The sequence below is a fragment of the Tenacibaculum sp. DPLXC6 genome, assembly GCF_056815515.1.
Genome location: NZ_CP141806.1, coordinates 1937672 through 2053014, shown reverse-complemented (window position 1 = coordinate 2053014; position 115343 = coordinate 1937672). Strand labels below are relative to the sequence as shown.

Annotated in this window: 113 protein-coding genes and 3 tRNA genes (2 of these 116 running past the window's edge); 54 read left to right on the top strand and 62 right to left on the bottom strand. The window is 31.9% G+C overall.

The window, feature by feature from the left end:
• Positions 1 to 200, top strand: the end of a protein-coding gene (locus VCM48_RS09285; RefSeq protein ID WP_482270323.1) for an acyl-CoA thioesterase. It extends 286 nt beyond the left edge of the window; 200 of the gene's 486 nt are visible here — the last part of the coding sequence; its start codon lies beyond the left edge, outside the window; it ends in the stop codon at positions 198 to 200.
• 52 nt (positions 201 to 252) lie between these two features.
• On the opposite strand, the gene VCM48_RS09280 is transcribed toward VCM48_RS09285, so the two are convergent.
• Both VCM48_RS09280 and fbp read right to left on the bottom strand, forming a co-directional pair.
• A complete protein-coding gene (locus VCM48_RS09280; protein ID WP_125066473.1) occupies positions 253 to 861 on the bottom strand; it encodes a superoxide dismutase in 609 nt (202 codons plus the stop codon).
• Positions 862 to 985: 124 nt separating this feature from the next.
• Positions 986 to 2020 carry a class 1 fructose-bisphosphatase gene (fbp, locus tag VCM48_RS09275; protein WP_099215066.1) on the bottom strand — a complete coding sequence of 345 codons (1035 nt, stop codon included), beginning with the start codon at positions 2018 to 2020 and terminating at the stop codon, positions 986 to 988.
• 146 nt (positions 2021 to 2166) lie between these two features.
• Between fbp and VCM48_RS09270 the strand changes: the two genes are divergently transcribed.
• From VCM48_RS09270 to VCM48_RS09260, 3 genes are read left to right on the top strand one after another with little or no spacing between them, the layout of a single operon-like run.
• Positions 2167 to 2649, top strand: coding sequence for a GNAT family N-acetyltransferase (locus tag VCM48_RS09270; RefSeq protein ID WP_273693591.1), 483 nt, complete (start codon positions 2167 to 2169; stop codon positions 2647 to 2649).
• The gene (locus tag VCM48_RS09265; RefSeq protein WP_482270322.1) at positions 2636 to 3889 is read left to right on the top strand and encodes an aspartate kinase; all 1254 of its coding nucleotides are present in this window, start codon (positions 2636 to 2638) and stop codon (positions 3887 to 3889) included. Before VCM48_RS09270 ends, VCM48_RS09265 begins: the two co-directional genes overlap by 14 nt.
• 51 nt (positions 3890 to 3940) lie before the next feature.
• Positions 3941 to 5749 (top strand): lysophospholipid acyltransferase family protein, encoded by a 1809-nt coding sequence (locus VCM48_RS09260; RefSeq protein ID WP_274638720.1) that lies wholly within the window; start codon positions 3941 to 3943, stop codon positions 5747 to 5749.
• An 80-nt stretch (positions 5750 to 5829) separates the two neighbouring features.
• On the opposite strand, the gene rseP is transcribed toward VCM48_RS09260, so the two are convergent.
• A complete protein-coding gene (gene rseP, locus VCM48_RS09255; RefSeq protein ID WP_482270321.1) occupies positions 5830 to 7176 on the bottom strand; it encodes an RIP metalloprotease RseP in 1347 nt (448 codons plus the stop codon).
• A 159-nt stretch (positions 7177 to 7335) separates the two neighbouring features.
• Between rseP and VCM48_RS09250 the strand changes: the two genes are divergently transcribed.
• The gene (locus VCM48_RS09250) at positions 7336 to 8013 is read left to right on the top strand and encodes an SCO family protein (RefSeq protein ID WP_482270320.1); all 678 of its coding nucleotides are present in this window, start codon (positions 7336 to 7338) and stop codon (positions 8011 to 8013) included.
• 127 nt (positions 8014 to 8140) lie between these two features.
• Here VCM48_RS09250 and VCM48_RS09245 read toward each other — a convergent pair whose 3' ends face one another.
• From VCM48_RS09245 to VCM48_RS09225, 5 genes are all read right to left on the bottom strand, one after another.
• Positions 8141 to 11659 carry an amino acid adenylation domain-containing protein gene (locus tag VCM48_RS09245; protein WP_482270319.1) on the bottom strand — a complete coding sequence of 1173 codons (3519 nt, stop codon included), beginning with the start codon at positions 11657 to 11659 and terminating at the stop codon, positions 8141 to 8143.
• 301 nt (positions 11660 to 11960) lie between these two features.
• Positions 11961 to 12305, bottom strand: coding sequence for a hypothetical protein (locus VCM48_RS09240; RefSeq protein WP_482270318.1), 345 nt, complete (start codon positions 12303 to 12305; stop codon positions 11961 to 11963).
• Positions 12306 to 12402: 97 nt separating this feature from the next.
• Positions 12403 to 12864: a hypothetical protein gene (locus VCM48_RS09235; RefSeq protein WP_482270317.1), complete on the bottom strand. Its 462-nt coding sequence runs from the start codon at positions 12862 to 12864 to the stop codon at positions 12403 to 12405.
• 28 nt (positions 12865 to 12892) lie between these two features.
• Positions 12893 to 13234, bottom strand: a complete 342-nt coding sequence (locus VCM48_RS09230; protein ID WP_482270316.1) for an SdpI family protein — start codon at positions 13232 to 13234, stop codon at positions 12893 to 12895.
• Positions 13235 to 13236: 2 nt separating this feature from the next.
• The gene (locus tag VCM48_RS09225; RefSeq protein WP_482270315.1) at positions 13237 to 14562 is read right to left on the bottom strand and encodes a serine hydrolase domain-containing protein; all 1326 of its coding nucleotides are present in this window, start codon (positions 14560 to 14562) and stop codon (positions 13237 to 13239) included.
• A gap of 92 nt (positions 14563 to 14654) precedes the next feature.
• On the opposite strand from VCM48_RS09225, the gene VCM48_RS09220 reads away from it, so the two are divergent.
• From VCM48_RS09220 to VCM48_RS09195, 6 genes are read left to right on the top strand one after another with little or no spacing between them, the layout of a single operon-like run.
• On the top strand, positions 14655 to 15866 hold the full coding sequence (locus VCM48_RS09220; RefSeq protein ID WP_482270314.1) for an aminotransferase class V-fold PLP-dependent enzyme: 1212 nt from the start codon (positions 14655 to 14657) through the stop codon (positions 15864 to 15866).
• A 55-nt stretch (positions 15867 to 15921) separates the two neighbouring features.
• On the top strand, positions 15922 to 16284 hold the full coding sequence (gene speD / locus VCM48_RS09215; protein ID WP_482270313.1) for an adenosylmethionine decarboxylase: 363 nt from the start codon (positions 15922 to 15924) through the stop codon (positions 16282 to 16284).
• On the top strand, positions 16284 to 17084 hold the full coding sequence (locus tag VCM48_RS09210; RefSeq protein WP_482270312.1) for an ion transporter: 801 nt from the start codon (positions 16284 to 16286) through the stop codon (positions 17082 to 17084). The genes speD and VCM48_RS09210 overlap by 1 nt, the downstream gene beginning before the upstream one ends.
• A 2-nt stretch (positions 17085 to 17086) precedes the next feature.
• On the top strand, positions 17087 to 17572 hold the full coding sequence (locus tag VCM48_RS09205; RefSeq protein WP_482270311.1) for a DUF4178 domain-containing protein: 486 nt from the start codon (positions 17087 to 17089) through the stop codon (positions 17570 to 17572).
• Positions 17573 to 17574: 2 nt separating this feature from the next.
• Positions 17575 to 18327 carry a hypothetical protein gene (locus tag VCM48_RS09200; RefSeq protein WP_482270310.1) on the top strand — a complete coding sequence of 251 codons (753 nt, stop codon included), beginning with the start codon at positions 17575 to 17577 and terminating at the stop codon, positions 18325 to 18327.
• A 5-nt stretch (positions 18328 to 18332) separates the two neighbouring features.
• Positions 18333 to 19871 (top strand): polyamine aminopropyltransferase, encoded by a 1539-nt coding sequence (locus VCM48_RS09195; RefSeq protein WP_482270309.1) that lies wholly within the window; start codon positions 18333 to 18335, stop codon positions 19869 to 19871.
• A gap of 42 nt (positions 19872 to 19913) precedes the next feature.
• On the opposite strand, the gene VCM48_RS09190 is transcribed toward VCM48_RS09195, so the two are convergent.
• Entirely contained in the window at positions 19914 to 20615 is a 702-nt protein-coding gene (locus VCM48_RS09190; RefSeq protein WP_206197832.1) for a Bax inhibitor-1/YccA family protein, read from the bottom strand.
• A 410-nt stretch (positions 20616 to 21025) separates the two neighbouring features.
• Here VCM48_RS09190 and VCM48_RS09185 point away from each other — a divergent pair, with 410 nt between their 5' ends.
• The 4 genes from VCM48_RS09185 to glpQ all read left to right on the top strand — a co-directional run bounded on the left by VCM48_RS09185 (position 21026) and on the right by glpQ (position 25938).
• A complete protein-coding gene (locus tag VCM48_RS09185; protein WP_482270308.1) occupies positions 21026 to 22057 on the top strand; it encodes a zinc metalloprotease in 1032 nt (343 codons plus the stop codon).
• A gap of 232 nt (positions 22058 to 22289) precedes the next feature.
• Positions 22290 to 23348: a zinc metalloprotease gene (locus VCM48_RS09180; RefSeq protein WP_482270307.1), complete on the top strand. Its 1059-nt coding sequence runs from the start codon at positions 22290 to 22292 to the stop codon at positions 23346 to 23348.
• A 115-nt stretch (positions 23349 to 23463) separates the two neighbouring features.
• Positions 23464 to 24957, top strand: coding sequence for a YfcC family protein (locus VCM48_RS09175; protein WP_482270306.1), 1494 nt, complete (start codon positions 23464 to 23466; stop codon positions 24955 to 24957).
• Positions 24958 to 24960: 3 nt separating this feature from the next.
• Positions 24961 to 25938 carry a glycerophosphodiester phosphodiesterase gene (gene glpQ / locus VCM48_RS09170; protein WP_482270305.1) on the top strand — a complete coding sequence of 326 codons (978 nt, stop codon included), beginning with the start codon at positions 24961 to 24963 and terminating at the stop codon, positions 25936 to 25938.
• Here glpQ and VCM48_RS09165 read toward each other — a convergent pair.
• Positions 25928 to 27700, bottom strand: coding sequence for a chloride channel protein (locus tag VCM48_RS09165; protein ID WP_440068375.1), 1773 nt, complete (start codon positions 27698 to 27700; stop codon positions 25928 to 25930). The two genes, glpQ and VCM48_RS09165, sit on opposite strands and share 11 nt — an antisense overlap.
• Positions 27701 to 27797: 97 nt before the next feature.
• Complete coding sequence (locus VCM48_RS09160) at positions 27798 to 29561, bottom strand: APC family permease (RefSeq protein WP_482270304.1); 1764 nt, start codon at positions 29559 to 29561, stop codon at positions 27798 to 27800.
• Between the two features lie 254 nt (positions 29562 to 29815).
• Between VCM48_RS09160 and VCM48_RS09155 the strand changes: the two genes are divergently transcribed.
• Entirely contained in the window at positions 29816 to 30262 is a 447-nt protein-coding gene (locus VCM48_RS09155) for an RDD family protein (protein WP_274638703.1), read from the top strand.
• A gap of 59 nt (positions 30263 to 30321) precedes the next feature.
• Here VCM48_RS09155 and aspS read toward each other — a convergent pair whose 3' ends face one another.
• Positions 30322 to 32076 carry an aspartate--tRNA ligase gene (gene aspS / locus VCM48_RS09150; protein ID WP_482270303.1) on the bottom strand — a complete coding sequence of 585 codons (1755 nt, stop codon included), beginning with the start codon at positions 32074 to 32076 and terminating at the stop codon, positions 30322 to 30324.
• A 115-nt stretch (positions 32077 to 32191) separates the two neighbouring features.
• Between aspS and VCM48_RS09145 the strand changes: the two genes are divergently transcribed.
• Together VCM48_RS09145 and VCM48_RS09140 are read left to right on the top strand one after the other, a co-directional pair.
• The gene (locus tag VCM48_RS09145) at positions 32192 to 32536 is read left to right on the top strand and encodes a HopJ type III effector protein (RefSeq protein WP_124588094.1); all 345 of its coding nucleotides are present in this window, start codon (positions 32192 to 32194) and stop codon (positions 32534 to 32536) included.
• A 144-nt stretch (positions 32537 to 32680) separates the two neighbouring features.
• A complete protein-coding gene (locus VCM48_RS09140) occupies positions 32681 to 32902 on the top strand; it encodes a hypothetical protein (RefSeq protein WP_415269948.1) in 222 nt (73 codons plus the stop codon).
• 30 nt (positions 32903 to 32932) lie between these two features.
• Here the strand turns inward: VCM48_RS09140 and VCM48_RS09135 are convergent, their stop codons facing one another.
• Complete coding sequence (locus VCM48_RS09135; RefSeq protein ID WP_440120194.1) at positions 32933 to 33094, bottom strand: hypothetical protein; 162 nt, start codon at positions 33092 to 33094, stop codon at positions 32933 to 32935.
• A 571-nt stretch (positions 33095 to 33665) separates the two neighbouring features.
• Between VCM48_RS09135 and VCM48_RS09130 the strand changes: the two genes are divergently transcribed.
• Positions 33666 to 35399, top strand: coding sequence for a M28 family peptidase (locus VCM48_RS09130; protein WP_482270302.1), 1734 nt, complete (start codon positions 33666 to 33668; stop codon positions 35397 to 35399).
• On the opposite strand, the gene VCM48_RS09125 is transcribed toward VCM48_RS09130, so the two are convergent.
• The 3 genes from VCM48_RS09125 to pheS form a co-directional block, all read right to left on the bottom strand.
• On the bottom strand, positions 35386 to 36750 hold the full coding sequence (locus VCM48_RS09125; protein WP_121146583.1) for an alanine/glycine:cation symporter family protein: 1365 nt from the start codon (positions 36748 to 36750) through the stop codon (positions 35386 to 35388). The two genes, VCM48_RS09130 and VCM48_RS09125, sit on opposite strands and share 14 nt — an antisense overlap.
• Before the next feature lie 104 nt (positions 36751 to 36854).
• Positions 36855 to 37250 carry a hypothetical protein gene (locus VCM48_RS09120; protein ID WP_099215092.1) on the bottom strand — a complete coding sequence of 132 codons (396 nt, stop codon included), beginning with the start codon at positions 37248 to 37250 and terminating at the stop codon, positions 36855 to 36857.
• A 167-nt stretch (positions 37251 to 37417) separates the two neighbouring features.
• Positions 37418 to 38437: a phenylalanine--tRNA ligase subunit alpha gene (gene pheS, locus VCM48_RS09115; RefSeq protein ID WP_274638695.1), complete on the bottom strand. Its 1020-nt coding sequence runs from the start codon at positions 38435 to 38437 to the stop codon at positions 37418 to 37420.
• Between the two features lie 191 nt (positions 38438 to 38628).
• Here pheS and gdhA point away from each other — a divergent pair, with 191 nt between their 5' ends.
• Positions 38629 to 39972, top strand: a complete 1344-nt coding sequence (gene gdhA / locus VCM48_RS09110; protein WP_274638694.1) for an NADP-specific glutamate dehydrogenase — start codon at positions 38629 to 38631, stop codon at positions 39970 to 39972.
• Between the two features lie 78 nt (positions 39973 to 40050).
• On the opposite strand, the gene VCM48_RS09105 is transcribed toward gdhA, so the two are convergent.
• Positions 40051 to 40383, bottom strand: coding sequence for a hypothetical protein (locus VCM48_RS09105; RefSeq protein WP_482270301.1), 333 nt, complete (start codon positions 40381 to 40383; stop codon positions 40051 to 40053).
• A 337-nt stretch (positions 40384 to 40720) separates the two neighbouring features.
• On the opposite strand from VCM48_RS09105, the gene VCM48_RS09100 reads away from it, so the two are divergent.
• Positions 40721 to 41680 (top strand): endonuclease/exonuclease/phosphatase family protein, encoded by a 960-nt coding sequence (locus VCM48_RS09100; protein ID WP_482270300.1) that lies wholly within the window; start codon positions 40721 to 40723, stop codon positions 41678 to 41680.
• 53 nt (positions 41681 to 41733) lie between these two features.
• On the opposite strand, the gene glmS is transcribed toward VCM48_RS09100, so the two are convergent.
• The 3 genes from glmS to VCM48_RS09085 are packed head-to-tail and all read right to left on the bottom strand — an operon-like array spanning position 41734 to position 45962.
• Positions 41734 to 43590, bottom strand: coding sequence for a glutamine--fructose-6-phosphate transaminase (isomerizing) (gene glmS / locus VCM48_RS09095; protein ID WP_482270299.1), 1857 nt, complete (start codon positions 43588 to 43590; stop codon positions 41734 to 41736).
• Between the two features lie 9 nt (positions 43591 to 43599).
• Entirely contained in the window at positions 43600 to 45147 is a 1548-nt protein-coding gene (locus tag VCM48_RS09090; protein ID WP_482270298.1) for a DUF4270 family protein, read from the bottom strand.
• Entirely contained in the window at positions 45147 to 45962 is an 816-nt protein-coding gene (locus VCM48_RS09085; protein ID WP_121146590.1) for a glycogen/starch synthase, read from the bottom strand. The genes VCM48_RS09090 and VCM48_RS09085 overlap by 1 nt, the downstream gene beginning before the upstream one ends.
• Before the next feature lie 96 nt (positions 45963 to 46058).
• On the opposite strand from VCM48_RS09085, the gene panC reads away from it, so the two are divergent.
• The 4 genes from panC to radA all read left to right on the top strand — a co-directional run bounded on the left by panC (position 46059) and on the right by radA (position 49706).
• Positions 46059 to 46910: a pantoate--beta-alanine ligase gene (gene panC, locus VCM48_RS09080; protein WP_482270297.1), complete on the top strand. Its 852-nt coding sequence runs from the start codon at positions 46059 to 46061 to the stop codon at positions 46908 to 46910.
• A 96-nt stretch (positions 46911 to 47006) separates the two neighbouring features.
• On the top strand, positions 47007 to 47357 hold the full coding sequence (gene panD, locus VCM48_RS09075; protein WP_028891458.1) for an aspartate 1-decarboxylase: 351 nt from the start codon (positions 47007 to 47009) through the stop codon (positions 47355 to 47357).
• 1 nt (position 47358) lies between these two features.
• Positions 47359 to 48309, top strand: coding sequence for a lysylphosphatidylglycerol synthase transmembrane domain-containing protein (locus VCM48_RS09070; protein WP_482270296.1), 951 nt, complete (start codon positions 47359 to 47361; stop codon positions 48307 to 48309).
• 35 nt (positions 48310 to 48344) lie between these two features.
• Entirely contained in the window at positions 48345 to 49706 is a 1362-nt protein-coding gene (gene radA, locus VCM48_RS09065; protein ID WP_482270295.1) for a DNA repair protein RadA, read from the top strand.
• A gap of 1 nt (position 49707) precedes the next feature.
• On the opposite strand, the gene VCM48_RS09060 is transcribed toward radA, so the two are convergent.
• From VCM48_RS09060 to VCM48_RS09020, 9 genes are all read right to left on the bottom strand, one after another.
• Positions 49708 to 51897 carry a transglycosylase domain-containing protein gene (locus tag VCM48_RS09060; RefSeq protein WP_482270294.1) on the bottom strand — a complete coding sequence of 730 codons (2190 nt, stop codon included), beginning with the start codon at positions 51895 to 51897 and terminating at the stop codon, positions 49708 to 49710.
• A gap of 182 nt (positions 51898 to 52079) precedes the next feature.
• Positions 52080 to 52730 (bottom strand): hypothetical protein, encoded by a 651-nt coding sequence (locus VCM48_RS09055; protein ID WP_482270293.1) that lies wholly within the window; start codon positions 52728 to 52730, stop codon positions 52080 to 52082.
• Between the two features lie 85 nt (positions 52731 to 52815).
• Positions 52816 to 53784 (bottom strand): arsenosugar biosynthesis arsenite methyltransferase ArsM, encoded by a 969-nt coding sequence (arsM, locus tag VCM48_RS09050; RefSeq protein WP_482270292.1) that lies wholly within the window; start codon positions 53782 to 53784, stop codon positions 52816 to 52818.
• A 72-nt stretch (positions 53785 to 53856) separates the two neighbouring features.
• The gene (locus VCM48_RS09045) at positions 53857 to 54675 is read right to left on the bottom strand and encodes a purine-nucleoside phosphorylase (RefSeq protein WP_482270291.1); all 819 of its coding nucleotides are present in this window, start codon (positions 54673 to 54675) and stop codon (positions 53857 to 53859) included.
• A 128-nt stretch (positions 54676 to 54803) separates the two neighbouring features.
• Positions 54804 to 55406: a TIGR04282 family arsenosugar biosynthesis glycosyltransferase gene (locus VCM48_RS09040; protein WP_482270290.1), complete on the bottom strand. Its 603-nt coding sequence runs from the start codon at positions 55404 to 55406 to the stop codon at positions 54804 to 54806.
• Entirely contained in the window at positions 55399 to 55842 is a 444-nt protein-coding gene (locus VCM48_RS09035; RefSeq protein WP_482270289.1) for a rhodanese-like domain-containing protein, read from the bottom strand. The genes VCM48_RS09040 and VCM48_RS09035 overlap by 8 nt, the downstream gene beginning before the upstream one ends.
• 217 nt (positions 55843 to 56059) lie before the next feature.
• Entirely contained in the window at positions 56060 to 57115 is a 1056-nt protein-coding gene (gene arsS, locus VCM48_RS09030) for an arsenosugar biosynthesis radical SAM (seleno)protein ArsS (RefSeq protein WP_099215109.1), read from the bottom strand.
• Between the two features lie 119 nt (positions 57116 to 57234).
• Positions 57235 to 57570 carry an arsenosugar biosynthesis-associated peroxidase-like protein gene (locus VCM48_RS09025; RefSeq protein WP_099215110.1) on the bottom strand — a complete coding sequence of 112 codons (336 nt, stop codon included), beginning with the start codon at positions 57568 to 57570 and terminating at the stop codon, positions 57235 to 57237.
• Positions 57571 to 57711: 141 nt separating this feature from the next.
• Positions 57712 to 58419, bottom strand: coding sequence for a DUF547 domain-containing protein (locus VCM48_RS09020; protein ID WP_482270288.1), 708 nt, complete (start codon positions 58417 to 58419; stop codon positions 57712 to 57714).
• Positions 58420 to 58575: 156 nt separating this feature from the next.
• Here VCM48_RS09020 and VCM48_RS09015 point away from each other — a divergent pair, with 156 nt between their 5' ends.
• On the top strand, positions 58576 to 58995 hold the full coding sequence (locus tag VCM48_RS09015) for a hypothetical protein (protein WP_482270287.1): 420 nt from the start codon (positions 58576 to 58578) through the stop codon (positions 58993 to 58995).
• A 562-nt stretch (positions 58996 to 59557) separates the two neighbouring features.
• On the opposite strand, the gene VCM48_RS09010 is transcribed toward VCM48_RS09015, so the two are convergent.
• The 3 genes from VCM48_RS09010 to VCM48_RS09000 all read right to left on the bottom strand — a co-directional run bounded on the left by VCM48_RS09010 (position 59558) and on the right by VCM48_RS09000 (position 59890).
• A tRNA-Leu gene (locus VCM48_RS09010) sits at positions 59558 to 59643 on the bottom strand.
• Positions 59644 to 59706: 63 nt separating this feature from the next.
• Positions 59707 to 59795, bottom strand: a tRNA-Leu gene (locus VCM48_RS09005).
• Between the two features lie 23 nt (positions 59796 to 59818).
• A tRNA-Gly gene (locus tag VCM48_RS09000) sits at positions 59819 to 59890 on the bottom strand.
• A 137-nt stretch (positions 59891 to 60027) separates the two neighbouring features.
• Here VCM48_RS09000 and cyoE point away from each other — a divergent pair.
• The 10 genes from cyoE to tsaB all read left to right on the top strand — a co-directional run bounded on the left by cyoE (position 60028) and on the right by tsaB (position 67352).
• Positions 60028 to 60966 carry a heme o synthase gene (gene cyoE, locus VCM48_RS08995; protein ID WP_274638678.1) on the top strand — a complete coding sequence of 313 codons (939 nt, stop codon included), beginning with the start codon at positions 60028 to 60030 and terminating at the stop codon, positions 60964 to 60966.
• A complete protein-coding gene (locus tag VCM48_RS08990) occupies positions 60966 to 61550 on the top strand; it encodes a cytochrome c oxidase subunit 3 (RefSeq protein WP_482270286.1) in 585 nt (194 codons plus the stop codon). The genes cyoE and VCM48_RS08990 overlap by 1 nt, the downstream gene beginning before the upstream one ends.
• A gap of 56 nt (positions 61551 to 61606) precedes the next feature.
• Positions 61607 to 62590: a cytochrome c oxidase subunit 3 gene (locus tag VCM48_RS08985; protein WP_274638676.1), complete on the top strand. Its 984-nt coding sequence runs from the start codon at positions 61607 to 61609 to the stop codon at positions 62588 to 62590.
• Between the two features lie 19 nt (positions 62591 to 62609).
• Positions 62610 to 62948 carry a cytochrome C oxidase subunit IV family protein gene (locus VCM48_RS08980; protein WP_125066519.1) on the top strand — a complete coding sequence of 113 codons (339 nt, stop codon included), beginning with the start codon at positions 62610 to 62612 and terminating at the stop codon, positions 62946 to 62948.
• A gap of 66 nt (positions 62949 to 63014) precedes the next feature.
• Positions 63015 to 63662, top strand: a complete 648-nt coding sequence (locus VCM48_RS08975; protein WP_482270285.1) for a hypothetical protein — start codon at positions 63015 to 63017, stop codon at positions 63660 to 63662.
• An 11-nt stretch (positions 63663 to 63673) separates the two neighbouring features.
• A complete protein-coding gene (locus VCM48_RS08970; RefSeq protein ID WP_482270284.1) occupies positions 63674 to 64321 on the top strand; it encodes an SCO family protein in 648 nt (215 codons plus the stop codon).
• Position 64322: 1 nt separating this feature from the next.
• Positions 64323 to 64847, top strand: a complete 525-nt coding sequence (locus tag VCM48_RS08965; RefSeq protein ID WP_274638673.1) for a DUF420 domain-containing protein — start codon at positions 64323 to 64325, stop codon at positions 64845 to 64847.
• Between the two features lie 16 nt (positions 64848 to 64863).
• The gene (locus VCM48_RS08960; RefSeq protein WP_274638672.1) at positions 64864 to 65052 is read left to right on the top strand and encodes a hypothetical protein; all 189 of its coding nucleotides are present in this window, start codon (positions 64864 to 64866) and stop codon (positions 65050 to 65052) included.
• 195 nt (positions 65053 to 65247) lie between these two features.
• A complete protein-coding gene (locus VCM48_RS08955) occupies positions 65248 to 66579 on the top strand; it encodes a TolC family protein (RefSeq protein ID WP_482270283.1) in 1332 nt (443 codons plus the stop codon).
• Positions 66580 to 66677: 98 nt separating this feature from the next.
• Positions 66678 to 67352 (top strand): tRNA (adenosine(37)-N6)-threonylcarbamoyltransferase complex dimerization subunit type 1 TsaB, encoded by a 675-nt coding sequence (gene tsaB / locus VCM48_RS08950; protein WP_482270282.1) that lies wholly within the window; start codon positions 66678 to 66680, stop codon positions 67350 to 67352.
• Here the strand turns inward: tsaB and VCM48_RS08945 are convergent.
• From VCM48_RS08945 to VCM48_RS08935, 3 genes are all read right to left on the bottom strand, one after another.
• Positions 67349 to 68155 (bottom strand): mechanosensitive ion channel family protein, encoded by an 807-nt coding sequence (locus tag VCM48_RS08945; protein WP_274638669.1) that lies wholly within the window; start codon positions 68153 to 68155, stop codon positions 67349 to 67351. The genes tsaB and VCM48_RS08945 overlap by 4 nt on opposite strands.
• Before the next feature lie 54 nt (positions 68156 to 68209).
• A complete protein-coding gene (locus VCM48_RS08940; protein WP_482270281.1) occupies positions 68210 to 68563 on the bottom strand; it encodes a DUF1304 domain-containing protein in 354 nt (117 codons plus the stop codon).
• Between the two features lie 76 nt (positions 68564 to 68639).
• Positions 68640 to 68840, bottom strand: coding sequence for a dodecin family protein (locus VCM48_RS08935; protein WP_274638667.1), 201 nt, complete (start codon positions 68838 to 68840; stop codon positions 68640 to 68642).
• A 175-nt stretch (positions 68841 to 69015) separates the two neighbouring features.
• Here VCM48_RS08935 and VCM48_RS08930 point away from each other — a divergent pair, with 175 nt between their 5' ends.
• Positions 69016 to 69363 (top strand): toxin-antitoxin system YwqK family antitoxin, encoded by a 348-nt coding sequence (locus VCM48_RS08930; protein ID WP_121146607.1) that lies wholly within the window; start codon positions 69016 to 69018, stop codon positions 69361 to 69363.
• Between the two features lie 55 nt (positions 69364 to 69418).
• Here VCM48_RS08930 and VCM48_RS08925 read toward each other — a convergent pair whose 3' ends face one another.
• Both VCM48_RS08925 and purN read right to left on the bottom strand, forming a co-directional pair.
• Positions 69419 to 70057 (bottom strand): ribonuclease H1 domain-containing protein, encoded by a 639-nt coding sequence (locus tag VCM48_RS08925; RefSeq protein WP_440120165.1) that lies wholly within the window; start codon positions 70055 to 70057, stop codon positions 69419 to 69421.
• Entirely contained in the window at positions 70050 to 70619 is a 570-nt protein-coding gene (gene purN / locus VCM48_RS08920) for a phosphoribosylglycinamide formyltransferase (protein WP_482270280.1), read from the bottom strand. The genes VCM48_RS08925 and purN overlap by 8 nt, the downstream gene beginning before the upstream one ends.
• Before the next feature lie 180 nt (positions 70620 to 70799).
• On the opposite strand from purN, the gene VCM48_RS08915 reads away from it, so the two are divergent.
• From VCM48_RS08915 to pyk, 5 genes are all read left to right on the top strand, one after another.
• On the top strand, positions 70800 to 71036 hold the full coding sequence (locus tag VCM48_RS08915; protein WP_028891431.1) for an acyl carrier protein: 237 nt from the start codon (positions 70800 to 70802) through the stop codon (positions 71034 to 71036).
• A 6-nt stretch (positions 71037 to 71042) separates the two neighbouring features.
• The gene (gene fabF, locus VCM48_RS08910; RefSeq protein ID WP_274638664.1) at positions 71043 to 72293 is read left to right on the top strand and encodes a beta-ketoacyl-ACP synthase II; all 1251 of its coding nucleotides are present in this window, start codon (positions 71043 to 71045) and stop codon (positions 72291 to 72293) included.
• A gap of 6 nt (positions 72294 to 72299) precedes the next feature.
• Positions 72300 to 73037: a ribonuclease III gene (rnc, locus tag VCM48_RS08905; RefSeq protein ID WP_099215130.1), complete on the top strand. Its 738-nt coding sequence runs from the start codon at positions 72300 to 72302 to the stop codon at positions 73035 to 73037.
• A gap of 83 nt (positions 73038 to 73120) precedes the next feature.
• A complete protein-coding gene (locus VCM48_RS08900; protein WP_099215131.1) occupies positions 73121 to 73591 on the top strand; it encodes an IPExxxVDY family protein in 471 nt (156 codons plus the stop codon).
• A 4-nt stretch (positions 73592 to 73595) separates the two neighbouring features.
• Positions 73596 to 75023 (top strand): pyruvate kinase, encoded by a 1428-nt coding sequence (gene pyk / locus VCM48_RS08895; RefSeq protein WP_482270279.1) that lies wholly within the window; start codon positions 73596 to 73598, stop codon positions 75021 to 75023.
• 54 nt (positions 75024 to 75077) lie between these two features.
• Here pyk and VCM48_RS08890 read toward each other — a convergent pair whose 3' ends face one another.
• Complete coding sequence (locus VCM48_RS08890; RefSeq protein ID WP_482270278.1) at positions 75078 to 77378, bottom strand: M28 family peptidase; 2301 nt, start codon at positions 77376 to 77378, stop codon at positions 75078 to 75080.
• Positions 77379 to 77479: 101 nt separating this feature from the next.
• On the opposite strand from VCM48_RS08890, the gene VCM48_RS08885 reads away from it, so the two are divergent.
• Positions 77480 to 77947 carry a CBS domain-containing protein gene (locus VCM48_RS08885; RefSeq protein WP_440120162.1) on the top strand — a complete coding sequence of 156 codons (468 nt, stop codon included), beginning with the start codon at positions 77480 to 77482 and terminating at the stop codon, positions 77945 to 77947.
• Here VCM48_RS08885 and VCM48_RS08880 read toward each other — a convergent pair whose 3' ends face one another.
• Both VCM48_RS08880 and VCM48_RS08875 read right to left on the bottom strand, forming a co-directional pair.
• On the bottom strand, positions 77948 to 78298 hold the full coding sequence (locus VCM48_RS08880) for a hypothetical protein (RefSeq protein ID WP_482270277.1): 351 nt from the start codon (positions 78296 to 78298) through the stop codon (positions 77948 to 77950).
• Positions 78288 to 78830, bottom strand: a complete 543-nt coding sequence (locus VCM48_RS08875) for a GNAT family N-acetyltransferase (RefSeq protein WP_482270276.1) — start codon at positions 78828 to 78830, stop codon at positions 78288 to 78290. Before VCM48_RS08875 ends, VCM48_RS08880 begins: the two co-directional genes overlap by 11 nt.
• Positions 78831 to 79001: 171 nt before the next feature.
• On the opposite strand from VCM48_RS08875, the gene VCM48_RS08870 reads away from it, so the two are divergent.
• The 3 genes from VCM48_RS08870 (at position 79002) to VCM48_RS08860 (ending at position 83107) form a co-directional block, all read left to right on the top strand.
• The gene (locus VCM48_RS08870) at positions 79002 to 79337 is read left to right on the top strand and encodes a single-stranded DNA-binding protein (protein WP_440120159.1); all 336 of its coding nucleotides are present in this window, start codon (positions 79002 to 79004) and stop codon (positions 79335 to 79337) included.
• A gap of 158 nt (positions 79338 to 79495) precedes the next feature.
• Entirely contained in the window at positions 79496 to 80242 is a 747-nt protein-coding gene (locus tag VCM48_RS08865; RefSeq protein ID WP_440120158.1) for an energy transducer TonB, read from the top strand.
• 18 nt (positions 80243 to 80260) lie between these two features.
• Positions 80261 to 83107, top strand: coding sequence for a TonB-dependent receptor (locus VCM48_RS08860; protein ID WP_482270275.1), 2847 nt, complete (start codon positions 80261 to 80263; stop codon positions 83105 to 83107).
• Between the two features lie 53 nt (positions 83108 to 83160).
• Here VCM48_RS08860 and VCM48_RS08855 read toward each other — a convergent pair whose 3' ends face one another.
• From VCM48_RS08855 to metG, 3 genes are all read right to left on the bottom strand, one after another.
• Positions 83161 to 85284: a Tex family protein gene (locus VCM48_RS08855; RefSeq protein ID WP_482270274.1), complete on the bottom strand. Its 2124-nt coding sequence runs from the start codon at positions 85282 to 85284 to the stop codon at positions 83161 to 83163.
• Positions 85285 to 85351: 67 nt separating this feature from the next.
• Positions 85352 to 86803 (bottom strand): hypothetical protein, encoded by a 1452-nt coding sequence (locus VCM48_RS08850; RefSeq protein WP_099215146.1) that lies wholly within the window; start codon positions 86801 to 86803, stop codon positions 85352 to 85354.
• Positions 86804 to 86873: 70 nt separating this feature from the next.
• Positions 86874 to 88928, bottom strand: a complete 2055-nt coding sequence (gene metG, locus VCM48_RS08845; RefSeq protein WP_482270273.1) for a methionine--tRNA ligase — start codon at positions 88926 to 88928, stop codon at positions 86874 to 86876.
• A gap of 116 nt (positions 88929 to 89044) precedes the next feature.
• On the opposite strand from metG, the gene VCM48_RS08840 reads away from it, so the two are divergent.
• Complete coding sequence (locus VCM48_RS08840; protein WP_482270272.1) at positions 89045 to 90031, top strand: S66 peptidase family protein; 987 nt, start codon at positions 89045 to 89047, stop codon at positions 90029 to 90031.
• Here the strand turns inward: VCM48_RS08840 and VCM48_RS08835 are convergent.
• Complete coding sequence (locus VCM48_RS08835; protein WP_274638652.1) at positions 90028 to 90237, bottom strand: YgaP family membrane protein; 210 nt, start codon at positions 90235 to 90237, stop codon at positions 90028 to 90030. The genes VCM48_RS08840 and VCM48_RS08835 overlap by 4 nt on opposite strands.
• Positions 90238 to 90276: 39 nt before the next feature.
• On the opposite strand from VCM48_RS08835, the gene VCM48_RS08830 reads away from it, so the two are divergent.
• Complete coding sequence (locus tag VCM48_RS08830) at positions 90277 to 90636, top strand: YraN family protein (RefSeq protein WP_482270271.1); 360 nt, start codon at positions 90277 to 90279, stop codon at positions 90634 to 90636.
• A 60-nt stretch (positions 90637 to 90696) separates the two neighbouring features.
• Here the strand turns inward: VCM48_RS08830 and VCM48_RS08825 are convergent, their stop codons facing one another.
• Positions 90697 to 92076, bottom strand: coding sequence for a TlpA disulfide reductase family protein (locus VCM48_RS08825; protein WP_274638650.1), 1380 nt, complete (start codon positions 92074 to 92076; stop codon positions 90697 to 90699).
• A 126-nt stretch (positions 92077 to 92202) separates the two neighbouring features.
• On the opposite strand from VCM48_RS08825, the gene VCM48_RS08820 reads away from it, so the two are divergent.
• Positions 92203 to 92997 (top strand): SDR family oxidoreductase, encoded by a 795-nt coding sequence (locus VCM48_RS08820; RefSeq protein WP_482270270.1) that lies wholly within the window; start codon positions 92203 to 92205, stop codon positions 92995 to 92997.
• Here the strand turns inward: VCM48_RS08820 and VCM48_RS08815 are convergent.
• Positions 92994 to 93350: a hypothetical protein gene (locus VCM48_RS08815; protein WP_274638648.1), complete on the bottom strand. Its 357-nt coding sequence runs from the start codon at positions 93348 to 93350 to the stop codon at positions 92994 to 92996. The two genes, VCM48_RS08820 and VCM48_RS08815, sit on opposite strands and share 4 nt — an antisense overlap.
• A gap of 82 nt (positions 93351 to 93432) precedes the next feature.
• Between VCM48_RS08815 and VCM48_RS08810 the strand changes: the two genes are divergently transcribed.
• The gene (locus VCM48_RS08810) at positions 93433 to 93957 is read left to right on the top strand and encodes a CvpA family protein (RefSeq protein WP_482270269.1); all 525 of its coding nucleotides are present in this window, start codon (positions 93433 to 93435) and stop codon (positions 93955 to 93957) included.
• 30 nt (positions 93958 to 93987) lie between these two features.
• Here VCM48_RS08810 and VCM48_RS08805 read toward each other — a convergent pair whose 3' ends face one another.
• The 12 genes from VCM48_RS08805 to VCM48_RS08750 form a co-directional block, all read right to left on the bottom strand.
• Positions 93988 to 94614, bottom strand: a complete 627-nt coding sequence (locus VCM48_RS08805) for a carbonic anhydrase (RefSeq protein WP_274638646.1) — start codon at positions 94612 to 94614, stop codon at positions 93988 to 93990.
• Positions 94615 to 94754: 140 nt separating this feature from the next.
• Positions 94755 to 95384 carry a carbonic anhydrase family protein gene (locus tag VCM48_RS08800; RefSeq protein ID WP_274638645.1) on the bottom strand — a complete coding sequence of 210 codons (630 nt, stop codon included), beginning with the start codon at positions 95382 to 95384 and terminating at the stop codon, positions 94755 to 94757.
• Positions 95385 to 95473: 89 nt separating this feature from the next.
• Positions 95474 to 97054: a SulP family inorganic anion transporter gene (locus tag VCM48_RS08795; RefSeq protein ID WP_274638644.1), complete on the bottom strand. Its 1581-nt coding sequence runs from the start codon at positions 97052 to 97054 to the stop codon at positions 95474 to 95476.
• A gap of 179 nt (positions 97055 to 97233) precedes the next feature.
• Complete coding sequence (locus VCM48_RS08790; protein ID WP_482270268.1) at positions 97234 to 97551, bottom strand: hypothetical protein; 318 nt, start codon at positions 97549 to 97551, stop codon at positions 97234 to 97236.
• Positions 97552 to 97589: 38 nt separating this feature from the next.
• Entirely contained in the window at positions 97590 to 98342 is a 753-nt protein-coding gene (locus VCM48_RS08785) for a tetratricopeptide repeat protein (protein WP_482270267.1), read from the bottom strand.
• Positions 98342 to 100105, bottom strand: a complete 1764-nt coding sequence (locus tag VCM48_RS08780) for a BatD family protein (RefSeq protein WP_482270266.1) — start codon at positions 100103 to 100105, stop codon at positions 98342 to 98344. The genes VCM48_RS08785 and VCM48_RS08780 overlap by 1 nt, the downstream gene beginning before the upstream one ends.
• Positions 100106 to 100156: 51 nt before the next feature.
• On the bottom strand, positions 100157 to 100981 hold the full coding sequence (locus tag VCM48_RS08775) for a tetratricopeptide repeat protein (protein WP_440120146.1): 825 nt from the start codon (positions 100979 to 100981) through the stop codon (positions 100157 to 100159).
• Positions 100982 to 100989: 8 nt separating this feature from the next.
• Entirely contained in the window at positions 100990 to 102027 is a 1038-nt protein-coding gene (locus VCM48_RS08770; protein ID WP_482270265.1) for a VWA domain-containing protein, read from the bottom strand.
• 5 nt (positions 102028 to 102032) lie between these two features.
• The gene (locus VCM48_RS08765) at positions 102033 to 103040 is read right to left on the bottom strand and encodes a vWA domain-containing protein (RefSeq protein ID WP_482272220.1); all 1008 of its coding nucleotides are present in this window, start codon (positions 103038 to 103040) and stop codon (positions 102033 to 102035) included.
• Entirely contained in the window at positions 103027 to 103944 is a 918-nt protein-coding gene (locus VCM48_RS08760; RefSeq protein WP_482270264.1) for a hypothetical protein, read from the bottom strand. The genes VCM48_RS08765 and VCM48_RS08760 overlap by 14 nt, the downstream gene beginning before the upstream one ends.
• Positions 103945 to 103953: 9 nt before the next feature.
• Positions 103954 to 104820 carry a DUF58 domain-containing protein gene (locus VCM48_RS08755; protein WP_482270263.1) on the bottom strand — a complete coding sequence of 289 codons (867 nt, stop codon included), beginning with the start codon at positions 104818 to 104820 and terminating at the stop codon, positions 103954 to 103956.
• A 75-nt stretch (positions 104821 to 104895) separates the two neighbouring features.
• Positions 104896 to 105885 carry an AAA family ATPase gene (locus VCM48_RS08750; protein ID WP_099215163.1) on the bottom strand — a complete coding sequence of 330 codons (990 nt, stop codon included), beginning with the start codon at positions 105883 to 105885 and terminating at the stop codon, positions 104896 to 104898.
• Positions 105886 to 106109: 224 nt separating this feature from the next.
• Between VCM48_RS08750 and VCM48_RS08745 the strand changes: the two genes are divergently transcribed.
• Both VCM48_RS08745 and VCM48_RS08740 read left to right on the top strand, forming a co-directional pair.
• Positions 106110 to 108707 carry a TonB-dependent receptor gene (locus tag VCM48_RS08745; RefSeq protein ID WP_482270262.1) on the top strand — a complete coding sequence of 866 codons (2598 nt, stop codon included), beginning with the start codon at positions 106110 to 106112 and terminating at the stop codon, positions 108705 to 108707.
• 459 nt (positions 108708 to 109166) lie between these two features.
• Entirely contained in the window at positions 109167 to 112031 is a 2865-nt protein-coding gene (locus VCM48_RS08740; protein ID WP_482270261.1) for a TonB-dependent receptor, read from the top strand.
• Positions 112032 to 112075: 44 nt separating this feature from the next.
• Here VCM48_RS08740 and VCM48_RS08735 read toward each other — a convergent pair whose 3' ends face one another.
• Positions 112076 to 112843 carry a UDP-2,3-diacylglucosamine diphosphatase gene (locus VCM48_RS08735; RefSeq protein ID WP_482270260.1) on the bottom strand — a complete coding sequence of 256 codons (768 nt, stop codon included), beginning with the start codon at positions 112841 to 112843 and terminating at the stop codon, positions 112076 to 112078.
• Between the two features lie 91 nt (positions 112844 to 112934).
• On the opposite strand from VCM48_RS08735, the gene VCM48_RS08730 reads away from it, so the two are divergent.
• Positions 112935 to 113384: a nucleoside deaminase gene (locus tag VCM48_RS08730; RefSeq protein WP_099215166.1), complete on the top strand. Its 450-nt coding sequence runs from the start codon at positions 112935 to 112937 to the stop codon at positions 113382 to 113384.
• Positions 113385 to 113427: 43 nt separating this feature from the next.
• On the opposite strand, the gene VCM48_RS08725 is transcribed toward VCM48_RS08730, so the two are convergent.
• Complete coding sequence (locus VCM48_RS08725) at positions 113428 to 113922, bottom strand: methylated-DNA--[protein]-cysteine S-methyltransferase (RefSeq protein ID WP_482270259.1); 495 nt, start codon at positions 113920 to 113922, stop codon at positions 113428 to 113430.
• Entirely contained in the window at positions 113915 to 114679 is a 765-nt protein-coding gene (locus VCM48_RS08720; protein WP_482270258.1) for a TatD family hydrolase, read from the bottom strand. Before VCM48_RS08720 ends, VCM48_RS08725 begins: the two co-directional genes overlap by 8 nt.
• Before the next feature lie 36 nt (positions 114680 to 114715).
• On the opposite strand from VCM48_RS08720, the gene VCM48_RS08715 reads away from it, so the two are divergent.
• The gene (locus VCM48_RS08715; protein WP_028891395.1) at positions 114716 to 115195 is read left to right on the top strand and encodes a retropepsin-like aspartic protease; all 480 of its coding nucleotides are present in this window, start codon (positions 114716 to 114718) and stop codon (positions 115193 to 115195) included.
• 62 nt (positions 115196 to 115257) lie between these two features.
• Here VCM48_RS08715 and VCM48_RS08710 read toward each other — a convergent pair whose 3' ends face one another.
• Positions 115258 to 115343, bottom strand: partial view of a pyridoxal phosphate-dependent aminotransferase gene (locus VCM48_RS08710; protein ID WP_028891394.1) — the end only. 1102 nt of this gene lie beyond the right edge of the window; the window shows 86 of its 1188 coding nt (coding positions 1103-1188); its start codon lies beyond the right edge, outside the window — the gene reads right to left on this strand; it ends in the stop codon at positions 115258 to 115260.

Here is a 115343-nt window from a genome sequence, read left to right as displayed (position 1 = left end):
AAATACGTATGTGGAATGAAGATAAATCAACCTTAAAAGCCATACTTTGGAGTTCTTTCGTGTATTTTGATTTATTAAAATTATCTTCAGCAAAACATACTGAGGATTTACTTGAGTTATTTGAAAACGCAGTATTACCGATAGAACAAACAAGTTTTGAAGAAAGAACAAAAAGTTTCCGATTACAAAAAACGGTATAAAAAAAGACCTGCATTTTTGCAGGTCTTTTGTATTTATTGCTAAAGCTATTAATTACTTAGCAGCAGCATATCTTCTTTCTACTTCGTTCCAGTTGATTACTTTGAAGAAAGCTTCAATATAATCAGGACGACGGTTTTGGTAGTTTAAGTAATAAGCGTGTTCCCAAACGTCTAATCCTAAAATAGGAGTTCCGCCACAAGTAACACCTGGCATTAATGGGTTGTCTTGGTTAGGAGTAGAGCAAACTTCTACTTTTCCTCCTTTGTGTACACATAACCAAGCCCATCCTGAACCAAACTGTGTAGCAGCTGCCTTAGAAAAAGCATCGATAAAAGCTTCTTTTGAACCAAATTCAGCTTCGATAGCATCTTTTAATTCTCCAGATAAATATCCTCTATCTTCTGGGTTCATTACTGTCCAAAATAAAGAGTGATTGTAAAAACCACCACCGTTATTACGAACAGCAGCATTGTTCATATCTAAATTTGTTAAAATATCTTCGATAGATTTTCCTTCTAAATCAGTACCTTCAATAGCAGCATTTAATTTAGTAGTATATCCGTTGTGGTGCTTGCTATGGTGAATTTCCATAGTTCTAGCATCTATATGTGGTTCTAAAGCGTCGTAAGCGTATCCTAATTCTGGTAAGTTAAAAGCCATAATTATTTGTTTTTTAATAGATTAATTTTTTCGTTTTTCCGAATGTAAATTTAACCCAAAAAAATAAGGCAAACAACTGTTTGCCTTATGGATAATTTATTTGAGTATAAATAATAACTATTCTTTAATAGGTTGGCTTTTCATCAGCAGAAAATTCAGTCATAAATTCTTCAGCTTTTTCAACCATTTGTATACTACCACAATAAAAAGGTACACGTTGGTGTAACTCGGTAGGTTTAATATCTAAAATACGAGTAAAACCATCAGAAGCTTTACCACCTGCTTGCTCACAAATAAAAGCCATAGGATTACATTCGTATAACAAGCGTAGTTTTCCTTTAGGTGTTATAGCAGTTGCAGGATAAATATAAACACCACCTTTTATCATATTTCTATGGAAATCTGAAACTAACGATCCAATATAACGAGCTGTGTACGGACGGTTATCTGCTTCGTTTAATTCTTTACAGTGAATTAAGAAACGTTTCATTCCTTCTTGAAAATGCGTAAAATATCCTTCACTTACTGAGTAAATTCTACCAATTTCAGGATAACTCATATTTGGGTGCGATAAATAAAAAGTACCAATGGCAGGATTTAAGGTAAATCCATTCACTCCATTACCAGTAGTAAAAACTAACATGGTTGAGGTACCATAAGCTACATAACCAGCGGCTACTTGTTCGCTACCTTTTTGTAAAAAGTCTTCTTTAGTTACAGGAGTTCCAACAGGAGAAATTCTTCTGTAAATAGAAAAAATAGTTCCTACAGAAACATTTACATCAATGTTAGATGATCCATCTAAAGGATCCATTAACAACACATATTTATTTTCGTTGGCTTTGTTTTGACCTTCAACAATTACAAAATCGTCTTCTTCTTCACTAGCAATACCACAAACAATCTCACGATTAATTAATGTTTGTTTAAATAAATCGTTTGCTAAAACATCTAGCTTTTGTTGTGCTTCACCTTGTACGTTAATATCACCAGCAGCTCCAGTAATATCAACCAATCCAGCTTTTCTAATTTCGTGGTTTACTACTTTAGCAGCTAAACGGATAGAATTTATTAAACGAGATAATTCACCAGAAGAATATTTAAAGTCTTTTTGTTTGCTGATGATAAACTCACCCAGCGTCATATGCTTGTTACTCATGTCAAATTTTTGTGTTGTGCGTACAAAGATGCCAACTTTTATTTAGTAATTTAAAATTTTCAACAAAAAAATATGATGTGTTTTAATTTTTCATTTGTTTTATCAGAAAGTTTTAAGAGAAGTATCTTTACCAAAAAAATTAAGAAATGAGTTTTATTATCAGACCAGGAGAGCAAAAAGATGCTCAAGCTATATTAGATTTAATTATTGAATTAGCTGTTTTTGAAAAGGAACCAGATGCAGTTAAAATTACGGTTGAAGACATTGTTAAAGATGGGTTTTCTGATAAACCGAAGTTTAAAACCTTTGTGGCTGAAGAAGATAATAAGATTATAGGAATGGCGTTGTTTTATGAACGTTATTCTACATGGAAAGGAAAAGCAATTCATTTAGAAGATTTAATGGTAACGCAATCTAAAAGAGGTATTGGAGCAGGAAAGGCACTATATAGTGCTGTAATGAATTATGCATATAAAAATAACTGTAAAAGAGTTGCCTGGGAAGTGTTAGATTGGAATACAGGAGCTGTTGATTTTTACAAAAATACAGGTGCTACTGTATATGATGAGTGGAGAGTATGCCATATGAATGAACAAAGCTTAGAACAATTTTGTAATGAGAATATTTAAGTTTGGAGGAGCATCGGTAAAAGATGCGAATGGAGTGAAAAATGTTGCGAAAGTATTGCAACATGAAGGAACAGAAAATACACTAGTTGTAATTTCTGCCATGGGAAAAATGACCAATGCTTTTGAGCAAGTGGTTAATGATTATTTCTACAAAAAGGAAAGTCTTAAAGATTCTTTGAGCTTTGTAGAAGACTTCCATCAAAAAATGTTGGGAGATTTATTCAGTCCAAATGACGAGATATATAACAAGGTAAATCATTTGTTTGGTGAATTGAGCGGTTTCATGGCTCGAAATACATCCAAAGATTACAACTATGTGTACGATCAAATGGTTGGTTTTGGAGAGTTACTATCTACCACTATTGTAAGTGCTTATTTATCTGAAATAGGAGTAGAAAATCAATGGTTAGACGTAAGAGAGTACATAAAAACTGATGGTACTTATCGCGATGCTAAAATAGATTGGGAGCAAACTGAGCAACAAATCAAAGAAAAAGTTGATGTATCTAAATTGAATATTACACAAGGGTTTTTAGGAGGATTTGGAACAGAAACAACTACTTTAGGAAGAGAAGGTTCCGATTATACCGCAGGTATTTTTGCTTATTGTTTGGATGCTGATAGCGTTACTATTTGGAAAGATGTTCAAGGAGTATTAAATGCTGATCCTAGAGTGTTTTCAGAAACAGCTTTGTTACAAGAAATTTCGTATACAGAAGCTATTGAAATGGCGTTTTATGGAGCATCGGTAATTCACCCAAAAACAATTCAGCCTTTAGAACAAAAAAATATTCCGCTATATGTGCGTTCGTTTGAAGATGTTACAAAATCAGGAACATGTGTTGGAAGAGGAAAAAAAATAACACCAGAAGTTCCTTGTTTTATCGTAAAGAAAAATCAAATTTTAGTAGCGATTTCAGCAAAAGATTTCTCTTTTATGGTAGAAGATAATATTAGCGATGTTTTTAAGAAGCTACACGACTATAATTTAAAGGTAAACCTAATTCAAAATTCGGCGATCAGTTTTTCTGTATGTATAGAAGATAAGTATAATAATTTTGAAAACTTTTATAACGATTTAAAAGGAGCGTATAAAATTAGAGCTTATAAGGATACTACTTTATACACAATCCGTCACTTTAATGATGACGCGATAAAAACGATAAGAAAGCGAGGAAAATCAATCATTCGTCAAATAAATACTGAAACTGCACAGTTAGTGATTCAAGAAAACATGTAAAGCTTGCAAAAAATCGATTATATTTGCAGTTATGTCAATTGATAACTATGTATGGGATTAGTAACACCTAAAGAAGTTGCAAAAGCAATAGGGGCCGACAAGTTCGGCGTTTTCGGAACGTTTTCAGGTTGGTTGCTGATGAAAGTTTTGCGAATTTCTACCGCCAATGAAATTTATAACAAGCACAAGCACAAAAAAGATTTACCTTTTTTAAATGGTTTGTTAGATGAGTTTCAGATTGAGTTTGAAATTCCAGAAGAAGATTTAAAACGTATTCCTAAAGAAGGACCATTTATAACTATTTCTAACCATCCGCTTGGAGGAATAGATGGTATTTTATTATTAAAACTCTTATTAGAGCATAGAACTGATTACAAGATTATAGCAAATTTTTTACTGCATAGAATAGAGCCTTTAAAGCCCTATGTAATGCCAGTAAATCCTTTTGAGAATCATAAGGATGCTAAATCGAGTGTATCAGGAATTAAAAATGCCTTATTACATTTAAGAGAAGGAAAGCCATTAGGACTTTTCCCAGCAGGTGAAGTATCTACGTATCGTGATGGAAAGCTAATGGTAGATAAAGAGTGGGAGCAAGGGGCTGTACGCTTAATTAAAAAAGCTAAAGTACCTGTAATTCCTATTTATTTTCATGCTAAAAATAGTCAGCTGTTTTATACATTATCTAAAATTAGCGATACGTTAAGAACAGCAAAACTTCCGTCAGAATTATTATCTCAGAAAAATAGAGTTATTAAAGTAAGAATTGGTAAACCTATATCAGTTAAAGATCAAGATTCATTTACAGAGATACCAGATTTTTATCAATTTTTACGTAGAAAAACGTATATGTTGGCGAATCCGTATGAGAAAGCATCTCCAAAGATATTGTCAACACACAATTTAAAAATTCCGAAGAAAGCTAAAAAAATTACATCTCAAAAATCACCAGATTTATTTGTAAAAGAAGTTGATGCTTTACGAGAAAAAGGAAGTAGATTATTACAAAGTAAGAACTATGAGGTGTTTTTTGCAAGCGCAAAAGAAATACCAAATATTTTGCATGAAATAGGTCGTTTACGTGAAATTACGTTCAGAGAAGTAGGAGAAGGAACAAATAAACCTATTGATCTAGATAGATTTGATAAATATTACCACCACTTATTTTTATGGGACGACCAACAAAATAGATTGGTAGGAGCCTATAGAATGGGGTTAGGAAAAGATATTTATAAGAAACACGGAATAAATGGTTTTTATATTCAAACATTATTTAGAATAGAGCCAGAATTGTACCCTATGATGGAAAAAACCATTGAAATGGGACGTGCTTTCATTATAAAAGAATATCAACAAAAACCAATGCCATTATTCTTACTGTGGAAAGGAATTGTGCATGTTACATTACGTTATCCAGAGCATAAGTATTTAATGGGAGGAGTAAGTATAAGTAATCAGTTTTCTGAATTCTCAAAATCATTAATGATTGAGTTTATGAAATCTCATTATTACGATCCGTATGTGGCACAATATATTAGGCCAAAGAAAGAATTTAAAGTAAAGCTAAAAGATGCTGATAAAGATTTTGTATTTGATGCTACAGAAGCAGATATGCAAAAGTTTGATAAGATTATTGATGAGCTTGAGCCAGGAGAATTACGTATTCCGGTATTAATTAAAAAGTACGTAAAACAGAATGCTCGTTTAGTTGCGTTTAACGTAGATCCTAAGTTTAATAATGCAATTGATGGATTAATGTATATTAAGGTAGCAGATATACCAGAAAGTACTGTAAAACCTGTTATGGAAGAGTTTCAAGCAGAGTTGGAGCGTCGTGCAGCAGAAAACTTAAATAAGTAATCAAGTCAAGTTAAAATATAACATAAATAAAAAAGCATCGTACTTAGTACGATGCTTTTTTATTTTGTATTGTTTATAGGTTATTTAAATAACCTAAATATATCGTTTCCATTGGCGAATAGTAATAATGCTATTAATAAGATAAATCCTGTAATTTGAGCATATTCTAAGAACTTATCACCTGGTTTTTTACCCGTAATCATTTCCCATAAGGTAAATACAACATGACCACCATCTAATGCAGGTATTGGTAATAAATTCATAAAACCTAACATAATTGATAAGAATGCTGTAATGTTCCAGAATGTTTCCCAGCTAAATTCTGAAGGAAATATACTTCCGATAGAAATAAAACCACCTAAACCTTTGTAAGCACCTGTACTAGGATTTAAAATCTTTTTCATTTGCTTAATATAGTTGGTTAAGGTTGTCCAAGCTTTTTGAGTACCAGCAGGTATAGCTTCTCCAAAAGAATAGGTTCTCTCAGCTAAATTATAGTAACCTAACTTTTCTAAGTCTGTTAAAGGTAAGTTTGTAGCATAAATTCCTAATTTTCCTTCATCAGAAACCTTAGCAGGAATAGTTATGTTTTGATCACCTCGTTTAACAGTAACATTTATTTCTTGCCCTTTTTTACTTTCTAAAACTACTTGAACCTGATCAAAATAAGGAGTAGAAATACCATTAATAGCAGTTATGATGTCTTTCTTTTGTAATTCACTTTTTATATTTGGAGAATCTTCAGGGATTTGCCCAATAACAAAAGGTTGTCTGTACATTATAAAAGCTCCAGCATCCTTACCTCTATCTACTAATTTTGAAATAAAATCGGTTGGTATTTCTTTTTCAAGAACAGTTCCGTTTCTTTCAACAGTGTAATTAGTACCGTTAATAAACTCTAACGGAAGTTCTCTAAATTTCTCAATTTTTTGTCCGTCAATTGTTAAGATTTTATCTCCAGTTTCTAAACCTAAATCTTTTCCTAATTGATCTTGAACCCAAACACCATCTTTTAAACTTTCATTAGGTAAGTATTTCTCACCATAAGCCCACATTAAACAGATGTAAATTAAAATACCTAACACAAAATTAACAATAACTCCACCTAGCATAATAATTAAACGTTGCCATGCAGGTTTAGAACGAAACTCCCATGGTTGCGCAGGTTTTTGCATTTGTTCGGTATCCATACTCTCATCAATCATTCCTGCAATCTTAACGTAACCACCTAACGGAATCCAACCAATACCATAAACTGTTTCACCAACCTTCTTTTTAAATAAAGAGAATTTATAATCGAAAAACAGGTAGAATTTTTCTACACGGGTTTTGAATAATTTTGCTGGAATAAAGTGTCCTAACTCGTGTAAAACGATTAAGAGCGATAAGCTTAAAATGAATTGTGATGCTTTTATTAAAATTTCCATAAATGGTGTTCGTCTAAATTTAAAATCTGACAAATGTACGTTTTTCAGTACAGTTCTAAAAGTTTGTGTAACAGTTGCGCATTTGTTTTAACAAAGTTTTTAGTATAGTGGTTTATAAACGCTGTTTTTAGTCGTATTTTTGCAGAAAATTTTAGTACTGTGGATTTTAAATTCTTTAAAAAGTCAAAAAGCACCTTAATTTTTATTTTAGTTTTCTGTGCTATTGGTGTACCTGTTTTTTATCACTTAGTAAAGGTTGACAAAAAGTTGCCTATTTATAACCCTGCTGATATTAATCCAAAATTGGTTGATGCTTCTGTGAGAAATAGAACAAAAAACCATAGAGTAGGAGATTTTACCTTAATTAACCAGAATGGAGATACCATTACGAATACTGATTATAAAGGAAAGATATATATAGCTGATTTCTTTTTTACACGTTGTCAAACTATTTGTATTGCGATGGCGTATAATATGAGTGAGCTGCAAGAACATTATAAAAATGATGACGATATTATGTTTTTATCACACTCCGTAACTCCAGTAATGGATAGCGTACCACAATTACGAAAGTATGCTGATGAAAAAGGTGTGATTGATGGAAAATGGAATGTAACCACAGGTGAAAAGAAACATATTTACAACTTAGCACGAAAGCACTATTTTGCTGTGTTGGATGAAGGTGATGGGGGAGAGAGTGACTGGGTTCATACTGAAAACTTTGTGTTAATTGACAAAGAGGGGCGTATAAGAGGTTCGTATGATGGAACCAAAAAGGAAAACATGCAGAAAATCATTGATGATATTACACTGCTTAAAGAAGAGTATAAAAAATAATCAATTAAGACGGTCAATAAAAAAGACACGTATGAGTTTAAAAAAAGACCTTGATGTTTTTACAAAAACATCAAGGTCTTTTAGTTAAAACGTTTAGATAAGTTTGTCTTAAGAATATGAATACTCGTTAATTTACTTGTAAAACAGTAGCTTTATCATATTCTGAAATACGCCCAATTAGCCAAACAAAAGGCTCTATTTGACCTTTTAAAGTACAATAACCATTTGAAATAGTACTTAATAAGTCTTGAATATTAAAAGACTCTAAAGCATCTATAGCAGCTTTTTCACTTATTAGTAAAGAACAAGTGGGTAGTTCATGAGTAATATTATGATTAAGAGTAACCTTGTTATCTTTTAGTATGATAGAAATAGTGTCAGTATTTTCATCGTTTTTTAATTCTATAGCTAAGTTAGGTGTGTTTTCATTGATTACTGTTTTTAAGTAGTATGAGAAATTTTTAGCCCAATTTTCTAATTCAGAAAAAGAAACTGTTGTGCTTCTTTTATCTTTTTGTTGTTTTTCAAGTAAAATATCAACGTCTCGTTCTGCTTTAATTAGAGCTGCCAATGTCTTATCTACATCTTCACGGGTGTGTGCGGCGGAGCAAATTAATCGTAAGCGTCCCCTTCCACTTTCAACAATAGGATAAGTAACTGCAGATGTTTGAATACCTAGTTTGTATAGTTTTTGTACAATAGCGTAAAGCTTATCTTTATCTGCAAAATGAGGCGTAACAATAGGACCATCACCAGTGCCTAAATCGTATCCAGCTTCTTCAAATTTTTGACGCATGTAGTAAGTCGTATCCCATAACCTTTGACGTAGCTCATCATCTTTTCTAAGTCTTCTTAATGCAGTTAATGCTGCTGCCATATCAGCGGGACTAATAGAAGCTTGAAAAATATAGGCTCTCGAAGATGATTTTAATAAGTCGATATGTTCTTTACTGGCAGCTACCACACCTCCAATACTTCCTAAAGCTTTGCTTAACGTTGTCATGATAAAATCTGCTTCTTCGGTTACTCCCTGTGCTGCGCATATTCCTGCACCACCTTTACCATAAAAACCGAAAGAATGAGCCTCATCTACTAAAGTGAGGGCATTATATTTTTTAGCTGTTTTAACAATTTTTGCTACCGGAGCTGCTCCTTCTCCCATACTATAAACACCTTCTAGTACTACTAAAATCGTGCGATACGGAGATGCTTCTGACTGTAAAATATCTTCTAGATCTTCAGCATCATTGTGTTTAAAAGTTCTTACAGTAGCACCACACAACCTTGCTCCATCTACAATTGAGGCATGACAGAGTTGATCTATAAGAACCATGTCGTTTCTTCCTAAAAGTCCAGCCACAGCACCTACATTAGCAGTATAACCTGTAGGAAACAAGCAAGCACTGGGCTTTCCTACTAAATCAGCAAACTCTTCTTCAAATTCAAGATGCTGACGCGTCATACCTGAGGCAGCAGCAGATGTTCCCATACCTGTTCCATACTTTTCTAAAGAAATAGCAGCTTCTTTTATTACTTTAGGATCACGATTTAATCCTAGGTACAGATTTGTTGTCCAAATAATTGCTTCTTGTGTTTCATCATTATAAGCGTCTCCTACTAATCCTTTAGTAGCACTTCCAGTAAGTAGCACTTTACTGTATGGATTTCTACGGGTGTTGTTTACCATTTGCAATACTTCTTGTACTAGTTTGCTTTTATCGTTTACTGACCATGCAGAAACCTTAGCCGCTTGAAAAGTGGGATGACTGGACTGAATATGAGTTTGAAAACTTGTAAGTGTATCTGTTTTTAATTTTAAGTTCTTGTTTTCTTTGGTGTTTTCTTTTGAGCCAATTATATGATTAATTAAGGCATTGGGCGTAGGGTTTTCAAAGATATCATACGCACTAATATCTAGCTGTAACATGTTACTTAACCTACTACTGAGTTCTAGTGTGGTTAACGAATCTATTCCAAGGTTGTCAAATGAATCATCAGGCAATACATTTGCTGAGTTGTTCATGGTAAGAAGCTTAGCTACTTCATTTTGAATGGTTTGTAATAGGTGTTCTTCATAATCATTTGAAAAAGTGTGTTGCTTTGGAGGTTTTTGATAGTGTTGAGAATTTTTGGTTGCTAATTCAGAAGATAGCTCGATAGTAAGATTAGCTAGTTTTTTTCTGTCAAGCTTATCATTGGGGAGCAAAGGAAGCTCATCTATTTGTTTAACAATTTGTGGAACCATGTATTTGGGTAATAATTGATGCACGTGGGATATTACATCAGTAGTCTTTACTTCTTTTCCATGAGTATTAACTACGTAAGCAACTAATATTTTTTGTCCTATATTTCCTTCAGAAATCGCTACAGCGGCAGCATCAACGGATTCAATTTCCTCAATAACTGTTTCTATTTCTTCAAGTTCAATTCGATGTCCTCTTATTTTAACTTGTTGATCGGCGCGACCAACAAACTCTATTTCATTATTAGTAGTCCAACGACATAAGTCACCTGTTTTATATAAACGAATACTTGTATTTTGGTTGTTAAACTTTACATTAATAAACCTTTTTTTTGTTAGTTCTTCATCAAATAAATAGCCATGGGCTACTTTATTTCCTGAAAGGTGTAATTCTCCCACTTCTCCATTGGGAACAATTTGAAGATTTTCATCTAAAATATAAGCACGCGAACCAGGTACAGAAGTACCAATAGTAATAAGCTCATCTTCTTTATGTATTCTAGCTATGGTAGCATATACAGTATCTTCTGTAGGTCCATAAGCATTGAAAATTTTCAAATTAGGTTTATGTTGGTATACTTGTTTTACTAAAGAGCGCTTAAGAGCTTCACCTCCAAACACTAAACACTGTAAGTTTTTAGGCAATTCTTTTGATGAGATAATGGCTTGTACTGCTGAGGGAACCATTACAATCATTGTAATAAGATCAACGGAAGGAAGAGAAGTAAGCTCTAGCGCATTTTTGGCTAGTATAACAGTCCCTCCTAATGATAGCGTACCAAAAATTTCCATGACAGAGGTGTCAAAACAAACAGAAGCTGCAGCGAGTGTACCTTTTAAATCGTCTTCAGTAAATAGTTGTTTCATAGAGTTTACCAGAGGAATTAGGTTTTGATGTTCAATAGCAACACCTTTGGGTCGTCCAGTAGATCCTGAGGTATAAATCACATAAGCTAATTCATTTGGTGACGCATAAATTTTTGTGTCTGTATGGTTGCCTATTTTATCAATCCAAATTAATTCTTGAACTTTTTTACATAGGTTTGCACTAATATCAGAGTCGACAAAAACTGCAGAAGTACGAGAATGTTCTAACATATATTCTATGCGATCTTTTGGGTATGCAGGGTCTAATGGTATATATGCGCACCCAGCTTGCATAATACCTATTAGAGTTGCTACTAATTCCCATGAACGGTTCATGCATACTCCAATTAAAGCTCCAGATTTTATTCCTTTGCTTTTGAGTTCTCCAGCTACTTCATTACTGCGCTTAATTAAAGTAGTGTACTCTATATGAGTAGTTCCGTCTATAATAGCGTCTCGTTGAGGATGAGCTATCATTTGTTTGTTAATTAGCTCACATATTGTTGTAGAGCTATCATTGTTGTTGAGTAAAGCCATTGTAATTAATTGGTTTAATTATGTGAATTAATTTTACAGGCCCTCCATTTTGTTGTTATATCTAGGTTAACAAATACTTTTATCCAGTAGTAAATATACTATGTTTTTGTTTGCTCTTTAGGTCATTGTTGTATTTAACTCATAAAAAGAAAGTTAAAGTGTTTGTTTAAAGTTGTTGTGAAAACAATTTTTTACTGTTGGCTTTTTTGCGTATGTAAGATATGAGTAGATATAAAAAAAGACCTTGATGCTTTGTAAAAACATCAAGGTCTTTTGGTTAAAACGTCTTGATAAGTTTTTTTTAAGAGTTTGTCGTTATCCAAACAAAGTCGGTTATATTATCATTGTTTGTATCTACAAATAGTATATTATCATAAATAATAGCGTTTCCAACACTGCCAATAACCATAGAACCTTTGTTTAAATTTAAATCTTTTGATACCCATTGCTTTGTGCCTTTTTTTAGTTGATTAAAATTAGTTCCCACCCCAAAGCCTTCTTGGGTTTTATAAGTATTAGAACGAATAATAATAGAAGTAATTATATCATCAGCATTTACAGTAATATCAAAGATTTCTTTATTGTAATTTTTATCTTTTAAAATATGTTTTAGGTTGTAGTTTCCTATGTTATTATTTGTAATCATTTTACTGTTTTGAGAGCAAGAAATAGATAAAGTGATTAAAAAAAATGTCATCAAAGTTCTCATAATTGATAGATGTTTTTTAAGTAGTCAAAGAAATTTATTTTTCCCAATCTGTTTTTCCCGAAACTTTATTTATAGAAATTATATCTTCTGTATAATAGATATTTTTATCTTTTTTAACTCCTTTAAATTTTATTATAACCTTCTCAGTGTCGCGGTTTAAACTATCTATTATGGGTTTAACTTTTTTGTAATTAATCTCATTAGTAAAAACATTTACTATTTCATCTTTAGAAAACTTGAGTTTAAAATAAGGTCTGTCTATTAAACCGTGATTAATTAGGTTCTCAAAGTATTTAGCATTAGTATCTTTGTGTTTTTTATCATAAATCGAATCTTTAGAGGAATTTTTAATTTTCTCAATAACATTTTTTGGAGCCCCATATAAGCTACCTACATCGACTAATTTTATGTAAACCTCACCTTGGTAGATTTTTAATGGTTTTGAGTTATTACATGCTATAAAGGATATGAACAATAATATAGTTATTTTTTTCATTTGTATCCATGCAATTTTTACTACTTTATTACTTCTTATTTCCGTCCTCATCAAAATTCTTATTTATTTCTTGTTCAGTTTTAACAACAGATACCGCTAGTGACAATAACATAATTGCCATAGGTTGCCATGTTAATTCTTTTGATATAAAAGCTAATACCAAAGCTGCAACTAATGAAATTGCTGAATACTTCATAAACTCTTTGGTAAAAAAAGCATTTGCAAATTGCCATATAGTATCATTCTTCATAGTTTTATTCGTACGATACCCATAAATAGCATTAATTTTTTTAGGTGGAAAAAAACGAAAAATAATACTGAATAAAAAAAGCAATCCGTTTATAGAAAGCACGTAATAAAATGGATTCATGTTTAGTGTTTAATAGAATTTATAATTCCTTTTAACAAGGTATTTACATCTGCATTTTTGGTAAGGCCTGTACGAACAACTACCAAATCTTGACTAGGCAAAATAAATACATTTTGACCTTTATACCCATTAAAAGAAAACATATTTTTTGGTGCATCAGGATATCTACCACCAGCATTTAACCAAATTTGAGCACCATACCAACCATTTGAAGTAGGAGTAGGGGTTGTAGCATAGCTTACCCAATCTTTATCAAACAAATGTTCTCCATTCCATTCACCATTATGTAGGTATAATAAGCCCAGTTTAGCCCAATCTCTTGCAGTTGCCCAAGCGTAAGAAGACCCAACAAAGTGATTGCTCATGTCGGTTTCTACAATCATAGAGTTCATGCCTATTTTATCAATCAAAGCACTATACCAAAAATCAAGATACTCTTGGTGTGTGTCGAATTTTGTTCGTAAAATACCAGATAACAAATTAGAGGTTCCCGAAGAGTAATTCCAAGTTTCATTGGGTTTTCCTACTAAAGGTTTGTTCACTTGAACTTTGGTCATATCCTTTTCTAAAAAAAGCATCTTGGTAGCATCAGAAATACTATTGTAATCTTCGTTCCATTCTAAACCAGAATTCATTTGTAATAAATTATGGATTGTAATGTTTTTACGGTCATCGTTTTCCCATTCAGAAAACAAGTTATTTTCTTGAACATCAACTTTTCCTTGACATTTTAAAATTCCGAACAAAGTACCCGTAATACTTTTAGTCATAGACCAACCTAGTTGCTTCGATTCTTTGGTAAAACCAGTATCATATTTTTCAGCAATAATTTTGTTTTTATATACCACTACTACCGAACGTGTTTGATTTCTATCATTAAAAATAGTATCAATAGTCTCATTTAGTTTTGTATAATCAATGTTAGCGAAAATAGTATCTTTATGATCTGCATTTCCGTAAGGAAAAGGAGTGATATTGTCTGGTTTAGAACGTTTAGGAGTGAGTTGAGGTTTGGTGATGTCAAAATCATCTGTAACTAAAACAGCACCAAGTCCTTCTCTGTATACAGCCTTCCTTTTTAGCAACCCGTATACGGAACCTGTAGCAGATTTTTCTTCTGTATTAATTTCATCAGAAGTAATATTTATAGGAGAAAAGTTATTGTCATTAGCATCGGTAAACTCTAAACTTCTTTTGGCTAGAAATACTGATGAAGCTGTATTTTTAGCGGAGTATCCTGCAAGAATATTTAGCTTCGGATAGTTGTAAAAAATAGTAATTGCAAGGGCAATTAAAATAAGAAAAAGGATTCTTTTAAAATTTTTCATGTGAGAGGTTTCTAGCAAATGTAAGAATTTAATTGTTTGATGTTTGTATTTGAAACGCAAGCCCTACCTTTGTGCTAAATTTGATATTTTACATGTTTAGTATAGATAAAATTCGAGCTGATTTTCCTATTTTAAATAGAGAAGTACATGGGAAAAAATTAGTGTATTTAGATAACGGAGCAACTTCGCAAACACCTCAGGTAGTAATTGATGCTATTGTTGATTATTATTCTAATTATAATGCAAATATTCATAGAGGTGTACATACATTAAGTCAGGAAGCAACTGATAAGTATGAGGAAGCCAGAATTAAGATTCAAAAACATTTCAATGCGAAGCATTCTTATGAAATTATTTTAACCTCAGGAACAACACATGGAGTTAATATTGTAGCATCTGGTTTCGCATCAATTTTACAAGAAGGAGATGAAATAATTGTTTCTGCCTTAGAGCATCATTCTAACATCGTGCCTTGGCAAATGTTATGTGAAAAAACAGGAGCTATTTTAAAGGTAATTCCAATGGATGAAGATGGTTCTTTACGCATGGATTTATACCATGAATTATTGAATCCAAAAACAAAATTAGTTTTTTGTAACCACGTGTCGAATGCATTAGGAACAATTAATCCAATAAAAGAAATTATTCATGCAGCACATAAATTTGGTGCTTATGTGTTGATTGATGGTGCACAAGCAGTACCGCATATAAAACCAGATGTTCAAGCATTAGATGCTGATTTTTATGTAGCTTCGGCTCATAAAATGTGTGGACCAACAGGTGTTGGAATGTTATATGGAAAAGAAGAATTGTTACAGTTATTACCGCCATACCAAGGAGGAGGAGAAATGATTGAAACTGTAACTTTTGAAAAAACTACTTACGCTGGATTGCCTCATAAATTCGAAGCTGGGACACCTAATATTTGTGGAGGAATAGCTTTTGGAGTTGCTATTGATTATATGAATTCAGTTGGTTTTGATTCTATTGAAAAACAAGAAAATGAATTGTTATCATATGCAACGCAAGAGTTAGAAAAAATAGATGGATTGAAAATTTATGGTACTTCTAATAAAACATCAGTAATATCTTTTAATTTAGAAGGAATTCATCCGTATGATGTTGGTGCAATTTTAGATAAACTTGGAGTAGCGGTTCGTACAGGACACCATTGTGCACAACCTATTATGGATTTTTACTGTATTCCAGGTACAGTGCGCGCTTCTTTTTCTTTTTATAATACTAAAGAAGAAGTTGATGTATTGGTAAGTGCTGTTAAGAAAGCACAGATGATGTTGTCATAAAAGCAGTTTTTTAAATTTGTTTTTTACATAAGTATACAAAATGTATATTTGAGGAATGAAAAAGAGCTTAGGGTACCAAACTACTGTAGACTTTTATGATTGCGATGCTACAATTATAGACTCAGTAACCTCCATAAAACATATTTTAGAAAGAGCGGCAAAAATTATGGATTTGTCAGTAGTTAATACTACAATTCATGAGTTTTCGCCTATAGGTATAAGTGGGGTAATTGTAATAAAAGAAAGTCATATTGCAATTCATACTTGGCCTGAATATAATTATGTAGCATTAGATTTTTTTACTTGTAATAAGTCGTTTGATCTTAATGAAGGAATTCTTTGGATACAAAAGCAGTTTAAAGCTAAAAAAACAGAAAAAAACTCTAGTCAAAGAGGTTTTTTAGATAAAATAAGATAATGATGATAAAACAAAAAGTAGCATTATTATTTGATGATGAAAAAGGTAACTTTAAGGGAGATCAGTTTGTAGAGTATTTTATTTCATGGTTAATCATTATAAATATGGTTGCCATTGTACTAGAGTCTTATCCTGTGATTAATATAGCCTATGGATATTACTTCAATATTCTTGAAATTTTTTCAATTATAGTTTTCACACTAGAATATTTTATAAGAGTTTGGATTGCAGATATAATTTACCCTAATTTGAAACCAGTAAGAGCTAGACTTAAATACATCACATCGTTTATGGGATTGGTAGATCTGATTTCTATCCTTCCGTTTTTTTTACCATACATTGTAAAAGTAGATTTAAGAATCCTTAGAAGTTTACGTTTATTTAGACTGTTACGCTTATTAAAATTAAAAAGGTACTTTAAGTCCTTGAGTATTATTAAAAGTGTATTAGTAAAGACTAAAAATGAAATATTAGTTACTATATTTTTAGTTTTTATATTATTAGTTTTAGCATCAACACTAATGTATAATATCGAGAAAACAGCACAACCAGAAGCTTTTCAAAATATAGGACAAGCTATGTGGTGGGCAGTTGCTACATTAACTACAGTAGGGTACGGTGATATTTACCCCATAACTGGAATAGGGAAAATTTTAAGTGCTTTTATTGCTCTTTTAGGTATAGGTATAGTAGCCTTACCAACAGGAATAATAAGTTCAGCTTACATTGAAGAAGTGAGAAAATTAAGAGTTAAAACTGAACAGTGTCATTGCCCACATTGTGGAAAAGAAATTGAATAATTATGTTTTGGAAATCCTCAAAGAATTACTCTTTAGATAAGTTAAAAGTTGGTTATACCTTTACTCTTTATGGAACAAGCTGGAAAATAATTGAAGTAGCTCAGTACGATTGGCGTATGGACAACTCTAGTGTTGAATATACTATTGTTTCTCCAAACAAAGAGGCATTTCTAGAAGTTGAACTTTATAAAGGAGATTATGAAGTAACTTATAGTGAAGGTGTTTTTGTAGAAGAAGCTTACTTAATTGATGCAATTCGTAATAAAGATATAATTTTTCAAAATAAAATGTATGTGCTCGATGAAGTTTATACAGGAGATTATAAAAACTTAACAACACATTCTTCAAGAGAAAATTTAGAATGTTTTCTTTTCTATGCAGAAGATGAAGAGCAGTTAACTATTGAAAAATGGGAAGATGGAAGTTATGAGGTGTTTTTAGGAGAAGAAATAAAGGCTAAAAAAATTAAAAACATAAAAGAAAATTAGGTATGAAAAAACTATTGTATTATTTCTTGGTTGGGAGTTTATTATTAACAGGGTGTTCTAAGAGCTATAAACCAGCGAAAACAGTTTTAATAGAACCTACAGAAGCGATTATTACAAAAAATAAAGACAAAGATTTCTCTGTGGTTTTAGATGATATGAAAATAGAGGAAGAGCCTGATTATATGGTATATCAGCAAAAATATAACATATTAACATTAGTAAAGGATTCGTTGCATACCAAAAAAACTCCTTGGCAAACGGTAAGCAAAACATACTTTAAAAAACATGAAAATGACTTAGGTATGGAAATAGTATCTAATCATAATGGAAGATTATCACGAGTAGCACAACCTGTTGGATTTGGTTGGGCAATTGGAGATAAAAAACATGGAGAATGGGAAGAAACATCTAAAGACTCTACAAAAACTAGTAATCATCATAGAAGATGGAGGACACATGGTACTAGTCCTTTCTTTTGGTACTGGTTAGGAACAAGAAGAAATACTTACAGAAACGATTTTAATAGTTATCAGAGTCATTATAGAAGCGGGAAACCTTACTATGGATATAATAATAGTAACTATAGTTATGGAACTAGAAGTACTTATGAAAGAACGAATAGGAGCTCTTTCTTTTCTAGAAAGGTACAAAATATGAGTAAGTGGAATAGCTTGAATAGAAAAGTGTCTAGAAGTTCATCGAGATATTCAAGTGGTTCTTCAACGAGATCACGTTCTGGAGGTTTCGGAAAATAATAGGTTTGGCATATACAAAAAAACAAAAATCTCTAGCGCTTAAAATAGCACTGTTTGCTACTGGAATTAGTGGTATTGTAGCAGAATATATTTTATCTACCCTAGCTTCTTACTTTATTGGAAATGCTATTTTACAATTTACTTTGATAGTATCGATAATGTTATTTGCTATGGGATTAGGGAGTAGGTTTAGCAAGTTTTTTACAAAGCAGGTAATTGTTTATTTCATTTTAACAGAGTTGATTTTGTCGATTTTTGTATCATTTTCAGCTTTAGTATCTTATGTTGTTTATGGTGTAACTGATGTTTCGTGGTTGGTAATTTACTTGTTATCTATTTTAATAGGTTTATTGATAGGTTTAGAAATTCCTTTTGCTACAAGAATTAATAATGAGTTTGAAGAGCTACGTTTAAATATTTCAAATATTTTAGAAAAAGATTATTTCGGTAGTTTAATAGGAGGTTTATTTTTTGCTTTTGTAGGGTTACCTTATTTAGGACTAACGTACACTCCTTTTTTACTAGGCTTTTTAAACCTAGGAGTGTCTTATTATTTATTTAGAGTATTAAAAGAGCATGTGCCTTTAAAAGCCAGAAAAAGACTTGAAATAGTATATGTTTTTGTAACTTTTCTTATTCTTTTAGGCTTGTATTTTGCCAAACCAATAGTTCAATACGGTGAACAAGTAAAATATAAAGACAAAATAGTATATTCTAAACAAACCAAATACCAAAAAATAGTTATTACTAAATGGAAAGAATGGTACTCGTTGTATATAAATGGAAATCAACAACTCTCTTCTTTTGATGAGTTTATGTATCATGAACCAATGGTGCATCTTCCAATGAACTTAACAAAGTCACATGCTAATATTTTAGTGTTAGGAGGAGGTGATGGTTGCTTAGTTAGAGAGGTTTTTAAATACGAAGATATTCAAAAGGTAACATTGGTAGATTTAGATCCAAATATGATTGATTTAGGTAAGAATTATTCAGTTTTTAAGGAGTTAAATGATAATGCAATGAATGATTCTAGGTTAGAAACTATAACACAAGATGCTTTTAATTTTTTAGAAGATACAAAAGAAAAATATGATGTAATTTTTGTTGATCTACCTGACCCTAATAATGTTGATTTAAATAAATTATATACTAAAGAGTTTTACAAACTATGTAAATTAAAACTAAAAAATGATGGTGTTTTTATAACACAAGCAGGAAGTCCTTATTATGCAACGGAAGCTTTTTATTGTATTGATAAAACTTTAAGAAAGGCAGGCTTTAAAACTGTACCAATGCATAATCAAGTTTTAACACTTGGTGAGTGGGGATGGGTAATGGCCAAAAAGAAAGTCGTAAATTTAGAAGAAATAACAAACCTAGATTTTTCAAAGCTAGACTTAAAATGGTTAACAAACAAAGCTACCCCTCAACTCATAGCATTTGGAAAGCCATTAGTAGATACTACAGGAATAAAAGTAAATACGATTTTTTCACCTAAATTATATACTTACTACAGGGGAGGAAATTGGGACTTATACTAAAAAAGCCTCCAAGTGGAGGCTTTTTTATATAATAGTTTCTTATTAATCTCTTGACATAAATATTTGTAATACATACCAGAATAATAGCATCAAAGAAGCAAATAACCCTAGTGCGGCAGGAATGTAATCATCTGTAGAAAATTTGTGAACTAAGTTAGATGTTTGATACAAAATAGAACCAGCTGCTAACACACACATTCCAACAGAAAACCATAATCCTAAGTTAAAGCCGAATAAAGCACCAGCGATAATCAATCCTATTGCAATAAAGAATCCAACTGACAATCCAGCTCTTATAAAAGAAAAATCTTTTTTGGTAATAAAAACAATTGATGAAATTCCAACAAACAACGATAGCGTAACAATCCCTGCTTGCTTAATGACATCAAAGTTATTAGTGTACGCTATAGCAATATAAATTAGTGGAATAAAAATAAATGCTTCAGCAAAGATATACCCTGAATATGCTAAGTATTGTAGGTTTTTATCAGAGGTTTTTAAAGCAGTACTTTCTGCATAATTGGTAATTAACATAAAACCGCCTAGTAGTAATAACCATTTATAGCCTTGCGTCATAGATAAGGCAAATTCAACAATAGTAGCACTTTGTAAAAATAAATATTCAAACAAAACAAATAATAATACACCTCCAGCAACATGTGCGTAAGTTTTTTTGTAAAATGCAATTCTATCAGCTTCTGATACTTGTGCAACAAGCACTTTTGAGTTAAATGAGTTTTCCATAATTAATTTTTTAATAGAGTGTAAAGATATGTTTTTTAGACTACTTTAAAACAGTCTATTTGTGTTGTATAAAAAATGATTTTTTGACTTTAAAATTATCGTATTGACGATTTAATTTGTTTAAAATTGACGTTTTTTTATTCTTTTTGTTAAATTTTAACATTTTGGTAATGTTAAAAAATGGAAGGTCGCAAGTGATAAAACCTAAGAAATTAACTTTTCTTTAACTTTTTCTTAGCATTAAAAAAAAATTATATATTGCACATCGTTAAAAAACCCTTCAAATAATTGTCAAAGTAATAGGTATTTAACAATTTAATTATTGAAACCTTTTCTTTTGAGTTTTTTAACGAGCTTATTGCCTTTAAGGCAGTTTTTTTCAATAACTAATTTTTTTAATTTTTCACAACATGAAAAGAATTTTTTTAACACTAGCTGTAGCAGCCTCAGTTTTAGTAGGATGTCAGGAAAACTCTAAAGATGAAGCTTTAGACCCTCAACAATCAATTGATATGAGTGACTTCTATGTAGAAACTGAAGAAGTTTCTCACAAAGGAGGATCTGAGCAATGTCACTCAATGAGAGTTTTAAACAGACAAGTAAAAGAAAACCCAGGATTATACAAGAAAATGTATAATATTGAGTATGCTACAAGAAAGTTAACAACAGCGAAAGGTAAACCAGGAGGTGGAGATACTGGTGGAGGAGATGTAGATGTATTACCAATCGAAGACGGTTTAGGAACTATTAATATTCCTGTGTACGTACACGTTGTTTTACCAAATGCAAATAGTGTTTCTGATAGTCAAATCCAAGCACAAATGAATGTGTTAAATGATGACTTTAGTAATCCAAATACAAATCAACTTCCTTCAGGAGCTTCTGATTTTATCAATGATGCAACTGATACAGGAATTCAATTTACATTAGCAGGTACTTTTAGACATAATGACTCTAAGTCTTCTTGGGGAACTAACGATGCTGTAAAAGCTGCTTACCCTCCAGTTACTCCTTCAACTCACTTAAACATTTGGGTGTGTGAAATAGGAGGAGGTATCTTAGGGTATGCTCAATTCCCAGGAGGTTCTTTATCTACAGACGGTGTAGTATTATTAGCTGGAAGTTTACCAGGTGGTTCTTCTGCTCCATACAACATGGGTAGAACTGCAACTCACGAAGTTGGTCACTATTTAAATTTACGTCACATTTGGGGAGACGGAAGATGTCGTCAAGACGATTTCGTAGCTGATACTCCATCTTCTGATGCTTCAAACTACGGATGTCCAACTTTCCCAGATGTTAGCTGTAAATCTGCTGATATGACAATGAACTATATGGACTATACAAACGATGCTTGTATGTATATGTTTACAGATGGTCAACGTAACAGAATGAGAGCTTTATTTGCTTCTGGAGGAGCTAGAGCTTCTATGTTAAACTAGAAAACCAATAGTCTTTTTTAAGACGTTCTCAATAATTATTACAATTATTATAAAGCCAAGAGATTTAAATCTCTTGGCTTTTTTATTTAGAAAATAACTAATCTTTTAATGTCAAAAAGGAGGTTAAGTTGTTGTTTATCAGGTGTTTTTCCTGTTTTTATTTGTTTTTGTTATTTGTAAATTGGATAGCTATAAAATGAAAATTTTAACTAACTCTTTAAAACTTAAAAAAATGAAAAAACTTTTTCTAGGGCTTGCAGTAATGGCAAGCTTGTTAACAAGCTGTCAAGATGAAACTAATGATAAACAAGAAATATCACAGGAAGTAGCTGTAGATATGAGTGACTTTTATGTAAAAACTGATGAGGTCGCATCGAAAGGAACTGTATCTAGTAAATGTTATTCCATGAAGGTTTTAAATCGACAAGTAAATGAAACTCCAGGATTGTATAAGAAAATGTATGACATAGAATACGCCACAAGAAAGTTTTTAAACAGTAAAAAACCTGATGGAACACCAGGAGGTGGAAACGGAGGAAATAATGGAGGAGGTGATGGAGATGTTGATGTTGAACCAATAGATGATGGTTTAAGTATTGATATCCCTGTATACTTTCATATTGTACTTCCAAATGCTAGTGCGGTTACAAACTCACAAGTACAATCACAAATGAATGTCATTAATAGTGATTTTACAAGTCCAAACACAAATCAATTACCATCAGGAGCCACTGATTTTATTAATGACGCTACTAATACTGAAATAACTTTTACGCTAGCAGGTACTTTTAGGTATGATGACTCTAGATCTTCATGGGGAACAAATGATGCAGTAAAGCAAGCTTATCCACCAATTACTCCAGAAACTCATTTAAATATATGGGTATGTAATATTGGAGGTGGAATTTTAGGATATGCTCAATTTCCAGGAGGAAACTCAGCTACCGATGGAGTAGTTTTATTATATTCTAGTTTACCAGGAGGTTCTGCAGCACCTTATAATGAAGGAAGAACTTTAACTCATGAAATAGGACATTATTTAAACTTACGTCATATTTGGGGTGATGGTAGATGTCGTCAAGACGATTTTGTAGAAGATACACCAGCTTCTGATGGACCTAATTATGGTTGTCCTTCATACCCAACAGTTAATTGTAAGTCTGCGGATATGACAATGAACTATATGGATTATACAGACGATGCTTGTATGTATATGTTTACAGACGGTCAACGAAATAGAATGAGAGCAATCTTTCAACCAGGAGGAGCTAGAGCTTCTATGTTAAATTAGAAAACCAAAGTCTTTTTTCAATATTCCCAATAATTATTTTAATTATTATTAAACCAAGAGATGCACATCTCTTGGTTTTTTTTACTTTTATGGAGATAAATAATAATTCATTGTCTTGAAGAATATTAAATTTCCAACTCCACATACTATCTTATTATTAATAGCAGGATTAGTTGCTATTTTAACGTGGTTTATACCTGCAGGCAAGTTCGATACCTTACAATATCAAGAAAACAGCAATTCTTTTACTTACATACATTTAGAAGATAAAAAGACAATGCTTGCAAGTCAAGAAACATTAGAAGACTTAGGTATTAAAATCCCATTAGAAAAGTTTACTAATGGAGATATAGGAAAACCAATTAGTGTACCAGGAACATACACACAGTTAGATCCAAAACCACAAGGTTTTTTAGACTTTTTTAAATCTCCCATAAAAGGAATTATTCAATCTTCTGATATAATTTTATTTGTTTTGATTTTAGGGGGAATTATAGGGATAATGAATTTCACAGGCGCTTTTGATGCTGGAATAGCTTGGTTAGCAAAAACATTAAAAGGAAAAGAGTACTGGCTCATATTTGTAGTGACAACCTTAATAGCCGTAGGAGGAACAACTTTTGGATTAGCAGAAGAAACCATTGCTTTTTATCCTATACTAATTCCCATATTTTTAGCAGCAAAATATGATGCCATAGTTGCTTTAGCATGTGTGTATATAGGGTCATCTATAGGTACAATGTGCTCAACAGTAAATCCGTTTAGTGTTATAATAGCTTCAGATGCAGCAGGAATTAATTGGACAACAGGTTTTACAGGAAGGCTGTTAATGTTAATTGGAGGAATTGTAATATGTGTCATTTACATTTTACGTTATGCAAATAAAGTTCAAAAAGATCCAACAAAATCTATTATTTACGACCAAAAAGAGATGATTGAAAATCTTTTTGGGAGTTCAACTTCAAATACGCACAGTTTAACAGGTAGGTTAAGAATTATACTAACCATTTTTGCAATGTGCTTTGTAATCATGATTTATGGAGTTTCTCGTTTAGGTTGGTGGTTTGAGGAAATGACTGTAGTGTTTTTAATAGGAGCTATTATAATAGGTTTTTTAGCTAGAATGAAAGAAGAAAACTTTGTAAATACTTTTATTAAAGGAGCAGGAGATTTATTAGGAGTAGCTTTTATTATTGGTATTGCTCGTGGAGTTTCTGTATTAATGGAGCAAGGTTTAATTAGCGATACTATTTTACAACATGCAAGTGAGTTTACTACTGGGATGCCTAAAGGAATTTTTACCAATGTAATGCTGTTTATTTACTCAGGTTTATCATTTTTTATTCCAAGTTCATCAGGTATGGCAGTACTAACAATGCCTATCATGTCACCTTTAGCCGATACCGTTGGAGTAGGTAGAGAGGTGATAGTAAACACATATCAATATGGAATGGGGTTATTTGCTTTTATCAATCCGACAGGCTTAATTTTAGCATCGTTAGCAATTGTTAAAGTAGGGTATGATAAATGGTTGAAGTTTGTAATTCCATTAGTAATTATTTTAACAGTTTTTACAATGTTAGTTCTAACCGCTCAAGTATATCTGTAAATAATGAAACAAATTTATGTACTGTTTTTCTTATCTCTTTTCTTCGGATGCAAGACAGAAACTAAAACAACTAATATGCAAAAGAAAATAGTAATTGCCCATAGAGGAGCCTCAGGATATTTACCAGAACACACTATGGAAGCTAAAGCCATGGCGTATGCTATGAATCCTGATTATATAGAACAAGATCTAGTATTAAGTAAAGATAATGTTCCTGTAGTGATTCATGATATTTATTTGGATGATGTTACTGATGTGGCTGAAAAATTTCCAGAAAGAAAACGAGAAGACGAACGTTTTTATGTAATTGATTTTACATTTGATGAGTTACAACAATTGAGTGTAACTGAGCGATTCAATCCAAAAACAGGAGTACAAGTGTATCCGAATCGATTCCCAAAGGGAAAGGGAAACTTTAAATTACATTCTTTACAAGAGGAAATAGAGTTAATTCAAGGGTTGAATGCTTCCACAGGAAAAAATATTGGAATTTATCCAGAAATTAAAAACCCTAAATTTCATCATCAAAATGGAAAAGACATTGCCAAAATTACGCTGAACATTCTTTCAGAATACGGTTATATAACCAAGAAAGATAAATGTATGTTTCAGTGTTTTGATACTAAAGAACTAGAGCGAGTACGTACTGCATTACAATCGGAATTGTTTTTAGTGCAGTTAATTGAGTTCCCTGAGGAAACCAAACAGCTTAAACATTTTGCAGCCTATGCTGATGGGTTAGGACCTTGGTACAAGCAAATTTTAGATAAGAAAGAAGGAACTCAGTGGAAGTTTACAACATTGGTTGAAGAAGCTCATAAACTAGGCTTAAAAGTACATCCATATACCTTTAGATCTGATCAACTAGATGAGTTTACTTCTTTTGAAGAAATGATGCAAGTATTGCTTTTCGAAGCAAATGTTGACGGCGGTTTTACCGATTTTCCTGATAAAATGGTACAATATTTAACTAAACAGTAACCTCAATTAGTTTGTTTCTATATACAGAAAGCAGTTTTGATTTAGATATAAAACCAACATAAACTCCATTTTTAACAACAGGTAAGTTCCATGCGCCACTTTCTTTAAATTTTTGCATCACTTTTTCAGTGTCGTCATCATAAAAAATAATGGCGGGAGCTATTTTCATAATATCCCTTACTGTAGTTGTTTCGTAAAGATCTTGATTAAACATCATGGGACGAATATCATCTAATAAAACAATTCCTCTAAACTTGTTTTCACTATCAACCACAGGAAAAATATTTCTTTTTGATTTAGAAACAGCTTGTTTTAGCATTTCCCCCAAAGTCATATCAGGATGAATTTTAATAAAGTTCTTTTCAATAATTTTACTAATCTTCATCATCATCATTACATTTTTGTCCTTATTGTGTGTAATAAGTTCACCACGTTTAGCTAGTTCGATAGTGTAAATTGAATTAGAAACAAAATACTTAGTAATAGCATAAGAAACGGCAGAAACAAGCATTAGCGGAACAAATAAATCATAACCTCCAGTAATTTCAGCAATTAAGAAAATAGCTGTTAAAGGAGCATGTAAAACCCCTGCCATTAAGCCTGTCATTCCAATTAATGTAAAGTTAGTTTCCGAGACATCAAATCCAAATTGGTTAATAATTTTAGCAGTAACATTTCCTAAAGCGCTTCCCATAACAAGTGTAGGGATAAAAATTCCCCCAACTCCACCAGCAGCAAAAGTTGTCGTCATGGCAATTACTTTAAAAACACCAATAATTAACAGGAAAATAATAACCATCCAAACATTTTCAAAATCAATATTGTAATGAATACTTTTAAGGGCTTCGCTAGCATTTTCAGATAATAGGTTGTTAATAATTCCATAACCTTCACCAAATAAAGGAGGAATTAAAAACAGCATTATACCAATAGCAATTCCGCCAAAGACTAATCGCTTAAAAGGATTGTATTTTTTGAAAAAATTAATAATTCTAAAATAAATTTTAGAAAAATATACAGAAGAGAATCCTGTAAAAATAGCCAAAGCTATGTAAAAGATAAGATCATTAATTTCAAAAGCATCTTGAAGTTGTACACTAAATAGTACATCCTTTCCTAAAAAGAAATAAGAAGTAATTACAGCAGAAACAGATGCTAATAATAACGGAACTAACGATGCAAAAGCAAGGTCTAAACTAAAAATTTCTACTGCAAAAATAATAGCAGCAATAGGGGCTTTGAACATTGAAGACATAGCCCCAGCAGTAGCACAACCAATTAATAACATACGAGTTCTCATGTTCATATGAAATAATTGCGCTACTCCAGAACCTAAAGCGGCACCGGTACTTACAGCAGGGCCTTGTAGTCCTACTGACCCCCCAAAGCCAACAGTTATGGGAGCTGTAATTAAAGAAGCATAAATCTTATAACGCTCTATAATTCCATTTTTTTTAGAAATGGATTGTAGGGTGGTAGAAATACCATGACCAATATCTTTTTTGATGAGGTATTTTTTAATGTAATACACTAAAAACAGCCCTAAAATAGGGAAGATGAAGTATAAAGAATGATGATAGTCCTTAATAAGACCATCTTCTAAAATCCTATGAAAGTAGAAAGTAAGGTTTTTAAGAATTAAGGTACCAATACCTGCTAAAAACCCAACTAAAACACTTAAAACATATACAAACTGTCGTTCAGAGATATGTTTATATCTCCAAATTAATACTTTTTTATAAGCTTCCTTAGATGTAGGCATTGTTTTCTAGACTCTTAGTTGATTTTTGAAAAGCTAGTTAATAATACTTAAAGATACTATCCTCTTTTGATTTATTAAATAAGAAGAAATATTTTTATTAAACGATTAATCGGACACCACCAAGCTCCTCAACTTTATAAGGAAATTTATTACTTGGAGCTCCTATAAACATAAAATTAATAGGAATGTTCCATTTTTCAGAAAGTTCCTTAATAAGTTCAGGACTAAACTTTCCTTGAACAACTTGAAAGTTTACTTTAATCTTTGGGTACTCTCTATCTAAAAAAGTAATCTCATTAGGCAAGTTTTCAGGAATTGTGTCTCCTTCATCAAGAGCTAATACAATTTTTATCTTTTTAGTGTGTTCATTTTTAATAATGTATAGCATAACTTTATTAAGAGTAGCTATATTATCTCCTTTGGTAAAAAAGACGAACTCTTGATCGTTTATTTTGTTAATGGTCTTGGTTATTTTTCTATCCATACTTGAAACGAGTCGTCTCAAAGGATTAAAAATAGCATAAATTATCTGGAGCACTAATTTTAATAAAGCAGTGCGGTTTAACATAATTATGATAAAAATTATGGTTGGAATAAAATAATTTAAAAAGACTGAAGTATTGCTAGGTAAACCATCTTTTGGCTCCATTAAAATATTACCAGCTAAAGCACATAACACAGCAATTATAGCTAATAAAACAGAAGCCCAGGTTGCTTTTTCAGGTCTAGGAAGCTGATTTCTACGTATCTTTAACAAGATGTTTCCTATCGCAAATAATGCCATTACCGATAAAAAAGAAATAGTATATACACCAGCTAATAAGCCAACATTTCCATTAGTTATTAGTAATACAGAAACAGCGAGGATAAAGAATAAAATAATAATTCGGTAAGAGCTACCTCTTTTATTCTTTTTTAAAAAGAATTGAGGCATAATTCGGTCTAATGTCATACGTTCCAGCAAACCAGTAACACCAACAAAACTCGTTAAAACGGCTCCACTTAATACTAAAAAAGCATCTATAGCTATAACGGCAGCAACCCAATCACCTCCGACATATTCTCCCATTTGAACTAATAAAGTATTTTGGTAATCAGCACTCTGTAAAACAGGGATTGCGAAAAGAGATAATGCAAAAACAGCCATTAGAGGGTTAATGATACTTACAATTACCCACATGTTTTTTAACGTTTTTGGAAACACTCCTTTCTGTTGTTCTTCAACAAAGTTTGCAGAACTTTCAAAACCAGAAACTCCCAACATTGAAGCTGCAAAACCAAAAAATATAGCATACCAAATACTGTTTTCTGATTGATACCCCCAGTTGTTAAAAAGAATGTCAATTCCATTTTGAGACAAATAAATAATGATAAAAAGGGCAAGAACGACTAACGATAGTAGGTGAAATAAAAAAATTCCGACAGCTACTTTAGCGGATTCCGTTATACCTCCAATAGTTAATAAAGCAAAAAACAACAATAGGCCAACAGTTGATATAATAATAGGCATTGAAGGAATTAAGTGATGCAGGTAATGAATTGCTTCATTGGCAGAAATAACAGCTGTAGCCATATAAGAAAGTATGGTAAGTGTTGCAGCAAAAGAAGCCATTAGCTTACTGGTAGTATTAAGTAAAGCATTGTATGCTCCACCATTTAAGGGCATAGCACCAACTACTTCACCATAAATTTTCCGAAATAAAAATAAAACTACTGATACGATTAATAATGTTATCCATGCATATTGACCAGCAAATGCAATAGCTAATGCTGATACATATAAAACAGAAGAGCTAATATCGTTACCACAAATAGCAGTTGACTCTAATTCATTAAGCTTTTTAGAAATAGCTTGTTTCATAATATGTTATTGGTTTGTTTTTGTGAAGTTTTTACCTTTTCAAGACGTACATTAAAGGTAATAAAAACCCTGCAAATTTTGCAGGGTTTTTTATTTTTTAAGACTTAATATCGTTTCAATGTTTGAAGAAAAATATTTAAAGGTGAAATACATTAAGTTTTTGTTGTTGTAATACGTGTTAAAAAGTATGAGGAAAATAGAAACAAAATAAAAAAATTAGTAACATTGCGCCTTGAAATAAAAAATTAAATTCTATGTTATCAAAAGAAAAAGAAATCCGTTTTACCAATGAAGGTACAGTGGAGCTTATTGTCAAAGAGTATAATGAGGTAATAGTATATCAGTATGCTGGATTTTGGGAGCGTTTTCTAGCCAGGTTTTTAGATACGTTAATTATTATTATACCTCAGTTATGTATCCCTTTGGTGCCTGCTTGGTTATATTGGTCGTTACAACAAAGTAGTGAAAAAGAAAGAACAGTTGGTCAGGGAGTAGCTCAAATAAAGCTAATGAGTATTGATGGTAATAAAGTAACTTTTGGTCAGGCAACAGGAAGGTTTTTTGGTAATTTTTTAAATGTTATCACTTTTTTTGTAGGATATTTATTATTCTTTACGGGTGAAAAAAAGCAATGTTTACACGACATGCTTTCAGGAACAATTGTAGTAAAGGAAATCGGGAGAAAAAAGATAAACGAATAATATAAATCAAAAACCCATGGCATTGCCATGGGTTTTTGATTTATATAAAGTTATTACTTTTATTCTTTTACATCTAACTTGATGCTTAATTCTTGTAGTTGTTCATCGTCTATAGTTGCAGGTGCATCAATCATTACATCGCGTCCTGAATTGTTTTTAGGGAAGGCAATAAAATCTCTAATTGTTTCTTGACCTCCTAAAATAGCTACTAATCTATCTAAACCAAAAGCTAAACCTCCGTGTGGTGGTGCTCCGTATTCAAAAGCATCCATTAAGAACCCGAACTGAGCTTTCGCTTCTTCTTCGGTAAATCCTAAATGCTTAAACATGATAGCTTGTGTTTCTTTATCGTGAATTCTAATAGAACCTCCACCAATTTCGTTTCCGTTTAATACTAAATCGTAAGCGTTCGCTTTAACAGCTCCTGGGTCAGTGTCTAATAATGCTAATTGACCTGGCTTAGGAGAAGTAAATGGATGGTGCATTGCGTGGTAATGACCCGTTTCTTCATCTAATTCTAATAAAGGGAAATCGATTACCCATAACGGAGCAAACTCATCAGGTTTACGTAAACCTAAACGCTCTGCCATTTCCATACGTAAAGCACTTAATTGTGCGCGAACTTTGTTAGTATTTCCTGAAAGCACACAAATTAAATCTCCTGCCTTCGCTCCTGTAGCTTCAGCCCATTTAGCTAAATCTTCTTGATCGTAGAATTTATCTACGGATGATTTAAAGCTTCCGTCTTCATTACACTTCACATATACCATTCCTAAAGCTCCTATTTGCGGACGCTTTACCCAATCGATTAATTTATCAATTTCTTTACGCGTATATGAAGCTCCTCCTGGTACTGCAATACCTACCACTAATTCTGCTGAATTGAATACTTTGAAATCTTTATGTTGTGCAACTTCGTTTAATTCACCAAACTCCATCCCGAAACGAATATCTGGTTTATCGTTACCATACTTACGCATTGCCTCATCAAACGTAATTCTTGGGAATTCCGCTACTTCAACTCCGTTGATTTCTTTTAGTAAATGACGCGTCATTCCTTCGAAAATCTCTAAAATATCTTCTTGCTCAACAAACGCCATTTCACAGTCTATTTGTGTGAATTCTGGTTGACGGTCGGCACGTAAATCTTCATCTCTAAAACACTTTACAATTTGAAAGTATTTATCCATTCCACCTACCATTAACAACTGTTTAAAGGTTTGTGGAGATTGTGGTAACGCGTAAAACTGCCCTGCATTCATACGTGAAGGCACTAAGAAATCACGTGCTCCTTCTGGAGTAGATTTAATTAAATATGGAGTTTCCACATCAATAAATCCTTTGTCAGATAAATATTTGCGAACTTCCATTGATACTTTATGACGGAAAACCAAGCTGTTTTTTACTGGGTTACGACGAATATCTAAATAACGATACTTCATACGTAAATCTTCACCACCATCAGTTTCATCCTCAATAGTAAAAGGAGGCAACTTAGCTTCGTTTAAAATTTCCAAGTTTGATACTAAAACTTCTACATCACCTGTTGGAATATTGGCGTTTTTAGATTGACGCTCAATAACTTTACCAGTTACTTGTACTACAAACTCACGTCCTAAGGTCTTTGCTTTATCCATTAACTCTTTAGAAGTACGTTCTTCGTCGAAAATTAATTGTGTAATTCCGTAACGATCACGTAAATCTACCCAAATCATAAAACCTTTGTCACGTGATTTTTGTACCCAACCAGAAAGGGTAACTTCAGTATTGATGTGCGATGCTCTTAATTCACCACAAGTATGCGTTCTGTACATTTCTTGAAATTTTTGCTGTGCAAATTTAACTATAAATGTTAGTTTGTAAAAAATTACTACGAGTTAGTTTTTATGAGTTTTAATCTTTTGTTTTGTAGCGTAAAACCTTTTTAAAATGACACTAGATAGATTTAAAGAAACGATACAAAGTACACCAGAAAAAGTTGAGTTTTCTGATACTATGTCAGTGATTGAAAACGTATATAATTTTACACCCACTGCCTTTAAAAATGGAGATTTATACAATGAAGCTGAAAAAAATCAAGGTTCATGTAAAGTGTTTTCGTTTGCTATACAACAGGGGTTCAGTAAAGAAGAAACCTTGGCTTGCTTTGGACAGTATTATTTTGAAGATGTTTTAAAAAATCCTGAAGGAACAGATCACCAAAACATTAGAAATTTTATAAAAACTGGTTTTGAAGGCCTATTTTTTGAAGGAGAGGCGCTAAAAAAACGTTAAGGATTTTCTAGAGAATTAGTCTACTTCTTCTATCTCAAATAAAAGCTCCACAGTAGTATTAAAAACCTAAGGTTACTTTTTATAAAGTAATAAGGGCTTTATTATTTATTTATTTTTTTGTAAATTATAAGGTAATGTGTGATTATGAAGAATTCGGCAATGTTTTTGGTGTTGTTTGTCACTATTTTTTTATTGGTGCTAACTGCTTTGGTATATACTAATATAGGCTTTAGCTGGGTGTTTATACTTACAGTTATAGGTCAGTTACTAGTAGTGTTAATGGTTTACAAAGTATTAAAAGACCATTACACCACCGATAAAACCTTTGAAGATTTTTATGAAGATTATCCGATAGGGAGAGAGTAAAGCCACCAGAGCCTGATAATAAATCATAAACTATAAAGCAGATAATAGATTAATTAACTTTTCATTATCAAATACTATTAATAAAATTATAGCTACTATTATGGGTAGGACTACATAAAATACAATCAGTTTTATTGATTTATGAATATATTTTCCAGTAAACTTAGGAAGTATGTTAAAGTTATTGTTCATTATTATAATCCTATTTAACTTTCTATTAACCCAAAGCTACAAATCATTTCTTCTAAAGTGGTTAAATAAAGTTTGTTCATTGTTTTTTGTTACTAATTATTTTTAACAATATTATGATAGCATGTAAAATTAAAATAGGACACAAAAAAACAGCTTTTGTTGAAGTTTAATCCATTTGTTTTTAGGTGTTTATGTGTTTTTTGAATAATGGGTGCTAAGTTTTATGCTTCTTTGAACTAACTGAAAAACAAGGAAATGTCCTAGAATATTCTAGGACACTTTTACAGAAATTATTTTTTGTCCTATTTTGATAAAATTCTAAAATGTATAATTCTTAGTATTTATAAGGGTTTAACAAGAGTTTTTTTGATTCTTAATGAAAAAAAATAGGACATTTAGGTTTTTCAAAGCATGATTTTTTTAAATTTTTGAAAACATTTTTTAGTTTTTTTCTTTAAAATAGCTTACGTTTTTTTGTAACACATTAAATGAATTATCGTTATTAAGAAAGTAAAATTGACAAGTACAAGAAGACATAAAAAGTGTACTTTTAAAGCCACAAAATCCCGTTATGCTAAAAAAACTCTATCTATTACCTATCATTCTATTACTTATAAGTTGTAAGAAAGAAAAAGCTGTTCCAGTTTTAAATACCTCTAATTATTTTGATGTTTTAAATGAAGAATTTACGGGTGATTTAGCTTATGAAACAACTTCTTTTGTAGAAAAATATTGGCGTGTTGTTGGTAATACTGGCTTTAATAAAAGTGTATATAAAATTGCTGAAGAATTAGAAAAGTCAGGTTTCGTTAAAGAAGATAGTGCTACGAATAATGATATTTTAACCTACAGAATAGAAAAAAGACCCTTAAAAAATCCTACTTGGGAATCTGTGGATGCTTCTGTAAAAATAGTTGGAGAAGAGGTTCCTCTATTACAACATAGCACAAATAGGAATATGATTGCTTTAAACTCTTACAGTACACCTAAAGAAGGAGTTAAAGCAGAGGTCGTTTACGTTAAAGACTTAAAAAAATTAAAAGATTTAGATATAAAAGGAAAGATTGTTTTTGCTGAAACAAGTCCTCATAAAATTTTTAACCAAGCTATTGTAAAAGGAGAAGCTTTTGGATTAATAACCTATAGTAATCCAAAATATTTACAACCTCAAAAAAACACCTCTTCTATTCAATTTAGAACTATTCCGTTAAATGAAGAAGTTAAATCTTGGGCAATTGCGATGTCTTATAAGGCTAAAGAAGAATTAAAGGAAGTATTGTTAAAAGGAAAAGTTTTTCTAGATGTACGTATTGAAACGAATATCTATCCATCAGAAGAGTTAACAATTGTTGCAGATATTAAAGGAAATAAATATCCTAAAGAGCGATTAGTTTTTAGTGCTCACATACAAGAACCTGGAGCAAATGACAATGCTACAGGTGTAGGTGTTGCTTTAGAAATGGCTACACTTACAGCTGAGCTTATCAAAAATAACATATTTCTACCCAATAGAACCTTAACCTTTTTATGGGGTGATGAAATTATTTCAACAAACAGGTATGTAAAAGAAGATACAGTAAGAGCAAAAGATATTAAATGGGGAATTTCTCTAGACATGGTAGGGGAAGACACCAAAAAAACAGGAGGTACTTTTTTAATTGAAAAAATGCCTGATCCTAGTGCAATTTGGACAAGAGGAAAAGACAAACATACCGAGTGGGGAGGAAGAAAAATGAAACTTGAAGAAATGACTCCACACTATCTAAATGATTTTTTAATTGATAAATTTAAAGAACAAGGAAAAAGAGCGAATTGGATAGTGAATACAAATCCGTTTGAAGGTGGTAGTGATCATGTACCTTTTTTAAAGAGAAACATTCCTAGTGTTTTATTCTGGCATTTTACTGATCAATTTTATCATACCGATAACGATCGAATCGATAAAGTGTCTCAAAAAACGCTAAAAAATGTTGGGATAGCTTCATTAGCTTCTGCTTATACTTTATTAAATGCGGATAGTGCTACAGCAAAATCAATACTCCAAAATATTGAAAAAGCAGCTTTATCAAGACTTCAAGAAGAAAAGAAACAAAGTGAAATAGCATTAAAAAAAGGCGATTCTTTATCAACACAACTATCAATTATTTCAGCATGGAAAGATTGGTATATCAACTCAACCAAAACAACGTTAGATATGGTAAAGGATTCACCAAAGCATCAAGATTATATCAAAGAAACATCTAAAAAAATAGATTCTGCCTCTTCTAAAATTATAGAAGAGCTAAAACTTATTAGAAAGAATTAGTCTTTAACTTTTGAAAATACTTTTTGGCTTCTTTTTTTACTTTAGGAGCTAAAATTAATGTTGAAATTACTGTTGGAATTGCCATTAGGGCATAGGCGCTATCAATTAAGTTAATTACAAAGTCTAGTTTTATAATAGAAGCAACAGCAATTGTAAAAATATAAATATAGTTGTAATTCTTTCCTATTTTAGTGTTGGTCAAGAAGCTTAAACAACTCAACCCGTAAAAAGAGTAAGTAAATAACGTTGAAAAAGCAAAAATCAATACGCAAATAGTTAAAACAACACTCCCAATATTATGAGGAAGTACAGCATCAAACGCAGCTAAAGTCATAGAAATTCCGTTACCTTCAAAACCTTTCCAAACTCCCGAAGCCAAAATAGCCAGTGCGGTCAAAGAACAAACTAACAAGGTGTCAATAGCTGGGCCTAACATAGCAACCAATCCTTCACGAATAGGTTCTTTTGTTTTAGCTGTTCCATGCATCATAGGTGCAGTACCCAAACCAGCTTCATTAGAAAATGCAGCACGTTTTACTCCCGTAATTATCAATGCTCCTAAAGCACCACCCAAAACAGATTTTCCCGAAAAAGCATCTTCAAAAATTAAAGAAAAAATTGCAGGAACTTGTTCTAAACGTAACATCAAAATTGTTAAAACGGTGAGAAGATATACTACAACCATTACAGGAACTAGTTTTCCTGCAACACTACCAATTCGTTTTATTCCACCAAAAATCACCATGGCCACAATAATAGCAGTGGTGATACCTAATAATAATTTAGCTGTAAAATGATTGGTTTCTTGTACTTGAAAAACATCTACCAGTGTTTGCGTGAGTTGATTTGCTTGAAAAGCAGGTAAAGTTCCTATTAATCCTGCAGCAGAGAAAAATAAAGCTAAAGGTTTCCACTTTTTTCCTAACCCTTCAGTAATAACATACATTGGTCCCCCCTTTACATTTCCGTTTTCATCAGTTCCACGATACATTACCGATAGGCTACAGGTAAAAAATTTGGTAGCCATACCTACAAAGGCACTTACCCACATCCAAAAAATAGCACCAGGGCCTCCAGTTGCAATAGCAATAGCAACTCCACTTATATTTCCCATACCCACTGTAGCTGCAATGGCAGAAGATAAAGCTTCGTAATGCGATAAATCTCCAGGAGAATCAGCTTTGTCATATTTTCCTCTTAAAATAGCAATGGCATGACCTATATATCTAAAAGGAATTAACCCTGAATAGACAAATAGGTATAAACCGCCACCAATAAGTAGTATTAATAATGGAATTCCCCATACCCAAGAAGAAAATTGAGTAACTAAATCTTGAATGTTTGCAAACATAAAGTGATATTTTAAGCGAAAGTACTAAAAGTGAGTATAAACAAAAGAACGATAGCTGTGAATTAACAACTATCGTTCTTTTGTGTTTTTTATATATGTTATGTTTATTTACAAACGATTCCTCTTTTTCCTAAGAACTCAATATCCCTTAAAAAGCCTTCTTGAATAGTCTCGGCTTGAAAAATAAAGGTTTTGTCATGTAGTCTGTTGTTTTCAAAGAAAGTTACCTGAAAACGATTGTCTAAATCAAATAACTCAGGTTGCATTAACTCAAACTTTTGATAACTATTTGCGGGAAGTTTATCTATTTTTCTTCGAAAAACAGACGTAGTTTTAGTGTCTGAGAATCCTTGAGAAACAATAACTACCATTTCTAAATCGACATCTTTCTTGTTAAGAATGTATACATTCCAATCCTCTTTGTTATCGATTTCATTTGTTTCTAAAACAACGGCTATTTCTACACCGGTTACTTTAGGGATTTCAATATCTTTTTTCATTGAATACTTCTTTAAAAGGAAAGACGAAAGTTTAGTGCTTTCGTCTTTTATTTTGTTTGAACTTATTTAAAAATCAAATAAACAGGGGTAAGTTTACGAGATGCTTATAGGATGCTAGTTTTAGCACTTAAATCAAATCTCAATACCCTTGGCTATCCGCCCTGCGATTAAATTACAGATTTAAACTGCTCTAAGAAACGCTTGTCATTTTCGTAGAACATACGAATATCTGGAATTTGGTATAACAACATTGCAATACGCTCAATACCCATTCCGAAGGCATATCCACTATACTTAGTTGGGTCGATATTACAGTTTTTTAATACATTAGGATCTACCATACCACATCCCATAATCTCTAACCAACCAGTTCCTTTGGTGATTCTGTAATCAGTTTCAGTTTCTAAGCCCCAATAAATATCCACTTCAGCACTAGGCTCAGTGAATGGGAAATATGACGGACGTAAACGTATTTTAGATTTACCAAACATTTCTTTGGTAAAGTATAATAAGGTTTGTTTTAAGTCAGCAAAAGAAACATCAGTATCAATGTATAATCCTTCTACTTGGTGGAAAATACAGTGTGCACGTGCAGAAATATCTTCGTTTCTAAACACACGCCCTGGAGAAATTGTACGAATTGGAGGTTCGTTGTTTTCCATATAGCGTACTTGTACCGATGAGGTATGTGTTCTTAGCAACGTGTCAGGATTCTTTTCAATGAAGAAAGTATCTTGCATATCACGTGCTGGGTGATATTCTGGTAAGTTTAAAGCAGTAAAGTTGTGCCAATCATCTTCAATTTCTGGTCCTTCAGAAACAGTAAAACCAATACGGTTAAATACTTCGATAATTTGATTCTTTACTAATGAAATTGGGTGGCGAGAACCTAAGTTAATTGGCTCTGATGGACGTGTTAAGTCACCATAAACACCTTTTTCTTCAACAGCATTTTCTATAGCTTCTTTTAAAGTGTTTACTTTTTCTTCAGCAGAATTTTTAAGTAAATTAATGGTTTGCCCAAATTCTTTCTTTTGGTCGTTAGGTACATTTTTAAACTCAGCAAATAAATCTTTTAAAATTCCTTTGCTTCCTAAATACTTAATTCTAAATGTTTCTATTTCTTCTTTTGAAGTGGCGTTAAAAGCATTTACCTCTCCAATCAATTCTTTTACCTTGTCTAACATAATCTTTCCAAAAGTTAAGGTGCAAATTTACGTTTTTTTGTGTAAAAAAAAGGACTTTTGGTTGTGTTTGCAAAAACACCAATAAAATAAGGGAAATAAACAGAAAAATAGAAATTAACGAATAGTAAAATAATTATATTTGCATAGTAAAATTGTTAATATTATAAAATAACAGAACAACAACTAAGTTTATGGAATCTAAGATACAAGCATTTATGGATTACGTAAAAGAGCGTAATACATATGAACCAGAGTTTTTGCAAGCTGTACATGAAGTAGCAGAAACAGTAATTCCGTTTATAGAAAATAATCCAAAATATCAAGGCAAGAAATTACTTGAGCGTATGGTTGAACCTGAACGTACTATTATGTTTAGAGTACCTTGGGTTGACGATAGCGGAGAAACTCAAGTAAACAGAGGATATAGAGTTGAGTTTAACTCAGCAATTGGTCCTTATAAAGGAGGGTTACGTTTTCACCCTTCAGTAAACTTATCAATCTTAAAATTTTTAGGATTTGAGCAAGTTTTCAAAAACTCATTAACAACATTACCTATGGGTGGAGGTAAAGGAGGATCTGACTTTAACCCTAAAGGAAAGTCTGATCGTGAAGTTATGGCGTTTTGTCAATCTTTTATGACAGAATTAGCACGTCATATTGGTCCTGATACTGATGTTCCTGCTGGAGATATTGGTGTTGGTGGTCGTGAAATTGGTTACATGTTTGGTCAATACAAACGTTTACGTAACGAGTTTACTGGAGTATTAACTGGTAAAGGAGCTTCTTGGGGAGGTTCATTAATTCGTCCTGAAGCTACAGGTTATGGAGATGTGTACTTTGCTGAAAACATGTTAAAAACTAAAGGAGATTCTTTCGAAGGAAAAACTGTAGTTGTTTCTGGTTCTGGTAACGTAGCTCAGTATGCTACTGAAAAAGCAACTCAATTAGGAGCTAAAGTTGTAACTTTATCTGATTCATCAGGTTATATCTATGATGAAGATGGTATTGATGCTGAAAAATTAGCTTTTGTACAAGAGTTAAAGAATGTAAAACGTGGAAGAATCCATGAATATGTAGAGAAATACCCATCAGCAAAATTCTTCAAAGGAGAAAGACCTTGGGGAACTAAGTGTGATGTAGCTTTACCGTGTGCAACTCAAAATGAGTTAAATGGAGAAGAAGCAAAAGCATTAGTTGATAATGGATGTATTTGTGTTGCTGAAGGAGCAAACATGCCTTCTACTCCAGAGGCTATTGAAGTATTTCACAATGCAAAAATCTTATTTGCACCAGGTAAAGCTTCAAATGCAGGAGGAGTAGCAACATCTGGATTAGAAATGTCTCAAAACTCATTACGTTTATCTTGGACTCGTGAAGAAGTAGATAGTAAGTTACACTCTATTATGAATAATATTCACGAAGCTTGTGTAAAATATGGTACACAAGAAGGTGGATATGTTGATTATGTAAAAGGAGCAAATATTGCTGGTTTTGTTAAGGTTGCTGATGCAATGCTTGATCAAGGAGCAGTATAATCTACAGAACAATAAATAAAATTAAAGCCTCATAGAATTCTATGAGGCTTTTTTTATTAGGGGATAATCGGATAGTAATTATTTACTACTACTTTTTTCTATGGTTAAAGGCATCTTGTAGATGTGGTTCTTTACTGTTAATTCCTTATTTATAAGTTTATAATTTAATCTACTTTTTACATAGTGACAAACTTGTTCTGTATCACAGTTAACGTTTAAAATAACGATCTCTCCGTTTTTGTTTATTAAAAACTCTACAGTAGTTTTTACTTCCTTATCAAGAACAAAATTAGGGTTACCTAATAGTTCAACTATTTTTGATCTAATCTGCTCTTTTGCAGGGTTCTCGTTTGTTGAAAATACTGAAGTACTCATTAGAGTAACGAACATTAATACAAATAACTTTTTCATTTTTTAAGTTTTAGGGTTTGTTTTTAAGTTTTTTTTGTTAAGAATTAACGATATAAAAGTATTGTAAATGAGTTTTTTAAGGTGTTATTTTTAATTAATAAAATATTGTTTTAAAGTAAAGTATATGGGTGTTTTATAACTGTTTTACATATAATTAATATTAAAGATTTTTCTATTTTTCACTTTCCTTTTTTGACGAATTTTAAATAAATCAGTGGTTTTTATTAAAATCGATAAATTTATTTTCAAGCTCTATATAATTCGTTAATCACTAAGGTTAGTTTTATGTTATAAGATCCATACATTTTTGTACTTTCGAGAAGTAAACAAATCTTAAATGACATCAAATAGAAGAAGAAATAGGTACACAGTTGCTTTTTATAATGTCGAAAATTTATTTGACACTGTTGATAATCCAAACACCTATGATAATGATTATACACCAAATGGTAAATTAAGATGGGGAAGGAAGAAATACAATCATAAACTTAGAAAAATAACATCTGTTATTAGTCAGTTAGGAAGTAATCAATCTGCTCATCCACCAGTTATTGTTGGTTTGGTAGAAGTTGAAAATGCCAAAGTTGTTAAAGACTTAGTAAAGCATGAAAATCTATCAAAGTTTAATTACGACTATGTTCATTACGATTCACCTGATGAAAGAGGTATTGATGTTGCTTTGATGTATAATAAAGATTTCTTTGAAGTGATATTTTCTGAAACACACCCACTTTTACTAACAGATGATGAGGGTGAAGTAGATTATACGCGTGATTTGTTAGTAGTTAAGGGAGTTTTTAATGATGAAATAGTACATGTTTTAATTAATCATTGGCCTTCACGAAGAGAAGGAGAAACAGAAACCGAAAAAAACAGAATTAAGGCAGCTCAATTGACTCGTAGTGTTATGGATAAGATTAAAGAAGAAGAAAATGCACCGAAATTCATTGTTATGGGAGATTTTAATGATAACCCAATAAATAAAAGTATTGAAGAGTATTTAATGTGTGAAGATTTGTATAATCCAATGAAGTCTTTGTATGAAAAAGGGATAGGAACCACAACCCATTATAAGAATTGGCATTTATTTGATCAAATTATATTTTCAAGAGATTTTTTTGATATGGAAAAAAGTAAGCACAGTTTTTTACATGCTAAGATTTTTAATAAAGATTGGTTAAAAATATATAAAGGAAAATATGAAGGAAGTCCATTTAGAACTTTTATAGGGCCTTTTTATAAAGGTGGTTTTTCAGACCATTTCCCTGTCTATATTACTCTAGAAAAAGAGGTATAAAAAAATCCTGGGAAATTTTTTCTCAGGATTTATATTTTAAATAAAATCGATTGTTATTCAACAGTAACCGACTTTGCTAAGTTTCTTGGTTGATCTACATTTTTACCTAACATAACAGCTATATGGTATGATAATAATTGAAACGGTATTGTTGTTAGTAAAGGAGAAAAAGCTTCTTCTGTATCTGGAATTTCAATTATATGGTCAGCTATTTCCTTAACTGTTTCATCGCCTTCAGTAACAATTGCAACTATTTTTCCGCTGCGAGACTTAATTTCTTGAATATTACTTACTACTTTCTCGTAATGTCCTCTACTTGTTGCAATAACAAAGACAGGCATATTTTCATCAATTAAGGCAATAGGTCCGTGCTTCATTTCAGCTGCAGGATAGCCTTCAGCGTGGATATAAGAGATTTCTTTTAATTTTAAAGCTCCTTCTAAAGCCACAGGAAAATTAAATCCTCTACCTAGATATAAACAGTTTTTAGCGTCTTTATAAACGGCTGCAATCTCTTTAACTTGGGCATCAATTTTTAATAAACTTTCTACCTGAGCAGGAATTTGCTGCATCGTTTGTAAATAAGTATTCACAGCTGATGTAGATAAAGTTCCTTTGGCTTGGGCTAGTTTTAAAGCAATTAATGAAAGTACTGTTATTTGTGTTGTAAATGCTTTAGTTGATGCTACACCAATTTCAGGTCCAGCATGTGTATAAGCACCTGCATGTGTTTCTCTAGCGATAGAAGAACCAACAACGTTACATACACCGAAAACAAAAGCTCCTTTAGATTTAGCTAATTTAATAGCTGCTAAAGTATCAGCTGTTTCTCCAGACTGAGAAATGGCAATTACCACATCTTTTGGAGTGATAATAGGGTTGCGGTATCTAAACTCTGAAGCATACTCAACCTCAACTGGAATACGAGCCATGTCTTCAAAAAGATATTCTCCTACTAATCCAGCGTGCCAAGAAGTACCACATGCTACAATAATAATTCTGTCAGCGTTTAAGAACTTAGACATATTATCATCAACACCAGCCATTTTAATAATTCCCTCGTTGGCAAGCATTCTACCTCTATAGGTATCTATAATAGCTTTTGGTTGTTCGTAAATTTCTTTTAACATAAAGTGGTCATAACCACCTTTCTCTATTTGTTCAAGGCTTAATTGCAATTTTTGAATGTTCGCATCAATTTCTTTATCATTCTCAATTTTACGAACTTTAATTCCTTTATCCTTTTTTATAATAGCTAATTCACCATCTTCAAGGTAAATAGCATCTTTTGTGTATTCAATAAAAGGAGAAGCATCAGAGGCTACAAAAAACTCTTCGTTATTTTTTCCAACACCGATAGCGATTGGGCTACCTAAACGAGCTACTACTAACTCATTTGGTTTAGTTTTATCGAAAACAGCAATTGCATAAGCTCCAATTACATTAGTTAGGGCAATTTGAACAGCTTTACCTAGTTTACAACCTTCACTTTTTTTAACTTCTTCAATAAGGTTTACTAAAACTTCTGTATCTGTATCACTTTTAAATTCGTAACCTCTTGATATTAGTTCTTTTTTAATGGTATCATAATTTTCAATGATACCATTATGAACAATTACGAGGTTTCCAGATTGAGAAAAATGAGGATGAGAATTTACATCGTTAGGAACACCATGAGTTGCCCAACGAGTATGACCAATTCCTATATTTCCTTTTTTTCTTTTCTCTTCTTTGTTTGTAATTACTTCTAAGTCAGAAACCTTTCCTTTTGTTTTTGATAAGTGCATTGTTTCACCGTCATACATCATGATACCGGCACTATCATAACCTCTATACTCTAAACGCTTAAGCCCATTAATTACAATTGGGTAAGCTTCTCTATGTCCAATATATCCTGTGATTCCACACATAACAACTTGTTATTTTTCTTTTGAATATGATATTTTTAAAACGGCTCTTTTGGTTCCATTAGCGGCTTCATCACCATTAAGTAATGTTACAGCCCTTGGGTTCCAGTTATAAGATTTTACAGAAGTTGCTAAAACATTATTGTTAACAGGCGTATCTGTAGGATTATATGCTTTTAAAACTAAAGGATCAGCAGTTGTGTTTTCTTCTCCCGACAACAGTTTTGAAATATAATCAGTAATTCTAAATGTATATTTTTCAGGATTGTCATCTTCAGTTTTCTCTAAAAGACCTCCAAAAGAAGTAGGATCAACATAAGCATCTGTTAACTGAGTTGGTGAAATGCCACCTGTTTCATTTTTCTTATTTTGATATAAGAATAATTGTTGAGGAATAACATCAGCATCATTATTAATTGCTTGATTTATATAAAAAGTAAGAGAAGCATCATTAATTAACCAATTATTAGTTCTTAACTCTTGAACTTTAGTCTCGTCTAAAATCTTAACTCTAGCCATGCTTCCAGCTGTTCCTTGAATAACAAAATTATTGGCTGGAGCAGAAGTTGTAGCAGGAGACATTTTGTATTGACTATTTCTTATACCAGAAAGAGGGAAAGAGTACTTTCTTTGAAGAGTATCCTTTACTGTAGTACCATCTACCTCAGATATAGTGTAGTGAAAATCTACAGATGGAGTAGGTGAAGAAGCTAGGTTTAATGGAACAAGAGATCCATCACTTCCAGTTGCAACTATTTTAATCCCTCTAAAATAATCATCAAAAACTTCTTTAGATGCAAACTCTCCGCTATGAAATTTATCCCAAAATAAAGTTTTCATTTTAGCCATATCTAAAGGAATTGCTAAAAATGGAACTTTAAGTTTTTGTGAGTTTATGGCTCTAACAGTGTCTTTATAAGTAGTAGAACTTGCTAATGAAGAAGATCTATCAATTCTATCAAAAATAAATGTAGTGTCCGTAGCTTTAGGCTTTAATTTATAAACGCCACCATCGCTTAATACATTATTACCTAAGTATTCTTTATCAGAAAAGAAAGTATTTCTTTTTGATGGATCACTAGGGTCTAATGTGTTTAAGTATGTTTCATTTTGGAATACCTGAATATTGGTTGTAATATCAGGATTACCTAAAATAGAATCTAATTTAAAACTTGTAACTCCATCTGTTGTACCTGTAGAAGTAGCTTGGTATGGAATTTTTAAAATAACCTTATCAAGATTGAATACAGTTGTGTCAGTGTCTTTATTGTTTAAGTTTGAGATATAACCAAGTTGAGAAATGATTGAAGCTTCAATTTTTTCTGCATTGGGGTTATTATATACTCCAAGCCAATAATCACTAATACTAGCGTTAATATTGTCGGCTTGCACACTTTCTATATCTATAGGTGTTATTTCAACATCCAATAATATTTCTCCTGTTTCAAACTTATCGTTGTTAACAACGTTTGTTCCAACCTCGCTAAAATCTTTTTCACAAGATGTAATAGCTGCTAAGCATAGCAAGCTAATACCAAGTACACCAATTTTTCTAATCATTACTCGCTTAATTCTAAAACGTTTTCTTTATAAAATTCTAAATATGCTTCAGTTAACGTTTCCTCTGATTGGAAATCTAGAACCTTTACATTGCTTTCTTCAATGAAAGTTTCAATTTCTTCAGGTAAAACCTCGCTACCTTTTATAATAGCATCTGAATTTTCAATAGCGCTCTTTAAAATGTTAGTATGACTTGGTGTTTCTATTGTAGCTACTTTAGAATCTTCAATTTTATCAAAGCGAACTTTGTTAGCCAATTCTTTACCCAAATCCTCAATATCACTATTGTAAAGCGAAGTTACAATCTTGCTCTCAGCAAACAATGGTTCCTCTTTATAAAATTCTCTTAAATATAATGGAAGTAACGAAGCCATCCATCCGTGAACATGAATAATATCAGGAGCCCAGTTTAGCTTCTTAACAGTTTCAACAACACCTTTGGCGAAGAAAATCATACGTTCATCATTGTCATCAAATAGTTTGTCATCTTCGTCAGAATATACAGCTTTACGCTTAAAATATTCGTCATTGTCAATAAAATAAACTTGCATCCTTTCTTTAGGTATAGAAGCAACTTTAATTATTAGCGGCATATCCATGTCGTTAATAATCAAGTTCATACCCGATAGGCGAATAACTTCATGTAACTGATGCCTTCGCTCGTTAATAACCCCAAAGCGAGGCATAAATATACGGGTTTGAATTCCTTTAGAATGTGCATTTTTAGCAACGTTAAATGCGGTAGACGATAATTCTGTTTCCGGTAAATATGGTGTTACCTCTGATGAAACATATAAAATTCTCTTATCCTTCATTAAATCGGTCTCTTTTATTGAAGGTGCAAAAATACGAAATTTAATGCAAAAATCGTGTTAAATTGCTAATTTTGCATGCATTTCAATAAAATAACAATGAAAATTTTCACAAGTAAATCCGAAATAAAAGAGTTTTTATCCGCTCTAAAAATGGATAAAAAATCAATCGGGTTTGTCCCAACTATGGGAGCACTACACCAAGGGCATTTATCGCTTATTAAGAGAGCGAAAAAAAAGAAGGATATTGCTGTAGTTAGTATTTTTGTAAACCCTACACAGTTTGATAACAAAGAAGATTTAGACAAATATCCTAAAACGTACGAAAGTGATGTAGCGCTGTTGGAATCTGTAGATTGTGATGTGTTATTCTTTCCTTCAGTAGAAGAAATATACGCCGAAAATGTAACTTCTGAAGAGTTTGATTTTGATGGGTTAGAACATCAAATGGAAGGGAGATTTAGAGATGGTCATTTTGATGGTGTTGGAACAATAGTAAAAACTTTATTTGAAATTGTAGAGCCAGATACTGCGTATTTTGGCAAAAAAGATTTTCAGCAATTACAAATTATTAAAAAGTTAGTCGAAAAATATAATTTACCAGTAAAAATTAAAGGAAGACCAATTTTTAGAGAAGATGATGGGTTAGCTATGAGCTCTAGAAATACGAGATTAACAAATGAACACCGTGAAGCTGCACCATTTATTTATAAAACATTAAAAAAAGCAAAAAAGAAATTTGGAGCAAAAAGTCCTGAAGATTTAACCATATGGGTAGAAAAGCAATTCAAAAAACATCCATTACTTGAATTGGAATATTTTACCATTGCAGATGAGGAAACATTACAAACTGCAAAAGAGATTAAAGAAAATAAACAGTATCGTGCTTTTATTGCTGTTTTTGCAGGAGACATTCGCTTAATAGATAATATTCGTTTAAAGAATAATTAAAAAGTTAATGTTTAAGCTTAAGAATGAGCTTTGTAATAATGTTAAAATCATCAAAAAACAACTTAGTATTCATTAAAAAACAACTATTTTTGCAGCATGTTAGTACAAGTAGTAAAATCTAAAATACACCGTGTTAAAGTTACAAACGCGGATTTAAATTATATAGGAAGTATAACCATTGATGAAGATTTAATGGATGCTGCTGGAATTATTGAAGGAGAACGTGTTCAGATTGTGAATAACAATAATGGAGAGCGTTTAGAAACATATGCAATTCCTGGACCGAGAAAAAGTGGTGAAATTACTTTAAATGGAGCAGCAGCCCGTAGAGTTCAAAAAGGAGATGTACTTATCTTAATTGTATATGCTTTTATGGAGTTAGAAGAAGCCAAAAAGTTTAAACCACAATTAGTATTTCCTAACGAAGAAAACAACTTGCTAGAATAGTTTGAGTTTATCAGTCAAAAAAATTACAAAGATACTATTACCTCTCATTTTGGGAGGTTTTTTAGTTTGGTATTCATTATCAAAAATTTCAATTGAAACCTTAGTTCAATATTTTAAAGATGCTAATTACGGTTGGATAGCTTTAGGATTGTTCTTTGGGGTGTTAAGTCACCTGTCTCGTGCTTATCGCTGGAAGTTTTTACTTGAGCCGATGGGCTATAAACCAGATTTTGGTAATAGCACCATGGCGGTTTTAGTAGCATATTTAGTGAATTATGCAGTGCCAAGAGCAGGGGAAGTTTCTCGAGCAGCAGTGATGACTAACTATGAAAATATTCCGTTTGAAAAAGGTTTCGGAACCATCGTTGCAGAACGAATGGCAGATTTGTTAATGATGTTGAGTATTATAGCTATTACACTTTTTGTACAATTCGATTTTATTTTTGAATTATTAACTAAAAACTTTGATCCGATAAAAATTGGAATTCTTTTAGGAGGTTTGGTGCTGGTATTTGTGATTTTTACACGTTTTGTAAAAAAGGCACAATCAGGAATCGGACTAAAAATTAAAAATTTTGTAGCAGGACTTGTTGAGGGAGTTACTAGCATTTTGAAAATGAAGCGCAAATGGGCATTTATTTTTCATACTGTATTTATCTGGGTAATGTATGTGTTAATGTTTTGGGCAACCATTCCAGCAATTGAAGGATTACATGTTCCTTTAGGGGGTGTTCTAATTGGGTTTATCGCTGGTGGATTTGCAATTGCTGCAACTAATGGAGGTATAGGTTTATACCCAGTTGCTGTAGCAGGAGCTTTAGCTTTATTCGGAATAGCAGAAGAACCCGCAACTGCTTTTGGTTGGATTATGTGGACTGCTCAAACGGCCATGATTATTGTCTTTGGAGGATTGGCATTTTTGTTCTTACCCATCTATAATAAAAACAAATAGTTTTCTTTTCTTTGTAAGTAAATCTTACAAATAGAATGGCAAAAACTAAAACAACTTTTTTCTGTCAAAACTGCGGAGCACAACATGCACAATGGGTGGGGCAATGTGGATCTTGTAAACAATGGAATACTATTGTTGAAGAAGTCATTCAAAAAGAAGAAAAGAGAAGTTGGAAATCACCTGAAAATAAGCAAAAAAGAATAGCGAAGCCGTTGCGAGTTGATGAGATTCGACTAAATCCAGAAGAACGTTTTGGAACGAAGAATCAAGAATTAGACACTGTTTTGGGTGGTGGATTGGTGAAAGGAGCTGTTGTGTTACTGGGAGGAGAGCCTGGAATTGGTAAATCAACCTTATTGTTACAAATCGCCTTACAAATTCCACAAAAAGTACTCTATGTTTCTGGTGAAGAAAGTCAGTCGCAGATAAAAATGCGTGCTGAGCGTGTAGAAGGGAAAAATCCTAACTGTTTAATTCTTACCGAAACTAATACCCAACAGATTTTTAAAAATATAGAAGAAGTTCAGCCAGATGTGTTGGTAATCGATTCTATCCAAACCTTGCATACCAATTCTATTGAAGCTTCACCAGGAAGTATATCACAAATACGAGAAACATCTGCAGAACTCATCAAATTTGCGAAAGAAACTGCGACTCCAGTATTATTAATTGGACATATTAATAAAGAAGGACATATTGCAGGACCAAAGATTTTAGAACACATGGTAGATGTAGTGTTGCAATTTGAAGGAGATAGAAATCACACCTATCGAATTTTACGCTCGCAAAAAAATCGTTTTGGTTCTACGGCTGAATTAGGGATTTACGAAATGTTATCGGACGGATTACGAGAAGTATCCAATCCTTCAGAAATTTTAATCTCAAAAAAAGATGCTGATTTAAGTGGTACTGCTATTGCGTCAACGTTGGAAGGAATTCGTCCGTTGATGATAGAAATTCAAGCCTTGGTTTCAACAGCAGTTTACGGAACGCCACAACGAACAACAACAGGTTATAATTTGAAACGTTTGCACATGATTTTAGCGGTGTTAGAAAAACGTGCGGGTTTCAAATTAGGAGCAAAAGATGTCTTCTTAAATGTTACTGGTGGAATTCATGTAGATGATCCCGCGATAGACTTAGCAGTTGTAGCAGCGATTTTATCATCAAATCAAGATTTAGCGATTAGTCCAGATGTGTGTTTTGCTGCTGAAGTTGGTTTAGCTGGTGAAATTAGACCTGTTTCCAAGATAGATCAGCGTATTACCGAAGCTGAAAAGTTAGGATATAAAACGTTTGTAACCTCAAAATACAATAAGATTACGAGCAAAAATCATTCAATAAAACTGATTTTAGTGAGTAAAATAGAAGAGGCTTTTGCTACGTTGTTTGCCTAGATTAGTTTTCTTCCTTTTTCTTTCCAAAAAGTCTATTGAAAAAACCTTTAATTCCTTTCTCTCTGTATGGAGGACAGTCGATTGACGAAGAAATTTCATCAGGGATATCAAAAGAGGTTAAATATTTTTCTCTTAATTCAGGATTATTTTCTATTTCCTTTAAAATATTGGCTACAATAGGTAGCGCTAAAGAAGAGCCAGAACCATTTCCGCTAGTAAAATGTATGTCATTTTTAGAAGTTCCTACCCAAGTTCCGAGAACAATATTCGGTGTATACGCCATAAACCAAGCATTGGTGTAGTTTTGAGCGGTACCCGTCTTACTTGCTAGTGGACTTTTAATTTTATAAGTACTTCTTATTTTAGAACCCGTTCCTTGTTCTACCGCTTGTTGTAAAATAGTAGTTAACGTTTGTGTACTTTCTTCTTTAAATACTCTTTCTGTCTTTTGCTTTTCACTTTCGTAAATGATATTCCCTTCTTTATCGGTAATCTTGCTAATCATATACAAGTCGTTCATTTCACCATTATTAGCAAAAGTACCGTAAGCTCTTGTAGCTTCAAATAGGGATAAATCTAGTGTTCCTAAAGCAATAGAAGGAGCATCATCTATAATTTCTGGGAACAATAATTTTTCACAAGTATCGATTAGCCATTCTTTTTCTAGTTTAAAATAAAGGTTGACAGTAGGAATATTCATGGATTTAATCAATGCATACCACATGGCAACTTTTTTATCAGGAGTAGTGCTATGGTCGGCATTTTGTGGGTTCCAGTTATCGTATTCAGGATAGGTTTTTTCTTCGTTTTCAAAATAATCACATGGAGAAATTCCATTTTCTAACGCTGTAGCATACAAAAACGGTTTAAAAGCTGAGGCTATTTGACGGTGTGATAACACCATATCAAAAGGAAGTGTGTTAAAGTTATTTCCGCCAACCCAACTGATTACTGCACCATTCTTCGGATTCGTAACTAATACAGATGCATTCAGCATTTTATTATAATACCAAAGACTATCAATTTTGTTACCGGTAATGGTTTTTGTACTGTCCCAATCAAAGAGTTGAATAGTTTTCTTTTGTTTATCTTTTTCTGTGAATTGCTGCTTTTTTAACCATCTAATTTTTAACCTGTTTGAAGCTAATTCTTTGTCTAATTGTTGTTGTTTGACGATGAGTTGCTCTTTAGCAGATTTTTCTGCAATTTTCTGAATATCGTAATTCAGTGTTGTATGAATTTTTAATCCGTCGGTTTCTAAGTTATAGTTGCTGTTAGAAGCTTCGTTACTCTTTTTTATGAGTTCAGCAGCTTTTTTCTTTACTTGATAGGTAAAATAACCCGCTGTTGTGTTAATCTCAAGGTTATGATAGTTGAGTGTAATAGGTAGTTTTTGTAAGCTATCGGTAACTTCATTGCTTAAATACGCTTCGTTGTTCATTAATTGAAGCACCGTGTTACGTCGTTTTTTAGCATTTTCTGGATTCAATCTAGGATTGTAATAAGTGTTAGCCTTAAGCATACCTACAAGTACCGCTGATTCTTCAATGTTTAATTCGTTGACTGATTTATTAAAAAATCGATTAGAGGCCGATTCTACTCCGAAATTATTTTCTCCAAAAGGAACTGAATTCAAATACAACAACAATATTTCATCTTTGCTATATAGGTTTTCCATTCGACTAGCAATGATGAGTTCCTTTATTTTATTGATAGGCATGCTCAAAAAACCATGATATTGCCTTCCGTAGAGGTTTTTAATTAATTGTTGTGTAATAGTACTACCACCACCACCTGAGGCATCTTGTAGTAAAATACTTCTAAAGAAAACGCGGGCATAACTTTGACCATCATATCCGTTGTGTGAATAGAATCGTTTATCTTCTGTAGCTATTAAAGCTTCTTTTAAATGATTAGGAATTTGCTCTAGTTGAACATTAGTTCTATTCTCAGCAAATATTTTTCCGATAATTACCTCGTCTGATGAATAAATTAAAGAAGCTTCTTCATTGATGACAGATGTTAATTCTTCTTTGTTAGGTAATTTACCAAACACCTCAAAATACACTAAGGAGAATAATAGTACTACTAAAAGAATTCCAAACAGGATGAAGCCTGTAGTATATTTTAACAAAAGAGTTAATTTCTTATTTCCTTTAAGTTGAAGTTGTATTTCTTTCAATGTTTTCATTGTACAAAATAACGAATATCAATTGGTAAAATTGTAAAGTTTAAAAACGAGGTTCTGTCATTATAACAAAATCATAAATGATATTTCCCTATCGGTTTTGTATAACTGTCAGTTATTGGGTAAATAAATCTCAGTAATTCACTCAGAAGTGCGGTTGTACATTGTTATATGTAGTTCTTATTCTATATTAATTCTTTTAATATGAAGTTAATAGATTTTTTTATTTCATCTTTTTCCCAGTTTCCAATTTCGAAATGTTTTTTATTATTACTAATAATGATTAATTCAGAATAATAATCAAGCTGTATAATAAACGATTTTCCGTTATCAATATATTCTGAAAAACTATCTTCTGGTTGATCTATCATTTGATAAAACTTTAACTTATCAAATAGCTCAGGATTTTTATTTTTAAGTTTAGCATGAATTTCTTTTCCGTAACCATTATAGCGTTTCTTGAACTCCTTGAAAGATTCTTGTTTATAATCTGTTTTAGGGTATAATATTTCTTTTGAGGTTTTCAGTTTTTTAATTTCGGACACAATTTTTTTTGCATCTGAAATATTATTTATACCAACTTTTATTTCAATTTCTTTATTAAAAAATTCAATTAGGAGAGATTTATTAACTAACTCAATGTTTTGTATTTCGTCATAATAAATTACTACATTATTTTTTTCAATTTCAAAATCAACAATATGAATATGTGTATTATTGAATGAAATTTCAAGTAAAGGTGATTTTTTAAAGATAATTTTGGTTTGACTCATTTTGTTTTCATAATAATTACTTACGACGGTTAAGATATCCATCACTTTAATGATTGATATCATTTGATAACGAAATTATCAAAAGAAAATCAGAATCAAATAAAAAAGCAACCTCATTTGAGATTGCTTTACTAGTTCTTGCTTGCTTCTAACAACATCCACCACCATCATAATGATAGGTAGATTCTGAGAAAAATATATCGTCTCTTCCTAGCGCTTTTAAAGCGGCTGCTGTTTTATCACAAATCGCTAACGGTTGATTTTTTAATAAGGTATGTCCTGCGCCATCATCAAAATAGTCTTCATCACCAAAGTAAATGGCAGCTTTTCCGGTAAAAATACAAGGCCCGTCAGCAGGCATCGGATCTTTAATCGCTGCTACTTCAATTGATTCAATATAAATCAATTCATCGGTAGGATAATTTTTAGGGTCTAAAATTCTATACGGTTTACGAGCTCTTATTTCAATGGTTCCAAAACCAGCATCAGTCAACATTTTAACATATTCAGCAATAGGTAAACTACCACTTAAACATAAGGCACGCAAACGTTCATCGTTGCGTAAGGTTTCATTCATCGGTTGCTCACAGGTAGGATCGCTCATTACCAAACGTCCGTGAGGTTTTAATACGCGGTACATTTCAGCAATGGCTTTCTTTAGTTCTTCAGCTTTAAAAATGTTGAATAAACAGTTTTGAGCAGCCACATCAATCGAATTATCTTCTACAGGCAAGTGTAACGCATCTCCTTTTCGTAAATCAACAAACTCACTTTTAAACCAAGGGTTTTGAGCTTCTGCTTCAACGAAATTCTTTTCAGAAGCTTCTAGCATTTCATCTACCACATCGATTCCAATCACTCCGTTTTTCTGACGTGAGAAATACGCAAATTGTAATAACTCCATTCCGCCACCAACACCTACATATAATATTTTAGGATTGTTGGTTAAATCGCGAGCATGCACGGTAGAACCACATCCGTAGTTCATTTCTTGCATAATTTTCGGAATTTTTAATCCAGGTAATTCCCAAATAGGATTTGTTGTACAGCACAACCCAACATCTGGAGTTAAGGCTGCTTCTTTATATACATCTTTGGTGGTCTCTAAGTAACTCATATTTTCAGTATTCAGTTAACAGTTTCCAGTTAACAGTATGCTATTTTAGTGCATACTGAGGACTGTTTACTGCTAAACTATTTTTATCAATTCTTTAAAAAGCGTAATCATTTTTGGTTCTGCTTTTCCGGCAACTTCAATGATTTCGGTAATATCTACAGGTTGTAAGTTTTTTGGGTCACACTCATCGGTTAATACCGAAACGGCTGCACACGGAATGTTGAGTTGTTTTGCTACAATTACTTCAGGTACGGTACTCATTCCTACCGCATCTACTTCTAAAATTTGTAACATTCTATACTCAGCTCTAGTTTCCAATTGCGGACCTACAACACTGGCATATACTCCTTCTTTCAGGTCTATGTCGTTAGCTTTGGCAATAGCTTTCATTTGAGTGTTCATTTTTTTTGAATACGGTTCTAACATGTCAACAAAAATATTCCCAAACTCGTTTGCTCCTTTAAAGGCTAGGGGAGAACCTCCTTGTAAATTCAAGTGATCTTCCAATAGCATTAGATCTCCTTTTTTATAAGAAAGGTTGATAGCGCCTGCAGCATTAGAAACTAACAAAGTTCTAATACCTAATGCGTGCATGGTTCTAATACCATAGGTTACTTCCCATAAATTATATCCTTCATACATATGGAAACGCCCAGACATAACCACCACTTTTTTACCCGATAGGGTTCCGTAAATTAACTTTCCGGAGTGAAATTCTACAGTTGCTTGTGGAAAGTGCGGAATATCAGCATACGGTACTTCTTGTTCTATGGTAATTTCGTCTACTAATTTTCCTAAACCTGTTCCTAAAACAATTCCTATTTCTGGGTTGGTAATTTCTTTATGTTGAAGAAATTCTTGTGTTTCTTGTAGTTGTTGTTTTTTTTGCATTTTAATATCGTGTTTGTCATTGCGAGCCTTTCGACTGTCGCTCAAGATAGACTAAAGCGAAGCAATCTTTAAGTTATGACTTCGAGATAGACAGATTACTTCGGTCGTATACTCCCTCGTAATGACGGTTAGTTTAAAAATTGATTGAATACTGGGTTATTTTTGATGTCGTCAAAAACATCTACATCATTTAAGGTTTCTAACAAATGTACTGATTCGTTTTGTAAATCGTTTAAGGTGTCTTTTCTAACAGTTGAAGTTCCCCAGTCTTTATGTTGAAAAATGTTAGCATGTAGTTTTTTCATGCCCAATAGGTAATAACCACCATCTTCTGCAGGCCCGATAACAACATCGTTTGAGTTGAGTTTTTTAAAAGCTTTATTGATGTGTTCGGAAGTTAAATCGGGCAAATCGCTACCAATAATCACTACTTTTTCATATCCAGTAGAAAATGCTTGTTGAAAGGCATTGTGCATTCGTATACCTAAATCGTTTCCATCTTGTAGGTGCTTTTGATATACTGAAGCATCCCAAATATCATTTTCACGAACTTTTACTGAGTAGTACACAGCTTTGTCGCAAGATAAATTTTGGGTGACTTGTTTAGTGTGTTCTAATAAGAATTTATAAATATCTAACGCAGCTTTGTCTCCAATTGTTTTAGCTAAACGTGTTTTTACCTTACCTAATTCAGGGTTTCTGGTAAAGATTAATAATAAGTTTTTACTCATAAACCTTTTCTCCTTTATGTAACCATTTGCCCCATTCTTTATTGAAGGCATGGACTTTTTCTGTAGGATTGTTTTGTAGATTAACGGTTATGTTTCCTTGGTTTTTCCATTCAAAAATGCCACCATATAGGTTAAAAATGTTGGTAAAACCTTCTTTCTGTAACTTTTCGGCAATGTCTTCTGAACGAATTCCTAAAGAGCAATACACCACAATTTTGGTGTTTTTGTTCTTCGGAAGTTTTACTAAGGTATTTTCTAAGTTGAAAAAATCATAGCCAACACACATCGCGTTTTTAAGATGACTAACTTCAAATTCTTTGGGTTCTCTAGCATCTAATAAAATTATATTGTCACCTTGAGCGGAGTCGAAAGGCTTTTCTTTTTGTAGTTCACTAATAGAAATATAGGGAACACTTTCAGTGTTATATTTTTTCAATAACTGTTGTAGGTTCTTTTGAGAAAAAGAATTTACGGATATTAAAAAGGAGAGAAAGATGAGGTTCTTCATATTAAAAGATATTCAATGGTGTTTGATAAAATCTATGGTGAATTAAAGTGATTACATCTCGATACAATTTTTCTTCCAAAATATCAGAAAAATCACTCGATGTGACATTATTTTACATTACTACATTTTTTATTAATTCATTGAACTATGCTACTGTACCTTGACAACTACTTCCTGCACCAGCAGTACAACCATAACAGTGTTGATTGATAATAATATTCCTGTTTTGTAGTAATGCTTCGTTATATTCAGAAATGTGTTGTGATTTGCTTGCTACTTTCAGATTTAGCATTTGATTGAAATCACAATCGTATAAATATCCATCCCAACTTACGGATAAGGTATTGGTACACATTACATTTTCTACTGCCATCGGATTGTAGGCTTCTACTAATGAATACATATAGTCTTCATAGTTTTCAGAAGCAATTAGGTAATCTAAAAAACGACTGATAGGTAAATTGGTAATGGCAAATAAACTGTTGAATGAGATTCCGAAATCTTCATCTAAGGCTTTTTTAAAATCGTTTTCTAAGGCAACCTGATCTCCTGGTAAGAAAGCTCCTGACGGATTGTAGACTAAATCTAGTTGTAAACCAGTTCCTTCAATTCCATAACCCACAGCATTTAGCATTTTTAAAGCTTCTATTGATTTATCGAAAACACCATCACCACGTTGTTTGTCAGTTTTTCCACGAGTCCAATGTGGCATAGAAGAAACCACATGTACGTTATGTTTTTTGAAGAATTCAGGTAAGTCGTGATATTTTTTATTTGCTCTGATAATTGTTAAGTTAGAGCGTACGATAAAATCTTTAATTCCTGCTTTAGATGCTTCTTCTACAAACCAACGAAAACTTGGATTCATTTCTGGTGCGCCACCCGTTAAATCTAACGTGTGTGCTCCTGTTGTTCGAATCACTTCTAAACATTGCTCCATAGTTTCTTTAGTCATGATTTCTTTTCGGTCAGGACCAGCATCTACATGACAATGTGCACAAACTTGATTACACATGTATCCTAAATTAATTTGAAGAATTTCTAATTTTTTAGGACGTAATGGAAACTGATTGGTTTCTTTTATTTTTTTGGCAAACGTAGGTAACTCACCATCAGCAAAAACTCCGTTTGATAAGATTTCAAGCTGGCGTTGCGTGTTTGCTAAATCGTTGTTTCTAGATTTTAAAGATTTTTTCATCATCCTTCCTATAAAGCTGAATTTATTTCAGCTGCTCATTTCTATTGTTTTAATAATGAGATCCCATCAAAAGTTGGGATAAGCGATTCACACAATTTTGAAAATCAAAATTGGTTCTCTGCTTACATTTCTAATTTATTGACTTTGTTCATCATTTGAACTCCGTGTACTAGAGTAGCACCGCTTTTAATGGCAGCTCCTACATGAATTGCTTCCATCATTTCGTCTTTGGTAATTCCGCGTTGTAATCCGTCTTTAGTATAAGCATCAATACAATAAGGACATTGTTCAGTATGTGCAACAGCCAAAGCAATTAAGCTTTTTTCACGTGCGGTTAAAGCACCTTCTTCAAAAACTTTTCCGTAATAATCAAAGAATTTGTTTCCTAATTCTTCGCTCCATTCTGTTATTTTACCAAACTTACGTAAGTCGGCAGGGTCGTAATATGTTTTAGACATGTTTTTTATTTTTAGTAAACTACCTCAGAGCAAGGACACGAGGCATTTATTAATACTGACTTTAATTTCGAGGCAAGCTTCTAGGATGTTTTACCCTTTGGCGGTGCCAATAAAAAGTAAAAATACCAAATTGTAGAGATACTACCTTCCATTTAAAGACCAGTTATATTCTAAATAGCCAATCTTAGCTTTTTTATTGATTTTTACATTTGAATATTGATTCAGGAAGTCTATTAAATCACTTTTTTTAGTAAAGTCTCCATTGAACCATTCGAATATTTTAGAGAGCTGCACCTTGTTTTCTGAAATTTTATTCCTAGAAGGGTCATTCACAAAGTTTTGCATTAATACTCCTGTTTTTGTCTCGTAATTATTTTCTGTAAAAGCATAGTTTGCCAATTTAGGGCAAGACTTTGAAGCGCAGTTTACAGCGACATGAATTTTAGGGTCGTTATATTTTTTGCGAAGTATTTCGTGTTCTATTTGGTTTAAAGTATAGGTTTTACCACCAACTTTAGCAAAAGGAATATTCCAAGCATCTTTTCCTTTCTTTTTTATGTTCATAATGCTTTTTAAAGGATAGTTGTCTAAAATTAACTTGATAGTATAGGCATTATATGCGTTTACCCAAAACGCTTTAGTTTTAGCGGCTGACCAAGACTCTTGTGGTTTAGTAGCTGCTAACTCATGTAAATAGGTTTGAAGTTGTGCTTCGTCTGCTTTAAAATCTTTATAATTTACATTTCCATTGGAGTCTACATGGTCTTTTAAAAGTGTATCAAAAACACTAGTTTGTGCAGTCGTGTGTAAGAAAAAGGTAAGACTACAAAGTAAAAATATCTTTCGCATGATGTCGATTTTGAAGTTTAGACGTGTAGTTGAGGAGTACATTACAAAGAATATTCCGAAAAATATGGTTTAAACATTACTAAGGTTGTATTACTTTTGCGTAGTAATTAATATTCATGAGACTTTGGTATTTAATTTTTTATACCTTTTATAAGGTTGATTTATTTTTATTTGTTTTCCTTTTTTAGAGATAAAAAAGATCAAATTGAGGAAGCTACAGAAGAAGTTTTTGTCAATAGAGAAATTGGTATTAATATTTTCAGAGCAACATACCTTATGTGTGGTTTGATATCTGTATTAGTACTAACAATAACAAATTTTATTGTAGGTCTAATAGGGGTGAAGATTAATCATAGTACAGAATTAATGATAGGTCTAGTGCTTATAGTGTCATTGTTTAATAACTTTGTTTTGTTAAAAGAGGAAAACTACATAAAAACATTTGATGAATTTGATTCTCTAAGTATAAAGAAAAGATATTTAGGGTATTTAATTAGTTTTTTCATGGTAGTTGTTGCTTTTCTTCTTCTTTTTATTTCTTTTTTTGGGTATGCTAATAAATATTATATAGGTTAAAGTGTTGGCTGAAAGAATTATAAATGAATGGGTTTTTATTAACTATTGTACCCAAAAAGTAGGAATGTGGGATAAGAACGATATGGTAGATGGTGTCTGTCATGTATTTAAAATAGAGATAGCAAACCTATTTGCACCATTAGTTTTTATACCATATTTTAGTTTCACTTCCAACATGAAAGGTTTTTATGTGCTTTTAATTTTGTACATAGCTTTTATATGGTATTCTCCCTTTGTAAATAAAAAATTAAAAAGTAAGATAAAAGGAAAGGAGTTAAGAAAAAAATACATCTCCATAAGTAAGACAAAAAGAGTGCTAAACTTTTTTTTAGGAATTTTAATAGGGGCTTTGTGTATTTTAACTCTAATATTTTCGTTTAGTCTTTTAAATTATACTCGTTAATTTTAAAAAAGATATAAGCCATGTTGTAATATACAGCATGGTTTTATTTTTTAAAAGAAGTTTAGATTTAGATATGTGCTTGGAAGATACATTACAAAGAATATTTCTAAAAGTTTAGATACAAAAAAAGCCTTAACAAATAAAATGTTAAGGCTTTTGTACTGAAGGCGGGACTTGAACCCGCACGGGCATTACGGCCCATTGGATTTTAAGTCCAACGTGTCTACCAATTCCACCACTTCAGCGTATGTGCTTTATTAATGACTACTTTTTTAAAATGAAACCTCACTCATACAAGTGAGGTTTCTTGGTACTGAAGGCGGGACTTGAACCCGCACGAGCATTACGGCTCATTGGATTTTAAGTCCAACGTGTCTACCAATTCCACCACTTCAGCATACTCTTTTATAAAAAGGCTTGAGCGAAAGACGGGATTTGAACCCGCGACCCTCACCTTGGCAAGGTGATGCTCTACCCCTGAGCTACTTTCGCGTAGTCATTTTTTATTTTAATGAACGTGCATTACTGCGAATGCGGGTGCAAATATAACACCATTTTTTTAATTACAAAGCAGTTTTTAATTTTTTTCAATTTTAATTCCAATAAAAATTTATTGTGGTTCAATAAGAATGGAATATCTTTGCAGAAATTTTTTAAAATTAGAAGTGGATTCTGTTTCATCTGTACATACTAAAACTTCCATAAAATCAATAGTTAAAGACTTTAAACAGTTAACGAAAGTTGGGTTGTCAATTAGTGTGGTCTTTACTTCTATTACAGGATATTTATTAGGAGCAGAATCGATTAATTATACTACAATAGTTTTATTAGCTTTAGGAGGCTACTTAATGGTTGGAGCATCAAATGCTTTTAATCAAGTAATAGAAAAGGATATTGATGCCGTAATGCAACGCACAAAAAATCGTCCGTTACCTTCAGGAAGAATGTCTACAACTACAGCATTAATTATTGCTACTATTTTTACTATTGCCGGTATAGCTATATTATATGCAATTAATCCGAAATGTGCTTTGTTTGGAGCAATTTCTATCTTTTTATATACAAGTGCTTACACACCTTTAAAAGCAGTAACGCCTTTAGCTGTTTTTGTAGGGGCTATTCCTGGAGCTATTCCTTTTATGTTAGGTTGGGTAGCTGCAACAGGTAAATTTGGTATTGAAGCAGGATTTTTATTTATGATCCAGTTTTTTTGGCAATTTCCACACTTTTGGGCTATAGGTTGGTTGCAGTTTGAAGAGTATAATAAAGCAGGTTTACACATGCTTCCTATGGATAAAAAAGACAAAGGAGCAGTAGTGCAAATTATTTTCTATACCTGTATTATGATTTTAATGTCGATAGCGCCTGTATTAAAGGTTACTGGAGACTTTTATATATATCCTATAACAGCAGTAATTATTTTATTATTAGGACTGATGATGCTTTACTATGGGATAGTATTATATAAAACACAAAAAAATACCGATGCTCGTAAATTAATGTTAGCGAGTGTCTTTTATATTACAATAGTGCCCATTATATATGTGGTAGATAAATTTTTACACTAATGAGTGAACAATCATTGAAAGAAGAATTAAAAGTAGCTAAACGTAAATCGGCTAAACCAATGTTATGGATTTCCATGATTAGCATGGTGATGTTTTTTGCAGGGTTAACAAGTGCTTATGTAGTTAGTATGAACCGTGAAGATTGGGTAACGTTTGATTTACCTCAAGCATTTTATATTAGTACTGTATTAATAGTATTAAGTAGTATTACGTTATTTTTCTCTCAAAAATTATTAAAAAAAGATAATATACAAACTTCATTTACTTTATTACTGATAACTTTAGTCTTAGGTTTAGGTTTTGTATGGTATCAATATTTAGGTTTTAATGAGTTAAAGGCTGTAGGGCTTTATTTTACAGGACCTGAAAGTACAGTGTCTACATCGTTTATTATAGGAATTACATTTATGCACATTTTGCACCTATTAGCAGGTGTAATAGTGCTTTTAGTCGTTATTTATAATCATTTTAAAAAGAAGTATTCTTCAGCCGATATGCTTGGGTTTGAACTCGGTGCAATCTTTTGGCATTTCGTTGATGTACTGTGGATTTATCTATTTTTCTTTTTCTATTTTATTAGATGATGAAAAATGCGTAATTTTGGCGCACTGATTTAACAAAAATTAACAATAAGAGATTTATGGGAGCAAATATTGCTGTAAATTCTGACAACAAGGAGACCTGGGGCGGAGGTGGTGTAAAACCATTTGGCGCTAGTTATGGTAAAATGATGATGTGGTTTTTCATCGTATCAGATGCATTAACTTTTTCGGGCTTTTTAGCAGCGTATGGTTTAACACGTTTTAAGTTTATCGATTCTTGGCCTATTGCTGATGAAGTATTTACACACTTTCCAGGATTGCACGGTGTACACGCACCGATGTACTACGTAGCATTAATGACGTTTATATTAATTGTATCATCGGTAACTATGGTGTTAGCGGTAGATGCAGGTCATAAAATGCAACAAAAAAAGGTAGCTTGGTATATGTTTGCTACGATAGTTTTCGGTTTGATTTTCGTTGGATCTCAGGCTTGGGAATGGAAAAACTTTATCAATGGTTCTTATGGAGCTGTTAAAACTACAGACAACCATATTTTACAATTTGTAAAAGACGGTCATCAAATTGCTTTAGCAGATTTTGTTCATAATGATAGAAAAGATGAAAGAGTTCAACATCAAAGAGAAAATGGATTGTGGTTTGAAAAAGAAGCAACAATTTCTCAATATTCAGTAGCTCAAGTACAGGAAGCTTTTAAAGCAGATCCATCTCTATTAATCAGAATTGAAAAAGTTAACCCTGAAACCAAACAAAAAATAATTTTATCAAGAGAAGAGAGTTTAGCTCAATTAGGAAAAGCTAAAATGGTTGTAGAAGGAGCAAACCTGCATGTAAACGAATATGGTAATCCAATTTTTGCAGACTTCTTTTTCTTTATTACAGGATTCCACGGGTTCCACGTATTCTCAGGGATAGTAATCAATATTATCATTTTCTTTAATGTTGTGTTAGGTACGTATGAGCGTAGAGGACACTATGAAATGGTAGAAAAAGTAGGTTTATATTGGCACTTTGTAGATTTAGTTTGGGTATTTGTATTTACCTTCTTCTACTTAGTATAATCAAAAAACAATAGTAAAAATGGGTCACGCACACGAATCAAATACAAAAAGAATTTGGATTGTTTTAGCAATCTTAACAATAGTAACAACAGTAGAGGTAGCTTTAGGTATTGTGAAGCCAGCAAGTTTACACTTGCATGGATGGGGTACTAGTTGGTTAAACTGGATATTCATTATCTTAACAATTGTAAAGGCATACTATATTGCATGGGCTTTTATGCACTTAGAAGGAGAAAAGCCTTGGTTTAGACGTGCTATCGTTTGGACAGCTGTCTTCCTAATATGTTACTTAGTAACCTTAGTGTTAATAGAAGGTGGTTACTTATACGATACATTAGCACCATTAGTAAAATGGTAATCATATAAAATAAAAATTAAAGGTGGTGTTATAACCACCTTTTTTTATACTTAAATTTATAATAAAATGGATAAAACAAAAAGAAATATAGTATTGTTTGCACTATTTATTGTGCCATTATTGTTTTATATATTTTTATCATTAGGAATCAATAACTTTGCAAAGTTACCTGTACTTACAGAAAATGTAATTGATATTTCTTCAATAAGTAAAAAGCATCAGTTTGATAAAAGAATATCAATAGTTACCTTTTTAGGAAGTAATGTAGGAGAGGCAAAAGGTGAATTGTTTAACCTTAATGAAAAGATTTACAAACCATTTTATGGATTTAAAGATTTCCAGTTAATTGTTATTGCTTCAAGTAAGTCTAAGGAAGATGTAGAGAAACTTCAGAAAGAAATAGGAGCTTTTACAAACATGATAAAATGGAACTTTGTTTATGCTAGTGATACAGAAATAAAAGTATTGTATGATAGCTTTAAAACAAATCAGTCTTTAGATAAAAACCTACATTCTTCAAAGGCTTTTATAATTGATAAAAGTGGGAGTTTAAGGGGAAGAACAGATGATGAGGATAGTGCAGGAGGTAAGTTGTTTGGTTATAATATGAAGTCTGTAGCTGAATTAAACAATAAAATGAAAGATGATGTTAAGGTAGTATTGGCTGAATATCGTTTGGCATTAAAAAAGAATAACGCAGATAGAGAAATTTAAGGAAGACTCACATGAAAAAACAAAATTATTCATACATAGGTATTTCACTAATAGTATTGCTTTTTGGTATTTATGCAATTCCTAAAATTGTAGCACACTTCCAAACAGCTAATTTGCATAAATTCAATAAAGTGCCAGACTTTGAATTTATCAATCAAGACAGTGAAACAATCACTAATAAGGACTACGAAGGAAAAGTGTATGTAGTTGAGTTCTTTTTTGCCACTTGTCCTACTATCTGTCCTTTAATGAATGCACAAATGGTGGAAATTCAAAATGAATTTATGGGAAATCCGAATTTTGGGATAGCATCATTTTCAATTACACCTGAAATTGATACACCACATCAATTGAAAGAATATGCAAAGAATAACGGAATAAATCATAAAAATTGGCATTTATTAACAGGGAAGTCAGAGGATGTTGTATATGATTTATCAAATGAAGGTTTCAAGCTATATGCTGGTAAAGGAGAAGCGAGCCATGGTGGTTTTGAGCATTCAGGATTATTTGCTTTGGTAGATAAAGATGGATATATCCGTTCTCGATATGATGAACACGGAAACCCAATTATGTATTATCGTGCTTTAGATGAGCATAATTTTGGAAACCAAATTAGTGAGTTAAAAGAAGATATTAAGTTATTACTTAAAGAATAACATGAGTACAGCAGAAGAAAAAAAATATAAAAAGTTTATTACTATAGTTTCTATTGTAATTCCTATTGCAGTAGCTGCTTTATTTGGAATTAAAATACCTAATGTAGAGCCATTGTCTTTTTTGCCTCCCATTTATGCTAGTATAAATGGATTAACAGCAGTATTGCTTGTTGCTTCGGTAGTAGCAATTAAAAATGGTAAGAGAAAATTGCATGAACAATTAAATACTACGGCTATAATTTGCTCAGCATTATTCTTAGTAATGTATGTAGCGTACCATATGACTTCAGATTCTACTAAATTTGGAGGAGAAGGGATAATTAAATATGTATACTTTTTTATTTTAATAACTCATATATTATTATCAATCATCATTATCCCATTTGTCTTAATAACCTTTATGAGAGCTCGTTTGGGTAACTTTCCTGAGCATAGGAAAATTGCTAAAATTACATTTCCGTTATGGTTATATGTAGCGGTTACAGGAGTAGTTGTTTATTTAATGATATCACCTTATTATGTTTAAAAAGATTATACTTTTAATGTTTATTGCATTTTCGTTTGATGCTTCTGCACAATGTGCAATGTGTAAGGCAGTAATTGAAGGTGGTAATGAAACTATTGCTGAAGGAGTAAATAACGGAATTACTTATTTAATGGTGTTTCCATATATATTAGTCGGACTTTTATTTTACTTTATTTACCGTCATAAAAAGAAAGCTCAAAACTAATATTCTTAAGTTAAGAATATTTTTTGTAACATTTCTCAGTTTTAGTCGTCATATAGTCGCAGTAAAAAATAACTTATCGTTTTTACACGTTAGGTTACAAAATTGTTTGCTAGTTTTTCTAATTAATAGAAAAGCAATATATTTCTACTTTTAGAAATATAAACTAACTGAGTTTAAATAAAAAATATTGATCTTTTGAAAACTAAAATTGCATTATTTGCAGCTATTTTCAGTTCTATAGCTGTTTTTTCACAAAAACAATGGACACTTAAAGAGTGCGTAGATTACGCTCTAAAAAATAACATTACAGTTAAGCAAAACCGCTTAAGCGTTCAATTAGCTGAAAAGGACGTAGAAATATCTAAAGGAAATTTTTTACCTGATTTAAACGCTTCTTCAAGTGCTGGTTTTAGTTCTGGTTTATCACCAGATCAAACAGGAGTTTTAAAGAATACACAAAATTTTAATTCTTCATTCAGTCTGTCAAGTAGAGGAACTATTTTTAACGGTTTCAGAAATCTTAACCAAAAAAAACAGGCAGAATTGAGTGTTAAAGGAAGTGAGTTGGATTTAGCAAAAATAGAAAATGATATTTCTTTAAATGTAGTAAATGAATACTTAAATGTGTTGTTTGCTAAAGAAAATTTAGAGGTTGCAACAGTTCAAGCTGAGATTAGTAAAAAGCAAATAGAAAGAGCTAGAGCTCAGTTTGAAGGAGGAGTAATACCAAAAGGAGACTTATTAAATGTGGAGTCTACTGCTGCGAATGATGTTCAAAGTGTAGTATTACAAGAAAATACTTTGAGCATAGCTTTACTAAGGTTAAGTCAATTATTGCAAATTCCTTCTAAAGATTTTGATGTAGCTGATATTGAAGTAGGCTCACCTTCAGCAGCATTATTATATGATAACTCAGATATAGTATATGAAAAAGCATTAACTGCTTGGCCAGATATAGAAAGAGCAAAGTTAGATGTAAGTAATGCTGACTTAAGTATTGAGTTAGAAAAAGGAGCTTACTTGCCTAACTTGTCTTATTCAATAGGTGCAAGTAGTTCTTACTTTCACCAATTTAATAACCTATTTCCAGGTCAAAGTAATGACTACTTTTTCAAACAAACAAAAGATAGAATTAGGTATAACATAGGCTTATCACTAAATATTCCAATCTTTAATCGTTTTCAAACAAAAAACAGAGTCACTAAATCCATTATAAATAAAGAAGTTTCTGAACTTGCTTTAGAAAATCAGAAATTACAATTACAACAAGAAATAGAAAGCGCTTTTTTAGATGCAAAAGCAGCTGCTAAAACGTATGAAGCAGCACAAGTGTCATTAGAGGCTCAAAAAGAGGCTTTTAAAAATGCCCAAGTTAGCTATGACTATGGGTCAATGACTCAATTTGATTTTGATCAAGTACGTAATAGATTAGTGAATGCAGAAGGAGCAATGATTAGAGCTAAATACGATTATGTATTTAAAACGAAAGTATTGAAGTTTTACTACGGAGAGTCAATCGTTGACTAACTAAGAAAGATATATTTATTGTTGGAAGAGCCTTGTTAGAATTTTACTAATGAGGTTTTTCTTTATAATGTATCTTTGCCAAAAATAAATTTTCAGATTTGGCAACAATCTTACATATAGAAACTGCAACTAAAAACTGTTCGGTAAGCGTAGCAGATAAAGGTGAACTTTTAGCAATACAAGAGTTAAATGATGGGAATTATTCACATGCTGAAAAACTACACCCATTTATTCAGCAAGTTATGCAAGAAGCAAAACTTTCTTTTAATGATATTGATGCCGTTGCAGTAAGTAAAGGACCTGGTTCTTATACAGGATTGCGTATAGGAGTTTCAGCAGCAAAAGGTTTGTGCTTTGCATTTGATAAACCTTTAATATCTATTGAAACCTTACAATCGTTGGCTCATAAAGTTTCTATAAAAGAAGGAGTAATTATTCCGATGTTAGATGCTCGCCGTATGGAAGTATATGCAGCTGTATATAATTCTAAACACGAACGAGTAAGAGATATTAAAGCTGAAGTTATAGACGAAAATTCTTTTCAAGAGTATTTGTCTAAAGGAAAAGTATATTTTTTAGGAGATGGAGCAGAAAAGTGTAAAGAAGTTATTACGCACGAAAATACAGTTTTTATTGACGGAGAGTTTCCTTCAGCAAAAGAAATGGTAAAGTTAAGTTTTGATAAATACAAAAAAAACGACATCGAAGATGTCGCTTATTTTGAACCTTTTTATTTAAAAGATTTTGTGGTTACACCCGAAAAAAAGCGTTAACCCTCTTTATGAATTTCCACAGAGTGAGGGTAAGGAATTTCAATTCCAGCTTTATCTAAGGCAATTTTAGTGTTTTCAGTTATATCAAAGTATACAGCCCAATAATCTTCTGTTTTAGACCAAGGTCTCACAGCAAAGTTCACAGAGCTATCTGCTAATTCAGATACATTTACTGTAGGTGCAGGGTCTTTTAATACTTTAGGGTGAGATGTAATAACATTCATTAGTATTTCTTTAGTTTGTTTAATATCTGCATCATATGAAACACCAAAAGTTAAATCCACTCTACGAGTTCCTTCCGAAGAATAATTAACAATATTTCCATTAGATAAAGAACCGTTAGGAATAATTATTTCTTTATTAGATAATCCTGTAAGCTTGGTAGTAAAGATTTCAATCTCCTTTACAACACCAATTTCTCCTTGAGCTTCAATTAAATCACCTACTTTAAAAGGTTTAAAAAGCATAATTAAAACACCGCCAGCAAAATTACCTAAAGAACCTTGTAAAGCTAAACCAACAGCTAAACCAGCTGAGGCTAAAATAGCGGCAAAAGAAGTAGTTTCAACACCCAGTTTTGCTATTACTGTAATAATTAAAAGAATTTTTAAAGACCAGTTTAAAAGATTGGCTAAGAACTTTTGTAACGTAATATCTACATCTCTTTTAGACATTACTTTTTTAGCTGCTCTAAGAATTAAATTGATAATGTAAGAACCTACGATGTAAATAATAATAGCAACAATAGCTTTTGGAGCATATGTAACTATGAGGTCCTGAAATTTTTCTAAATACTTTTCCATTTCTTATGGTAAATTTTAGTTATTAATAAATGATTTTAGTTAGTAGTGGCTGATTTATAGCATTAGGCTAATTATTCCTAATAAAGCAGGTATAGACTGAATGACAAAAATACGAGGTTTTTTTGTAGAATAAGAACCATAAAGCCCTGCAATAAAAACACAGGTCATAAAAAATATCCCTACATCAATTTTTTGTGATACTATGGACCAAATTAAACCAGCAGCAAGAAAGCCATTGTATAAACCTTGATTGGCGGCCATAACTTTGGTTTCTTCAGCAAATGTTTTTGATTTTAGACCAAAAGTTTTCATTCCTTTAGGCTTGTTCCATAAGAGCATTTCTAGTACAAGAATGTATAAATGAATAAAAGCTACTAGAGCTAAAAGAGAATATTGTATAATGTTCATGATAATTAAAAGATAAAATATGCGGTTCAGGTAACTACCAAAACCGCACATAGTAAGTAGTTAGTTTATATTGAGGTTAATTTACTTCAAAAGTTACCTTTAGGTTTACTCTAAATTCAGTTATTTCATCATCATTAACAACCACACTTTGTGATTGTACAAAGGCGGATTTAATACCTTTAACTGATTTTGAAGCTTGTTTAATAGCTTTTCTTGTGGCATCTTCCCAACTTTTCTCAGAATTAGCTAAAATTTCAATAACTTTCATTACTGCCATAATAATTTTTTTTAAAGATTAATACATGTAAATATAAGGTTTTTAAAAAGCTTTTAAATTGACAAATTAGATCTTAAAAACTTCTAATGTTAATTTAATGTTATGTAAATGTTTCAAATATGTAAATTTTTTGTATATTTGTGTTAACAGGTATTAACTTTAAAAGATTTAGATTATGAAAAAATTAATAATAGCAGCTTGCGTGTTATCAGTATCGTTTTTACAAGCTCAAGATGTAGAACCAAAATATGAAGTTGAAGGTAATTTGGTGAAGGCCACTTATTTTTATGAAGATGGTACTATTAAAGAGCAAGGTTTTTTCAAAGATAAAAAGTTAACAGGTACTTGGACTTCTTTTGATAAGAAAGGAAACAAAGTGGCTATTGGTCATTATGAAGCAGGAAAAAAAGTAGGTAAGTGGTTTATGTGGAAAGAAGATGGATTGAAAGAAATCGACTTTAAAGATAATGCCATAGCAAGCGTACAAACTTGGAAGGAAGAGACCAAAATGGCAGTGAAATAAGTTAATATTTTGCAGAATAAGAGAATTAGACCGAGTATTTTATATACTCGGTTTTTTATTTTCTGCCAAAATCAGCAGGAATTTCACCCCAGGCTTTTGTTTCCCACTTTAACAAAGGGTTTTTAAATGAGTTTTGCTGTAACCAAGTTTCAGCACGTTTAATTAAGTCTAAAATCTCTTTATTAGAGCTATCAAATGTAATATTAGTTCTACACTGTTTCTTTTTAACCCAACTCATAGCTATCTTAGAATCTGAATAAATAGGTAGAGAGTTCATATTTTTACTCTTCAACAAAGCAATTCCATGTACAAGAGCTAAGAACTCACCAATATTATTAGTACCATTCTTAAATGGTCCCATTTTAAATACCTCCTTCTTGTTATGAGTTAAAACACCTCGATATTCCATTAAGCCAGGGTTTCCAGCACAAGCTGCATCAACAGAAATACTTTCTAAAATAGGAGAGCCATATTTGGCTTTTTCTTCTGAAGAAAGACTTATTTTCTTAGTGTCTTTTCCTTTATAGTCATTATAGCTTTTCTTTAAAGCTAATTCAGCTTCGTTTTTATCAGCAAAAGCTTTGTATTGTGCACCTGTAAAACCATCAATTTGCTTTTTACAAGCATCCCAAGAAGAAAAAACACCTGTTTTTTTTCCTTTCCAGACTACATAATATTTTTTCTTCTTACTCATTCTGTAATATTACCTCTTCAATAATCTTAGGAAAATGCATATATTCTAGTTCGTGAACTTTTTGAGCTATAGTTTCTGGAGTATCATCAGAAGAAATTGAGGTTTTAGCTTGGAAAATAATAGCTCCTTCATCGTAATTTTCATTTACATAATGAATGGTAATACCAGTTTCAGTTTCATTGTTTTCTTTAACAGCATTGTGTACATTCATGCCATACATTCCTTTTCCTCCATATTTTGGTAATAGAGCAGGGTGTATGTTTATTATTTTATTAGGAAAAGCATCAACAATTTTAGAAGGAATACGCCATAAAAAACCCGCTAATACAATAATATCAGCTTCAGCGAGTAAAAAATTCAATACAGTATTATCTTTACTAAAGCTTTCTCTATCAAATAATGATGCATCAACGTTTAGCTTTTCACAACGGTCAAAAACTTTGGCATGTTGGTTGTTAGAAAGCACATGAGTAACAATTGCAGTTTTAGTAGAATTGAAGTATTTTATGATGTTTTCGGCATTAGAACCAGAACCAGAAGCAAAAATTACGATGCGTTTCATGTTAAAATTTAGTTGTTTTGTTACTACAAAAAAAAGAATAATTATTAACAATGGTGGTGTTTGTAGCAAAATATTCAGGTATTTTTTTTATTTTAGACATCACATTTTTGAGCAAAAGTTAGAATTAATAACTAAGATTTGTATTTTTGCCTCGATTTTAAATTTTAAAACAAACAAATTATGTCAGACATTGCATCAAGAGTAAAAGCAATTATCGTAGACAAATTAGGAGTAGACGATAACGAAGTAACTAACGAAGCAAGCTTCACAAACGATTTAGGAGCAGATTCTTTAGATACAGTTGAGTTAATCATGGAATTCGAGAAAGAATTTGATATTCAAATTCCAGATGATCAAGCAGAAAACATTGGTACTGTAGGTCAAGCGATTAGCTATATTGAAGACGCAAAAAAATAAGATTATATGCAATTAAAACGAGTTGTAGTAACTGGACTTGGCGCATTAACGCCAATAGGAAACAATAAAGAAGAGTATTGGAATAGCTTGGTTAACGGAGTTAGCGGAGCAGCACCTATAACGTATTTTGATGCTGCCAAGTTCAAAACTCGTTTCGCATGTGAGCTTAAAGATTTCAACGCGACTGATTTTATTAACAGAAAAGAGGCGCGTAAAATGGATAGATTTACGCAGTATGCAATGGTTGCTTCTGATGAGGCAATTGCTGATGCTAAATTAAACCTTGATGACGTTAATAAATTAAGAGTTGGCGTTATTTGGGGAGCAGGTATTGGAGGCTTAGAAACATTTCAAAATGAGATGTTAAATTATGCTGAAGGAGATGGTTCTCCTCGTTTCAATCCGTTCTTTATCCCAAAAATGATTGCAGATATTGCTCCAGGAAATATTTCTATAAAAAATGGATTTATGGGGCCGAACTATACTACAGTATCTGCTTGTGCATCATCAGCTAATGCAATGATTGATGCTTTAAACTATATTCGACTAGGTCATTGTGATGTAGTTGTAACTGGTGGTAGTGAAGCTGCTGTTACAATTGCAGGTATGGGTGGTTTTAATGCTATGCATGCCTTATCTACTAGAAATGAAAGTCCAGAAACAGCTTCAAGACCTTTTGATGCTGAACGTGATGGATTCGTTTTAGGAGAAGGAGCAGGAGCAATAGTCTTAGAAGAATATGAACATGCAAAAGCTCGTGGAGCTAAAATTTATGCAGAAGTTATAGGTGGAGGGTTATCTTCAGATGCTTACCACATGACAGCACCACATCCTGATGGAATTGGTGTAATTGCAGTAATGAAAAACTGTCTTGAAAACGCTGGAATAAAACCAGAAGACGTAGACCATATCAACACTCACGGTACTTCAACCCCCCTAGGAGATGTTGCAGAATTAAAAGCAATCTCTGAGGTTTTTGGAGATCATGCTAAAAACATTAATATCAACTCAACAAAGTCTATGACAGGACATTTGTTAGGTGCTGCTGGTGCTATTGAAGCAATCGCTTCTTTATTAGCAATGGAGCACGGTGTTGTTCCCCCAACAATTAATCACACTAACGTTGATGAAAACATCAACCCAGAGTTAAACTTAACGTTAAACAAAGCTCAAAAAAGAGAGATTAAAGTTGCAATGAGCAATACATTTGGTTTTGGTGGTCATAATGCTTGTGTAGCCTTTAGAAAACTAGATTAATCTTTTATGAACTTTCTTCGTAGAATTGTTAAACCCCAAAACAAAGCGGATGAAAACTTCTACTACGAATTAAAAGAACTGCTTAATTTTAAACCAATTAAGTTATCGTATTATAAAAAAGCTTTTACGCATAGATCTTTAAAATTAGTAGATAGTAACGGTCGTCCTATTAACTACGAACGTTTAGAGTTTTTAGGAGATGCTATTTTAGGAACTGTAATTGCTTCTTATTTGTTTAAAAAAGTACCTGAGGGAGATGAAGGGTATTTAACTCAAATGCGATCTAAAATTGTAAGTAGAGAGCACTTAAATAACTTAGGAAAAGATCTAGAGTTAATAAGGTTTGTAAAAAGTAATATTTCTAAAGAGCATGTTAGTAATAATATTCATGGAAATATTTTTGAAGCTTTAATAGGAGCAATATACTTAGATAGAGGTTACAATTATTGTCATCAGTTTATTTATGAACAAGTAATAATGCCTTATGTAGATATTGAGCGATTAGAAGGTAAAATATCTAGCTACAAAGGTTTTGTTATAGAATGGTGTCAAAAACAGAAGAAGAAGTATAAGTTTGAATCATATGAAGATTCAGGTAACCAAAGTAAAAAACACTTCAGTGTACGTGTTAGTATTGATGGAAACATCATAGCTAAAGGTAGAGCAACATCTAAGAAAAAGGCAGAAGAAATTGCTGCAAAAAGAGTATATTTTGCTATGCAAAATCAAATGCTAAAATCTTAACACGTAAACAAAAACGTTTTCGTAAATTTTACATAGAATTTTCTATACATTCATTAATTTAGCAAAAACAAATAATTGTTTAGATGCCAATTTATGAGGTGAATATAAATGAATTTTCCAATGATGATTATACATTAATTGGAATTCATACTACTTTAAACGAGTATAAATTAGCATATCTATTAAACGAACATTTACAAATTAAGTTTAATAGAGCAGGTTACGATTTAGACTTTATTAAAAAAGGTAGTCAATCATCTTATACAGTATACGAATATACTAATGCAAAACTATGTCAAGATTGGTTTTTAATAGCAAATGTATTTAAGTCAACTCTTGAAGCAGAATCAATAAGTCTTTTTAATCAAAGTGATTCAATTACACGTTTGATACCAGAAAAGAAAAAAGTTGATTTTTTTTTAAAGTTAGAAGGAGATTTTGATTACGAATCAATTGTAAAAATTATAGAAGTAATAAAACAAATCCCTCAAATAATAACCTCTTATGAAATAGAGGTAAACTCATTAAAATCGAAAGATTTTTTAATTTTTTAATTATATGCCACACAACAAGAAAACAAAAATTGTAGCAACATTAGGCCCAGCAACAAACACGAAAGAAATTTTAGCAGATATGGCCGCAGCTGGTGTAAATGTTTTTAGAATTAATTTTTCACATGCCGACTATGAAGTAGTTAAAGAGCGTGTACGTCAAATACGTGAAATAAATGAAGAAAGAGGCTATAATGTAGCCATTTTAGCCGATTTGCAAGGCCCAAAACTAAGAGTAGGTGTAATGCAAGAAGGAGTAGAATTAAAAGCAGGAGATACTTTTACTTTTACTACAGAAAAATGTGAAGGAACACATGAGAAAGCATATATGACTTACCAGCGTTTTCCAAAAGACGTAAAGGTAGGAGAGAAGATTTTAGTTGATGATGGTAAATTACTATTTGAAGTAACAGCAACAGATAAGGAAAGTGAAGTTGTTACTAAAGTAGTTGTTGGTGGAGCTTTAAAGTCGAAAAAAGGAGTAAACCTACCAAATACTAAGATTTCATTACCAGCTTTAACTGAAAAAGACAAAAAGGATGTTGTTTTTGCGCTAGAGCAGGAAGTAGATTGGATTGCTCTTTCATTTGTAAGAACGCCTGAAGACTTACGTATTTTACGTGATATAATTAAACAGAAATCACGTTATAGAGTTCCTGTAATAGCAAAAATAGAAAAACCTGAAGCTGTTGAAAATATAGATGCTTTAATTCCGTATTGCGATGGATTAATGGTAGCACGTGGAGATTTAGGAGTAGAGGTACCTATGCAAGATGTGCCTTTAATTCAAAAGATGTTGGTTCGTAGAGCGAAACAGGCAAGAATTCCTGTAATTATTGCTACACAAATGATGGAAACTATGATTGAAAACTCTGTACCAACTAGAGCAGAGGTAAATGATGTAGCAAACTCTATTATGGATGGAGCAGATGCTGTAATGCTTTCAGGAGAAACTTCTGTAGGGAAACATCCTGTAAGAGTTATTCAAAAAATGACTGAAATTATTGGTAGTGTTGAGTTTTCAGATTTAATTGAAGTTCCACAAGAACCACCTCACATACGTACTAAAAGATTTATAACAAAATCAGTATGTCATCATGCAGCATTGATGGCTGATGATATCGATGCGGCAGCTATTTCAACTTTAACAAATAGTGGATATACAGCTTTTCAAATTTCTGCATGGAGACCAAAATCACATGTGTTAGCGTTTTCATCTGAAAAGAGAATCTTAGGAAAGTTAAATCTTTTATGGGGTGTAAGAGCTTATTTCTACGATAGAGAATTAAGTACTGATGATACTATTGAAGATATTAATGAAATAGCTAAAGAAAAAGGATATGTAAAATCGGGAGATTTTATAATTAACCTTTCTTCAATGCCTGTAAAAGCAAAAGGTATGGTAAACACGTTACGTGTTTCTCATATTGACTAAATAAAGATAACAAAAAATAAAAAAGCTCAACTTTTAAAGTTGAGCTTTTTTATTTTATAGTTTAAGTTTTCTTGTACAAATAATAGCATCATTAACCACAAAAGGCATTGGCATCATTATTCCACTTCTAGGTCGTATGGTAAACTTAGGATGCGATAATAAATCGTTTGATATCTCATTAATTACAATATCAGGCTCGGTGTTTTTATCAATTGTAAAAGAAATAGTCAAGTCTTTATCAGTATTTGCCATTTGATAAATTAACAAGGTTCCTTTATCAGCAACAAAAGCCTTTCCCTTATCGTATAAAGTTCCGTTAACAGTAAAATTAGTTAACTCTATTTGAGTGTTTGTATATAACTCGTATTTATCAATGTTACGAGTAGGAGTGATTGTAAAAGAAATACTTCGCTGGTTATTAATAATTGTATCTTGATTAATTTTGATGTTAGAAATACGGATATTTTTATTTTCAGCTTTTTGATAATAATTAAAAGAAGTGTTGTATTTACTTTTTCCTGCAATTAAATCAGCCCCACCTTGTTTAGAATCATCGCTAAAATACTGTTTTGTGTACCCGTCCAATGTTTTATTATGGCTTGCCCAATATGAAGTGTTAGTATCAGAATTTTGAATAAAAACTAAGCTATTAGGCTTTTTCTTTTCAATTGAAAAACCACTATTAAACGTTGCATATCCAAAGAATAATAATGCAAGAAAACCAGTCAACGTTTGCCATCCGTTTTTAGTTTTTTCCTGATAAAAAACAGGGAGCATTAATCCGAAAATAAACACCAAAAGTACGGCAGAAATAAATAATGTTTTTAAACCTAAGGCTACAGGAAATAATTGAATCATAGGAGCAATCATATATACTGTTGGAATAGATATAATTGCAAATAGCGTAGCTCTAGATGCCTTATTTATATTCATGAACAGTAAGATTGCTAAAATCAATAAAGAAGCAAAAACAGGAATAATAAAGAAGCCGGCTCCTGGTAAATTCATGTAAATTATAACATTTATAAACAATCCAAAAGTTATAGGAGCGACTAGTAAATCGATAGCTTTAGCTTCTTTTAGTTTATTATATACTTTAAAAAGAATCCAAAGGTTTAAAAGTACAAAAGCAATAATGTATTGATATCCATTATAGGTAAAACCATGGAGCATGTCGGTATATTGTGGATGGATAATCAACAACAGTTGCCATAATCCGTATGAAATACCTATGCATAATACTAAAGACAGTATGTAAGGAATAAAACCTTTCAATACACCTATTACTGTCATCTTCTTCTTATATATGCCTACTACAATCAGCACTATAAATAACAAAAAGGCAATGATTAGCATTGGTAGCACCCAAGAAAATGGATATGTTAACAACTTAGTAAAAGGAAAATTAACATAAATGTAATCAGTATCACTGTTTAAGTTAGTTAAATCAGCATTTGCAAAATAGTTTAATGAAGTTGTAAAATAATCTGCTTGATGTAATAATGTTTCTCTATTTAATCTTTCGTATGAATCTTGTTCAGTATGGTAATCAAAATGATCATCAATAAAGGCAAAATTAAATCCGTTAATATTGCCTTTTTCTCTAAAAACAGTTAAATCGGTATCATTAGGAAGCTTTTTATATACACCATACATTAAAGAATTGGCTGCTGGGTAATTTGGGTTAGCATTTAAAAATTCGGTTAATAATGTTTTATTTTTTCCATTAGTCTCCATCAACATATAACTTGAACCACCGCTACCACGAGCTTCAAAGTTCAGTACTAACCCAACGTCTTTTGCCCATGGATGATTTTCAACAAAAGCTTGTGCTCCTAAAAGACCTAACTCTTCAGCATCTGAAAAAAGTATAATAATATCGTTTTTAGGCGCTTTATTTGTTGCAAGGTAAGCTCTTATACCTTCTACAATAGTTACTACACCAGAGCCAGCGTCACTTGCTCCTAGTGATGAGTGAGGGTTGGAATCGTAGTGAGTTAGAAGTAATAAGGCTTTTCCGTTTTCGGTACCCTTAATTCTAGCAATTATATTTTCAGTAGTAGTAGCTGCTCTCCATTTTTTATTAATAGCAGTTTGATATTGAATTTCTGGCTCTAAATTTAGTTTTTGTAATTCTTGAACCAGATAATCTTGTACTTTTTTGTGTTCTTCAGATCCAGTATGATGGGGCTTTTGAGAAATGTTTTTTAAATGATACAGTGCATTATCAATTGAAAATTCAGTAGCACTAATTTCTTTTTTAGAAGAGGTTACACTTGGAAGTACATCTTTAAAGCTCCAATAAACAGTTAAAATAATGATGAGAACTGCAAGGTAATTTCTTGATGATTTCATAGTTGGATTTTAGTACTTATAAAAGTAAGTAATTTATTTTTTAAGAGGGGTTAATTGTAATCGATTAAAAATCAGTATATTTAAAAGTAAAATTTAAGATTATGGCAATTAAAAGTTTTCAAGGAAAGAGGACAAATACACCTCAAGAAGAGAATGTACCAATTTTGGTATCTGATTATATGACCAAAAAATTAATAACATTTAGAGAAGAACAACCTATTGAGGATGCAATAGATATACTTATTAAACATAAAATATCTGGAGGACCTGTTGTTAATGAAAAAAATGAATTAATAGGGATTATTTCTGAAGGTGATTGTATAAAACAAATATCAGAAAATAGGTATTATAACTCAACAATTGGTAAGAGTAACACGGTAGGAAAAGCGATGGTTAGAGAAGTTGAGACAATTGATGGAAATATGAATATTTTAGATGCTGCTAATAAATTTTTAAAATCACGTAGAAGACGTTTCCCTATAGTTCAAAATGGTAAGTTAGCAGGACAAATCAGTCAAAAAGATGTACTCATTGCAGCCATGAAGTTAAAAGGGAATACGTGGAAGTAATTAATCTTGTTTTACTAATAAATAAATTTCATTGTCTAACTCTAAATATCCTTGGTCATACACATAAAAATAGGTGCTACCTGCTTTTGTGGTGTAGAAAGATGTGATGAATTTAAAGTCAAAACCTCTATCAAATAACTTACGACGAGTTACTTTAGTTTTACCAGAAGTATTTAACTCAGAAAGAATTTTATAATTCTTTCGTAAGCGGTTGTTGGTATTTCTAATTAGGTTTTTACTCTCTTTGTTAACTTTGTTATTATATGCATTTCTACAATAATCAGAACAAAATTTTTTGTCAACTCTACCAATAACTTTATCTCCACATTCTAAGCACTTTTTATCGTTCATAGTCTGATTTTTTAAGTTCGTACCAGTTTACATCAATTCCCTTATAATCAAATTCATTTATAAAGTGTAGCCCTATTTTTTGTAGAATTTTGTTAGAACCAATATTTTCTACATCGGCAGCACCATAAATAAAATCATAATTCATTTTTTTAAAACCAAAATCTAAACAAGCAAAAGCAGATTCTGAAGCATAACCTTTGCCCCAAAAGCGTGGAATTAAACGATAACCAATATCAATAAAATTAGTAAAACCGTTTAAGGTTTCTTTTTCTCCTTGATTAAGTTTTAATCCAGACCAACCAATAAAATCACCAGAAGCTTTTTCTATACAAGCAAACCTACCAATACCCCTTTCTTTATACTGTTTTTGTATAAAAGCGATACTGTCCTCGGCTTGTTTGTGCGTCGTAATAGGATTGTTTCCTAAATACTTATGAACCTCTGGGTTAGAATCTAACTCAAACATACCTTCCAAATCACTTTCTTGGAATTCTCTTAAAATTAGACGTTCGGTTTCTAAATGAAATTTCATGCTATAGGAGTTTAAAATCAAAGATATTAAAAATAATTAAACGATTACATTCATTTACAAACGAAAACAAATGATTACTAACCGTTTTTAATTTGCATACTGTTTCATCTTTGCAGTGTCAATTCGATTGAATGACAAAGTCTTAACTGTTTAACAATAAAAATAAATATTATGAACGCACTAAAAAACAGAGTACAGTTAATTGGAAACTTAGGAAATACCCCAGAAATCATCACTTTAGAAAGTGGGAAAAAACTTGCAAAGTTTTCCATTGCAACTAATGAAACGTATAAAAATGCTCAAGGCGAAAAAGTAACTGATACACAATGGCACAATGTAGTTGCTTGGAATAAAACAGCAGAAATTATTGAAAAATATTTAGAAAAAGGAAAAGAAGTTATGATAGAAGGTAAGTTAACTTCTCGCTCTTTTGACGATAATGAAGGCAATAAACGTTATATAACAGAAGTAATTTGTAACGAATTACTAATGTTAGGAAACAAATAAGTGGGGATTTAGCTAAGAAAAAGATTTGAAAAAGAACGAGTTAATGTGTTAACTCGTTTTTTTTTAATAATTATTTTCTATATGTTAAAATTTTTATACATTCGCGCCACCAAACTTTTAACCTCAAACTAATTACTAGATAACTAAATTATACGTATATGAAAAATAATTTCTTTCTAGTAGTATTTTTATTTTACTTCTTTAATTCTTTTGCTCAGCAGGAAGTATGTGAATCTCCTGATGAGTCTGTATTGGATGTTAATAGTATAACAAAATGTACTATTGAGCCTGTAAAAAATTCAAAGAAAAAAGCAGATAGACAAATTAAAGTTAAAATATCTGCAAGTAAGAGGTATCTTAAGAAGAGAGTTGTCAAGAAAAAAGCAGCTCAAGCCTTAAGTTCAGTTAGTACTTTAAATGTTAACGATGTTTCAGCTTCTGAAGAGGTTAAGATAGAAAAAGTAAAAGAAGTTAAGGAAGAAATAGGTTATAAAGATAACTTAACAAGAATTACTGAGAAACTATCAAAAGAAGAACTATCAAAAGCAAAAAAGCTTTACTACGTAGAAAAAGTACCCTCTTTTGATAAATGTAAAAACTCAAAGAAAAAAGAAAGGCTTGATTGTTTTAACTTAGAAATGGTTAAGCATATTAATAAACATTTCCGTTATCCAGGAGAAGCAGTAAGAAATCATATTGAAGGAGAAGTATGGATTCGATTTGTGATAGACCGAGATGGTTATGTAACTAATATTAAAACTTTAGGTCCTGACGGAGGAGAAATCCTTAATGAAGAAGCTAGAAGAGTAGTATCTAAGCTACCACGCTTTGAGCCAGGTAAAAATAAAGGAAAACGAGTGCCTGTAAAGTATGGTTTTCCAATTAACTTTTCACTAGAAGAATAAAAATCAATTAAATTTAAAATGTTACAAAAACAATTAGTAATGATTGTTTTTACCTTAGCTGCTATAACAAGTTATGCGCAGGTAAAAATATCAGGTTCTGTATACGATGAATATTTAGAGCCGTTTTACAATGCAAAAATTTCAAGTGGTGATAACTTTGCCGTTTCGGACGAGGAAGGAAATTTTACAATCGTTTTATCAAGCAATACGTTACCTCAAACATTAACAGTTTCTGCTTTTGGTTTTAAAACAGAAGAGGTATCGGTTATATCTTTTGAAAAAAGGGTAAACGTAGTTCTAAAAGAAAACTTGTTATTAGATCAAGTAATTATTTCTGCTTCAAGAGTTCCTGAAAGAATTATAGAATCTCCAGTAACAGTTGAAAGATTAGGTCTTGCTGATATAAGAAAGAACACTTCTAACTCTTTTTACGATGGGTTAACTAATTTAAAAGGAATTAATTCTAGAGAAGGTAGTTATGGTTTTAAATCAATAAATACTAGAGGGTTTGCTGATTTTGCTAACACACGTTTTGTGCAAATGATTGACGGAATGGATACAGCAGCACAAGCATTGAGTTATAGTACAGGGAATTTTTCTGGAGTTTCTGAACTGGATATCCAAAGTGTTGAAATTTTACCAGGAGCATCTTCTGCATTATATGGAGCCAATGCCTATAATGGTATTATGCTTATGAATACCAAAAATCCTTTTGATCATACTGGAATAACGACTATGTTTAAAAGTGGTTATACAAGTCAAGAGGCTGGAGGAAACAATCCTTTTTATGATGTTGCAGTAAGAATGGGATATAAGTTTAATGATGTTTTTGCCGCAAAAGTTAACTTTTCATACTATGAAGCTGAAGAATGGCATGCGAATGACTTAAGAAATAAAGAAATTGATACTAACGAGGTAATAGAAGGAACAAAAGACCCTATTAATTATGATGGAGTAAATACCTATGGAGATGAAAGTTTTCGAGATTTAAGCCTTGATGATAGTAATATTGATTGGGGTACTCTTTTAAGAAGAACGGGGTATACAGAAGCGGAGCTTGTTAGAAATAATTTTAAATCGAAAAATGCTAGGTTTTCAGGGTCTTTATATTTCAGACCTTTTAAAGATGAATCATTAGAGATTCAACTAACTTCAAGATTATCATTACGTGATAACCTTTTTCAAGGAACAAGTAGGTTAGCTCAACGTAATTACTTTATTGGACAACATAAATTAGAGGTAAAAGGGAATGATTTTTACATAAGAGGGTACTATACAGGGAATGATTCTGGGAATTCTTATGATTTAACAAGAACAGGAAATGCTTTAAATGATGCAGCTAGTTCTATGTTTGATTACGCTCAAGATTTTTATGATCAGAGGTACAATGAAGAAACATCAGTAGAAGATGCAAGGGCTTTCGCAGACAGAAATAGATTGTTGCCAAATACAAGTGCGTTTAATAAAGAGTTTAATAAAATAACAGGAACATTGATATCTGATGGAGGAAGTAAGATTTATGAAAAAAGTTCTTATACTCATTTAGATGGTAACTACAATTTTAAAAGACTATTAAACGACTGGGCTGATTTACAAGTAGGAGCTTCTTACCGTGAGTATAATCCAAACTCTAAAGGGACTTTGTTTAATGATAAAGAGGAAAAAGTTAGTATAGAGGAGTATGGGGTATATACACAGATTCAAAAGAAATTTTTTGAAGAAAGATTAAAATTGACAGGGTCTATTCGTTATGACGAATCTGATAATTTTGAAGGGAACTTTTCTCCTAGGCTAGCTGTAAATTATGCGTTAGGTGAAGAGAAAAACCATGTGTTAAGGGCATCATACCAAACAGGTTTCCGTAACCCAAGTATACAAGAACAGTATATGTTTTTTGAGGCAGGATTAAAAACTAACGTTGGGGCTATAGGAGATAATTTAAGTCGCATATCTTATCCAGATAGTTACTATAAAAGATGGGATGAACAGAATGACGAATATGTTTATGATACTAGAACGGTAGAAGGAAAGGAACTTCTTAATAATGCACTATTAACCAAGAGTGTTTTTAGTGAAAACCCTACTTTTTTAAAGTCAGATTATAAAGAATTGGTGCCTGAAGTTGTAAAAACAATTGAGTTAGGGTACAGAAGCATGTTTCGTTTAAACAATGAAACAAATGTAGATGTAGATGTTAATGCTTTTTACAGTAGACATGATAACTTTGTATTTACACAAGATATATTTGTATTAAATGGAGGAGAAGTGTATCCTTATGGAAATAGAAAAGCAACAGAAGCTGAATTAGAAGAGCCTCAAAATAAATATGGGTATATTGTAGATGGTGTTGTTGTTCTTGATGATGAAGCAACTCAAACAATGTTTTCAGAATATGGAGCTTTAGGAAGAGAGTTTAACATTATGACGAATGCTAAATCACAGGTAGAATCATATGGTTTTGGTTTTGGAATGCATACAAAATTATTTAGCAATTTTGATTTTGGTCTTAACTACAACTTTATTGATTTCACATATGAGGATAAAGATTATGGATTATTTGAACCTAACTTTAATACACCAAAGCATACTGTAAAGGCACAGTTTGGTAACGAAAATCTTTTTAATAATTTTGGTTTTGGAGTAAGTGCAAGATGGCAAGACAAATATAGATGGGTTTCAAATTTTGTAAAAGGAGATGTTGCTGAAAGAACAGTAATTGATGCACAGTTAAACTATAGAATTCCATCAATTAAGTCTAGAATTAAAGTTGGAGGAACAAACTTATTTGGAAAAGAGTATTATGTTGCCCCTGGATCAGGAAAAGTTGGACAACTATACTATATATCTTGGGTAATTAATAACTAAGAAGTTATTCATATAAAACAAAAGCGAGCTAATTAATTAGCTCGTTTTTTTATTTAATAATTCATACTTAATTGAATACGTTTTCTTGTAGCATCAACTTCTAATACTTTAACTTGAACGTGTTGATGCAAGCTTACATGCTCATTTACATCTTTAACAAAAGTATCAGATAGATTAGAAACATGCACTAAACCACTTTCTTTAATTCCAATATCAACAAAACAACCAAAATTGGTAATGTTGTTTACAATGCCTGGAAGTATCATACCTTCTTTTACATCATCAATCGTTTTAATATGTTCGTTAAAGCTAAAAGCTTTGGCTTTTTCACGAGGATCTAACCCTGGTTTTTCCAATTCTTTTACAATATCCTGTAGTGTAGGTAGTCCGTAAGAATCAGTTACGTATTGTTGTAATTTAATTTGTTTCAAAGCAGATGAGTTTCCAATTAAATCACCTACCTTTTTATCAGCATCTTTGGCAATTTGTTTTACTAATGCATATCGTTCAGGGTGTACTGCTGAATCATCTAAAGGATTGTCTCCATTCTTAATTCGCAAAAATCCTGCTGATTGTTCAAAAGCTTTTCCTCCCAAGCGAGGTACTTTTTTAATAGCGGTTCTGTTAGTAAAAGCACCGTGTTCATTTCGGTAATTCACAATATTTTCTGCTAATTTAGGACCAATTCCTGAAACATAACTCAATAAAGAAGCACTAGCTGTATTAACATTTACACCAACTTTGTTTACACAGTGTTCAACTACGGTATCTAACGATTTTTTTAGATGTGTTTGATCTACATCGTGTTGATATTGCCCAACGCCGATTGATTTAGCTTCAATTTTAACCAATTCAGCTAAAGGATCAGCTAATCGACGTCCGATTGAAACTGCACCACGAACTGTTACATCATAATTAGGAAATTCATCTCGTGCAATTTTTGAAGCAGAATAAATAGAAGCTCCTGCTTCACTTACTACAAATACTTCTACAGGATTTTTAAAATACACACGTTTCACTAATTGCTCTGTTTCTCTGGAAGCAGTTCCGTTACCAATCGCAATAGCTTCAATTTTATATGCATCAGCCAATGAGCTAAGTTTGTTCATTGCCTCTTTAGACTGATGCTGTGGTGCATGTGGAAAAATAGTTTCGTTATGTAATAAATCGCCTTGTTCATTTAAACACACTACTTTACAACCTGTTCTAAATCCAGGGTCAATGGCTAAAATTCGTTTTTCACCCAAAGGTGACCCTAATAGTAATTGTTGTAGGTTTTTTGCAAACACTTTAATAGCGCTTTCATCTGCTTTTTCCTTGGCAATAGACAAAGCTTCATTAGATAAAGCAGGAAAAAGTAAACGTTTATAAGCGTCAGCAATTGCTATTTCAATTTGTTCAGCACATTCGTTGTGTGAGCGAATAATTCTGTCTTCTATTTTTTGAAGCGTTCGTTCATTATCAATACTAATCTTAACACGAATAAAACCTTCTTTTTCGGCACGTAAAATAGCTAATAATCGGTGAGAAGGAATGCGACTTAGGTTTTCTTCCCAATCAAAATAATCTTTAAATTTTTGAGCTGCTTCCTCGTCTTTTTTAGTTTTGATAACCTTGGTTGCAATGGTAGCAAAACGCTCTAATTGGTAACGAATGTTATTACGGATATCAGTTCGTTCATTAATCCATTCCGCAATAATATGACGAGCGCCTTCTAAAGCTTTTTCTTCAGATTCAACTTCGTTATTTATATATTTTGAAGCCGTGTAGTCTAAATCGTTTACACGTTGACTCATAATCATTTTCGCCAAAGGTTCTAAGCCATTTTTACGAGCGGTTTCTGCTTTAGTTTTACGTTTCTTTTTATAGGGAAGGTAAATGTCTTCTAAAGTGGTTAAATCTTTAGTTTTTTCAATTTTAGCTTTCAACTCGTCTGTTAAAGCATCTTGTTCTTCAATAGCTTTTAAAATGGCTGTCTTTCGTTTTTCTAAGGCTTCAAATTGCTCTTTAAGTTGAACTATTTGTCCAATTTCAACTTCATCTAAATTACCTGTTTTTTCTTTTCGGTAACGGGCTATAAAAGGAACTGTACAATCCTCGTTTAATAATTCAATCGTATTTTGAATTGATTTTTGTGAAATTTGAGTACGAGAGGTTATGTAGGAGATAAGTTGCATTGAAAGTTATTTTAAATAAAAAAACCTCGCATGAATAGCGAGGTTTCAAATATAGTAAAAGGTTAATTTATCTTGTGAATTTTCTTAAGTGATATGTTTTGTCACTAGGGGTATAATCACTTCTGATATAAAAATCTTTATATTTAAAAATAGTGTAACCAATATCACTTTTTTTAGGAGTGCTTTTTATTTTATCAAAAATATTTTTAGGTACTTCGGCATCTTTAATATGTTCAAAATTAGTGTCAAATAAACATTCAATTTGAGTTGATTTTGTATTGGTAAAAGAATTATATGCAAACATAGTAGGGTTAAAGAAAAGGTTCACATTTACACTTCCTACACTAGCTATTGCTCCACCTATTCCTCCGAAGCCCCCCATCATCATTGGAGCAGCAGTTCTTTGTTCAACATAACCTCCTAGAGTAAGTAAATAAGTGTTTTTGTTTTTTATGACTGAAACCCCAATTTTACCAGCCGTTATTTTACGTAAAAACTTTTTGGTTTTTTCTAGCTCTCTATAGCCATTATAAAACCCTCCTTTTTGAATAATGGGAGTGTTTTTAAAGAGTATTTCTTCATCTTGATTGACTGCATATTCTTTTATGAAATTACCTGTTGAATAGTCTAAAATATACATTGATAAAATATTTTTTGTAGCAGCTACTACAGCTATTTTATCATCAAAAATAAAGGAGTTTGTTTTTTTTCTTCCAGATTTAACATTAGAAAGAGGTTTATTAAAAGTTACTGTAGAAACTTTATAATTTGTCAAGTTTACTGTAAATAATTGCGTTGTATTTTCATTATTGTCAAAAGAAATAATAAGATTATCATCTTTTAAATACATTTTGGCAGTCTCAGAAACTGATTCAATTGAATTAGGAGTATTTTCTTCAAACTTTTTGATAGGTGAGTAATTAAAAGGTAACAGCAAATCTATAACTCTTACTTTTTTATTCTTTTTGTTGAGAAGTTTTAGTTCAGCAATGTCTAATGGAATGTATTGTAAGTTACCATCTTCATTAAGATAGTTTAGATATATACTACCATCCATTTTATTTCCAGAGATAATATAAAACTTGTTTTTTAAAGAAACTGTTTGGATAAAAGTTTGTCCAGAAGGAAGTAAAAATTCTTTTACTGTATTTTTTTTATCATTAAAAGAAAAACTTACAGAAGCAAATTGTGTATTACTTTTATTAGTTAAAAATATTTTATATTCATTACCATAAATACTACTTCCTAAAAGTATTTTATACTTCCTTTTTTTAGTTTCAGATGAAAGTTGACCAGTTAATTTAAATTCATCATTAAATTTATATGCATACACATTTTTAGCGTCAGCAATTAAAATAGCTAAATCATTATTTTTTGTGTTTACAACAGGAATTACATCTTTAATATCTGTTGAATTTTCTTTTAAAAAGTTTTTAAAGCTAGCAATTTCTGTTTGAGCAAATAAAGAGCTATACATAAACCCTATTAAAAATAGGATATTCATACAATTTTTTTTCATTCTTAGTTATTATTAGGAGTAAAAAAACCTCGCATTTTATGCGAGGTTGCGAATATAATAAATGTTTTATTTAAGCTATAAATTCTCCGTTATTCACTTTTTCAGAAGGTTGCACAAAGGCTAATTTACCATCAGGAGTATCAGTCATTAAAATCATTCCCTGACTCTCTACACCACGTAATTTTCTTGGAGCTAAATTACATAGTACAGATACTTGCTGCCCCACGATATCTTCCGGTTTAAAGCTTTCAGCAATTCCAGAAACAATAGTACGTGTGTCAATGCCTACATCTACGGTAAGTTTTAGTAGTTTTTTTGTTTTAGCTACTTTTTCAGCTGCAACAATAGTCCCTATTCGAATATCCATTTTAGTAAAATCATCAAATTCAATAGTATCCTTTTGAGGCTCTACTACTTTGTTAGCCGCTTCGTTTGCTTTTTTTGTAGCTTCTAATTTATCTAACTGTGCTTGAATTGCAGTGTCTTCAATTTTAGAAAACAATAATTCAGCTTTATTAATTTGATGATCTGCTGGTAATAAAATGTCTTTTTCAGTAACATCATTCCAAGAAAGATTGTTATCAATATTTAAAATTGACTTTAATTTACTTGAGGTAAACGGTAAAAAAGGTTCTGATAATACTGCTAAACCAGCTGCAATTTGTAAAGCTACATACATAATTGTTTTTGTACGCTCTTCATCAACCTTAATTACCTTCCATGGTTCCTCATCAGCTAAATATTTGTTACCTAAGCGAGCTAAATTCATCATTTCTTGAGAAGCTTCTCTAAAACGATAGCGCTCTATAGATTTAGCAATTATATCAGGGAACTGTTTTAATTGTTCTAAGGTATCTTTATCAACTTCTGATAAATCACCAGCAGCAGGAATTACTCCACTGTAGTATTTGTTTGTTAATACTACCACACGGTTAATAAAGTTCCCAAAAATAGCAACTAGCTCGTTATTGTTTTTTGCTTGAAAATCTTTCCAAGTAAAATCGTTGTCTTTATTTTCAGGAGCATTGGCTGTTAAGGTATAACGCAATACATCTTGCTGATTAGGAAACTCTTCTAAATATTCATGTAACCAAACCGCCCAGTTTTTAGAAGTCGATAGTTTATTTCCTTCTAAATTTAAGAATTCGTTTGCTGGTACATTATCTGGTAGAATAAATCCGCCATGCGCCTTTAACATTGCAGGGAAAATGATACAGTGAAACACAATATTATCTTTACCAATAAAGTGTATTAATTTAGTATCATCTCTTTTCCAGTAATCTTCCCAATTTTTTCCTTCACGTTCTGCCCATTCTTTAGTAGAAGAAATATATCCGATAGGTGCATCAAACCAAACATATAATACTTTTCCGTCAGCACCTTCCACAGGAACAGGAATTCCCCAATCTAAATCACGGGTTACTGCACGCGGACGCAAACCGTCATCAATCCAAGATTTACATTGTCCTAATACATTTGGTTTCCAGTCATTTTTATGGCTTTCTAAAATCCACTCACGTAAAAAAGCTTCATGTTTATCTAATGGTAAAAACCAGTGCTTAGTTTCTTTTAAGGTAGGAACATTTCCAGTAATGGCTGATTTAGGATTAATTAAATCAGTAGCATTATGACTTGTACCACATTTTTCACATTGGTCTCCATAACTTTCTTCGTTTCCACATTTAGGGCATGTACCAATCACAAAACGATCTGCTAAAAACTGATTTGCCTCTTCGTCATATAGTTGTTGGGTAACTTCTTCAGTAAACTCACCATCGTTATATAACTTCGTGAAGAAATCAGAAGCTGTTTTATGATGAATTTCAGCTGAAGTACGAGAATAGTTATCGAAAGAAATACCGAAATCTTCAAATGATTTTTTGATGATTCCGTTATACTTATCAATAATATCTTGCGGAGTAACACCTTCTTTTTTAGCACGCATGGGTATTGCAACTCCGTGTTCATCAGAACCACAAATATAGGCTACGTCTTTTCCTTTTTGACGCAGGTAACGTGCATAAATATCTCCAGGAACATATACACCTGCTAAATGTCCAATATGAATTGGTCCATTTGTATAAGGTAATGCTGCTGTAATTGTATATCTTTTTGGTGTACTCATGTTTTTTCTACTAAAATTAAAGCGCAAAAGTACGAAAAAGCAATTTTTTATACTGTTATAAATTAGGTACATTTGATGGATTTTAAACCTTTAAGATCAAGAAAAGAGACTTGTTTATGGAAAAAAGAATTTTCATCTTATTTTTTTTACTGATAATTACATCAGTCTACGCGCAAAATGAAACTATGAAGTTAACTACACCACCATATTTGCAAAAGGGAGATACTATTGCAATTGTTGCTCCTGCTGGAATTTTAAAGAATCGTAAGCCCACTATTGATAAAGCTAAAAAGTTAGCAGAAAGTTGGGGGCTGAAAGTGGTATATGGTAAACACATGTTTAATCAGAATGATCATTTTGCTGGTACTGATGAAGAACGATGTCAAGATTTTCAAGATGCGTTAGATAATCCTAGTATTAAGGCGATTTGGAGTGCACGTGGAGGATATGGTTCTGTGAGAATTTTAGATAAATTGGATTTTACTAAGTTTAAAAAACACCCTAAATGGGTTATTGGTTATTCTGATATTACAGCGTTTCATAACCATATTCATAACTTAGGAGTAGAAACCTTACATGCTATGATGGGTACAAGTATGGAAGAGAGTTCTGATGATATAGTACAAACCATTGCAACTTTTAAGAAAGCATTGTTTGGAGAAAAATTGCGTTATGAGATTCCTGCTTCAAAAAAGAATAGGATAGGAGAGGTTTCAGGAGAGTTAGTTGGAGGTAATATTGCTATTTTGGCTTCTATGCTAGGGTCAGATAGTCAACTTTCTACAGACGGGAAAGTTTTATTTATAGAAGAAATAGGTGAATACAAGTATTCAATTGATAGAATGTTACAAAGCTTAAAACGTGCTGGATATTTCACAAAAGTTAAAGCGATTGTTGTTGGTGATATGACTAAAATTAAGAGAAATACAACTCCATGGGGAAGCTCTATAGAACAATTAATTTTAGAGGTTGTTCCTAAAGGTATTCCTGTATTGTTTGATTTTCCTGCAGGTCACGAACCAGATAATAGAGCATTGATAATGGGTAGAGAAGTTAAATTATCGATAAGTAAGAATAAGCAGTGCTTGGTAGAATTTAATTAATTGTTTTTTGTTTTACATGTGTTAATTCCTAATAACTTGTATAACGGACAAAAATTTATCAAGCTAGTAACTAAAAGTATAATTGCTAGTACAAGTAAGATATTACCAAAAATTCCTGTAATAAATTCAAAGTAAGACAGCGCAGCTATAATTAGAGCGATTAAAGTTCTAATAGCTTTATCGGTGTTTCCCATGTTTTTTTTCATGATAAAAAGATTTAAGGTTACTCAAATATAAGTTTTTAAATGGCACAACACAATGAACTCGGTAAGAAAGGAGAGCAATTAGCAATAGATTCTCTTATAGAGAAAGGGTATACTATTGTTGAAAAAAACTACCGATTTCAAAAAGCTGAGGTTGATATTATTGCTCAAAAGAAAGAAACTTTAGCTGTTGTAGAAGTTAAAACAAGATCAACAGCTTACTTTGGAAACCCACAAGATTTTGTAAATCCGAAGAAAATAAAACTATTAGTAACTGCTATTGATGATTATGTTACAAAAAATGATTTAGATGTAGAGATTCGATTTGACATTATCGCAATTGTTAAACAAGGAAATGAGTTTATAATAGAACATATTGAAGATGCATTTTTATATTTTTAAAAAGAAAAAGCCCAACAAATTTGTTGGGCTTTTTTTATGTTGTTTATACAAAATAGTAAACTATTCGTTGTCACCGTTAAAGTATTTTTCTACATCTTCTTCATGGTCAGGCATTGCAATAATGTTCTTGTCTTTGTCTAATACAAAATAAGAAGGTGTACCAAGTAAGTTATATTTTTTTACTGTTTCGTTATCAAATTTATACTCAGGATGCGTTCCGATAGCATTATGCCATCCAGGTAAGTTTTTAACAAACTCATCCCATTCGTTTTCTTCATTTTCAATACCAAAAGAAACTACAGATACTTCTTTATGAGTTTGCATAAACTTATAAAGTTCAGGAATTTCTTTTACACAGTGTGGACAACCAGTACTCCAGAATACTAGTAAATACTTATTACCATCGTTTAATGTTGATAATTTATATTCTTGACCATCTTCTTTCCAAGAAAAATCAGGAGCTACTCTACCTACAGTTGCAAGTAAGATGTCTAATTTTTCCTTTTTAAAATCAGCGTCTTGATCTTTAGCTGGAAGTTTGTCATAATATTCAGCAAACATCCAATCCACAGCTGGTCCGTTACGCTTATCAGTAAGTGCGCTAATTAAATAATCAATTACTGCTTTTTCTAATTTGTCAGAAGAAATTTTCTTCATAACGGTGGTAATAGATTCCTTAATAAGTTTTTGTTGAACTTTTTTATCTTCAGAATAGTTTAAATAGAAAACATAATCGTTAATTCTATCAATTAAAAAAGAAGAGTTGTATAATTCATCACTTTTAAAGTCAACGTACTCAAAAAAGTTTTCGCTAGTAGCAGATAAATAGTCTTGTAGATTATCATGAGGATTGTATGAATTATATCTGCGTGAAGCTTTTATAAAACTATTTACTAACATTCCTTGAGATTTGTTTTCATAAGTTTCTTGTACGTCTTCAAGTTCTTTAAGCTCTTTCTTATAAGCTTTTTTCGCATCTCTTGATTCAGTTTCTATATAAGAAGCTTGTAAAGAATCTATCTTTTTTTGTACGGCGTTGTATGCTTGTAAGTATTCATTGTATAGTTTGTTTTCTCTAGAGCTAGTAAAAAGAACTGACTGATCAGGGTATTTTGGATTGAAAACGAACTCAACATTTTCTTTATTGAAGAAAAAATCAACAAAACCAGCACCCGTATTTCTATAGGTAGCTCTGTAGGCTCCAGAAGTTGCTGTGTTAGGTAGTTCAAAACTAAACTTTCCTAAAACTTGTTTTTCACCATTTATTGCAACAGTGTCAAATTTAATGGTAGTATTTGCAAGGAACTTTTGCTTTGCTCCTTCAATTTTATATAAAATAACCCAATCTCCTTTGTCTGGAGGGGTCATAGTACCTTTAACTGTGTACTGAGCATTTACAAGTGATGTGGTGAATATTAATAGAGCCAGTAATTTTTTCATCATAATATTTTAAAGGGTTATTAATAAGGTTTTAAAACTAGTCATTTACGAACTTCTATCCAAGAAGTGTACCACTTTTATTTTTTCTTATGTATTTTACAAACGATTTTTTAATTATTTGAAAACATGAACTTTAAAGAACAAATATTTTGGGTAACTGGCGCTTCTTCAGGAATTGGTAAATCTCTAGCTGTAGCGTTATCTAATTATGGAGCAAAGTTAATTATATCTTCAAGAAATGAAAGCTTTTTAAGAGAAGTGAAAAAACTTTGCAAAGTTCCTGAAAATGTTATGATTTTACCTTTAGATTTAGAAGATTATGAAAACCTACCAGAGAAGGTAACTAAAGCTATTTCATTTTTTGGAAGAGTTGATGTTTTAGTAAATAACGGAGGGATAAGTCAGAGATCATTAGTAAAAGATACATCAATAAAAGTAGATAAACGTTTAATGGATATTAATTATTTAGGAACAGTTTCATTAACAAAAGCTTTACTACCTCATTTTATTGAAAAGAAATCGGGACACTTTGTTGTAACTACAAGTATTGTTGGAAAAATAGGAACTCCATTACGTTCTACTTATGCTGCCACGAAACATGCTTTGCATGGTTTTTTTGATAGTTTGAGAGCAGAACATTATAAAGATAATATTGCTGTTACGTTAGTTTGCCCAGGTTTTGTAACTACGAATGTGTCAAAAAACGCATTAACAGGAAATGGTACTCCACAAAATACAATGGACACAGCCACAGCTAATGGAATACATCCAGAAAGGTTTGCTGAATTTATGCTAAAAGCTATAAAAAATAAAAAAGAAGAAGTTTATATAGCAGGGGTGAAAGAAAAGCTAGGTGTATATACCAAGCGATTTTTCCCTAAGTTATTATCAAAAATGATCAGGAAGCTAAGTGTTACCTAATCAAAAAAGTTAATTACTTCAAAATAATTAATAATAGCTTCTTTCATTAAAACAGATTGTTCACCAGGTTTTAAATTAGGTAATTCAGTTAGAGTTTTATAATGAGGCCACCCATCATTATCAAAAAAATCGAATTCATAGTATCCGTAAGGTTCTAATAGCTTACAAATAGCAATATGCATAAGGTTTACCTTTTCGTCTTTTTTAAACTTACGATGTCCTTGTCCTAATTCTTGAACACCAATTAAATAAATAACTCCATCAATATTGAGATCATCTCCATCAGCAAATTGTTGTGATAATTGAGTTATTACAAAATCCCATTTTTCTTTTAAGTTGGCTTCTTTTGTCATTTGTGTTTTTTGAGAAAGCAAAGATACAAATGAGTTATGTATATTTGAGCATAGATTTTTACAGTAGAACGCTTTTATATTTATGAATACTTTTGATATTATTATTGCTGCATTACTACTTTTTGGCTTTGTAAGAGGTTTAATGAAAGGGTTGTTTGTAGAGGTTGCTTCTTTAATAGCTTTGGTTGCAGGAGTTTATGGAGCTATCCACTTTTCATACTTTATTGGAGATTGGTTAAAAGACAGTGTTACATGGGATGAAAAGTATATTTCTTTGGCGGCTTTTGCAGGAACTTTTGTGGTAATAATTGTAGCAATAGCACTATTAGGGAAAATTTTAACCAAAATAGCTGATTTTGCAGCTTTAGGAATTTTGAACAAAATTTTAGGAGGTGTTTTTGGGGCTTTAAAAATTGGGTTAATTTTAAGCGTAATTTTTATTTTCTTCGGAAAAATGAATGATACTATTCCGTTTGTAAAGGAGGAGAGTTTAGAAGAATCTATTTTATTTAAACCAGTAAAAAAGATTGCTCCAACAATTTTTCCGTCAATCATAAAAGATGAGGAAGAGAATGATAACAGCAAAGAGATGCAACTAACAATATAAAAAAGCGGATAATTTTTTATCCGCTTTTTTTTAGTCTAAATGGTAAATCTCCATAATATCTTCTAAAATATGTTCAAAATCGATATTTAAATCGATGAGGTTTCCTGTTTTAATATCAAAAACCCAACCATGTACCTTTAAGCCTCTATCTCTGTAAGCTTTTTGCACAGCGGCAGTTTTAATAAGGTTGACACATTGTTCTTGCACGTTTAAATCTACCAAACGATCGTAACGAGCATCTTCATCTTCTATTTTATTTAACTCATCTTTATGTAAGCGATATACATCTCTTATATAACGTAACCAAGGGTTTAACAAACCTAAATCGGCAGATTGCATTGCGGCTTTAACTCCACCACAAGAATAGTGGCCACAAACAACAATATGGTTTACTTTTAAATGTTCAACAGCATATTCAATTACTGAAGCAGAGTTTAAGTCAATTGCAGGTACCATATTAGCAATGTTTCTATGTACAAAAACTTCACCAGGACTTGAACCCATCAAATCTTCTGCGGAAACTCTACTGTCAGAACAACCTATGTACAGCAAATCAGGACTTTGTCCTTCATTTAATTTTTTAAAATAATCTTTATTGGTAGAGAGTTTGTTTTTTACCCACTCTTTATTGTTTTCAAAAATTTTAGATAGATTCATTAATATATAAATTGTTTGTTGGAAGAATCTTTTACAGTTGCTTTCCGGATTAAGCAATATAATTACCGAAGTTAATAAAAAAAGAGAACCTAAAACTAGATTTAGATTCTCTTTATAATAATAATTATAGAGGATGTTTTTTATTCATAAAAAGTAACAGAGCCGTCTTTGATATCATACATAGCTCCAACAATCATAATTTCACCATTTTTATGCATTTCGGCTAATACATCGCTTTCATTTAATATTCTATCAATAGTTAATTGTACGTTTTTTTCTGCAACGTTATTTACAAATTCTAGATTAGATGAGTTTCTTAAACTTTCATCTTTAGGTTCTGTTACAGCTTCTACAGCTGGCTTAATTTTACTTAACATTTTAGTTAAGTTACCTAACTGAGCATTATCACAAGCTCCTTTAACTGCTCCACAACTAGTATGTCCTAAGACAACGATTAATTTAGTACCAGCTAATTTACAAGCAAACTCCATACTACCTAAAATATCTTCATTTACAAAGTTACCAGCAATTCTTGCACTAAAAATGTCTCCTAAACCTTGGTCGAAAACTAATTCAGCAGAAACTCTTGAATCGATACAGCTTAAAATTGTAGCAAAAGGAAATTGTCCTTCTCTTGTATCGTTAACTTGTTCTAGTAAATTACGATTAGCTTTTAAGTTGTTTTGAAATCTTTGGTTTCCTTCTTTTAAATATTGTAATGACTTTTCAGGAGTCATTGTAGCTTGAGTTTCTTTAGTGTGCGCTTTCATTGTATATATTTTTATAAGTTATTTATATCGTTTTTTTGTTATTACTAACAATACACATTTAAGAATATTGTTGGTAAAGTATTTTAAGGCTATGCCGCTTTTGGTCTAAGTTTAAAGAACTTAATAAAGCTTTCAGGGTTTTCTACAACACCGCGTTCTGAAATAAGTTTAATATTGATGTTTTTTTCTTTTGCTTTGAATGCAAAATCCTCTAAAATTTCAACAATATCATTATCTAAGTACCTAGTTTTTCTTACATCTAATTCTAAGTGAGTGTCTTCAGGTAAGCTATCTAACTCTTTTAAAATAGCTCCTTTGTTAAAGAAAGTAACTTCTTCAGCAAGTGTCATTTTTATTTTATGTATCCCGTTACTTTTATCTTCAATATGTAAGAAATGAGAGTTTTGATAACTCTTTATTAAAATAACAAAAACTCCTACTGCTAATCCTAAAGAAATTCCTGTAAGTAAATCGGTGAAAACAATACCTAAAACAGTTACAATAAAAGGAACAAATTGTTTCCATCCTAAGGCAAACATTTGTTTAAATAAGCTTGGTTTAGCTAGTTTATAACCAACAACTAATAAAATTGCGGCTAATACAGATAATGGTATTTTATTTAATAGGGTAGGAATTAAAATAACAGATAATAGTAAGAATAACCCGTGAATAATTGCTGACATTTTAGATTTACCTCCTGATTGAATATTAGCAGAACTTCTTACAATTACTTGAGTAATTGGTAAACCTCCAATTAAACCAGATAAAATATTTCCTGTTCCTTGTGCTAATAATTCTCTATTTGTTGGAGTTACATTTTTATCTGGATCTAATTTATCTGTAGCCTCAACACAAAGTAAAGTTTCTAAACTAGCTACTAATGCAATTGTAAATGCAGTTACCCATACCTCGTAGTTGGTAATAGCACTAAAATTAGGGAATGTAAATTGTCCTAAGAAAGAATCAAAACTTTCAGGAATAGGTACACTTACTAAATGAGATGCTTGTATTGCGAATGTTTCATTTCCTTGTGTTAAGGTAAAAAAGATAATTCCCATTACTACAGCTACTAATGGACCTTGAATTAATTGGAATATTTTTCCCTTTTTACTTAAAACTTTATCCCAAAGAATTAAAATAGCTAACCCAATAAAACCGATAACCATTGACCCCATCGTAATATTATCAGTAATACTTAAAATAGCTGAAAAAGTATTTTCTCCTGAAGGTTCAATAAAGCTATCAGCTCCTTCTGGCTCTGCATCATATCCGAAGAAATGAGGAATTTGTTTTAAAATTATAATAATACCAATACCGGTAAGCATTCCTTTAATTACTGATGAAGGAAAGTAGTAACCAATAACTCCAGCTTTAAGAACTCCAAAAAGTATTTGAATAATACCTCCTAATACAACAGCTACTAAGAAGTTTTCATAGCCACCTAAAGCACCAATAGCAGTTAATACAATGGCAGCTAAACCGGCTGCAGGACCACTAACTCCGATTTTAGAACCACTTAAGGCTCCAACAACAGTACCTCCTATAATTCCTGCAATTACACCTGAAAAAAGAGGAGCTCCACTAGCTAAAGCAATACCTAAACATAAAGGTAAAGCAACAAAGAATACGACAATACTTGCGGGTAAGTCGCTTTTAATAGTTTTAAACATAATATATGCGTTTATTTAGACTCCAAATAAAAATTTAGAGCGTATTTAATTTAAATGATTGATTTACTAAGAGAAACTCAAAACGTCTCAATAAAGCAATAGTATTATTACTGCGTATTGAAATATTTTCCAGGTTTTCTATTCAGAACCTCTTGTAGGAGGTGTTTACTTAAAAATTATTAAGCAGTAAAAAACTCGGGAGGTGGGGTAAGAATTTTTGGGTATTGTGAAACGTAGTTTTTAGATTGAAAACTAACATTTTTCTTTTTTTGGATTTTCTTATATAAAAAAGAAGTATAATCTTCGTTAGGATGAGCTTTTAATTCAGCTACCTTAACATGTTTAGTGTTTTCTTCTTCTTCACTTAGATTTAAGAAAATAGTAATATCTTGATCTTTATCAACCAACGTAATCACCGAAGGCGTAACAATAATGCCCGCAAACAAAACGATAAAAAAGATGGCGATTTTAGATTTCAAGATAATTTTTTTATTCATTTAGTGGCAAATGTAATTAATTTTTTAAAGCTAAAATGTTATAGTTCTTTTAAAATTTTAGTTTTAACCCATCCAATTTTTCCATCAGCTAGTTTTATTTTTTTCCAATTATCTACAGAATCTAATACATTAACCTTAGTTCCTTCATGTAATGTGAAAATTTCATTAGAGTTATCGGTAGGTTCATTGTTAACAGTAACTTCTTCAGTATAAATAATGGCTTCAATATTATTTTTAGCTTGGTTATATTGTGTGTATGTAATAACAAAAGAGGTTATTAAAAGTAAAAAGGATATAATGCTTGTTGTAAAGTAAATCCTTTTTTTACTTGGAGTATAGGCAAAATAAAACAGTAAAAATAAAATAGAAGCAATAAAAGAAAGAGCAATAGTAATTACAGCCCAAGTGTTATAAGTAAATTTTTGTAAGTAGTTTTCATTGAATTTTTGAAATACTGATTTAGGTAACGCTTCAATTCTATCAAGTGTTAAGCGTTTTGCTATAACTAAGTTGTTTTTAGCATCTTCATTCAAAGGGTCTAGTTGCAGTGCTTTTTCGTAATTATAAATAGTAGGAGCTACTTTATTAAGCTTATAGTAACAATTACCCAAGTTGTAATAGACTTCGGATGATGCTAGGTTTTCGTCTTCTATTTGCTCATATAGTTTAATAGCTTCTTCGTAATTACCTTCTTTGTACAAAGAATTAGCGTTTGAAAATAAATCGTTGGCGTTTTGTGCTAACGTAATTGTTGACACAAATAAGAATAAATATATAACTAGCTTTCTCATTATAACTGTCTATCTAATTGCGTTATTACTTGTTTTGCTTTTTCATATTCCTCTTTCATTTGCACATTAGTAATTGGAGTATATCTAGCAAAATCACAATCATTAAATACTTCAATAAAACTATTAATGGTTTCCTTATTAACGTTTTTGTCAGCTAATAAATCAGTAATTTTTTCACGACTTATGTCAGATGTTTCTACACCCAGTTTTGCTTTTAAGTAATTATGTAAGGCTCTTTCTAAAGCCTCATAAAAAGCTTCTTTACTGCCTAATTGTTTTTGTGCTTCTGATAAGTATTTCTTAGCAAGTCTGTCTGCTTTTCGCAACTTATTACCCAATACATCACTATCACGTTCTTCTTTCTTTTTTTGAATAACAATTCCAACAGGAATAGCTAAAATAGGAAGTAATAAAAGAATATAAAATAAGGTTGACTTAAATAAGTCACCTGTTTTTACAGGTTGTAAATTGGTGTTTGTTTGAATATATCTAAAATCGCTACCTGTAACTTTTACCTCTTGTTTGGCTACTGTATTAGCATCAGAGTTTGTTGGAATTTCTTTTCCTTCTAAAACATCAACGTATAAATCATCTGTAGTGATGGTTTGGTATACTTTTTCTTTAGGGTTAAAGTAAGAAAAGCTAGTTTTTGGAATTCTATATTTTCCTTTAAACTCAGGAACAACAGTGTAGTTATCGGTAACGGAACCAGATAATCCAGTTCCAGTAATACGAACGTTTTCTTTTCTTTCAGGTTGATAAACTTCTAGTTCTTTAGGAGTTTCAACTTTTGGTAGTTCAAAAAGTTTTAAATTTCCTTTACCATTTACCGAAACTTTAATTTGTGATGATTCATTTGCTTTTAAGGTATTTTTACTTAAAGAAACATCAAAAGAAAACTCTCCTACAGCTCCTGTGAAGTCTTCTGGTTTGTTTTTTAGAGGTAAAGCCTGAGCGTTAACAATTTTCTTAGCAGAAGAAAACTCTTTACGAACTTGACGTGTAATTACGTTTCCGAAAAAGTCGGCTCTTCCAGTAGGAACTGCCACAATTATATCCATTTTCATAGGATCGATTGTCAGTTTACCAGAGGTTGTTGGAATTAACAGGGCTTTATGTAAAACAGCATAACGATAAGTTTCACCGTTGTAAGTACCTGTTTTAACAGGCATTCCGTTACGTTTAATTTCTTGATTCCAGAAACCATTGTATTGTGGGGCTTCTGTTATGGCATTATCATAAATACCAACATTATCGCTAAAATATAAGCGATATTCTACATAAATCCCTTCACCAACATAAGGTTTAGATTTAGAAATTTCGGCAACTAAATGAATATTTTGCTCAGCAATATAACTAGGGTCATTTGGGTTTTTAGGAATGTCAACAGCATCTAAAACAATAACTTTTATAGGGTTTGATTTTATTGTTTTTCCATCAATTTCAATACTAGCAGAGGGGATATTAAATTCTCCTTTTCTTTTAGGCTGTAGTATGTAGGTGTAGGATTGATTGAAAGAAACCTTACCGTTAATCCAAGATTGACTTACTGATTGACTAGGACCTCCAACTATTTTAAAATTAGTAAAATTAGGTTCTTTAAAATTATCGGCTCCTTGTTTGTTGATTGAAAACTCAATACGTAATCGTTGGTTTACACCTAACTTATTTTTACTAACGGTAGCCGTTAACGCAGCATCTTGTGCATTAATGGTAAATGTTATAAAACTAACTAATAACGATATGTATACTTTCAACTTCATGTTAATTTTCAAAAATGTCTAAAAATAAATAAGATTTTAAAAATGGTAAAATTACCAGTCTTTTTCTTGTTTTACTTTTCTTCCTTTTGATTTTTTCGCATTCATTTTTTTCTGCGTCTTGTTTTCCTCATTATTTAAACTCTCTAAAAGTTGTTTCATTTGTTCGGGAGTCATTTTACCTTGTTGAGGTTTAGGTTTTTGGTTTTGTTTGTCTTTTTGATCTTGATTAGGTTTTTGTTGATTTTTTTGATCGTCATTTTTCTGATCTTGTTTATCATCCTTTTTGTCCTTATCGTCGCCTTTTTGATCTTTATTTTTGTCGTTCTTCTTGTCTTTGTCGTTTTGTTTTTGCTGATCTTTATTCTTGTCGTTCTTCTTGTCTTTGTTTTTATCCTTGTTGTCCTTCTGGTTTTGTTGTTGCTTTTTAGCTTCTTTTTGAGCAACAGCTAAATTATAACGAGTTTCATCGTCATTCGGATTTCTACGTAAAGAATTTTTAAAGGCTTCAACAGCTTGTTCATACTGCTTTTGTTCCATCATAGCATTACCTATGTTGTGATAAGCTTCAGCCTGAGCCATTTTGTCTTTTGAAGTCTCAGTAGTTACTTTAAACTGTTCTACAGCTTCTTTGTATTTCTTTTCTTGGTATAAAGTATTACCAAAATTATAGCTTGCTTTTTCATACTTGCTGTTCTTACCTAAGGCTTTTCGGTAGGCAATAGCAGCATCACTAAACTTTTGTTTGTTATATAGTTTGTTTCCTTCTCGTAACAAAGCACGTGCTTCACGTTGTAGTTTAAGTGTGTCTTGTTGCGCATTTGCCATTGCAGAAACTGCAAAAACTAGAATGAATATTAAATTTTGTAAACTTTTCATACTACACTTTAAGATTCTTCGTTAAACAAATCTACTTTCTTCAACCATTTGGTTTTCTTGTCAAATAAAAACATATCTAAAATTAAAAACAACAGCCCAATACCTACAAACCATTGAAATTGGTCTTTATAATCAGAAAATTGTTTTGTCTCAAATTCATTTTTTTGTGCATTTCCAATAATCTTCTCAATGGCTTCTACTGGATTTTCAGTTTTATTACCATCAAAATATTGTCCGTCAGAAGCATCAGCAACACCTTGTAAAACATCAGGTTTCCTTTGAGTGATTACTGTTTCTCCCATTCTGTTTTTTTTATAACCAATAAGCGCGCCATTTAATTTAATAGGAATTCGACCTCCTTTTTCAGTTCCTACACCTACTGTATATACTTTAACACCTTCGTTGGCGATGTTTTGAGCAACTTGCTTAGTTTCTTCTTGATGATCTTCACCATCTGAAATAATGATTAAAAAACGATTAGTTTGCTCATCGTTATCGTAATAAGTGTTTGCTAGATTTAAAGCTTCATTGATAGCTGTTCCTTGACTAGAAACCATATCTGGATTGGCGTTTTGCAAAAACATTTTTGCAGCAGCATGATCGGTGGTAATAGGTAGTAAAGGATAAGCATTACCTGCATAGATAATAATACCAACTCTATCACTTCCTAACTTATCAATAGTTTTAGATATAATTTGTTTTGCTTTTTCTAATCTGTTAGGAGCAATATCTTCTGCTAACATACTTTTAGAAACGTCTAAAGCAAACACTACATCAACACCTTCTCTTTTAACGGTTTTTAGTTTTGTTCCCATTTTAGGGTTAACTAATGACAGAATTAAAAACGATAATCCTACTAAAAAGAAAACAAGTTTTAATACTGATTTAAAGGTTGATGTGTTTGGTGCTATTTTAGATAAAAGAGCTGGATTAGCAAACTTTTTTTGAGTTCGTTTTTTCCACCATAAAACTAATAGGAAAACCACAATTATTACAGGAATAATTGCAAAAAGATAAAAATATATTGGTTCTTCTAATTTGTACATCTTGCTTAAATAAAACTTTTAAATACTGTGTTTTTTAGGGTGAACTCTAAGAGTAAAAATATTCCTGCTAGAAGTACTAAAAAACGATATTTTTCAGAGTAATTATAATACTTAAACTCTTCGATTTTAGTTTTTTCTAACTTGTCAATCTCGTCGTAAATTTCTTTTAACTTGGTGTTGTTAGTTGCTCTAAAATATTTACCGCTAGTTTCATTGGCAATATGCTTTAGCAAATCTTCGTCAATTTCAACTGGTTGATTTTTAAATGAAATTTTTCCTGTTCTTGGGTCTTTAGCCCAAGGGAAAGGAGCCATTCCGTTAGTTCCAATACCAATAGTATAAACCTTAATATCGTTTCCTTTTGCTAAATCAGTAGCAGTCTTAGGGTCAACAAAACCAGCGTTATTTACACCATCTGTCAATAAGATAATAACTTTACTTTTGGCTTTGCTATCTTTTAGTCTGTTAACCGCAGAACCTAATCCCATTCCAATAGCTGTTCCTCCTTCAAGTTGTCCCCATTTAATTTCTGAAATGGTTCTTTTTACAATAGATTTATCACTAGTTATTGGAGTTTGTGTAAAACTTTCTCCTGCATAGACTACAATACCAATACGATCATTTGGGCGTCGGTTTATAAAGTCAGTTGCAACTCTTTTTAAAGCTTCCAGGCGGTTTGGTTTAAGGTCTTTTGCTAGCATACTGGCCGAAACATCAACAGCCATTACAATATCAATTCCTCTATTCGTCTTTGTTTTTTTACTAACAGCTACATTTCTAGGGCGTGCCAAAGCAACTATTAAGCAGGTTAATGCCAATAATCTTAAGAGTTGTGATAGAGGTTTTAGTTTAGGTAAAATTGAACCTTGCACTTTAAAACCTTTAGTGCTTGGTATTCTAAGCTGAGCACTATCTTTTTTTCGGGTATAAAAACTCCAAAAAGCTAACAAAGGAATTAATATTAGCAACCATAAAAACTCGGGACTATGAAACTCGAAATTATTCCACTTCATCATCTTCTTCTTGTTTTTTAGGTTTTAAATTGTCTATGATAAGCTTAGCATCTTTTCGGTCTTCCTCTATTTCGTGCGATAAAGGCTTAGACTTTGCAAATTTTACTAAGTCAGACTCTTGTAATAGTCCCTTTAATTTGTCAATAATTTCCCTAGAGGTTTCTATTGACTTTGTGTCATTGAAGTCTTTCAAAACATCAATTAATTCATCAGTAGTACTCTCTAAGGCTGGGACACGTAACTCTCGTTCAATATAACCTCTTACAATGTCTGTTAATTCACTGTAATATTTTTTAACCTGATTGTTTTGCCATAACAGTTTTTTGTCAAGTTCCTCCAGTTTTTGTATTGCTTCTTCATATGGAGGCAACAAAGGAATAACAACCTTTTCTTCTTGTTCTTTTTTCTTTTTGAAAACAAAGAAGTAGAGTAGTAGAGCTATAATAATAAAGGCTATTACAACCCACCAGATGTATTGTTTGAAATCGTCAAACTGATATGGTTCTCCCTTAATTCCTTTAATAGGGAATTTTTTAATTTTAGTAGTGTCAATAGGAACAGTAGTTACGTTAACTAGTAAACTATCGGTTAAATAAGCTTGGTTTCTAATAAATATTTGTTGTTGCGGAATGTAAAAAGCACCGCTATCAAAACCTGTTAAAATATATTTTCGGATGAGTTTGTTTTCAATAGTGTCGATTTTGAGTGTATCGATAACCTCTAATCCTTTTAGGTTTTCTAGCTTAGGAATGATAACATTTTCAGTTTCATCAACAGATATTTTATATTGAAACTGTTCTCCAATTCTGATGTTTGTTGTGTCAATTTCTGCTTTTACCTGAGGTTGTTGTGTAAAGGCAAAAGAAGTTAAAAACAAGCATATGTAAAGTAGTTTGTGTTTCATTGTTTGTTCTTATCCTTTTCGTTTAAAATAACCTAACAATTTTCGTACGTAACTTTCATCAACTCTAGTGCTAATAGTTCCAGCACCACTTTTAGTAAAAGAGGTTTCAAAATAATCAGTTAAACGCAAGGCGTTAGCCTTAAAATGAGTTCTAACTGATTTTGAACTCGTATTAACCAATTGAGTTTTTCCTGTTTCAGCATCCATCATAGGAACCATTCCTAAATTAGGAATTTCCTCATCATGTTTATCATACACACGTATACCGGTTACATCATGTTTGTTACCAACAATTTTTAACGTACGTTCATAACCATCATCCATAAAATCAGAAAGCATAAAAACAATTGCTTTCTTTTTCATGATGTTGGATAAAAATTTGAGAGCTTCACTGATATTAGTTTGTCTACTTATTGGTTGAAACTCGATAAGCTCACGGATAATTCGTAATACGTGACTTTTCCCTTTTTTAGGAGGAATATACAGTTCAACTTGATCAGAAAACAGAATTAACCCGACTTTATCGTTATTTTGAATAGCAGAAAAAGCCAATGTTGCTGCAATTTCTGTTACAGTATCTTTTTTAAATTGTTCAGAAGTACCAAAAAACTCAGAACCAGAAATGTCTACTACCAACATCATGGTAAGTTCGCGTTCTTCTTCAAAAACTTTTACATAAGGTTCGTTGTAGCGAGCAGTAACGTTCCAATCAATAGCCCTGATATCGTCTCCATATTGATATTGACGTACTTCAGAAAAAGTCATACCTCTACCTTTAAAGGTTGAATGATATTCTCCTCCAAAAATATGATTAGACAGCCTACGTGTCTTTATTTCTATTTTTCGAACTTTTTTTAGTAACTCTTTTGTATCCATGTTTTCAATTGTCAGTTAACAGTTATCAATAATCAGTAAAGTGTTTTTGGCTGATAATTGCTCATTGATAATTGATTAAGGTACTTGTACTTCGTTAATAATAGAATTGATAATATCTATAGATGTAATGTTTTCAGCTTCTGCTTCATATGTAATACCAATTCTGTGGCGTAAAACATCATTTACTATTGCTCTAACATCTTCGGGAATCACGTATCCTCTTCGTTTGATGAAAGCATAACACTTTGCGGCTTTTGCTAAAGCGATACTACCACGAGGAGAAGACCCAAAACTGATAAGAGGTTTTAATTTTTCTAAATTATATTTTTCAGGATAACGAGTTGCGAAAACAATATCTAAGATATATTTTTCGATTTTTTCATCCATATAAACCTCATTAACTACGTTACGAGCTTTTATAATCTGGTCTATAGAAATTACAGGGTTTATTTTTTGAAAACTTCCGTTTAAGTTTTGACGCATAATAAGTTGCTCGTCTTGTAATTTTGGATAGTCAATTACAGTTTTTAACATAAAACGGTCTACCTGTGCTTCAGGAAGCGGGTAAGTTCCTTCTTGTTCTACTGGGTTTTGAGTGGCCATTACCAAGAAAGGCTCATCTAATTTAAAAGTTTCATCTCCAATAGTGATTTGACGCTCTTGCATTGCTTCTAATAAAGCAGACTGTACTTTAGCAGGGGCACGGTTGATCTCATCAGCTAATACAAAGTTGGCAAAAATAGGTCCCTTTTTAATAGAGAAATCATTTTCCTTTACATTGTATATCATAGTACCTACCACATCAGCAGGTAATAAATCTGGAGTAAACTGAATACGACTAAAGCTTCCGTCAACTGCTTTTGAAAGTGTGTTAATTGCTAAGGTTTTTGCAAGCCCAGGTACACCTTCTAATAAGATATGTCCATTTCCTAAAAGTCCAATTAGTAATCGCTCAATCATGTGTTTTTGACCCACAATTACTTTGTTCATTTCTGTAGTTAATAAATCTACAAAAGCACTTTCTCTTTCTATCTTTTCATTGATGGCTCTTACATCTATATCCATAGTAATTGAAATAAATTAGAATTTATATGAAACAAAGCTACAATAATAAGAAAATAACAGCTGTTAAAGTATGGTTAAAGCTAAAAACATTCTGTGTTCTTGTTGTTTTTTTAAATGATTACATATTTTTTTATGTATTTGTTTATTTTTTATGTTTAAATTTATTATTCTTGTTGTAAATTAACATATTTTAACGTTTTAACTTTAACTAAACTTAATTACTTATGGATAAAAAAAATAAAGTAATTGTCTTCATTTTATTGATGTCTTTTGCATCAATGATTGGTCAGACAATAAAAGGTAAAGTAACAGATGAAAGTGGATCACCTCTTCCATTTGTAAATGTATTGGAGAAAGAAACTGTAAATGGAGTAAGTACAGATGATAATGGAGAGTTTACTCTTAATGTAAAAAAGATACCAGTTACTTTAGTTTTTTCTTCGGTAGGATTCTCTACTTTAGAAAAAACAGTATACAAGTCTTCTTATGTTACAGTTGTCTTAAGAGATGATAATGTTTTAGATGAGGTTGTTTTAACAGGTAACCGTTCTAAACCGAGGACAATTTTAGATTCTGCTGTTCCTATTGATAATGTAAGTGTCAGAGAACTACAAGCAACAGGTCAAACAAATATTGATCAGATGTTAACTTATACAGTTCCTTCATACAATTCAAGTAATCAAACAATATCTGATGCAACAGCTCATTTTGATCCAGCTGATTTACGTGGATTAGGACCTAGTAGAACATTGGTTTTGGTAAACGGAAAGCGTAAAAATCAGAGTGCTTTAGTGTATGTAAATGATACACCAGGAAAAGGTGAAGTAGGTGTGGATATGAAAAGTATTCCAACAGCAGCTATTGAAAGAGTGGAGATTTTACGTGATGGGGCTTCTGCTCAATATGGTTCAGATGCAGTAGCTGGTGTTGTTAATATAATATTGAAGAAGAATATTGACTTCACTCAGGTAAATGTAAACTCAGGGGTAACCAAAGAGGGAGATGGTTTTAATATTGATGGTGATGTTAATCATACGTTTACTTTTGGAGAAGGAGGGTTTGTTAATACTACTTTAGGATTGAGCTATCAAGAAAAAACTGACAGGGCAGCTGAACCTGGAAAGGATGATTTATTTGGTGTAGATAATCAATGGACAAGGGATAATCCAGACTTAGGAATGATTATAGGGCAACCAGAGATGAAAAAAGGAGATTTGTTTGTGAATGCTGAATATCCTCTAAACGAGAACACAAAATTATATGCATTTGGTGGTTTTAATATGCGACAAGGTAAAAGTTTTGCATTGTATAGACCTCCATACTGGATTACTGATGATTTTGGATTATTAACTCCAGATGGAGAACCATATGATGGTTTTCAACCAACTTTTGAAACAGATATTCAAGATATCTTATTTACAGCAGGAAGTAAGTTTAAGCTAGGTGGTTTTGATGCAGATTTAAGTGCAAGTTTTGGGCGTAACTCTGTGGATTATACAATAGGAAATACAATTAATGTAAGTCTAGGTCCAAATAGCCCTACGTCTTTTGATGCTGGAGCATATGCTTTTAGTAATATTATAGGAAACTTTGATGTAAGTCGTTCTTTTGGAGATGTAAGTATAGGTTTAGGTGTGGAAGGTCGTCAGGAGCGATTTGAAGTAACTGCAGGAGAAGAAGCGTCTTATATTGATGGAGGAGCACAATCATTTCCAGGTTTACAACCAAGTAACGCTTTAAATGAAACAAGAACAAATATTGGAGGTTACGGAACCTTAGATTGGGATGTTTCAGAAGATTTCTTAATTGGTGGAGCATTACGTTATGAGAATTATTCTGACTTTGGAGATAATTTTTCATGGAAAGTGAGTTCTAGGTACAAAGTTGGGGAAGCAGGTGTGTTGAGAGCGTCATATAGTACTGGATTTAGGGCGCCTTCATTACATCAAGTATATTTAAGTAATGTGCAAACTTTGGTTTCTGGAGGTACAATCTCTAATCAAGGAACATTCAACAACGTGAGTCCTGTGATTAAAGATTTAGGAGTAGCTTCATTGTTTGCAGAAACATCAAAAAATATTTCAGCAGGATTAACTGTTAAGGCTTCTAATGATTTTACTATTTCATTAGACTATTATAATGTTAAAGTAGAAGATAGAGTTGTATTTTCAGGGGAAATTGGAGGAACTGATGATAATGGTAATTCAAATGCTACTGTTCAACAAATTTTAGATGATAACAGTGTTACAAGTATTAAGTTTTTTATTAATGCGGCTGATACAAAAACAGAAGGATTTGATTACACAATGCGTTACAAAAATATAGATTTTGCAGCGGGAAAACTTGGATTGAATTTAGCGTTAAATATTAACAGGACAAAATTAGAAGGAGAAGTAAAAACCCCTACTAAATTGGCAAATTATAAGAATGCTATATTTAATAGAAAAGAGCAATCTAGAATTATTAGTGCAAGACCAAATACCAAACTTTTGTTTGGTGCAGATTACAAGTATAAAAAGTTCACCGCTTTTTTAAATAACACCTATTTTGGAGAAGTAACTTGGCAACATGCAACAGATCCCAATAAAGATCAAACATTTAGTGGGAAAGTAATAACTGATGTGTCTTTTGGTTATGAGTTTTCAGACATGATTTCGTTTAATGCTCAGGTAAATAATTTATTTGATGTGTATCCAGATGAAATTGATACTAAAGGAGATGTAGTGACAGATTTAGGAGGGCGCTTCAAGTACCCTTGGGAAGTAAATCAATTTGGGTTCAATGGTATGACTTTTAAAGCAGGATTAACTTTTAAGTTTTAGGTTAATTATTTGATAATAAAAAAAAGCACCTCAAAAAGGTGCTTTTTTTTATGGTCTATTTCTTTATTGTTATAAGGTTTTTGAATAAAACTCAATAAGTAAAACAACAATTCAATAATTAAAAATTATGCATAGAATCATATGATTACAATGAGTTTGTCAAGTCTTCACAATAGAGTGTTATGAAGTATTGAAAGAATAATATGCTTAAAATAGTTGTAAGTAAATGTGTTTAGAAGAATAGAGTATAAAGAGATTTTAGATATAAGATACTTTTAAGAGGTCTAATTTTTTTATGAAGTACATAAGATTGTTTTGCTGGTATTGATAAATAGTAGTTTTTGTGTTAATGTGTTGGGTGTGATTTAATTACGAATATGTTTGTTGTGGGGTTTAAATATTAGTATGTTTATAGTAAATTAACTTTTTTAACATAAAAAACAAAATAGCAATATGATTATGGAACAAAAAACGAAATTATTTGTTTGTGTTTTATTGATGTCGTTCACATCAATGATTGGTCAGACGATAAAAGGGAAAATTACAGATACGAATGGAGTGCCTCTGCCTTTTGTAAATGTAATAGAGAAAGGTACTACTAATGGTGTAACAACTGATGATAATGGAGAATACTTTTTAAAAGTAGGTCAGTTACCTGTTACGGTTATAGTTTCTTCAGTGGGGTTTAGAACGAAAGAAGTAGAAGTAACTGATAGTTCTTATCTTACAATAGTAATTGAAGAATCAAGTGAGTCCTTAGAAGAGGTGGTAATTGTAGGTTCTCGTAATAAAGGTAGAGTCGCAATAGATTCTCCCGTAGCTATTGATGTGTTAGATGTTTCTGAGCTAACTGAGTCAGCACCTCAAGTTACAGTGACAGAAATTTTAAATTATGCAGCGCCGTCTTTTAATTCCAACCCTCAATCAATTTCAGATGGTACGGATCATATCGCACCAGCTGCTTTAAGAGGATTAGGTCCAGATCAAGTATTAGTGTTAATCAATGGGAAAAGACGTCATAAAACTGCTTTGGTAAACGTAAATGGTACTTTTGGTAGAGGTTCAGTGGGAACAGATATGACAACAATTCCATCAATTGCTATTGAAAGAATTGAAATTCTTAGAGATGGTGCAGCTGCTCAATATGGTTCTGATGCTATTGCAGGAATAATAAATATTGTCTTAAAGAAATCTACAAATAAGTTAGAAGTTAACTTAACAACAGGTGCTAATTTTACAAGTGAAAGTAGCCCAGAGAGAGATATAGATGGAGAAAAATTAAATTTAGGGTTAAATTATGGATTACCAATTGGCAAAGATGGAGGGTTTATAAATTTTACTGGAAATTTTGACTTTAGAGGATGGACTAATAGAATGCAAGAATGGGAAGGCTCAATATTTAATGCTTACAACTCTATTGAAAGAGTTGCAGCAGCAGATGGGTATAATATTTCAAACCTATTAGATGATGATTTAGATGATATTTTTAATTATGCGGGTGATGCAGGAATTACATTGAATGGTACTGAAACAAAAGAAGAATTGCGAACAATCTTAGGAGCTGATGTTACTGAAGCAGAGTTGTTAGCCCGTGGCTTAAAAAGAAGTGATTTTAACATGAGAGTGGGGCAATCAAGGGTAAGAGGAGCACAATTTTTTGCAAACATGGAAATTCCGTTGGGAAATGAAACCTTTATTTATGGGAATGCTGGTTTAAGTTATAAGAATGGTAATGCAGCAGGTTTCTATAGATTACCAAATCAATCTAGGGCATACACTCCAGCATATATGAACGGGTTCTTACCAGAAATAAACTCTAATATTCAAGACAAATCGTATGCGATTGGAATAAAAGGAAAGTTAGGTGATTGGAATGTAGATTTTTCAAATACATTTGGTAGAAATGAGTTTACTTATTTGATAAGTAATTCAAGCAATGCATCTTTAGGTAATTCAACGCCTTTTGAAGCGAATTCAGGAGGGTTTTATTCAAGCGAAAACACAACAAATATTGATCTTAGTAAGTTTTACGAAGATGTAATGTCTGGTTTAAATATAGCTTTTGGAGCTGAATATCGTTTAGAAAATTATGGTATTGTAGCAGGGGAGGAAGCGTCGTATGCACAATATAATACTTTGGGGAATGTACATGATCCAACAGATCCTGATTCAATGGTTCCTGAAGATTTTTTTGGTAACTCAAGACCAGGAGGTATTCAAGTGTTTCCTGGATTTAAGCCAGAAAATGAAGTAAACTCATTCAGAAACTCTATAGCAGGATATGTAGATGTTGAAGCAGATTTTACAGAGTCTTTTTTATTAAGTGGAGCTGTACGTTATGAGAATTTCTCAGATTTTGGAGGTACTTTAAATGTAAAAGTAGCATCTAGGGTAAAAGCTTCTAAAAACTTTAATTTAAGAACTAGTTTACAAACAGGGTTTAGAGCACCATCATTACATCAAATATCTTACAGTTCAACCAGTACCTTGTTTGTAGATGGTATACCAAATGAAGTTGGGGTATTTTCAAACACTTCGAGAGTTGCAAGGATTTTAGGAATAGGTAAATTAAAAGAAGAAACTTCTTTTGGGTTTTCTGCAGGATTTACAGCAAAAGTGCCAAGTGCAAACTTAAAGTTTACGGTTGATGGATATCTTATAAATATTGATGACAGAGTAATATTAACAGGGAGTTTTGATGATAATGGAGACGCTGAGTTGGAAAGATTGTTCCAACAAGCAAATGCTACACAAGCAGCATTTTTTGCAAATGCTGTAGATACTCAAACAAAAGGAGTAGATATTGTTGTTGATCACAAAGCAAATCTTTCTGACAAGATGAGGTTAACTAACACTTTAGCGTTTACATTTTCGAAAACGGATGTAGAAGGTGTGAATATTCCAACAGCTATAAAAAATGGAGGATTGTCTGATACTTATTTTGACCCAACAAGTAGAATTTATTTAGAGTCTTCGGTTCCTACAACAAAAGGGAATTTATCACACAATTTAAGTGTTAATGACAAATGGAGTATCTTTTTAAGAAATAGTTATTTTGGAGAAGTTGAAGAAGCAACTAACAGTAACGATCCTTCTATAGATACTACTTTTGGAGGAAAAGTAATTACAGATCTTTCTTTTGGATACAACTTTAATAAGAGCTTAAGTTTAACATTAGGAGCAAATAATTTATTTGATGTTTATCCAGATGAGAACGATCCCGCTTTTAGATCTAGTGGACGTTTTATCTACTCAAGACGTTCTGTACAGTTTGGAACTAATGGTAGGCATTTATTTGCAAGATTACGTTTTGTATTAGATTAACATTGGAATAATTCATAAAAAAGCACCTTTTTGAGGTGCTTTTTTTATTGTTTATATTCTTTTAAAAATAGTTTATCGTTTTCAAAAACCGCATAAGTATAATACTGAATCCAATCCCCCGTATTAAGGTAAACACTGTTCTCTTTAAGTTGAATTTCTAAAGGAAGATGTCTGTGTCCAAAAACAAAATAATCGTAGTGTTTAGCTTCTAATTTACGTTTACAATATTGTACAAGCCATTCATTGTCTTCGCCTAAAAATTTAGCATCCTCATCACCAGAAATCAATTTGTTTTTAACCGACATGTATTGTCCTAATCGAACACCTAAATCTGGATGTAGCCAACGAAACATCCATTGAAATAACGGGAATGTAAACACTTTTTTCATGCGTTTATATCCTTTATCTCCAGGGCCTAATCCATCACCATGACCTATTAAAAATAATTTATCGTTGATTTTAAATTCTTGAGGTGAATGAAATACAGGGATATCTAATTCCTTTTCAAAATAATCATGCATCCATAAATCATGATTTCCAACAAAAAAGTAAATCGGAATACCACTATCTTTTATTTCAGCAAGTTTACCTAAAACACGAACAAAACCTTTAGGAACAACAGTTTTATATTCAAACCAAAAATCGAATAAATCACCTAGAATAAAAATTGCTTCAGCATCTTTTTTAACTTCGTTTAACCATGTAACAAACTTTTGTTCACGAGGAAAACTAGCTTCAGAAGTTGGAGCTCCTAAATGTTGGTCAGAAGCAAAATAGATTTTTTTATTCTCAGAAGTATTGATTGAAATCAAATCGTAAATTTTGGTAAAAATAAGTATTTTACCTAGAGTTTACACAAACAAATTTTGGCTACATTTGTTTTCGTATTTACAAAAACTCTTGTTGATGAATCCATTTGATGATGCCTACTTTATGAGAAAAGCTTTACAAGAAGCTGAGTTAGCTTTTGATAAAGGAGAGGTTCCTGTTGGTGCAGTTATTGTTTTTAAAGATCAAATAATAGCAAGAGCACATAACTTAACAGAGTTGTTAAATGATGTTACCGCACATGCAGAAATGCAAGCGTTTACTGCAGCAGCAGATTTTTTAGGAGGAAAGTATTTAAAAGACTGTACTTTGTATGTTACGCTAGAGCCTTGTCAAATGTGTGCGGGAGCGAGTTACTGGACGCAAATAGGTAAAATAGTGTACGGAGCTAGTGAACCTAAACTTGGTTTTTCTGTTTTACAAACTAAAATACATCCAAAAACAAAAGTAATATCAGGGGTTTTGGAAGAAGAGTGTGGCTTTTTGTTGAAGAAATTCTTTATTGAAAAACGCAACTTAAATTGACGATAGTCATTCCGAACTTGTTTCGAAACCTTATAAAAAGAAATTAAAACAAAGTCTGTTGTTTGGCTCCACTTTCGTGTTCTAATAACCATTTTTTACGCCATACACCACCAGCATATCCTGTTAATGAACCATCAGAACCAATAACTCTATGACATGGAATTACAATCCAAATAGGGTTTTTACCGTTGGCTGAAGCTACCGCACGAATTGCTTTAACATCTCCTAATCGTTTGGTCTGTTCTAAATAGGTTCTGGTACTTCCAAAAGATATGTTTAATAATTCTTTCCAAACAGATTGTTGAAAAGTTGTTCCTTGTGGGTTCAATTTTAGGTTGAATTCTTTTCTAGTACCAGCAAAATACTCATTTAGTTGGGTAATACATTCTTGTAAGCAAGCTGGAATTTCCTTTGAGGAGCTGATTGTGGTTGAGGTATCATCATCCAATACAGAAATGGATTGAATTCCGTTTTCGTCACCTTCTATTTTGGCAATTCCTATAGGAGTTTTATAATATGTGGTCTGTAGCTTAGACACCAAAAACGTCTTTAGAGTTCTGTGTTGTAATTTCCGAAATTTCATCGAAAGTCAATCCATAAATATCTACCAATTTATCCACAACATTAGTTATGTAGCTACTTTCATTACGTTTACCTCGGTATGGAGTAGGAGCTAGGTAAGGAGAATCGGTTTCTAAGACAATGTGTTTGATATCAATTTGATTTAAAAATTTATCAATCTTTCCATTTTTAAAAGTAGCTACACCACCAATCCCTAATTTCATGTTGTATGAAATTGCTTTTTCAGCTTGTTCTAATGTTCCGGTAAAGCAGTGAAAAATACCAAATAAATCGTCTCCTTTTTCAGTTTCTAAAACTTCAAAAATTTCATCAAAGGCATCACGACAATGAATTACAATAGGTAGTTTTTTCTCTTTTGCCCACTGAATTTGCGTGCGGAAGGCTTCTTGTTGTTGTGGTAAAAAAGTTTTGTCCCAATATAAATCAATACCAATTTCACCAATCGCATAAAAATCACGTTTATCTAACCATTCTTTTACATGTGCTAATTCTTCTTGGTAATTCTCTTTTACCGAAGTAGGGTGTAAGCCCATCATTAAAAACACATCTTCTGAATAGTTTTTTTCCAAATCGAACATACGTTCAGTATAAGAGCTGTCAATAGCAGGAATAAAAAAACGAGAAACACCAGCTTTTTTAGCGCGTTGTATCATTTCGTTCCTGTCCTCGTCAAACTGACTTGAATATAAGTGTGTGTGTGTATCTGTAATCATTTATTGCCGTATCTTTACGAGACAAAAGTACAAGAAATGGCAAGTTTGAAAAAAGTATTACGAAAAAAGAAATACATTAAAATAAAACTCAAAAAAATGATTACAAATCATTTAGAGTTAGATGCGGAGATAAATGGTGTTAAAGGAAGGTTTATTTTAGATACAGGCGCTTCTAATTCGTGTGTTGGGTTAGATTTAATAGAGCGTTTTAAACTTGTTTCTGAGGAAAGTGAAGTAAAAGCTGCTGGAGCAGGAGCGACGGATATGGAAACACACAAGTCAGAAAATAATTCTCTTAAAATAGGAAAGTGGAAAGCGAATGAGTGTGATTTAGTATTGTTTGACTTAACGCATGTAAATACAGCTTTAAAACAACATGATGCTGATGAGGTAGACGGAATTATAGGCGCAGATATTTTAGAGCAAGGAAAAGCCTTTATTGATTATAACAAAAAAGCATTGTATTTAAAGAAGCTTAAAAAGAAAAAAGTTAGAAAATTAAAAGTTCCATTTTAGAGCATAAAAAATCCGTAAGACACGTCTTACGGATTTTTTTATACTTAATTTATTTAAGTTAATTAACTTAAAACTTCTTTAATTCTTTTAATTGCCTCACGTAATTGTAATTCAGAAGCAGCATATGATAAACGAACACAGTTTGGAG

Coding starts and splice junctions, on each gene's coding strand:
- VCM48_RS08755 (WP_482270263.1), bottom strand. CDS start 104,820: ATGGATACAAAAGAGTTACTAAAAAAAGTTCGAAAAATAGAAATAAAG.
- VCM48_RS09120 (WP_099215092.1), bottom strand. CDS start 37,250: ATGAAAAAAGATATTGAAATCCCTAAAGTAACCGGTGTAGAAATAGCC.
- fbp (WP_099215066.1), bottom strand. CDS start 2,020: ATGAGTAACAAGCATATGACGCTGGGTGAGTTTATCATCAGCAAACAA.
- rseP (WP_482270321.1), bottom strand. CDS start 7,176: ATGGAAATTTTAATAAAAGCATCACAATTCATTTTAAGCTTATCGCTC.
- gdhA (WP_274638694.1), top strand. CDS start 38,629: ATGGAATCTAAGATACAAGCATTTATGGATTACGTAAAAGAGCGTAAT.
- VCM48_RS08880 (WP_482270277.1), bottom strand. CDS start 78,298: ATGAACGATAAAAAGTGCTTAGAATGTGGAGATAAAGTTATTGGTAGA.
- VCM48_RS08890 (WP_482270278.1), bottom strand. CDS start 77,378: ATGAAATCATCAAGAAATTACCTTGCAGTTCTCATCATTATTTTAACT.
- VCM48_RS08825 (WP_274638650.1), bottom strand. CDS start 92,076: ATGAAAAAATTACTGGCTCTATTAATATTCACCACATCACTTGTAAAT.
- VCM48_RS09210 (WP_482270312.1), top strand. CDS start 16,284: ATGATGATAAAACAAAAAGTAGCATTATTATTTGATGATGAAAAAGGT.
- aspS (WP_482270303.1), bottom strand. CDS start 32,076: ATGTACAGAACGCATACTTGTGGTGAATTAAGAGCATCGCACATCAAT.
- VCM48_RS08930 (WP_121146607.1), top strand. CDS start 69,016: ATGAAAAAATTAATAATAGCAGCTTGCGTGTTATCAGTATCGTTTTTA.
- VCM48_RS09180 (WP_482270307.1), top strand. CDS start 22,290: ATGAAAAAACTTTTTCTAGGGCTTGCAGTAATGGCAAGCTTGTTAACA.
- VCM48_RS09185 (WP_482270308.1), top strand. CDS start 21,026: ATGAAAAGAATTTTTTTAACACTAGCTGTAGCAGCCTCAGTTTTAGTA.
- purN (WP_482270280.1), bottom strand. CDS start 70,619: ATGAAACGCATCGTAATTTTTGCTTCTGGTTCTGGTTCTAATGCCGAA.
- VCM48_RS09085 (WP_121146590.1), bottom strand. CDS start 45,962: ATGAAGGATAAGAGAATTTTATATGTTTCATCAGAGGTAACACCATAT.
- VCM48_RS09045 (WP_482270291.1), bottom strand. CDS start 54,675: ATGCAAAAAAAACAACAACTACAAGAAACACAAGAATTTCTTCAACAT.
- VCM48_RS08830 (WP_482270271.1), top strand. CDS start 90,277: ATGGCACAACACAATGAACTCGGTAAGAAAGGAGAGCAATTAGCAATA.
- VCM48_RS09240 (WP_482270318.1), bottom strand. CDS start 12,305: ATGATTACAAATAATAACATAGGAAACTACAACCTAAAACATATTTTA.
- rnc (WP_099215130.1), top strand. CDS start 72,300: ATGAACTTTCTTCGTAGAATTGTTAAACCCCAAAACAAAGCGGATGAA.
- VCM48_RS08810 (WP_482270269.1), top strand. CDS start 93,433: ATGAATACTTTTGATATTATTATTGCTGCATTACTACTTTTTGGCTTT.
- VCM48_RS08970 (WP_482270284.1), top strand. CDS start 63,674: ATGAAAAAACAAAATTATTCATACATAGGTATTTCACTAATAGTATTG.
- VCM48_RS09145 (WP_124588094.1), top strand. CDS start 32,192: ATGACACTAGATAGATTTAAAGAAACGATACAAAGTACACCAGAAAAA.
- VCM48_RS08805 (WP_274638646.1), bottom strand. CDS start 94,614: ATGAATCTATCTAAAATTTTTGAAAACAATAAAGAGTGGGTAAAAAAC.
- cyoE (WP_274638678.1), top strand. CDS start 60,028: ATGGAATATCTTTGCAGAAATTTTTTAAAATTAGAAGTGGATTCTGTT.
- speD (WP_482270313.1), top strand. CDS start 15,922: ATGAAAAAGAGCTTAGGGTACCAAACTACTGTAGACTTTTATGATTGC.
- VCM48_RS08855 (WP_482270274.1), bottom strand. CDS start 85,284: ATGCAACTTATCTCCTACATAACCTCTCGTACTCAAATTTCACAAAAA.
- VCM48_RS08865 (WP_440120158.1), top strand. CDS start 79,496: ATGAAAAATAATTTCTTTCTAGTAGTATTTTTATTTTACTTCTTTAAT.
- VCM48_RS08815 (WP_274638648.1), bottom strand. CDS start 93,350: ATGACAAAAGAAGCCAACTTAAAAGAAAAATGGGATTTTGTAATAACT.
- VCM48_RS09265 (WP_482270322.1), top strand. CDS start 2,636: ATGAGAATATTTAAGTTTGGAGGAGCATCGGTAAAAGATGCGAATGGA.
- VCM48_RS09130 (WP_482270302.1), top strand. CDS start 33,666: ATGCTAAAAAAACTCTATCTATTACCTATCATTCTATTACTTATAAGT.
- VCM48_RS09020 (WP_482270288.1), bottom strand. CDS start 58,419: ATGCGAAAGATATTTTTACTTTGTAGTCTTACCTTTTTCTTACACACG.
- VCM48_RS08965 (WP_274638673.1), top strand. CDS start 64,323: ATGAGTACAGCAGAAGAAAAAAAATATAAAAAGTTTATTACTATAGTT.
- VCM48_RS08885 (WP_440120162.1), top strand. CDS start 77,480: ATGGCAATTAAAAGTTTTCAAGGAAAGAGGACAAATACACCTCAAGAA.
- VCM48_RS09155 (WP_274638703.1), top strand. CDS start 29,816: ATGTTATCAAAAGAAAAAGAAATCCGTTTTACCAATGAAGGTACAGTG.
- fabF (WP_274638664.1), top strand. CDS start 71,043: ATGCAATTAAAACGAGTTGTAGTAACTGGACTTGGCGCATTAACGCCA.
- VCM48_RS08840 (WP_482270272.1), top strand. CDS start 89,045: ATGGAAAAAAGAATTTTCATCTTATTTTTTTTACTGATAATTACATCA.
- VCM48_RS09205 (WP_482270311.1), top strand. CDS start 17,087: ATGTTTTGGAAATCCTCAAAGAATTACTCTTTAGATAAGTTAAAAGTT.
- VCM48_RS08750 (WP_099215163.1), bottom strand. CDS start 105,885: ATGGATATAGATGTAAGAGCCATCAATGAAAAGATAGAAAGAGAAAGT.
- VCM48_RS09090 (WP_482270298.1), bottom strand. CDS start 45,147: ATGATTAGAAAAATTGGTGTACTTGGTATTAGCTTGCTATGCTTAGCA.
- VCM48_RS08960 (WP_274638672.1), top strand. CDS start 64,864: ATGTTTATTGCATTTTCGTTTGATGCTTCTGCACAATGTGCAATGTGT.
- VCM48_RS09055 (WP_482270293.1), bottom strand. CDS start 52,730: ATGATATCAATCATTAAAGTGATGGATATCTTAACCGTCGTAAGTAAT.
- VCM48_RS09040 (WP_482270290.1), bottom strand. CDS start 55,406: ATGAGTAAAAACTTATTATTAATCTTTACCAGAAACCCTGAATTAGGT.
- VCM48_RS08720 (WP_482270258.1), bottom strand. CDS start 114,679: ATGATTACAGATACACACACACACTTATATTCAAGTCAGTTTGACGAG.
- radA (WP_482270295.1), top strand. CDS start 48,345: ATGGCAAAAACTAAAACAACTTTTTTCTGTCAAAACTGCGGAGCACAA.
- panC (WP_482270297.1), top strand. CDS start 46,059: ATGAAAATTTTCACAAGTAAATCCGAAATAAAAGAGTTTTTATCCGCT.
- VCM48_RS08820 (WP_482270270.1), top strand. CDS start 92,203: ATGAACTTTAAAGAACAAATATTTTGGGTAACTGGCGCTTCTTCAGGA.
- VCM48_RS08935 (WP_274638667.1), bottom strand. CDS start 68,840: ATGGCAGTAATGAAAGTTATTGAAATTTTAGCTAATTCTGAGAAAAGT.
- VCM48_RS08875 (WP_482270276.1), bottom strand. CDS start 78,830: ATGAAATTTCATTTAGAAACCGAACGTCTAATTTTAAGAGAATTCCAA.
- VCM48_RS09225 (WP_482270315.1), bottom strand. CDS start 14,562: ATGAAAAATTTTAAAAGAATCCTTTTTCTTATTTTAATTGCCCTTGCA.
- VCM48_RS08985 (WP_274638676.1), top strand. CDS start 61,607: ATGGGAGCAAATATTGCTGTAAATTCTGACAACAAGGAGACCTGGGGC.
- VCM48_RS08790 (WP_482270268.1), bottom strand. CDS start 97,551: ATGAATAAAAAAATTATCTTGAAATCTAAAATCGCCATCTTTTTTATC.
- VCM48_RS08780 (WP_482270266.1), bottom strand. CDS start 100,105: ATGAAGTTGAAAGTATACATATCGTTATTAGTTAGTTTTATAACATTT.
- VCM48_RS09260 (WP_274638720.1), top strand. CDS start 3,941: ATGGGATTAGTAACACCTAAAGAAGTTGCAAAAGCAATAGGGGCCGAC.
- VCM48_RS08975 (WP_482270285.1), top strand. CDS start 63,015: ATGGATAAAACAAAAAGAAATATAGTATTGTTTGCACTATTTATTGTG.
- VCM48_RS08870 (WP_440120159.1), top strand. CDS start 79,002: ATGAACGCACTAAAAAACAGAGTACAGTTAATTGGAAACTTAGGAAAT.
- VCM48_RS09270 (WP_273693591.1), top strand. CDS start 2,167: ATGAGTTTTATTATCAGACCAGGAGAGCAAAAAGATGCTCAAGCTATA.
- VCM48_RS08740 (WP_482270261.1), top strand. CDS start 109,167: ATGGAACAAAAAACGAAATTATTTGTTTGTGTTTTATTGATGTCGTTC.
- arsS (WP_099215109.1), bottom strand. CDS start 57,115: ATGATGAAAAAATCTTTAAAATCTAGAAACAACGATTTAGCAAACACG.
- VCM48_RS09100 (WP_482270300.1), top strand. CDS start 40,721: ATGACATCAAATAGAAGAAGAAATAGGTACACAGTTGCTTTTTATAAT.
- VCM48_RS08925 (WP_440120165.1), bottom strand. CDS start 70,057: ATGAGTAAGAAGAAAAAATATTATGTAGTCTGGAAAGGAAAAAAAACA.
- VCM48_RS08990 (WP_482270286.1), top strand. CDS start 60,966: ATGAGTGAACAATCATTGAAAGAAGAATTAAAAGTAGCTAAACGTAAA.
- VCM48_RS08940 (WP_482270281.1), bottom strand. CDS start 68,563: ATGAACATTATACAATATTCTCTTTTAGCTCTAGTAGCTTTTATTCAT.
- VCM48_RS08715 (WP_028891395.1), top strand. CDS start 114,716: ATGGCAAGTTTGAAAAAAGTATTACGAAAAAAGAAATACATTAAAATA.
- VCM48_RS09165 (WP_440068375.1), bottom strand. CDS start 27,700: ATGCCTACATCTAAGGAAGCTTATAAAAAAGTATTAATTTGGAGATAT.
- VCM48_RS09230 (WP_482270316.1), bottom strand. CDS start 13,234: ATGAATCCATTTTATTACGTGCTTTCTATAAACGGATTGCTTTTTTTA.
- VCM48_RS09220 (WP_482270314.1), top strand. CDS start 14,655: ATGTTTAGTATAGATAAAATTCGAGCTGATTTTCCTATTTTAAATAGA.
- VCM48_RS09135 (WP_440120194.1), bottom strand. CDS start 33,094: ATGAACAATAACTTTAACATACTTCCTAAGTTTACTGGAAAATATATT.
- VCM48_RS08775 (WP_440120146.1), bottom strand. CDS start 100,981: ATGAAAAGTTTACAAAATTTAATATTCATTCTAGTTTTTGCAGTTTCT.
- VCM48_RS09125 (WP_121146583.1), bottom strand. CDS start 36,750: ATGTTTGCAAACATTCAAGATTTAGTTACTCAATTTTCTTCTTGGGTA.
- VCM48_RS08980 (WP_125066519.1), top strand. CDS start 62,610: ATGGGTCACGCACACGAATCAAATACAAAAAGAATTTGGATTGTTTTA.
- VCM48_RS08915 (WP_028891431.1), top strand. CDS start 70,800: ATGTCAGACATTGCATCAAGAGTAAAAGCAATTATCGTAGACAAATTA.
- pheS (WP_274638695.1), bottom strand. CDS start 38,437: ATGTTAGACAAGGTAAAAGAATTGATTGGAGAGGTAAATGCTTTTAAC.
- VCM48_RS08785 (WP_482270267.1), bottom strand. CDS start 98,342: ATGAGAAAGCTAGTTATATATTTATTCTTATTTGTGTCAACAATTACG.
- VCM48_RS08760 (WP_482270264.1), bottom strand. CDS start 103,944: ATGAAACACAAACTACTTTACATATGCTTGTTTTTAACTTCTTTTGCC.
- VCM48_RS09105 (WP_482270301.1), bottom strand. CDS start 40,383: ATGAAAAAGTTATTTGTATTAATGTTCGTTACTCTAATGAGTACTTCA.
- VCM48_RS08850 (WP_099215146.1), bottom strand. CDS start 86,803: ATGAAAAAAAATTGTATGAATATCCTATTTTTAATAGGGTTTATGTAT.
- VCM48_RS09025 (WP_099215110.1), bottom strand. CDS start 57,570: ATGTCTAAAACATATTACGACCCTGCCGACTTACGTAAGTTTGGTAAA.
- VCM48_RS09235 (WP_482270317.1), bottom strand. CDS start 12,864: ATGAAAAAAATAACTATATTATTGTTCATATCCTTTATAGCATGTAAT.
- VCM48_RS08795 (WP_274638644.1), bottom strand. CDS start 97,054: ATGTTTAAAACTATTAAAAGCGACTTACCCGCAAGTATTGTCGTATTC.
- VCM48_RS08745 (WP_482270262.1), top strand. CDS start 106,110: ATGGATAAAAAAAATAAAGTAATTGTCTTCATTTTATTGATGTCTTTT.
- VCM48_RS08900 (WP_099215131.1), top strand. CDS start 73,121: ATGCCAATTTATGAGGTGAATATAAATGAATTTTCCAATGATGATTAT.
- arsM (WP_482270292.1), bottom strand. CDS start 53,784: ATGAGTTACTTAGAGACCACCAAAGATGTATATAAAGAAGCAGCCTTA.
- VCM48_RS09060 (WP_482270294.1), bottom strand. CDS start 51,897: ATGAAAACATTGAAAGAAATACAACTTCAACTTAAAGGAAATAAGAAA.
- glmS (WP_482270299.1), bottom strand. CDS start 43,590: ATGTGTGGAATCACAGGATATATTGGACATAGAGAAGCTTACCCAATT.
- VCM48_RS08770 (WP_482270265.1), bottom strand. CDS start 102,027: ATGTACAAATTAGAAGAACCAATATATTTTTATCTTTTTGCAATTATT.
- VCM48_RS08765 (WP_482272220.1), bottom strand. CDS start 103,040: ATGAAGTGGAATAATTTCGAGTTTCATAGTCCCGAGTTTTTATGGTTG.
- VCM48_RS09200 (WP_482270310.1), top strand. CDS start 17,575: ATGAAAAAACTATTGTATTATTTCTTGGTTGGGAGTTTATTATTAACA.
- VCM48_RS08860 (WP_482270275.1), top strand. CDS start 80,261: ATGTTACAAAAACAATTAGTAATGATTGTTTTTACCTTAGCTGCTATA.
- VCM48_RS09280 (WP_125066473.1), bottom strand. CDS start 861: ATGGCTTTTAACTTACCAGAATTAGGATACGCTTACGACGCTTTAGAA.
- VCM48_RS09245 (WP_482270319.1), bottom strand. CDS start 11,659: ATGGCTTTACTCAACAACAATGATAGCTCTACAACAATATGTGAGCTA.
- VCM48_RS08835 (WP_274638652.1), bottom strand. CDS start 90,237: ATGAAAAAAAACATGGGAAACACCGATAAAGCTATTAGAACTTTAATC.
- panD (WP_028891458.1), top strand. CDS start 47,007: ATGTTAGTACAAGTAGTAAAATCTAAAATACACCGTGTTAAAGTTACA.
- glpQ (WP_482270305.1), top strand. CDS start 24,961: ATGAAACAAATTTATGTACTGTTTTTCTTATCTCTTTTCTTCGGATGC.
- VCM48_RS09160 (WP_482270304.1), bottom strand. CDS start 29,561: ATGAAACAAGCTATTTCTAAAAAGCTTAATGAATTAGAGTCAACTGCT.
- VCM48_RS09140 (WP_415269948.1), top strand. CDS start 32,681: ATGAAGAATTCGGCAATGTTTTTGGTGTTGTTTGTCACTATTTTTTTA.
- VCM48_RS08945 (WP_274638669.1), bottom strand. CDS start 68,155: ATGGAAAAGTATTTAGAAAAATTTCAGGACCTCATAGTTACATATGCT.
- VCM48_RS09190 (WP_206197832.1), bottom strand. CDS start 20,615: ATGGAAAACTCATTTAACTCAAAAGTGCTTGTTGCACAAGTATCAGAA.
- metG (WP_482270273.1), bottom strand. CDS start 88,928: ATGAGTACACCAAAAAGATATACAATTACAGCAGCATTACCTTATACA.
- pyk (WP_482270279.1), top strand. CDS start 73,596: ATGCCACACAACAAGAAAACAAAAATTGTAGCAACATTAGGCCCAGCA.
- VCM48_RS08800 (WP_274638645.1), bottom strand. CDS start 95,384: ATGAAAGCGCACACTAAAGAAACTCAAGCTACAATGACTCCTGAAAAG.